The sequence below is a fragment of the Phenylobacterium sp. RIFCSPHIGHO2_01_FULL_69_31 genome, from assembly GCF_001824475.1.
Taxonomy (GTDB): domain Bacteria; phylum Pseudomonadota; class Alphaproteobacteria; order Caulobacterales; family Caulobacteraceae; genus Phenylobacterium.
Genome location: NZ_MHXN01000034.1, coordinates 1 through 87345, shown reverse-complemented (window position 1 = coordinate 87345; position 87345 = coordinate 1). Strand labels below are relative to the sequence as shown.

Genomic DNA, 87345 nt, shown 5'->3' with positions numbered 1-87345 from the left:
AGGACCACCGCCACAAGCACGATGAGCGCGGCCGCGAGGCCGAGGGCGATCCGCCCGACGATACGCATGTAGAGAGCCCTTCCCCTTATCTTCCCGATCCTCGACGCTCGCCCGTTGAACCGCAAGGCGCAGCCGCCATTTCGACAAGGTGCCGCGCCGCGCCCTCCGCCTTCCGCCCGCTTCTCCCGAAGCCCTGGCTCTCGCCGGCCTGTGGTCGCTGCTGGCCGACTTCGCCTTGGTGGCCCTGCTGCTGGGCGTGGCCGTTGCCCGCTGGGCGCCGCCGGAGGATCTGCCCTGGACGCCGCTCAGCCTCAACCAGCCCGTCGGGTTGGCGACCGGCATGAAGTTCGCCGCGGCGGCCCGTGATCCGCAGCAGTGCCGTGCGGTCCTTGCCGAGGGCGGCGTGCGCTTCGTCGAGGAGCCCGAGCGGGTCAGCGGCTCCTGCGCGACCCGCAACACCGTCCGTCTGGAGGCCGCGGCGCTGTCCCCCGCCGCTCCGGTGATGACCTGCCCCCAGGCCCTGGCCTACGCCTTCTGGACGCGCCATTCGGTTCAGCCCGCCGCCCGCGCCGAGCTGGGGGAGCCGATCGCGCGGGTTGAGCACTACGGGACCTACGCCTGCCGCAATCTCTACGGCCGCGCCACCGGGGCCCGCAGCCAGCACGCCTACGCCAACGCTCTGGACGTCGCCGCCTTCCGCACGGCCTCCGGCCGGCGCATGAGCGTGCTTGGCGACTTCCGGGACGACGGGGCCGAGGGGCGGTTCCTGCGCCGGGTCCGCGACGGCGCGTGCCCCTGGTTCGCCGCGGTCCTCAGCCCCGACTATAACGCCGCCCATCGCGACCACCTGCACCTGGACATGGGACGGTTCAGGGCCTGCCGCTGACCCGGCCTGCCTTGACCTCCCGGCAACGCCTGACGCAAATGGCCCAAACTCAAACAACCGTTTGGAAGGACGCCCCGATGAGCCAAGTTCTCGAAGCCCCCGCCGTCAGCGCCAAGGGTCTGTTCGACCTGACGGGTAAGGTGGCCGTGATCACCGGCTCGTCGCGCGGCATCGGCCGGGCCATCGCCGAGCGCATGGCCCAGCAGGGCGCCAAGGTGGTGATCAGCTCGCGCAAGGCCGGCCCCTGCGAGGAGGTCGCCGCCCTGATCAACGAACGCAGCCCCGGCCACGCCATCGCCGTGCCGGCCAACATCTCGTCGAAGGACGATCTTCAGCGGCTGATGGACGAGACCCGCAAGGCGTTCGGCAAGATCGACATCCTGGTCTGCAACGCCGCCTCGAACCCCTACTACGGCAGCCAGCTCGAGATCAGCGACGAGGCCTTCACCAAGATCCTGGCCAACAACATCATCGCCAACAACTGGATGATCCGGATGGTGGCCCCGGAGATGAAGGAACGTAAGGACGGCGCGATCATCGTGATCTCGTCCATCGGCGGCTTGCGCGGCACCGAGGTGATCGGCGCCTACGCGATCTCCAAGGCGGCCGACATGCAGCTGGCGCGCAACCTGGCCAAGGAGCTGGGCCCCTACAACGTGCGCATCAACTGCGTGGCGCCCGGCCTGGTGAAGACCGACTTCGCCAAGGCGCTGTGGGACACGCCGGCGGGCGAGGAGCGGGCCAGCTCCGGCACGCCGCTGCGCCGCCTGGGCGAGCCCGACGACCTGGCCGGCGCGGCCGTCTACCTGGCCTCGCGCGCCGGCGCCTGGACCACCGGCCAGACCATCGTGGTCGACGGCGGGAGCACGTGCTGATCGGCAGTTGCTCCCCCGCCGGGGGAGCTGTCAGCGAAGCTGGCCGAGGGGGCTTCCGCTCAAACGGATCGATCTGAGCGGGAAGCCCCCTCCACCACTTCGTGGTCCCCCTCCCCCAACAGGGGAGGAATGGGCGACCGGCTAGATCTTCACCACCAGTTCCAGCCCGTTGTCGAAGGGCAGGGTCATGGTCTTGAGGCCGTTCCTGGGGTCCTCGACGAATGCGAAGAAGTGGCGGTAGGCCTCGCGGAACTGGTCGGTGTTGTCGGCGACGATGACGGCGCCCGGTCGCAGGTGCGGTGCGACGAGCTCCAGGGCGGGACGCGCCATCTCGGTCCAGATGTCCATCAGCACGAAATCGACGGGGCCCTCGATCACCTTCAGGGTCTCGCGCAGGTCGCCCTCGCGCAGGTCGATGAGGCCCGAGACGCCGGCGGCCGCGAAGTTCGCGCGGGCCTGGGCGGCCTTGGCCGGTTCGTACTCGGTGCCGATCACAACGCCGCCGCCGTTCGCGCGCACCGCGTCGGCCAGGTAGAGGGTCGAGACGCCGAAACTGGTGCCCACCTCCACCACCCGCGTGGCGCGCAGCGCGCGGCACAGCATGTGGCAGAACTCGGCCTTGATCGGCTCCAGGGCGACCATCTTGTCGGCCATGAACCGGTTGGCGTCGTCGTCCAGCCCATCCCAGGTCAGGTCGCCCTTCTTCGCCCGCCCGACGAAGTAGCCGATGGTCTCGGCCTCCTGGGCTCTGCTGGCCGCCTGCAATGTCTCGATGCGCGCCTTCAGCGCGCCGTCGGCGATGACGCTCATGTCCAGGCCTCGCGCTCGTACTGCATGGCGCCGGCGACGTTGCCCTCGGTGTCGCGGAAGTAGATGAGCTCCCCAACGCCTTCGATGCGGAACGGCGGCATGAGGATCACGCCCCCCGCGGCTTCGACGGCCTTCACGGTCGCCTGAATGTCGTCGACGCCGAAGGTGATCTCCGTGCCCGGCATCCGCTGGCCGCCCACGTCGCGGCGGCCTTGCAGCGCGCCCAGGTGGCCTTCGCCGGTCGAGCGGGTCTGGTAGAAGCCGGGCGGCCCCCAGGGCGTGAAGGTCCAGCCGAAGACGTCCTCGTAGAACCGCTTGGCGCGGGGCACGTCGTCGGCGTTGATCGCGAAATGGCGGAGGGTTCCAGGCATGGCGAAGTCTCCTTCGCCGGCAAGCTAGGCCTGGGTCCCGCGGCGCGCTTGCGCTAGTCTGACGAATTATGTCGCTGATGCGCCAGAATGCCCGCGATGTGGACGGCTTTCCGGTCCGGGGCCTCGCCGTCACCTATCGCGACCGCGCCCGCCTCGACCGCCACACCCACCCCTGGGCCCAGCTGGTCTATGCGGCCAGCGGGACCATGCGAGTCTCGACCCCCGACGCGGCCTGGCTCGCGCCGCCCACGCGGGCCATCTGGGTGCCGGGCGGCGTGCCGCACGAGATCGAGATGCGCGGGACCGTGGCCATGCGAACCCTCTACCTGGCCCCGGGGGGCGCGGATCCGCGGCTGTCGGACTGTCGCGCCATCGAGGTCGCGCCGCTGCTGCGCGAACTGATCCTGCATGTGGTGAAGCTGGGGATGCTTGATACCGACGCGCCGGCGCATGCGCGGCTGGAGGCGCTGCTGCTCGATCTGCTGGCCGACGCCGCAACCGTGCCGTTCGAGCTGCCGCTGCCTGCCGATCCGCGGGCCCGCGCCTTCGCCGACCGTTTGCTCGCCGATCCGGGGGCGGAGGCGTCGCTGGCCGATCTTGCCCGGGGCTCAGGCGCCAGCCTGCGGACCCTGCAGCGGCTGTTCCTGACGCAGACCGCCCTGTCGCTGGAGGCCTGGCGGGGGCGGGCGCGCATGCAGCAGGCGGTGGTCTCGCTGTCCAACGGCGCGCCGGTCACGGAGGCGGCGCTGGACGCCGGCTACCAGAGCCCGTCCGCCTTCATCGCGGCGTTCAAGAGGGCCTTCGGCGTCACGCCGGCGCGATGGCGCGGGTCGCTCTGAGCGACAGATCCCGCGCCCGGGCCAGCCGCGCCACGCCCTCGTCCAGGGTGGCGTCGCCCTTGGAGAAGCACAGGCGCACGATCGTGGCCACCGGGTCGGCCTCGTAGAAGGCCGAGACCGGGATCGCCGCCACGCCGGCCTCCTTCACCGCGCGCAGGCAGAAGTCGCGGTCGCCTTCGCTGACTCCGGAGGCCGGCAGGTCGATGCTGAGGAAGTAGGTCCCCTGGCTGGGCAGCACCGCGAACCCCTCGCGCGCCAGGCCGCCCGCGAGCCGGTCGCGGGACCGTTCCAGGCCCCGGGGCATGTCGCGGAACCAGTCGGCCGCGCTGTCCAACCCCCAGGCGACGGCGGACTGCAGGTTCGGGGGGGTGGTGAAGGTCAGGAACTGGTGCGCGCGGGCCAGGCTGTGGGTCAGGGCCGGGGCGGCGCAGAGGAAACCCACCTTCCAGCCGGTGAGGCCGAACATCTTGCCGGCCGAGCCGATCTTCACCGTCCGCTCGCGCATGCCGGGATAGGCGATCAGCGGCCGGTGCCGGGCCTCGCCGAACACCACCTGCTCCCAGACCTCGTCGCAGACGGCGAAGGCGTCGTGCGCCACGCAGAACTCCGCCAGCAGGGCCAGGTCCTCGTCGGGCAGGACGACGCCCGTGGGGTTGATCGGGTTGTTCAGCACCACCAGCCGGGTGCGCGGTCCGAACGCCGCTTCCAGCATCGGCCGGGTGAACCGCCAGTGCGGCGGCTCCAGCCGCACGAGCTTCGGTACACCCCCCGCCCGGCGGATGAGCGGGAGGTAGGCGTCGTAGAACGGCTGGAAGACCACCACCTCGTCGCCCGGCTCGATGAGGGCCAGGAAGCTGGCGGCCAGCGCCTCGGTGGCCCCCGAGGTGACGGTGACCTCCGACGCCCAGTCCAGGTCCAGCCCTTGCGAACGGGCGTAGTGCCCGGCCACCGCCTGGCGCAGCTCGGGCAGGCCGGCCATCGGCGGGTACTGGTTGTAGCCGTCCAGCACGGCCTCGGCCGCCTTGGCGCGCACCGCCTCGGGGCCCGGGTCGTCGGGGAAGCCCTGGCCCAGGTTCACCGCCCCTAGGGCGCGGGCGAGGCCCGACATCTCCTCGAAGATCGTGGTGGGCAGGTTCGAGAAAATCGCGTTGGCCATCGGCGGGATTTTGGCTGCAGAATTCCGCCCTGACCACCCGGAGGACCCCCATGGAGATCGTCGAGTTCGAACCCCATCACGCGGAGGCCTTCCACCGCCTGAACGAGGCCTGGATCTCGAAGCACTTCGTGCTGGAGGCCAAGGACCTGGAGGCCCTGACCGATCCGAAGGGCAAGATCATCGACAAGGGCGGCCGCATCTTCATGGCCCTCAAGGACGGCCGGCCCGTTGGCTGCGTGGCCCTGCTGAAGATGGACGACGGCGGCTACGAGGTGGCGAAGATGACCGTGTCGGAGGACCTGCGTGACTCGGGCCTGGGTCGCCTGCTGATGCAGCGCTGCATCGACGCCGGCGCTGAAATGGGCGCGAAGCGGCTCTACCTGGAGACCAACTCCAGCCTCGGCCCGGCGCTGGGCCTCTACCGCGCGATGGGCTTCAAGGACCTCGCGCCCGTGGAGACTCCATACGCCCGCGCGGACGTGTTCATGGAGCGACCCTACTGACCGGCTGCGCAAGTCTGTAGTTGCGAACGACTCGCAATAGCAATAGCGTGATGCGGACTTCCCCGGAGTCCCTCCATGCACGACCTCAAGCCCCACGACGACCTCCTGCACGGCGAGCGCCTGCTGATCCGCACGGTCCGGCTGCTGGCGCTGGCGACGCCCTGTCATAGCCTGCGGGCGCATTTCGAAGCGGCCTGTGGCTGCTCCGGCCAGGCGGCCTATCGGATGCTGGAGGCGTTCGTGCAGCAGCTGGGCGCCCGGGGCCGGCGGCGGGTGACGCTGTCGATCCCGGCCGATCCGCGGCTGACCGACGACGAGGTGCTGATCCTCGACGCCTTCGGCTGCGCCCAGGCCGAGGACTACCGATCCCTGGACGAGCGCCTGACCGGCCTCGTGGGCGCCGCGCCGCCGTTCCCCCTGGGTGCCGCCGCGTGCGTCGTGGCCGAGACGCTGGCGATGAACGGCCTGATGCTGCGCGCCCGGCCGGCCCCCAATTCCCTCATCCCGCGGGCGTGGCGGGACGATCCGCCGTTCCTGATGGCGGCCGAGTAGCTATTTCCGGTCGCGGGCCAGCCGCAGGATCGCGCCGTTGCGGTCGTCGGCGACCCAGATCGCGCCGTCCGCGGCCACAGACAGCCCCACCGGCGCGCCGCTTGGCCGCCGCCCCTTGACGGCCCGCCAGCCCGGCGTCAGGTCGATGGGAGCGGCCGCCGTCGGCCGTCCGGCCTCATCCAGCGCATAGGCCAGGATGCGTGAGCCCGTGGGCCGGTAGCCGTGCAGGCTGACCAGCAGCCGGCCGGTCAGCTCCGGAAACATGGCGCCCCGGTACTCGACCAGGTCCAGCGGCGCGCCATGGGCGGGCATCAGGCGAGCCGGCCTGCGGAAGGGGGCGCAGGAGACCTTCCGGGCCTTCCACGCCGGCGCCGGCTGGCCCGCGCCCATGCAGTAGGGCCAGCCGTAGTGGGCGCCCGCCTCGATCACGTTCAGTTCCTCGGGCGGCCAGGCGGGATCGGAGACGTCGATGCTGTTCTCAGCCTGCAGAACCGCCCCGGCCCGTGTGCGGACGAGGGCCAGGGAGTTGCGGAGGCCGCGGGCGAAGACGGTGGGCTCCGTCGCCCACTTGCCGGGGCCGTCCGGGGCGAAGCGCCAGAGGGCGGCGTGCCGCTCGGCCTCGGCGCAGCGGGCCTCGCCCGGTCGGGGCGGGCACTGGTCCGACGGGGCGCCGACGTTGACCAGCAGGGCCCCGTCGGCGTCGTAGATGAAGGCCGAGAGCGGGTGCCGGTTCTCGTGCAGCCGGTTGTCGGGCAGGCCCGTGACCACCGGCGTCAGCGTCGCCTGCGGGTCGGCCGCGTCGGCGTCGAACCGGCTGATCCGGCTCATCTCGCTGAGGTAGATCTTCCCGTCGGGCCCAACGGCCAGGGTGTGGGGCAGGTCCAGCTTCGAGAGGATGCGCCGCAAGGCCGGCTGGCCCGAGGGCTTCGGGGTCAGGCGCCAGACCGAGCCGCGCCCGGGGTCCCAGGTTCCGAGATCTACCACCAGCCAGTCGCCGCCCGCGAGCGGCAGCAGCGTGCGTGGCAGATGGATGGTGCGCCTGGAGGGCGGCAGGCCGGCCGGCGGCGGGGCTAGGACTAGGCCCGCGCACATCCCCTTCATCGTCTCGATCGGCGCGCGGGGATAGCCGTCGCAGGTCCGGCCGTCGCGGGCGTAGCCCTGGGCCTGCGCCGCCGCGTCGGCGGCTAGCGCCAGGACCAGGCCGGCGAGCAGCCCGCGCACGAAGCTCAGCTTTGGGAGGCCAGGACGACGCCCAACAGCACCGCGCACCAATGGGCGGCCGCGGCGGCCACCACATGGCCGTGCCAGATGGCGCGCGAGAACTTCAGGCGCTTGTTGACGTAGAAGATGACCCCGGTCGAATAGAGCACGCCGCCGGTGACCAGCAGGGCCATGGCGTACCAGGCCAGGGTGTCGATCATCGGCTTCAGGGCCACGACCACCAGCCAGCCCAGCACCAGATAGACCACCACCCAGAACTTCCGGTCGATGCCGACCAGGAACAGCTTCCCCAGCGCGCCGAGCGCCGCGATGCTCCACACCGCCGCCGTCATCCAGACGCCCCAGGCGCCGGGCAGGTTGAGGGTGAAGGGGGTGTAGGACCCGGCGATCATCAGGAAGATGCCGGCATGGTCCAGGCGTCGCAGCATCGGGCGGTACTGGGGCTTGGCGAAGTTGTAGGCGGTGGAAAACGCCAGCATCGCGACGACGCCCGCCGCATAGATCGAGACGCCTACGACCTGGCTGATCGAACCCTTCATCACCGCCAGGGTGAGCAGGACGATCCCGCCCACCAGCGCCAGGGTCAGGCCCATGACATGGACCACCAGGTCCGCGCATTTGGCGGCCGGCGTGGGATAGTGGCGGGGCGGGTAGGGGCGTTCGGGGGAGGTCATGGCGAAACTCCTAGACCTCTTCCGTGTCACGCAGGTGGCGGCGTTGTCTACTCGTCCTTGACGCGCTTCTTGCGGAACGACGGGTTCAGGACCTTTTTACGCAGGCGGATCGACTTGGGCGTCACTTCCACCAGTTCGTCCTCCTCGATGTAGGCGATGGCCTGTTCGAGGGTCAGTTTCCGGGGCGGGGTCAGGCGCACCGCCTCGTCCTTGCCCGAGGCGCGGACGTTGGTGAGCTGCTTGGCCTTCATCGGATTGACGTCGAGGTCGTCCGAACGGCTGTTCTCGCCGATGATCATGCCCTGATAAGTCTTCTCGCCGGCGCCCACGAACATGGTGCCGCGCTCTTCCAGGTTCCACAGCGCATAGGCTGCGGTCTCGCCGTCGGAGTTGGACACCAGCACGCCCTTGCGGCCGGCGTCGATAGCGCCCTTGTAGGGCTCGTAGTGGCTGAACACGCGGTTCAGCACGCCCGAGCCGCGGGTGTCGGTCAGGAACTCGCCCTGATAGCCGATCAGGGAGCGCGACGGGCTCATCAGGCTGATGCGGGTCTTGCCCGCGCCGGACGGTCCCATGTCCTTCAGCTCGGCCTTACGGGCCGACAGCTTTTCGATGACGATGCCGGTGAACTCGTCGTCCACGTCGATCATCACGTCCTCGATCGGCTCCAGCCGCTCGCCCGTCTCGGGGTCGGTCTGGAACACCACGCGGGGGCGGCTGATCGAGACCTCGAAGCCCTCGCGGCGCATCCCTTCGATCAGCACGCCCAGCTGCAGTTCGCCGCGGCCGGCCACTTCGAAGGCGTCCTTCTCGGACGTCTCGGTGACGCGGATGGCCACGTTGGATTCGGCTTCCTTCAGCAGGCGCGCGGCGATGACGCGGCTTTGCACCTTGTCGCCTTCGCGCCCGGCCAGCGGGCTGTCGTTGACCGAGACGGTCATCGAGATGGTCGGCGGGTCGATCGGCTGGGCCGGCAGGGCCTCCGTGACGTCCATGGCGCAGAGGGTGTCGGCCACGGTAGCCTTCGACAGGCCGGCGATGGCGACGATGTCGCCGGCCTCGGCGCCGCCATCGATCGGCTGGCGCTTCAGGCCGCGGAAGGCCAGCACCTTGGTGATGCGGCCGCGCTCGATTTCCTTGCCGTCGCGGCTGAGGGCGTGGATGGCCATGCCGGGCACGGCCTTGCCGCTCTCGATACGGCCGGTCAGCAGGCGGCCCAGGAACGGGTCGCTTTCGATTAGCACCGACAGCATCTGGAAGGGCTCGTCCTTCCGCTGCTCGGCCTTCGGCGGCGGGACGTGGTCGACGATCAGGTCGAAGAGGGGGCCCAGGTTGTCGTTGGGCTTGGCCATGTCCAGCGTGGCCCAGCCGTTCTTGCCCGAGGCGTAGATGTGCGGGAAGTCGAGCTGCTCGTCCGTGGCGCCCATGGCGGCAAAGAGGTCGAAGGCTTCGTTCAGCACCCGGTCCGGGTCGGCGTGCGGGCGGTCCACCTTGTTGAGGCAGAGGATGGGGCGCAGGCCCATCTTCAGCGCCTTGCCTAGCACGAACTTGGTCTGGGGCATGACGCCTTCCTCGGCGTCGACGAGGAGGACGCAGCCGTCCACCATGCCCAGGATCCGCTCCACCTCGCCGCCGAAGTCGGCGTGGCCGGGGGTGTCGATGATGTTGATCCGGGTCTCGCCGGCCGCCCCGTTCCACAGCACCGAGGTGCACTTGGCCAGGATGGTGATGCCGCGCTCGCGCTCCTGGTCGTTGGAGTCCATCGCCCGCTCGACCGTCGCCTCGTTGGCTCGGAAGACGCCGGACTGGGCGAGCAGCTGGTCCACCAGCGTGGTCTTGCCGTGGTCGACGTGGGCGATGATGGCGATGTTTCGGAGCGACATAGGGAGGGCAGTCTCTTTCAGGAGGCGCGCGCTTGTAGGGGAAGCCGCGGCAGACCGCCAGCCTGTTGTGCGCCGCACCTAACGCCTTAGGTTGATTACGTAACGTGATATCCTGTTTCCGCTGAGAAAACAGCTGCGGCACAGGCGCGCGACACAAAAGATTCTCAGAGGCGCTTGCATTTTTGTGCGCCGCACACTAGCTTCAGCGTCATAGGGCGTCTCTGACGCTCTCGCCCTTCCTGGGCGTTTCCTCCCTGATTTGAACTGCCGCGCGCGATGGCGCGGCTTTTTTTTGGCCCGTCTGCGGGCTCAGTCCTCGATGGTCGGGGCCAGGAAGCGGCCGGCGATCAGGGCCGCCTCGGTGCGGTTCCGGGTGCCGGTGAGCCGCAGGATCGCGTGGATGTGGAGCTTCACGGTACCCAGGGTGATGCCCAGCGAACTCGCGATCTGCTGGTTGCTCATTCCGACCGCGATGCACTTGAGCACGTCCAGCTGGCGAGGCGAGAGCCCGAGCTGGCGGTTGGCCGGCGCCGAGCGTCGCGGCCGGGCGGAGGTCTCATACGGAAAGTGGGCGCCACCTTCCACCACCGCCCGGATCACGCTGCGGAACTTGTCGAGCTCATAGTTCTTCGAGGCATAGCCGCGGGTCCCGGCCATCTGCGCCAGGGCTGCGAAACTCGGGTTGGGCCGGTCGTCGATGGCGATCGCAGGCGCTTGGCTCAGGGCGATGAGCCGTCGCAGGCCCTCGAAGTCGAAGTCGATCGAGAACAGGTCGACGAGGAGCAGGCCGGCGCGGCCATGACGCGCGAAGCGGTGAGCCTCCAGCATCGAGCTGGCGAAGCCGACCTCGCCCGAGCCCAGGACGTCGGCGACCAGGCCGCAGATGGCCAGGCGGCAGATCGGCTTCTCTTCGACGATGAGTGCGGCGAGCGTCGCGCCCTCCCGCGGCGGCGACGTCTCGCCGTCGCAAGGATCCGCGCCCCGACGCGGACGGCCCGCACTCTTGACCGCCGCCAGCACCAGCGCCGCCTCCCCTCAGAATATCCTTACGGCGTACGTGGGTAATGAGCGGGTAGATCAAAATCAATCCAGAATCGGCGAACGCCACTTGAGCAGAGACACGCCGCGACCTGTGGTTAAATCACGGACGAAATTTTCGCCCCCAAGGCGAACGGCGCGAGGCATATCTAAAGTTATAGGCCTATATCCTCTTTCATAGAACTATCGGCTGGGTTGACTGTTATTGGAAAATCGCCGGCTACTGCGGTCATATACTCATCTTGTGTGGGAGCACGATATGGGCTGGCATGAAGAGCGGCAGGCCCGCGCCGCGCGGGGCGCGCCCCGCAAACGGCTCGCCGCCTGTCACCGGTGTCATCCCCAACCTTGCAGGAGGCCGCGCGGTTGAAGGTTCCGAGGCGCACGCCGTCCGGCGGATCGCGGCGGCCGGTCGACCTTTGGCCTCCAGAGGGGACGCCCGCCTCCGGCGACGCGGCGGCCCTGCTGAAGCATCTCGACCGCACGGAGCGCCTATCCAACACCGGGAGCTGGCGAGCGGATGTCCCGCGCGAACGGCTCCTCTGGTCCGCCCAGGTCTATCGGCTGTTCGGCCTGGCCCCTTGCGCCTTCCGACCGACCTTCGACCAGGTGCTGGACCTCATCCATCCCGAGGACCGCGAGCGCGTGCGGGCGCGCGTGCGCAGCGCCCTGGCGGGCGAGGAGGCCTATGACCTCGACTACCGGGTCGCGCTCGCGGACGGCGGCGAGCGGATCATGCGCGAGCGCGGCGAGGTGGAGTTCGGGCCCGACGGCGCCCCGACGCTGATGTTCGGAGCCGTCCAGGACGTGACCGGCGTGCGCGCGGCCGAGGAGGCGGCCCGCCGCAGCGCCAACACCCTGGCCGCCATGCTGACGATCTCGCCGGAAGCCATCGTGGTCACCGACCAGACCGCCCGGATTATCGCCTTCAGCGTCGGCGCGGAGGAAACCTTCGGCTATGCCGCCGGCGAGGTGCTGGGGCAGCCGGTCGAGAAGCTGCTGCCCGCACGGCACAGGTCTGCGCACGAGCAACACGTGGCCGCGTTCTCTGCCGGCGGCGCCAGGAGCCTACGCATGCACGACCGCGCCCCGATCGTCGGGCGGCGGCGGTCGGGCGAGGAGTTCCCGGCCGAAGTGTCGCTCGCGGTGTTGGACACCGCTACGGGAGACGCGTTCACCGCCATCGTGCGCGACCTGTCGGAACGGCGGGACACGGAACTTCGCCTGATCGCGGCGCGCGAACAGGCGGAGAAGGCCAACCTGGCGAAATCGGTGTTCCTGGCCAACATGAGCCACGAAATCCGGACGCCGTTGAACGGGGTGCTGGGCATCGCCGGCGCCCTGGCCCGCACCGACCTGGCGCCAAAGCAGCGGCATATGGTCAACCTGATCGAGGGGTCGGGCCGCGCGCTGGAACGGCTGCTGAGCGACATCCTCGACCTGGCCAAGCTCGATGCCGGGCGCGTTTCCATTCGCGAGGAGCGCTTCGACCTGGCGAACGCCGTGCGCGAGATCGCCGAGCTATTCCAGGCCAGCGCCGCCGAGAAGGGCGTGGAATTGCTCGTGGAGCTGGACGAGGCGTCGCGCGACCGGTTCATCGGCGACGAGCTGCGGATCCGCCAGGTGCTGTCCAATCTGGTCAGCAACGCGGTCAAGTTCACCGCCCGGGGAGAGGTGCGGCTCTCGGTGACCGGCGCGCCCCTGCCGGACGGTCGCGAGCGCGTGCGCTTCGCCGTCCGCGACACGGGCATCGGCTTCCCGCCGGACGCGGCCGAGACGCTGTTCGAGCGCTTCGAACAGGCGGACGGCTCGGTCACGCGTCAGTACGGCGGCACAGGCCTGGGCCTGGCGATCTCGAAATCCCTGGCGACGCTGATGGGCGGGACGATCTCCGCGACCTCGGCGCCCGGGCGGGGCGCGACGTTCAAGGTCGAGCTTCCGCTGCGACGCGTGGTCCAGGACGGGCCGATCCTGGAGGTGGTCCAGTCGTCGGCCATCGACGGCTCCATGCGTCCGCTCAGGCTCCTCCTGGCCGAGGATCACCTGATCAACCGCATGACCGTCGAGCTGATCCTCGAGGAACTGCCGGTGGAGATCGTGGCCGTGGAGAACGGCCGCGAGGCGGTCGAGGTCTTCGCGGGCCAGGCCTTCGATCTTGTCCTGATGGACATGCAGATGCCGGTGATGGACGGCCTTGCCGCCATAAGGGCGATCCGCGAGATCGAACGCGAGTTCGGCCGGACGCGTACGCCGATATGCGTGCTCAGCGCGAACGCCATGGACGAGCACAAGGAAGCCGCCGACGCCGCCGGGGCCGACGCCTTTCTCACCAAGCCGATCAACGCAGGGGGCCTGATCACCTATGTGGCGGGGGTCGCCGCCAAGACGACCTAGGCGCGCTCGCCTGCGAGGCGAAATCGCCCCCCTTCGTCGACCGTCCTGGCCGTTGGTCGGTGCGCGGGGGACGCCGAACGCTCGCCGATCCTAGTCCTCGGGCGACAGCCGCGGTCTTCGCGGCGAGCCTTGGGATAAGCACTATGAACCGACTGAAGACGGGCCTGGGCGCGCTGGCCCTCGCCGCCGCCGTGGCTCTCGCCGGCCAGGCCGGCGCCGCGACGACCGTGTCCTCCACCTTCGACACCGACGCCGACGGCTGGGGTTATGGCTCCTGGCAGAGCGTGGGCGGCAACGTGTTGCCGGTGACCTATGACGCCGCCGGCGACCTCATCACGTCCACGTATGGCTTCGCGGGCTGGGGGTACATCGCCCCTGCCAAGTTTCTGGGCGACAAGTCCGACTTCATCGGCGGGTCGCTAACCTTCGACCTCTCGTCTGCATTCAACGACTATTCCGGCAAGCGTCCGCTGGTGGTGTTCAGCAGCAAGAACGGGTTGAGGATGTTCGGCAACCTGGCCGGGGGGCCGTCGCCTCAGCTTGGCTCGTTCAACGTCAGTCTGTCGACCTCCAGCTTTCAGACCGGCAGCGACGTCAACCAGGGGCCCCGCGTCTCGGACGACGTCTTCCAGTCCATCATGGCCGACCTTCGGCAGATCGAGATCTACGCCGACTGGAGCCCCAACGTGGACACCGTGAAGCTCGACAATGTGATTATGAGCGGCCCTGGCGCGGGCGCCGTGCCGGAACCGGCCACGTGGGCGATGATGATCCTGGGATTCGGCGCCGCCGGGACGATGATGCGCCGCCGCCGGGCGGCCCTGGCCGCCGTCTAGGAGGCCTTCAGCGCGGACCAGTCCGCCGTCGCCAGGGCTCGGGTCAGCTGCTCCACATGGGCCCGCAACGTCTCGAACCCTGAGGTCGGCGCGAGCGTCGCCTCGTCCAGGTACAGCGCCCTGTTGATTTCGATCTGCAGGGCGTGCGCCCGGCGCCCCGGCTGGCCATAGTGCTCGGTGGTATAGCCGCCGGCGTAGGGCATGTTGCGGGTGACCCGATAGCCCATGGCCTCCAGTTCCCGCTCGACCCGCGTGGGCAGGACCCCGGCGCAGGCGGCCCCGAACCGGTCGCCGAGCACGATGTCGCAGGGCCGCTCGCGGCCTGCCGCCCGGGCCGCCGCCGCGGGCATCGAATGCCAGTCCACCAGGATCGCAAAGCCGTGGGCGGCCCTGGCCTCCTCGATCAGGCCGGACAGCGCCGCGTGATAGGGGCGGTGCGCGCCGTCGATCCGGCGCCGCGCCTCGGCGAAGGTCAGCTTGCGGCGATAGATCTCCTGGCCTTCCGAAACCACCCGGGCGATCGCGCCCAGACCCGCGGCCACGCGCGCCGTGCGGGCGCGGGCGAACTCGGGCAGCTGGTCCGAGAACATGCCGGGGTCCAGTTCGAACGGCTCCCGGTTCAGGTCGATGTAGGCGCGGGCGAAGTTGGCGGTGATCACCGCCGCCCCGTGGGCCGGAGCCTGCGCGATCAGGTCGTCGACGAAGGCGTCCTCCGAGCGGCGGATCGACACCGCATCCAGCGCGGCGGCCGACATCATGTCCTCGGGGTACAGACGGCCCGAATGCGGTGAGGCGAACACCAGCGGAGTGGGCGGCTTGCCCTCCGGCCCGGCCCGGCGGACCTCGAACGCATCGCCGATGGCGGGCGGCGCGTCTCCGGGCAGGGGATCCAGGGCGTTCATCATCTCCATTCAACGCTGGAGCGGCCCCCAGCGTCAAACCGCCCCCTTCATTCCCCCTTTACCCTTCGCTAGCTATTGTGAGCGATCAAGCGTTCAGCAGCCATGTCACGCATCCTCCTCGCCGAAGACGACGATTCCCTCCGCGGCTTCCTGGCCCGCGCGCTCGAACGCGCCGGCCACGAGGTGACCTCCTGCGCCGATGGCGAGGAGGCGGTAGCCTACCTCGACGAGCCGTGGGACCTCTTGCTGACGGACATCGTCATGCCGGGCCTCGACGGGATCGAGGTGGCGCGCCAGGCGGCTGCCAAGCATCCCGGGCTGCGGATCATGTTCATTACCGGCTTCGCCGCCGTGGCGCTGGCCGCCGGCGAACAGGCGCCGGCCGGCTCCAAGGTGCTGTCCAAGCCGATCCACCTGCGCGAGATCGTCTCCGAGGTGGAGCGGATGATCGCCGCCTGAAAAAGGGCGCTTCGGCCCCGCTTGCTAAGCCGGGGGCCGATCTGTATATCCCCGCCTTCCCGAAGGTACGGACGTGTAGCTCAGCGGGAGAGCACCTCGTTGACATCGAGGGGGTCACAGGTTCAATCCCTGTCACGTCCACCATCCTTTTCCTTCACCAGTTCAGCGCTCGCGATCATTGTTCGCGCCACGCGATAGCCGGTACAAGTCTCGCCTTATGAGAGAATGTCGGCCAGCCGACGCTCGCCCGCGGGGCGAACGAGCTTTGCCTTAGCAACCTAAGTGGTTAATGCCCGCCCACGGCCATTCCGGCCGCCCGGAACGGGGACGGGGCACTCATCATGTTCAACAAGTCCGCCTTGGCGGCGCTATCGCTCGCCATATCGACACTCTCGGCGCCGGCTCTCGCCGGAGACTGGGACCTGGTCGACTGGAACGGCACGCAGATCTGGGGTGCGGAGTGGACGTCGTCCACCAAGCTGGACTGGGGCCTGGACAGCGTCGGCAGCTGGTACCGCATCTATTTCGAAGGCTACACCGACGACTACATGAGCGGGAACGTGCCGCTCCCGGGCTTGGCCTCGACCGTGCTCTACAAGCTCTCGGACATCAGCTCCGACGGCAAGTCGTGGACCTTCGACTACCTGGTGGAGAATGCGTCCGATCAATGGGTGGACGAATCACGGGTCGCCGCCATCGCCTTCGACGTCGACGGCACGAAGAACGGCGTCGAGAAGAGCTTCAAGGGCGCGGTCATCATCGACGGTGAATATCGCACCGTGGGGCGCGGCGATTTCGATCCCACCAACAGCTATCTGGTCGACGATGACTTCGACGTCTGCCTGACGACCAAGGGGTCCAGCACTTCGAGCAACTGCGACCCGGGAACCAACGCCGGTCCGGAAATCGGCGAATGGGCGGACGGCTCGTTCAAGCTGAACTTCAAGTACGGCATCGACACCCTGAGCCTGTACAACCCGATCGTCGCCTACCAGGGCGTCGAGTTCGACGTGCCAGGCGCCCGGTCGAGCAAGTACGGCTACGGTCACCAGCACGGCCGGGGCTGCGGCCACGACGAATCCGGCGGATACGGCCTGCCGGTGGCGTGGGTCCCGGAACCCGCGACCTGGGCGATGATGCTGCTGGGCTTCGGCGCCACCGGCGCGATGATCCGCTCCCGGCGCCGCCTGGCGGCCTAAACGCCACCGAAGGCGATGTCACACCGGCGGCGGCGGGTTATGCCCGCCGCCGCCCTCGTTTCTGTACGGCATTTGCAGCACCAGCCGATTGCGGCCGGCCCTGGAGCCATAGGCGGCCACCCGGCTCCAGGCGCGCAGCAGTTCCAGGCCCGCGCCGCCCCCCCGCTCCAGGTTCGGGCCCTTGAAGGCTTCCTGGCGCGGATCGAACGGCCGACCGGCGTCGGTCATGGTGATCCGGATCGCGCCGGAGCCCTGGACCAGCCGCAGGCCGATGCGGCTGCCCGGCGGCGGGGCGCCATGCTCCACCACATTGGCGACCCACTCCTCCACGACGATCACCAGGCGCTCGGCGGCATCGCGGCCGAGCTCCGCCTGCTGGCAGAACGCGCGCGTCGCGGCCAGGGCGCGGCCCACGGCGCCCCGATCGGCGGCCGGCCGTGCGCGGACGACGCAGGGGGATTGGGCAAGGACCGGGAGCTGGGCTATGAGAGAACCGTGTTTCAGGGAGGCGCGCATGCGCAGGGCGTGGGTCGCAGGATTGCTGATGGCGTGTGCGCTGTCGACGCCAGGCTTTGCCATGGCCGAGATTGGGCGGATCAAGACCGTGACCGGCAATGCCTCGGTCCTGCGCGGCAAGCAGGTGAAGCCGGCGACCCCGGGCTACCAGCTTCTGGTGAGCGATGTGCTGACCACCGGCGGCAACGGCCGGATCGGCATCACCTTCATAGACAACAGCCGCTTCGCGGTCGGTCCCAACAGCCGGGTGGCGCTGAGCCAGTTCGAGTTCGACGACACGACCCACAAGGGCAAGTCGCTGACGACGGTGGATCGGGGGACGCTGGGCGTCGTCTCCGGCCAGATCGCCAAAGAGAACAAGGACGCCATGAAGGTGCGGACGCCGACGTCCCTGCTGGCCGCCCGGGGCACAACCTTCGTGGTGGAGGTGAAGTGAGGCTCCTGCCTGCGCTGGCCCTGGCCGGCCTCCTCGGCGGCTGCGCCACGTCGGACGTGACCCTGCTCAACGACGCGGGGACCAGCACGTCCGGGTCGGTGGCGGTGTTCGACCCCAAGACCGGCCGGGAGGTCGGCGCGCTGACCTCCGGCGACACCCGCGCCCGCGTGGGCGGCAGGGCGGTGAAGGCCCGGCCGGCGAAGCAGGGCTTCTGGACTAACCTCATGGCCTGGTCGCCCTTCGCGCCCCGGGCCTACGTGATGTATTTCGTCGAGGGCTCGACCGACCTGACGCCCGAGTCCTTGCCCATCCTCGAGGCGCTGCGCCAGGCGGCCCAGCCGGACGACGAGGTGCAGATCACCGGTCACACCGACACCACGGGCGCCGACGAGGTCAACGACAAGCTGTCCTTCGAGCGGGCGGTCGAGATCCGCGCCGCGCTCGTGAAACAGGGCCTGCCGTTCGAGAACGCCAAGGTGGTGGGCCGCGGCGAGCGGGAGCTGCGCGTGCCGACGGACGACAACGTCGCCGAGCCCGCCAACCGCCGCGTGGAAGTCATCCTGCGGTAGGGCGCAGCCGCACGGCCATCACGGTGAGGTCGTCGCTGGGCTCGCCGCCGGCCTCGAAGGCGCGGACCTGCCGGACCAGCTCGTCGACCAGGCCGCCCAGCGTGGGCGCTTTCGACGCCGCGCCGAGGGCCGCCAACACCTGCTCGCGGCGGAAGAGCGATCCATCCGGAGCCTGCGCTTCGCTGAGACCATCGGTGAAGGCGATCAGGGTCTCGCCGGGCGCCAGACGATGCACCTCCTCCGGGTAGGGGAAGTCCTCGGCCACGCAAAGCGGCGGCCCGCCGTCGAGCGTCAGCTCGCGGACGGTCCCGGCGGCGTCGACCACCAGCGGGTTCTCATGACCGGCACAGCAGAGGTCCAGCCGGCCGTCGGCCGGATGCAGGACGCCCACCAGCAGCGAGACGGCCATGGCCTGGCGATTGTCCCGCGAGAGCTCGGCGTTGATCTCGGCCACCGCCGCCGAGAGGCTGGTGTTTGGCCGCATCAGCAGGCTGCGCGACAGGGCCTTGGAGAGCGCCATGAACAGCGAGGCGGGCACGCCCTTGCCTGTGACGTCGCCCACCAGGAAACAGACGCGGCCGTCGTCGAACGGGAACGCGTCGTAGAGGTCGCCGCCGACGGTCTTGGCCGACTGCAGCACCGCGTCGATCTCGACGGCAGGCGAGATGCGGGGGAGGTCCGCCCTGGGCAGCAGCATGCCGGACTGGATCTCGCTGGCGGCCGCGAGTTCGCCCGAGATGCGCGCGGCGGTCAGGCGCTCGTCCTCCAGCGCGCCGCGCAGGCGGGCCTGGACCCGGCGGCCTTCCACGAACAGCAGGGCGACCATAACCGCCGAATTGGCGGCTCCCGGCAGGAGCATGGGGAAGGGGTCCAGCAGCAGGTTGTTCTGGAAGGCCAGCCAGCTTGCTCCCAGGGCCAGGGCGATCTCGACCGCGGCGCCGACGATGACCGGCCCCATGGGCGCCCGCGGGACCCCGAACAGCGACAGCAGCACCAGGGCCAGGCCGATCCCCCATTCGACCGGAGCCGCCCAGCCGGGCCGCCGCAGCGCCGTGCCGCGCAGGATGGAATCCACCGCCTGGGCCTGGACATAGACGCCGTAGATGGCCTTGGCCCGCGGCGTGCTGGTGACGTCAGAGGTGCCGGCGGCGGCCAGGCCGATCAGCACGATCTGGTCCTTGAACTGGTCGGGCCTCTGCCCCTGGCGCAGGACGTCGACCGCCGATGTGGTCTGGGTCGTGCGCCAGTCGCCGAACCGCAGCAGCAGTTGGCCGTCCGGGCCAGCGGGCGCCCGGTGGCGGCCGATCTTCACCGCCTCGAGGCGGCCGGCCCGCGTCTCGAGCTCGATCCTGTCGGCGCCCTCCGCCGCGCGCACCAGTTCGACGGCGAACCCCGGCGTCACATGGCCTGCGGCCCGGGCCAGCAAGGGCACCCGGCGGACCAGCCCGTCGGCGTCGCGCTCACCGTTGACCAGGCCATGGCCCAGCGGGGCGCCGTCCAGCAGGGGGATGTTGGTCACCACGGCCGGATAGGTCAGCAGGTCGGCGGGGACGGCTCCCGAGAACTGGGCCTCGGGGGGCAGGGGCGGGCCGGCGCCCTCGGTTAGATCGAACGATTCGCGCGTGACGCCGGCCCGGGCCAGCACCACCGGGTTGCGCCCGATCACCCGCGCGAACACCGCGTCCATGGACGGCAGGTCACGGATTTCCTGCGCCACCCCGGGCGGCAGCTCGCTGTAGAGGCTGGTGAACTCCGAAGGGGCCAGGCGGTCCGGCTCGGGAAACAGCATGTCGAAGCCGATGACCGCGGCGCCGCGGTCGGCGATCTGCTCGACGAGACGGGCGAGATAAAAGCGCGTCCAAGGCCAGCCGCCCACGTCGCGCAGGCTGTCGGCGTCGATCACCACCACATGGACCCGGCGCGAGACGTCGGGGGCGGGTGCGACGGTCTGGAACGCATCGAACAGCGGCTGGCGCAGCAGGTGGCCGCCGAACAGCACCATCACCGCGACCGCGAGGGCCGCACTCAGCCCGGCGATGCGGACGCGGAGCCTGGCCCCGTCGTCCAGCTCGCTCAGGGCGTCAGACTGCGACCTCGAGACCGTCATAGGCGCAGATCACCTCCAGTTGAGGCCGATCGGCGCGGACCAGCTCCTCGTAGCGGACAGTCTCGGCGTGCATGCGCTGGATGTCCTGGTCGGTATAGGTCGGTTCGTGGTGGAAAAGCGCCAGTCGTTTGGCGCCGGCGGCATGGCACAGGTCCACGGCCACGATGTTGGACGAGTGCCCCCAGTCCTGCTTGAGGCTGACCGTGTCGCCGAGGGAATACATGGTGTCGCAGATCACCAGGTCGGCCTCGGCGAAGAAGCCTTCGAACGCCGCCTCGGCGTCCATGTTCTCCACCTTGTGCTCGCTGTCGGTGGAATAGATGACCGCGCGCCCGCCCTTCTCGAAGCGATAGCCGTAGGAGTCGTGACTGTGGTGCTGGGCCACCAGGGTCACGGTGACGCCGGCGACGTCGAACGGCTGGCCTGGCGGATGGACGACGAACTGAAACTTCGCCCGCAGCCAGTCGAAGGGCACCGGGAAGGAGATCTCCTCCTGCTGGCGGCGCAGCGCGGTTTCCGCGTCGGCATGGCCGGAGTGGATCACGATGGTCGCGGCGGGGTTGAAGGCTGGCCCGAAGAACGGGAAGCCCATGATGTGGTCCCAGTGAAGGTGGGACAGGAAGACGTGATAGACCGGCGGGTGGCCGCCGGCGATCCGCCGGACCGAGTCGATGCCGAACTCGCGCAGGCCCGAGCCCAGGTCACAGACCAGGAAAGCGCCATCGGCCCCCTCGATCTCCACGCAGCTGGTGGCGCCCCCATAGGCGCCATAGGCGGCGAAATCGAGGTTCGCCCGGGCGAAGGCGTCCGCTTCGGCCTCGTCAGCGAACCTGCGGCCGCCGGCGGCCACCAGGGCATGGGCGATCTTGGCCTGGATGGCGTCGGCCCGTTGCGCGACCGGCAGGGAGCCGCGCGTGCCCCAGAAGCGTACCAGCATCGAAAGCTCCCCTGTCGCCGTCACGCGTCCGAATCGACGTCGTCGACGATCGCGAACAGCTTGTCGTAGCGGCTGATGGCGAAGATCTCCCGCATCCGGGCGTTGGGCGCGGCGAGCGTGATCGACGTCTGGGCGCCGGCCTCGCGCCGGGCGATGGTCAGGGCCCGCAGCCCGCGCGAGGACATGTAGTCCAGCTGGCTGAGGTCGAGGATCAGCGGCGCCCCGGCCGCGGAGGCCTCGCGCACGGCCGCCGTCAAATGGGCCGAGAACGCCTCCCAAGTGGTTTCGTCCACGCGGCCCGCCGGCTCTCCCACCAGCCTGCCGCCCGCCGTGCGGACCCGCCACACCAAATCCATGCCAGCCCCCGAGCCGGTCCGCCCCTTCGACACGCGAGGCAGCCGCTCGGGCAAACTGAAGGCGGCGCCGGCCGCCCGCAACAGGATTCGCGCCGTGCGGGCAGGCGGCGATTCTTGCGGCCGAACTGACATCAAGGCGCCGATTTTCGAAGATCGGGCGCCCAGGCCGCCGGGATCGCAACGCCTAAAAAACGCGCAAACCCTTATGCGACAAGGTGTTGCGCGAACGCCGCTCTTTCAGTCCTTGCAGAGCGAACAACGAAATTCCAGTGGCGAAGCTGAAACAAAGAGCCTCAATATCCCTCCACTCAGGACGGCCCGACATCAGAGGCTGCCGAGGGGAGGAAATTTGATGACCAAAGGCAGGTTCTTCTGCAGCGCTTCCGTGCTGGCCGCCACCGTGGCGCTCGGCATCTCCACCCAAGCCACCGCCCAGACCGCGCCGACCGAGATCGGGGAAGTCGTCGTCACGGGCTCATTCATTCGCGGCACGCCTGAGGACGCCGCCCTGCCGGTGGACGTGATCAGCCAGGAGGACCTGGAGAAACAGGGTGCGCCGTCCACCCTCGAACTCATCAAGCAGCTCTCGGTCTCCAGCGGCGTGCTGGGCGACACGAACCAGTTCGACCCGCGGGCGCAGGGTTCGGAAGGCTCGGGTTCGGTCAACCTGCGGGGCCTGGGCGCCCAGCGGACCCTGGTGCTGCTGAACGGCCGGCGCATGTCGCCCAACCCCTTCGGCCAGGCCGGCGCGGGCATCGTCGACACCAACACCCTGCCCACGGCCGCCATCGGCCGGGTGGAAGTGCTGAAGGACGGCGCCGCGGCCACCTACGGGTCGGACGCCATCGGCGGCGTGGTCAACTTCATCACGCGGACGAACTTCGAGGGGTTTGAGGTCGGCGGCAGCTACACGCTGATCGACGGCTCCAAGGGCAACTACGACGCCACGGGCCTGTGGGGCCACGCCTGGGAGAATGGCAACATCCTCCTCAGCATCGGCTACCAGCACCGCTCCGAGTTGAAGACCACGGACCGCGACTGGGCTTCGCGCGACTATTTCACCAACCCGGAAGGCGGCTGGTCCGCCGGCAGCTCGATCGCGCCGTTCTTCCCCATCGGCGGAACGCCGGCCGCCACCGGTTTCCGCGCGGACAACGCGAGCTGCAACGCCCTGGGCGGCATCGTCCAGCCTGGCGGCCTGCCGGCCTGCCTGTTCCACTATGTGGACTATGACAACCTGATCGAACGCGAGGATCGGCTCCAGCTCTACGGCGAGGTGAATGCGGACCTGGCCGAGGGCCACCGGCTGCACATCGAGGCGCTCTACGCCAAGACCGACGTGCCGAACTGGAAGACGTCGCCGTCGTACCTGTCGCTGCAGACGCCCACGTCGCTCACCAATCCCTTCACCACCCTGCCTCCCGCGCTGCTCGCAGGCTACTTCGTCCCGGCCAGCAACCCAGGCTTCCAGGCGCTGGCCGCGGCGAACCCGGGCTTGATTCCGACCGGCGCGATCGGCCTGCACATGCCTGGCGTGCGCTATCGCCCGCTGGCGTTCGGCGGCAACCCGGCCTTCGACGGCAACGAAGGCTCGTCCGAGGGCCTGCGCCAGTTCGAAGCCTTCCGGGTCTCGGGCAGCCTGCGCGGCGACCTGCCGTGGATGGGCATCGGCTACGACGTCGCCCTGACCTACGGCCAGGAGACCGGTCGCCGGACGGGCTACGACACCGTCGTCTCCCGCTTCCAGCTCGCCCTGCGCGGCTACGGCAGCCTGAACGGCGACTCGGCCGGCGGATGCACTGCGGCCGAGACGGGCAACTTCACCACGGGCGCCGGCAACACGGCGCTCGGCTGCTACTATTTCAACCCCTTCGCCAATGCGATCGCCTCCAACGCCATCACCGGCCAGACGAACCCCGGCTTCGTGGCTGGGGCGGCGAACAATCCCGATGTGGTCCGCTGGTTCTTCCAGCAGGTCTCGACCAAGCAGACCCAGCGCACCTTCGTCTGGGATGCGGTCCTGAACGGCAAGACCGGCATCGAGCTGGCCGGCGGCGACGTCGCCTGGGCGGCGGGCGTCCAGTTCCGCCGGGACGGCTTCGAGTCCGAGTACAACGATCTCAGCGACATCGACGCCTCGCCCTGCATCGACACCCCGATCAACGGGACGGGTTCGTGCGCGGTGCGCAACGGCCCGCTGATGTTCCTGGGGACGGGCGAGGAAGCGGACCTGGACCGCAACGTCTGGGCCGTGTTCGGCGAGCTGAGCATCCCGGTCACCGACGACATCCAGATCATGGCCGCCATCCGGCACGAGGACTACGAGGCGGTGGGCACCACCACCAATCCGAAGATCTCGGCGCGGTGGCAGATGGCCGACTGGTTCGCCCTGCGCGGCTCGATCGGCACCACCTTCCGCGGCCCGGCCCTGACCAACCTGGCGCCCGGCAGCGTGACGGCGCTGAGCTTCATCGCCGGCGCCTTCCGGGCCATCGACTTCTTCGGCAACCCGGACCTCAAGCCGGAAGAGGCGACCACCTACAGCGTGGGCGGCATCTTCGACATCGGCAACTTCAAGGGCTCGATCGACTACTGGGGCTTCGACTTCAAGGACCCGATCGTGGGTGAGCCCTCGGCGTCCATCGTGAACACCATGTTCCCGGGCGGCTCGACGGCCAACTGCGGCCAGGCTGCGTTCGCAGGCCTGCAATCGCGCTTCACCTTCCAGGGCGCCTGCTCGACCGCGACGATCTCGCGCGTGCGGACCCAGGTGGTGAACGGGCCGAAGATCAAGACCTCCGGCATCGACTTCATGGGTCAGTACGACTTCGACGACGTGCTGGGCGGTGACATCCGCATCGGCGGCTCGGCGACCTACACGATCGAGTACAAGATCGGCGACTTCACCGTCGAGGGTGTGACGGTCGAGCGGGCCTTCGATGCGGCCGGTTTCCTGAACTACCAGCTCATCGCCACGTCCCTCCCCGAGTGGAAGGGCCAGGTGTTCGCCGAGTACAGCCGTGGGCCGCATAACCTGCGCTTCACGCTGAACTACATCGACTCCTACAAGGACCAGCGGACCTCGATCCTGGCGCCTAACCCGGTGAACGGGGCGGTGCAGACCAAGGGCCAGACCATCAAGTCCACGATCCTGGCTGAGCTCGACTATCGGGTGCAACTGCCGTGGGAGACCACCATGACCCTGTCGGTGGACAACCTGTTCGACCAGGACCCTGCGTTTGCCCGGCTCGACCTCAACTACGATCCGTTCACGGGCAGCGCGATCGGCCGCACCTACAAGGTGAGCGTCAAGAAGCGCTTCTAGGCCGAAGACGCCCCGAGGGCATTTGGACGCCGCCGGCCCCGCCGGCGGCGTTCTTCTTTGCGCGCGCTGCCGTTCAGCCAGACCATGATTTCGAAAAATCGATCCGCTCTGTAACCTTCTTGCAACGCTCCGGCGTACCCCGCTTCGGAGCCTCGAAGGTCTGTAGCTAGGCATCATCTGATTGAATTTACGCAACTATATCACACATCAGGCTGCAATCTGGCCGGTTGTAGATTCAGAGTTGCGGTACGTTGACGTACCGGAATCCTGTGGCGCGCCGCTGAATCTCAGGTGATCATCGCTCCACCAGGGGCCCCGTAACCCGCACGCCAGATGCGGGTCGGACCTTGCGGGAGGAAAACCATGAACAGACGCAGTTATCTCTGCGGCGGCTCGATGCTGGCTGCCGTGTTTTCGCTCGGCCTCACGGGCGCGGCGGCGGCCCAGGCCGGCCAGACCGCCCCGTCCGAGGTCGAGGAAGTGGTCGTCACCGGCTCCTTCATTGCCGGGACGCCCGAGGACTCCGCCAGCCCGGTCGACGTGCTCTCCACCGCCGACCTCGAGAAGCAAGGCTCGCCTACGGTGGTCCAGCTGGTGAAGTCCATCACCTCGTCGCAGTCGTCGCTGGGCGAGAGCAACCGCTACAACGGCGGCGCCGGCACGGCGACGATCAACCTGCGGGGCTTCGGCGCGGCGCGGACGCTAACCCTGATGAACGGGCGGCGGCTCGCCGACAGCCCGGTGGCGGCCTTCCAGGGCGGCGGCGCCAACCTGAACTTCATCCCCACCGCCGCGGTCGGTCGGATCGAGATCCTGAAGGATGGCGCGGCGGCGACCTACGGCTCGGACGCCATCGGCGGCGTGGTGAACTTCATCACCCGCAAGGATCTGGACGGCCTGGAGATCGACGGGGAATACGCCCTGATCGACGGCTCGAACGGCGACTACAACGCCAACGCCGCGTGGGGAAAGCAGTTCGACAACGGCAACGTCCTGTTCACCGCCGGCTATCGCCACCGCTCGCGCCTCGACATCCACAAGCGTGACTTCGCCCTGCGGCCCTTCGACTTCGCCGGCTCCTCCGGCGCGGCGGGCTTCACCGGGGCGTCGAACCCCGGCTTCTACGTGGCCGGCGCGACCGCGTTCCGCGACAACGGCTGTCAGGAACTGGGTGGCACGCTGACCCGGAACGTCAGCTTCGCGAACCCGCTGGCGGGCCAGCCGAACCAGGCGCCGACCGTCACCTTCGCCGTACCGGTCAATGCGAACCTGCCGGCCACCTCGGGCACGGGCACCGGCTGCCGGTTCCAGTTCTCCAACTTCAACGACCTCGTAAACCGCGAGGATCACTACCAGCTCTACGGCGAGGTGAACTTCGACCTCTCCGAGAACATGTCGTTCCACGGCGAGGTGGCCTGGACCAAGAACGACACGCCGGTGCAGCGGCTGTCGCCCTCCAACCTGACGGCCCAGTACCCGTCGCGGGTGATCGACGGCGGCACCTCGTTCTCGCCGGGCGCGCCCAACGGCCCGAACCTGGCGGTGCCCTTCAACGTGCCGGTGAACAACCCGGGCTTCCTGGCCCTGGTGAACGACTGCCGTGCGCCGCTGACCGCCACCGAATGCGCCGCCATCCGCGCCGGCGCGTTCAGCACCACGGGCGCCCAGGCCGGTTCGCCGGGCGGGGCGCGTGGGGTCGACATCGTCCAGCTGGGCTGGCGCGCCCTGGCCTTCGGCGGCAACCCGCGGTTCAAGGACGGCGCCGACCACCAGTCGATCGTGAACGACGCCTACCGGATTTCGGGCGGCTTCAAGGGCAAGATCTTCGGCGGGATCAACTACGACACCTCGCTGACCTTCATGGAGCAGAAGAACACCACCAACACCAACGACATCCTGGTCAAGAACCTGCAGCTCGCGCTGCGTGGCTTCGGCAGCCAGGACGGGGCGACCAACGCCTGCACGGCGGCGGAGACGGCGAACTACACCACCGGCGCCGGCAATGCGGCCCTGGGCTGCTACTTCTTCAACCCCTTCAGCAATGCGGTGCAGACCAGCCTCGTGAACGGGGCCGCCAACCCCTATTTCAATCCGACCGTGGCCAACGATCCGCTGGTGGTGGCGGGCCTGTTCGGCAACTACACCAACGTCCTGACAAACCAGATCGTGGTGGCCGACGCGGTCTTCTCCGGCGAGACGGGCATCGAGCTCGCCGGCGGGGCCATCGCCTGGGCCCTGGGCGCGCAGTATCGCTACACGCGTGAGGTTCGGAAGTACGGCGCCAACTTCAACGCCGACGAGAACCCGTGCCCGGACCGTCCGGCCTGCGCCGACGAGAGCGGACCGCTGCAGTTCTTCGGCTCGGCCGTGGACCGGGACGACGACGCCAACGTCAAGGCGGTGTTCGGCGAGGTCCAGATCCCGATCCTGGACAACCTGAATGTCAGCGCCGCGATCCGCTACGAGGACTACCAGGGCGGCATCGGCTCGACGACCAATCCGAAGATCGCGGTGAAGTGGCAGGCGACCGACTGGCTGGCCTTCCGCGGCAGCGCCAGCACGACCTTCCGCGCGCCGGGCCCCGGCCTGACGACGAATGGCTGCAACAACGGGGTCCGGGTCCTGGGCAGCGCCTATCGCGCCTTCCAGACCTGCGGCAATCCGGACCTGAAGCCCGAGAAGGCCGACACCTTCAACGTCGGCGTCATCTTCGAGATGGGCGGGTTCTCGGCGACGGTCGACTACTTCAACTTCAAGTTCAAGGACGAGATCGTCGAGGAAAGCGGCTCGCGCCTCTATGCGACCATGTTCCCGGGCGGCACGAACGTGAACTGCGGCAACCCGGCCTTCGCCGAGCTGCAGGCGCGCTTCACGTTCGCCGGGACCTGCGGGGCCGCCAATGTGGCGCGCCTGCGCAGCTTCACGATCAACGGCCCCAACACCGACACCTCGGGCATCGAGGCCCGGGCGCAGTACGACTGGGACGGCTGGTTCGGCGGCTCCTGGGCCGTGGGTGGCGAGCTGACCTACCTCATCGAGTACAAGCGCAGCGCCATCGCGCTTCGCAACTCGACGATCAATATCGCGCCGGCGGAAGACCGGGCGGGGCTCAGCGACGTGCTCAACGACTTCTTCTCGTATCCCGAGCTGAAGGGGAACGCCTTCGCGGCGTTCAACAAGGGGCCGTTCAGCCTGCGCTGGCAGATCCGCTATGCGGAGGGCACCTCCCCCGCCTTCGGCTCGCCGTTCTTCATCACGGTCCCGAACTCCAGCTCACCCTCGGGCGCGGACCTGGTGGCGGTCGGCAAGTCCAACGACTACTGGCAGCACGACGTGATCGTGCGCTGGGAAGCGCCGTGGGACTCGGTGATCACGTTCAGCATCCAGAACCTGTTCGACAAGGATCCGCCGTACGTGCCGTCGCCCTACAACTACGACATCACCCAGGGCAATCCGCTGGGCCGGGTGTTCGAACTGGGCGTGAAGAAGAGGTTCTAGGCCTCCTCCCGGGAAGGCCGCCTAGGGGCGCCGGCGACGGCGCCCCTCCTTTTTCCCGCGGGCGCCGGCGACGACGGCGCCCCCTTTTTTGTCCGCGGCGCCTGTTACGGGCGGGCGTGCTTGGGCAGGACCTTGACCTCTTCCGGGGTCAGCTTGTGGATGTTGCGCACCGGGCAGCGCTGCGGGCCGATGGGCGATGGCGAGATGATCTCGGCATCCAGGCCCGAGCAGATGTACGAGCCGCCGCGCGAGACCAGGGCGATCTGGTTGCTCCAGTCCACGTCGTTGCAGCGGCCGAACATCTCGAACTGATAGATGTCCTTCACGCCCACGCGGACGTTGACGATGCGATCGTCGCTGGAGGCGAAGCTGTTGACCTGGTTGGTCCAGAAGCACTGCTTCTTCGGCTTCGCCGCGGCGGCCTCCGGTTGCTTGGGCGATTTGGCGGCGGCCGCGCCCGCGGCGGCGAGGCTGAGCGCCGCGAGGCCGGAAGCGGCGAGCGAAAGGGCGGTCTTCAATGTCATGGTCGGAGTCCTCTGGCCCCAGAACATCCCCGAGTAACCGGCAATATAGAGGCCTTGCCGGGCCTTAGGAACGGCGCCGCGCGGCCCGGCGGGCGAAGCGGCCCGGATCGACGAGCTCGGCGGCCGCGGTGCTGATCGGAGACGGGCGGCCCAGCGCCTGGGCGGCGACATGCTCGGCCAGGAGGGGCGCCAGCGAGAACCCCCGTGAGCCGAAGCCCGCCAGGGCGAAGAGCCCATCCCCGAGCGGACCGGCCAGGGGCAGCCGGTCCGGCGTGACGGCCCGCACCGAGGCGCGGCCTTCAAGAGGCGCGTCGGCGAGGCGGGCGGCCAGGCCCGGCAGGGCGGCGGCGAGCGTCGCGAGGTTGCGGGCGTGATCCGCTGCCCGCAGGTCGTCGTCGGCGTCGTCGCGATCGTGGGTGGCGCCGAACAGCAGGCCGTCGCGCGTGGGAACGACGTAGCCCCCCCAAGCGGCCGCGGGCGCGGCGGGGGCGCCCCGGACCCAACTCGCCTGTCCCCGCACCGGCTGGAGCGGCAAGCCCGGCGCCAGGTCGCGCGCGGCCAGGGCCGTGGCGAGGATCACCGCCTCGGCGCGCAGGATTTCGCGGCCGGCGGCGTCCAGGAGAATCCAGACGCCGTCGTCCCGATGCACGGCCGCCACCTCGGCCCGGACGACCGGGCCGCTCCAGGCGGCCAGGATGCGAGCCGGGTCCACCACCTGGGCGGTCCGCTGGTCGAGCGCGGCAGGCGCGGGCTCGGCCAGGCGTGCGGCCGCGCCGTGCGGATCCAGCAGGTCCAGGGCGCTCGGCTCGAAGACGTCGGACGCGGCGATGTGGGCGAAGCGATCCTGATCGCGGGCGTCGGCGGCCAGCTGCAGCACCCCCTGCGACAGCACCGCATCCGGGATGGCGGCATAGAGCGCCGTGGCGCGGCCGAACGCCTGGGCGAAGAGGCGCGCCGCCTCGCCGAGGCCGGCGTCGAGGCGCGGCGTCACCAGCGCGGCGGGATTGCCCGAGCCGCCGGCCCCGGGGCGGGCCGCTTCGACCAGGGTCGGCGTGCCGCCGAGGGCGTGGACGGCGCGGGCGGCCGCGGCGCCGGCGATCCCGGCCCCCACGATAGCGACCCGGCTGAGGGGCGGATCTGTCGCGGCACCGGGAACGCGGGCCTCGAGCCGCTCGCGCTTGCGGCCGAAGCCGGGCTGCTTCTCGACGGCGAACCCGGCGGCAGCCAGTCCGCGGCGCACCTGGCCGGCGACGGTGAAGGTGGCCGCCCGCGTGCCGGGCGCGGAGCGCTCCGCCACCAGGGCCAGGATTTCGTCGCTCCACATCCCGGGGTTCAGGGCGGGGGAGAAGCCGTCCAGGAACCAGGCGTCGGCGGCGCCCGCCCAGCCCGCCAGGGCCTCGGCGACGTCCATGACGGCGAGGTCGAGGATGGCGCCGAGCTCGGGCAGCTCGACGCGGTGGCGGCCCCGCGCCCGCCCGGGCCAGCGCGCGCGCAGCAGGCCCGCGACGTCGGCCAGCTCCGGCCAGGGGGCGAGCGCGCGGGCGGCCTCGTCCGCCGTGATCGGGAAGGCTTCGATGGAGAAAATGTGGAGCCGCCCCTCGGGCGGTCGCGTGCGCCGCCAGAGCTCCAGCAGGGCGACGATGTTCAGGCCGGTCCCGAACCCCAGCTCGCCCACCACGAAGCGGCGCCGCCCGGCCCAGGCGTCGGGCAGGCCGCAGCCCTGCAGGAAGACGGCGCGAGACTCGGCGAGCCCGTCCTGCGCGGAGAAATAGACGTCGCCGAACAGGCGCGAGCGGGGTTGGCCGTCGTCGGTCCAGGTCAGCGGGGATTGGGCAGGACGTTCGCCGGCGGCCGGCGGGTCGGCGCTCATGGGCGGGGTCCGGAAACGAAAAAGGGCCGCCCCGGAGGGCGGCCCTTCCCTAACGCGAAATCGCGTCGAAAGCTTACTTCGCTTCCGGAGCCGGGGCAGCGGCGTCGGCGGCCGGAGCCGCGGCGTCGGCGGCCGGGGCGGTGGCAGCAGCGGCCGAGTCGGCAGCGGCGGCGGCCGAGGTGGCGGCGGCGTCAGCCGAAGCGGCGGCGGCGTCGGCGGCCGGAGCGGCGGCGTCGGCGGCGGGGGCTTCAACGGCCTTTTCTTCGGTCTTCTGGCAGGCGGCGACGCCCAGCATGGCGACGGCGGCGCTGGCGATCAGCAGTTGCTTCATCATGTTCCCAATTCCTCTGGTCGAGTGTCAGGCGCCGGTCGGACTTTCCCGCCGATCAAGGAATGGGCAAGGCCGCCCCCCGACGCGTGCGCACAGATACGCCCGCGCAGCCGCTCATAGCAAGGTCAAAAATCACGGAGTTGTGATCACTTTTTCAACCTTTGCCGTACGGCGCGGCTCGGCGAAGGGATCAGCCCTCGGCGGGGATGTTTGACAGGGCTTCTTCCAGCTCAAGGAAGCTGGGCTGCGCGCCGGTCGGCACGTTGCCGCGGCCGATCTCGACCGAGATCTGGGCGGCGTTGCCGTGCAGGTGGGCCACCAGCACCGCCTGGATGATCCGATAGAACGAACCTTCCTCGTCGACCACCTCCTTCATCCGGGTCGCCATCGGGCCGACGATGCCGTAGGCCAGGAACACCCCGAGGAAGGTGCCGACCAGGGCGCCGCCGATCATGCCGCCCAGCACTTCCGGCGGCTCGGTGATCGCGCCCATGGTCTTGATGACCCCCAGCACCGCGGCGACGATGCCCAGGGCGGGCAGGGCGTCGGCCAGGTTCTGGATGGCGTGGCTGGGCATCAGCGCTTCGTGGTGATGCTTCTCCAGCTGCTTTTCCATCGCGTCCTCGACCTGGTGCGGGTCTTCCAGGTTCATGGTCATCATCCGCAGGGTGTCGCAGATGAAGTCGATGGCGAAGTGGTCCTTCATGATCTTCGGGAAGCGATTGAAGATCGTGGATTCCTTGGGGTTCTCGATGTGGCTTTCCAGGGCGATCACGCCCTTGGACTTCATTGTCTTGGTCAGAAGGAACAGCAGCGCCAGCAGGTCGCGGTAGTCCGAGGCCTTCCACTTGGGGCCCGAGAACACCTTGGCGAAGCCGCCGCCGCACCCCTTGATCGTGCTCATGGAGTTGGCGACCAGGAAGCTGGCCACGCCGGCGCCACCGATCGCCATCATCTCGTGGGGCAGCGCGTGCATGATCACGCCCATGTTCCCGCCGGAAATGATGTAGCTGCCGAACACGAGGCCGAACAGCAGCACAAGACCAATGATCTGGAACATGGAATCCCCGCGACGTCGGCGGCGACCATGCCGATTAATGTTTAATGCCCCGTGGACGGGGGCCCGCCCGACGCGGCGGAGAATTGCCGCAGGCGGCCAACCCGCCTAAGCCAGGGGCATGGCCACCCCCGCCGCAAACGCCCTGCCCCGGCGTTCCTTCGCGATCATCTTCGCCGTGTCGGCGGCGACCGCCATGGGCAACACCGGCCTGATCTCGGTCCTGCCGGCCATCGGGCGCTCCACCGGCATTCCCGACGCCATGGTCTCGGCCATCTTCTCGCTGTCGGCGCTGCTGTGGGCGTTCTCATCGCCGGCCTGGGCGCGGGCCTCCGACCGGCACGGCCGCAAGCCGCTGATGCTGGTGGGCCTGCTGGGTTTCATGGTCTCGATGGCGCTCTGCGGTCTGGTGGTGAGCGCGGGGCTGCGCCAGCTGGCGCCGCCGATGATCATCTTCATCCTGTTCCTGCTGGCGCGGGCGCTCTTCGGCCTCTTCGGGGCGGCCAGCAATCCCGCCACTCAGGCCTATGTGGCCGAGCGCACGCCGATCGAGGGGCGGACCCAGGCCATGGCCAGCCTGGCCGGCGCCTTCGGCCTGGGCACGGTGATCGGGCCGTTCCTGGCGCCCCTGTTCATCCTGCCGGTGGTGGGCCTAGCCGGTCCGCTGTTCAGTTTCGCCCTGATCGCCCTGGTCATGCTCTTCATCGTCTGGCGCTACCTGCCCGACCAGAAGGTGTCGCCCGAGAACCAGCGCCCGCGGCGGCCGGTGGTGGGCGGGGCGGCGAAGGCGCTGCCGATGTGGCGCGACCCGCGGATCACGCCCTTCCTGATCTATGGCTTCATCGTCGCCACCTGCCAGACGGCCCAGGCCCAGACGCTGGGCTTCCTGATCATCGACAAGCTGGGGATGTCTCCCGCCCAGGCCCAGTACTTCATCGCCATCGCCATGATGTTCGGGGCGGTGGCGGGCCTCCTGGCCCAGTGGGGCCTGATCCGCATGTTCGAAATGACCCCGCGCCAGCTCCTGCGCTGGGGCGTCGCCATCGCGGCGCTGGGCAACCTGATCGTGGCGCTGTCGAACGGCTACTACGGCGTGGTGGCCGGCTATGCGATCTCCAGCCTGGGGTTCGGGTTCGCCCGTCCGGGGTTCACCGCCGGCTCGTCCATCGCCGTGGACTTCGACGAACAGGCCCGGGTGGCCGGCGCCATCGCCGCCGTGAACGGGATCAACGTGGTCCTCGCCCCCGCCTTCGTCTTCCTCTACCAGCACTTCGGCCCGGCGCCGTTCATTCTCAATACGGCGCTGATGGCGGGGATGCTGGTCTATGCCTTCCGCAACACGGCCCTGAAAAACGCCGATCCCAAGCCCGCCAGCCGCGAAGCGACCGCCCTGGCCACCCTGGAGAAGAGCGACGAGGGCGGCGCGACCTAGAGCCCCGCCGCTTCGGCCTTCAGGCGGGCCACCATCGCCGCCGAGAGATAGCCATCGGCGGTGAGGCCGCGAGCCTTCTGCCAGTCGCGCACGGCGCGCCGCGTCGCCATCCCGACCACGCCATCCGCCCCGCCCGGATCGAACCCCAGCGCCGTGAGCGCCCGCTGGGCCGTCATGCGGTCCACCAGCGACAGGGGCGTCTCCTGCGGCCACGGCTTCACCAGCGGCGCGCCGCCCGCCACCCGATCGGCGAGCAGTCCGACGCCCAGGGCATAGGCGATGCTGTTGTTGTACTTGCGGATCGCGAAGTGGTTGGGCAGCAGCAGGAAGAGCGGCCCGTCCGCCCCGGCCGGGGCGATGAGCTGGGCCGGCGCGTCCTGGTCGTTGCGGGACCACGGCCTGCCGTCGGCGGGCTTGACGCCCTTCGCCGCCCACCAGGCGGGGACCTCGCTGGGGCCTTCGGTCAGGCTGAAATCGAAGCCGGGCGGCACGGTGACCTCGCGCGCCCAGCTCTGGCCGCGCACCCACCCCGCCTTGGCCAGCAGGTTGGCCGCCGACGCGAGGGCGTCGGCCTGCGAGCCCCAGATGTCGCGCTTGCCATCGCCGTCCTCGTCCACCGCCGTCGACAGGAAGGTCGTGGGGATGAACTGGGTCTGGCCCATCGCCCCCGCCCATGAGCCGCGCAGCCGCGCGCGCGGAAACTCGCCGGACTGGATGATCTGCAGCGTGGCGATCAGCTCGCCCTCCGCCCAGGCGCGGCGCCGGCCCTGGGCGGCCAGGGTGGCGAGCGCCCGCAGGATATCGTTGTCGCCCTGGATGGCGCCGAAGCCGCTCTCCAGCGCCCAGACCCCGATCAGGATCTGCCGGGGCACGCCGTAGCGGCTCTCGATGTCGGCCATCATCGGCATGTCCGCCGCGCGCCGCGCGCCGATGGTCACCCGGTCGGCCGAGACCACGCCTCTAAGATAGTCGCTGATCGGCTTGGAGAACTCCGGCTGCCGGCTGTCCAGCCCGGCGATGCGCGGGTCGGGGCTGAGGCCGGCCATCTCGCGGCTGAACACGTCCTGCCGGATGCCGGCGGCCAGAGCCCGGCCCTGGAACTCGGCGGCCCAGGCGTCGAAGATCATGTCGCCGGACGCGGTCGGCGGGGCGACCGAGGGCGGGACCGCGGGCGCGGCCGCCGGCGTGGCCAGATCGCTGGCTGCGAACGCCGCCGTGGCGGCGGGCAGCGCGACCGTGGGGGGCAGGGCGGCAGGGCTCGCACAGCCGGCGAGGGCGAGGAAGGTGGGAAGAACGCGACGACGCATGCGCCCGACTCTAAAGTGCGTCGATCCGCACCCCAATCAAAACGGCGTCAGGTTGACTCATGGGGGGGCGACCCGTATATGCGCGCGCTCTTGTTCGCCAACCGGCCGTCCGCGGCCCGCTTGAAGATACGGTCCCATGAAGGTCAGAAGCTCGCTCAAGTCGCTCAAGACGCGTCACCGCGACTGCAAGCTCGTGCGCCGCAAGGGCATCGTCTACATCATCAACAAGACCGACCCGCGCTTCAAAGCCAAGCAAGGCTAAGAGGCGCGCCGACGCCTGAGGCGCCCCTGCGGGGGCCAGCCTCGGCTCAGCGAGGTCGTCGTGCGCCGTCGCGCGCACTGATCGTCTGAGATCTCTGTCCGGCCCGGCCGCCCTGCGTCCGGGCCTTTGACATGTCTGCCTGGGCACCGCCGGCCGCCGGGCCTTGCGCGCCCGAAGCGGCGCCGTGGCACGCCGCCTGCAAAGGTCACGGCGCAAGTACCAGCAACTGTTTCAAACCAGTACGGGCTCCGCGTCAGGGGTTCGTCGACAACGAACGGACGACCTTAGAATGCGCACCCGCAACACGCTTCGCGCCCTGTTCGCGACCGCCGCCGCCTCGGCCGTTCTGGCCATGGCTGCGCCCGCCGCGGCGCTGACCATGACCGTCTACAACACCGACGGCCCGTTGCCGCCCGGCCAGACGATGATCGAGGACTTCGACAGCGTCCATGCCGACGGCGTGGACTTCACCTTCACCGGCGACGCCAACACGTTCGTCCGCAGCGGCGCCCTGGGCCTGGATCCCAACGTGAGCGCGCCCCCGCCCGGCGACACCACCAACTACTACACAGTGCTGACCAACGGCTCGGCCACCCTGACCTCGACCAAGGGCCTGCAGCACTTCAGCTTCTACCTGGGCTCGCCGGACACCTTCAACTTCATGACCTTCACGACGGTCAGCGGCGCGTCCTTCACGCTCGCTGGCGCCGAGATCTGGGGTGCGGTGACCGGTGACAACGGCAACCAATCCTGGGGCCGCCGCGTCAGCTACAACTTCGGCGCCGACGCCGTGAAGTCGATCCAGTTCACCTCGACGGGCAACTCCTTCGAGTTCGACAGCCTGGCCGGCACGGCGGTTCCCGAGCCGACCACCTGGGCCCTCATGATCATGGGCTTCGGCTCGGCCGGGGCGATGATCCGCCGTCGCCGCACCGTTCCTGCGCTCGCCTAGCCCTCTCTCCACTGGGTGAGCTGACTGGGACCCCCGGCCCTTCGCCAGGCCGGGGGTCTTTTCACGTGCGCTAGTCGCCGTTCCGCACGAGGTCGAAGAACTCCTGGCGGGTTCGCGGATCGTCGCGCAGACCGCCCAGCAGGTGGCTGGTGGTCAGGCGGGAACCCGGCGTGTTCACCCCGCGCATCGTCATGCAGCTGTGCTCCGAGACGATGACCACGCCGACGCCCTTGGGCTTCAGGATGTCCTGGATCGCCTCGGCGATTTCGGCGGTCAGCTTCTCCTGGATCTGCAGCCGCCGGGCGAACCCGTGGACCACGCGCGCCAGTTTCGAGATGCCGACCACCCGGTCGTCCGGCAGGTAGCCCACATGGGCCTTGCCCAGGAACGGCAGCATGTGGTGTTCGCAGAAGCTGACCACCCGGATGTCGCGCAGCAGCACCAGCTCGTCGTAGCCGCCGACCTCTTCGAAGGTGCGGGCCAGATACTCCCGCGGGTCGGTCTCGTAGCCGGAGAAGAGTTCGCGATAGGCCTTCGCCACCCGTCGCGGCGTGTCGAGCAGGCCTTCGCGGTCGGGGTCGTCGCCGGCCCACTCGATCAGGGTGCGGACCGCGGCCATCGCGTCCTGTTCGGTCGGTTTCGTGCGGGTGTGATCGGTCATGCGCCCTCCGCGTCCAAGGGTCTCAACGATTGGGGTGCGGCAGAGGTTCAGAGGCGGGTGACAGCCGGGGTCCGGATCGGTAGGTTCCGCGCCCTTCCGCACCCCCGACTTCTAGCTTAAAGGCTTGGCCATGGCCGACGACGCTTCCGCCCACTCCGACGTCCTGAACGCGACCGCTCAGGGCCAGCTCAAGAGCATCATCGAGCGCGTCGAGCGGCTCGAGCAGGAAAAGGCGGAGATCGCCGAGCAGATCAAGGAAGTGCTGGCCGAGGCCAAGGGCAACGGCTTCGACGTCAAGATCATCCGCAAGGTGATCCGGATCCGCAAGCAGGACCGGGCCAAGCGGCAGGAAGAGGACGCCATCCTCGACCTCTACCTCTCGGCGATCGGAGAGATTTGAAGCGCAAGCCGCCAAAATCTCCCTTCGAGGAGAGGAAGGCGGCGGCCAAGCGCGCCGCCCTGAATGCGCTCAAGCGCGCCCGGCGGACGGCCGAAAAGGCCGGCGTGACCCTCTCCGACTGGGAGGGCGAATTCCTGACCGAGGTGACCGACCGGGTGAAGATCTACGGCCGCGCCTTCGGCGACCCCGAAAAGGGCGCCGCGGGCGAGGCCCTGTCGATGCTCCAGGCCGTGAAGCTCAAGGAGATCGCCGCCAAGGCCAAGGGTGAGAAGAAGGTTCTCCAGCGCCGGCCGTTCAAACGCAGGGCGCGGGACACCTAGGCCTAAGCTGCGGCTTCTTCCTCGCCCTCGCCGCCGGCACTCTTCACGAGGGCGTCCAGGCCCTGTTCGCGTACCTTGCGATAGAGGGTGGAGCGGCCGATGCCGAGGCGGCGGGCCACTTCGCTCATGTGACCGGCATAGACCTCGATGGCGAGCTGGATGAGGTCGCGCTCGATCTCCTCCAGCGTACGCAGGTGGCCGCGGGCGTCCAGGATGCGTACCGGCTGGTCGATGGCCGGCTCGCCGGCGGGCGCCGCGGCGCTGGGGGCAGGCGACGGCGAGGCCACATATTCCGGCGGCGGCGCGGCGACCCCCGAAATGGCCGGGAAGTCGTGCGGCTGCAGGTAGGGCGCATCGGCGAGCACGATGGCGCGATAGACCGCGTTCTCGAGCTGGCGGACATTGCCCGGCCAATCGAAGACCGAGAGGTAGGCCATGGTCTCGGCGCTGGCGCCGACCACCGACTTGCCCTCTTCAACGTTGAACCGGCGGACGAAGGCGTCGACCAGGGCGGCGATGTCTTCCTTGCGCTCGCGCAGGGCGGGGGCCTCGATGGGGAAGACGTTCAGGCGATAGAACAGGTCCTCGCGGAACCGGCCCTCGGCCACGGCCTGGCTAAGGTCGCGGTTCGTCGCCGAGACGATGCGCACGTCCACCTTGATCGAGCGCTTGGCGCCGATCGGGTCGATCTCGCTCTCCTGCAGCGCGCGCAGCAGCTTGACCTGGATGTCGAGCGGCAGTTCGCCCACCTCGTCCAGGAACAGGGTGCCGCCGTTCGCTTCCTGGAACTTGCCCAGGTGCTTGTCGCTGGCGCCCGTGAAGCTGCCCTTCTCGTGGCCGAACAGGATGCTCTCGACCAGGTTCTCGGGGATGGCGCCGCAGTTCACGGCGATGAACGGCTTGCCGGCGCGCTCGGACGAGCCGTGCACCGCCCGGGCGATCACTTCCTTGCCGACCCCGCTTTCGCCGGTGATCAGGATGGGGATCGACGACTTGGCCGCCCGCTCGCCCAGCCGCTTGACCATCAGCATGGCCGGCGAGGTCCCGATCAGGTCGTCGAAGGTGGTGCGCCCGGAGGCGTGCTTCTTGAGCCGGTCCACCTCGCTCTTCAGCGATCCCATGCTGAGCGCGTTGCGGATGGAGACGGTGATGCGTTCCGGGCTGGCCGGCTTGACGAAGAAGTCGCAGGCGCCGGCCTGCATGGCCTGGACGACGGTGTCGATCCCGCCGGTTGCGGTCAGCACGATGACCGGTTGGCCGAAGCCGCGCGCCCGCATCTCCACCAGGGTGTCCTGGCCGGAAATCCCGGGCATCACCAGGTCCAGCAAGACCACGTCGACAACCGCGCCGGAGGTCAGGTGCTGGATGGCTTCGTCGCCGCTCTGGGCGTGTGCCACGGCGAAGCCGTCGCGTTCCAGGACGGCCTGGATCAGACGGCGTTGCGTGGGGTCGTCATCGACGACCAGGACCGTTTTGGCCATATGAAAACACCCACCGAACTTTGACGCCCGTCTTCTGACGAGCCCACGTTTCTTGTCCCCCTTTGGTACAGGCCAAGGGTAAAGGCGGCGTTTCGCAGACCCGAATCAGGGGTTAACGGTCAGGTGGCCTGCGCGCGCGTGTCGCGGATCGTGAACAGCGGCAGGAAGGCCTGCACCAGCGGACCGATGGCGAAGGCGTAGAGCACGGTGCCAACGCCGACCGTCCCGCCCAGCAGCCATCCGGCGGCCAGCACGGTGAGTTCGATGCCCGTCCGGACGCGCCGGATCGGCCAGCCGGTGCGGCGGGCGAGACCTGTCATCAACCCGTCGCGCGGGCCGGGGCCCAGGCCGGCCCCGATGTAGAGCGCGCCCGCCACGCCGTTCGCGACCACCGCCAGCGCCAGCCCGGCGCCCCGGACCGGCAGGCCGTCGAGGTCGGGAAGCACGAGCAGGCTCAGGTCCATGGCCGTGCCGATCACCAGCACATTGGCGATCGTGCCGATCCCGGGCCACTGGCGCAGCGGAATCCACAGCAGCAGCACGCCGGCACCCACGATGTTCACCACCAGGCCGATCGAGAGGCCGACGCGCCCGGCCAGGCCCTGGTGGAACACGTCCCAGGGGTCGAGGCCGAGCCCGGCGCGCACCATCAGCGCCATGGAGGCGCCGTAGAGGGAAAGGCCGAGCAGCAGCTGGACCAGGCGGCGGGTCATCATCATGGCGGGCCAGATCGTCCCAACTGGCATTTGAAAACAGAGCCAGTTCTGCGAGGGTGGCTTCCATGACGTCTCGCCGCATCGGTCCCGCCTCCCTGACCCGCCTGCTGGGCGCGTGGCGCGGCGAGCGCACCGGCCCTGCGTACCGCCAGCTCGCCGACGGGCTGCGCCTGCTGATCCTGGACGGGCGGCTGCCGCTGGACGTCGTGCTGCCGGGCGAGCGGGAACTGGCCACGGCGCTGGAGGTCAGCCGCACGACGGTGACGGCGGCGCTCGGGCGGCTGCGCGACGACGGCTTCCTCGACCGCCGGCAGGGCGCCGGGGCCCGCACGCGGCTGCCGGCCGGGCCTGGCGAGCGGGGTGTGACGCCCATCGTCGCCGGCGCCGTGGGCGAGGGGCTGCTCGACATGGCCTCGGCCGCGCCCCCGGCCGTCGAGGTGATGCACCAGGCCTATGCGGCGGCGCTCAGCGCGTTGCCCGCCCATCTGCCGCAGCATGGCTATGCGCCGCTGGGCCTGCCCGTGCTGCGCGAGGCCATCGCCGCCCGCTACGCCGCCCGCGGCCTGCCGACCTCGCCCGACCAGATCATGGTGACCAACGGCGCCCTGCATGCCCTGGCCCTGATGCTGCGGCTGACCTGCGGCCCGGGCGACCGGGTGGTGATCGACCATCCGTCCTATCCGCACGCCATCGACGCGATCCAGCGCGCCTCCTGCCGGCCCGCGCCCGTGGGGCTGCCGGGCGAGGGCTGGGACGTGGACGGCGTGGCCGCCGCCCTGCGCCAGAGCGGGCCACGCCTGGCCTACTTCATCGCCGACTTCCAGAACCCCACCGGACGCTGGATGAGCCTCGAGGCCCGCGCGGCCATCGTGGACGCGGCGCTACGGGCGCGCACCACGGTGATCTTCGACGAGACCCTGCTGGACCTGTGGCTGGACGCGCCGGTGGAGCCCTATGGGTTCGCGGAGCCGGACGAGGGGCTGGTGCGCCTGGGCTCCACGGGGAAGAGCTTCTGGGGCGGCCTGCGGCTGGGCTGGATCCGCGCCGACGTCCAGACGATCCAGGCGCTGTCGTTGCGGCGCTCGTCGCTCGATCTCGGCACCCCGGTGCTGGAGCAACTGGCCGCCGTCCACCTGATGGCCAACGAGACGCCGGTGCTGGATGCGCGCCGCAGGCTCCTGCGCGAGCAGCGCGACCACCTTCTGGGGCTGGTCCGCCAGGCCCTGCCGGACTGGAGGGTCGCCTCGCCGCCGGGCGGTCTGTCGCTGTGGGCCGAGCTGCCGGCGCCGGTGTCCACCGCCATGGCAGCGACCTCGGAACGCTTCGGCGTGCGCCTGGCCGCCGGCCCCCGCTTCGGCGTCGACGGCGCCTTCGAGCGCTTCATCCGCCTGCCTTTCACCCTGCCGAACGAGACCCTGACCGATGTGGTCGGGCGCCTGGCCCAGGCCTACGCGCGCCTGCAGCCGGGACAGATCACGCGCGCACAGATGGGTGCGGTCGTCTAGGTCCGCTCCGCGCGGCCGTTCCGCTGCGGCACGCTTGCGGGATGAGCCAGCCGGGGCATAGTGCCGCCTGAACGCCGATCATTTGAGAAGTCGGCTGCCGGGAGAGGGCGTCATGAGGATCGTTGGGCTGGGTCTGGCCTTGGCCGCCGCTGTGGCGCTGGCAGGCTGCCAGAAATCGTCGCCGGGCAATGTGGACGCCAAGCGGCTGGAAGCCGCTGCCGGCAATGCCGAGTGGCTGTCCTACGGCAAGGACTACAACGAGCAGCGCTTCAGCCCGCTGGACAAGGTCAACGCCGGCAACGTCCAGAAGCTAGGCCTGGCCTGGTACGCCGAGTTCGACACCGACCGCGGCCAGGAGGCGACGCCCCTGATGGTCGACGGGGTGCTCTACACCACGACCGCCTGGTCCAAGGTGTTCGCCTTCGACGCCAAGAGCGGCAAGCTGCTCTGGAAATACGATCCCGCCGTGGAGGGCGCCAAGGGCTTCGACGCCTGCTGCGACGTGGTCAACCGCGGCGTCGCGGTCTGGAAGGGCCGCGTCTATGTCGGCACGATCGACGGGCGGCTGGTCGCCCTCGACGCCAAGACCGGCAAGGTCGCCTGGAGCCAGCAGACCACTGACACCTCCAAGCCCTACACTATCACGGGGGCCCCACGTGTCGTGAAGGACAAGGTGCTGATCGGCAACGGCGGCGCCGAGTACGGCGTGCGCGGCTACATCTCCGCCTATGACGCGGCGACCGGGAAACTGGTCTGGCGCTTCTTCACGACCCCGAACCCCAACGGCCAGCCCGACGGCGCGGCCTCGGACAAGGTGATGGCCGAGAAGGCGAACGCCACCTGGTCGGACGGCGAGTGGAAGCAGACGGGCGGTGGCGGCACGGCCTGGGATTCCATGGCCTACGACCCGGCCCTGGACATCATGTACTTCGGCATCGGCAACGGCACGCCCTGGAACCACCAGAAGCGCTCGGGCGGCAAGGGCGACAACCTGTTCCTGTCGTCGATCCTGGCACTGAAGCCCGACACCGGCGAGTACGTCTGGCACTACCAGACCACGCCGGCCGAGAGCTGGGACTACACGGCCACCCAGCACATCATGCTGGCGGACCTGAACGTCGGCGGCCAGCCGCGCAAGGTGCTGATGCAGGCGCCGAAGAACGGCTTCTTCTATGTGATCGACCGGGCGACCGGGAAGCTGATCTCGGCCAAGCCCTACACCAACATCACCTGGGCCAGCGGCGTCGACATGGCCACCGGCCGGCCGATCGAGAACCCGCAGGCGCGCTACCAGGCGGGCACGGTCATGCAGGTGCCGGGACCGCTGGGCGCGCACAACTGGCAGCCGATGGCGTTCAACCCGAAGACGGGCCTGGTCTACATCCCGCTGAACGTCACGCCCTTCGCCTACGCGGACGACAAGGGCGGCTCCTACAAGCCCGGCGCCTGGAACGTGGGCGTCGACTTCGTGATCAACTCCCTGCCCACCGACGCGGCGCAGATGACCGCGCTGCGGTCGCTGATCAAGGGCCAGCTTCTGGCCTGGGACCCGGTGAACCAGAAGGCGGTCTGGACTGTCGACCACCCCTATTTCTGGAACGCGGGCGTGCTGTCGACGGCGGGCGGCCTGGTCTTCCAGGGCGCGGCCGAGGGCCAGTTTTCGGCCTATGATGCCGCCTCGGGCAAGGCGCTGTGGACCTACAAGACCGGCAACGGCGTGATCGCCGCGCCCATGACCTATTCGCTGGACGGCGAGCAGTACGTGGCGGTCATGGTCGGCGTGGGCGGCGGCGGCCAGATCTCGGCGCCAGCTTCGATGCCGACCCGCCCGCGCCTGCCGGGCCGGCTCTTGGTCTTCAAGCTGGACGGCTCGGCCAAGGCGCCGGACTTCCCAGCCCCGGCCCAGGCGCCGCCGATCGACGTGGCGAACATCACGTCCACCGGCGACGTGCAGCACGGCTTCGCGCTGTTCCACAAGAACTGCCAGGTCTGCCACGGCCCCAATGCCTCGGGCGCCTGGCTGCCCGACCTGAAGCGCTCGCCGATGCTGATGACCGCCGACAACTGGAAGGGCGTCGTCATCGACGGCGCCAGCGCCAGCCGCGGCATGGCCAGCTTCTCGCGCTTCCTGAGCGCCCAGGAGGCCGAGGACATCCGCGCCTACGTCCTGACCGAGGCGCGCAAGGCCGCGGACGCCACCGCCGTCGCCCCGCCCACCCCGGCGCCCGCCGCCAAGGTGACGGCCCCGCCGAAGGGGTAGAGCGCTAGCCATTGCTCCCCTTCGGGGGAGCTGTCGGCGAATGCCGACTGAGGGGGATTCCGCTCAAAACGATCGGTCTGAGTGGAAGCCCCCTCCGTCGCGTGTGGCGACACCTCCCCCTAGGGGGGAGGAACAGGTCTAAGGCAGGGACGCCGCGAACTGGTCGACGATCCAGTCGGCCTGCGCGTCGGTGAGGATCAGCGGCGGGGCGATGCGGATGGTGTGCTCGTGGGTCTCCTTGGCCAGGAGGCCGCGGGCCTGCAGCGTCTCGCACACTCGCCGCGCGCCGCCGGCGTCGTGCTGCAGCTCCACGGCGATCATCAGGCCGCGGCCGCGGACCTCTTTGACCGACGGCGTGGCGATGGCGGCCAGGCCCGCCTGCAGCCGGGCGCCCACGCGGGCGGCGTTTTCGATCATGCCTTCCTCGGTCAGCACTTTCAGCGCCGCGCGGGCGATGGCGCAGGCCAGGGGGTTGCCGCCGAAGGTCGAGCCGTGCTCGCCGGGGTGCAGCACGCTCATCACCTCGGTGTTCGAAAGCACCGCCGAGACCGGATAGAAGCCGCCGGACAGGGCCTTGCCGATCAGGGTCAGGTCGGCCTCGATCCCCTCGTGCTCCTCGGCCAGCAGCTTGCCGGTGCGGCCCAGGCCCGTCTGGATCTCGTCCAGGATCAGGATGACGTTGTGCCGGGTGCAGAGCTCGCGGACGCGCTTCAGGTAGCCGGCCGGCGGGATGATCACCCCGGCCTCGCCCTGGATCGGCTCCACCAGGAAAGCGACGGTGTTGGGTCCGATGGCGGCCTCCAGCGCGTCCGCGTCACCGAACGGCACGGTCTTGAATCCCGGCGCGAAGGGTCCGAAGCCGCCGCGCGACTGCGGGTCGGTGGAGAAGCCGACGATGGCCACGGTGCGGCCGTGGAAGTTCTCGGAGGCGACGATGATCTCGGCCTGGCCGTCCGGCACGCCCTTGACCTCATAGCCCCATTTGCGCGCCACCTTCAGCGCCGTTTCCACCGCCTCGGCGCCCGAGTTCATCGGCAGCACCTTGTGCGAGTTGGTCAGGGCGCAGAGCTCTTCGTAGAAGGGCGCCAGCTGGTCGTTGCGGAAGGCGCGCGACGTCAGGGTCAGCTTCGCCGCCTGCTCGGTCATGGCGGCCAGGATCTTCGGGTGGCAGTGGCCCTGGTTCACCGCTGAATAGGCCGACAGGCAGTCGAGGTACCGGTTGCCGTCCACGTCCCAGACGTAGGTCCCCTCGCCGCGGGTCAGGACCACGTCCAGCGGCTTGTAGTTCTTGGCCCCGTACTGGGCCTCGGTCTCGATGTAGCGGGTGGCGAGCGAGCGCTTGAGGGCGATGTCGTTCATCGGAGGGCTCCCTATTCGGCAGCGTGCAGCTGGGCGGCGGGGACCGAAGCGCGGTCGAGGCGCAGGGTCATGCAGTAGGAGGCGCCGCCCGAGAGGATGAAGGGCGACAGGTCCACCTCGGTCAGCGCGTAGCCGCGGTCCTGCAGCTTGGTCCGCAGGCTGTCCGGCGCCTTGGCCATGACGATCCGCTCGCCCAGGTTGACGGCGTTGACACAGAAGGCGGCGGCCTCCTCGGCGGTGGCCTCGATGCGCTGGGCTTCCGGAACCCGCGCGCGGATCGCGGCCAGGGAGTCGGGGGTGAAGGCCGCCGGGTAGTAGAGCACCATGCCGCCGGCCAGCGGACAGAAGCAGGTGTCGAGGTGGTAGAACTGCTCCGTGGCCAGTTCGAGCGCGACGGTCTCATGGCCGAAGGTCTTGCGGATCACCGGGATCGCCGCGCGGCTCGACCGGGGTCCATGGCCGCACCAGAACAGGCGGCGGTCGGCGTCCCAGATCGCGTCGCCCGCACCCTCGTGGAACAGGCCCTCCGGCAGGTCGACGATCTCGCGCACCAGGCCGCGGGTCTTCAGCCGCTGGAACACCGAGCGCAGGATCGGCTCCTCGCCCTGGCGTTCCGGATAGCGGAAGCGGGCCAGCAGCACCTTGCCGTCCAGCACCACGGCGGCGTTGGCGGGAAACACCAGGTCCGGCAGGCCCTTCACCGCCTCGATCGTCTCGACATGGGCGCCTGCAGCCAGCAGCGCCGCGCGCAGGGCCGCGGATCCGGCGAGCGCGGCCGCCGCATGGGCGGGCGTCCAGCCCTTGGGGTCCATCCAGGGGTTGATCCGGTAGCTCACGTCGAAGCAGGCCGGGTCGGTCATGAGGAAGGTCGGGCGGTCCATGCGCACTCCTGCGGGGTCGTCCAGCCAAGGTTCGCCCCGGCGCGCGCTAGCGTATAGTTCTCAGCCTGCTACAATACGCCGATCAGGTTGGCGTTTTGTCAGGATGGAGTGGCTAAGTGTCGGATGACCTGGACCGCCGGCTGATCGCCCTGCTGCGGGCCGATTCCCGGACCCCGGCCGCCAGCCTGGCCAAGACGCTCAAGGTCTCGCGCGGCACCATCCAGAACCGGATCGAGCGGCTGGTCTCCCGCGGCGTGATCCAGGGGTTCACCATCCGCACCCGTCCCGACGCCGACTCCAGCCGGGTGCGCGCGGTGATGACCATCGCCATCGAGGGCGAGCGCTCGCGCCATGTCGTCCAGGCGCTGAAGGGCTTTCCCGAGGTCGCGGCGGTCCACACCACCAACGGCCGCTGGGACCTGGTGGCCGAGCTGGACGTCGACACCCTGAACGCCTTCAGCCAGGTGCTGGACCGGATTCGCGAAATCGAGGGCATCGCCTCCACGGAAACCTCGATCCTGCTGGCGACGCAGAAGCTTTAGGGGTGCTAGAACGGCGTTCATGAACGCCCCCTTCAAGACCGATGCGCTGCCGGAATGGCGGCTGGACGACCTCTATGCCGACCGCGAGGATCCGAGGATCGCGGCCGACATGGCCGAGGCCGAGCGCCTCAACCAGGAACTGGCCAAGCTGGAGGGGCGGCTGGTCGCCACGCGGGATCGGCCGGCCGAGCTGGGCGGCATCATCGACCGGGGCATCGAGCTCTACGAACAGGCCACCAACGCCATGTGGGGCGTGGGCGCCTATGCCGCGCTGTCGGCCTCGGTGGCGCGGGACGATCCGGCCTGGTCGAAGTTCGAGGCGGACCTGCGGGCCCGCTCCGCCCAGATCGCCTCGCTCAGCCTGTTCTTCACGCTGGAGATCAACAAGCTCGACGACGTCGAGCTGGAAGCGGCGCTCAGGGCGCACAAGCCGGCCCAGCGCTGGCGGCCCTGGCTGCGGCGCGTCCGGGCAGGCCGGCCGCACGAACTCTCGCCCGACCTCGAGAAGCTGCTGCTGGACAAGGCGCCGGCCACCGCCAACTGGAGCCGCCTCTCCGATGAGACCCTGGCTAAGCTCAGCGCCCGGGTCGGCGGCGAGACCCTGACCCTGTCCGAACTGCTGAACCGGATGTCGAGCCCGGACCCGGCCCAGCGCAAGGCCGCCGCGGCCGCCCTCTCCAAGGCCCTGGCCGACCGGGCCCCGGTGCTGGCGCTCAGCCTCAACACCCTGGCTTTCGAGAAGCAGGTCGAGGATCGCTGGCGCAAGTTCTCCAGCCCGGCCGCCGCCCGCCACCTGGCCAACGAGGTCGACGCCGACGCCGTCGAGGCGCTGGAGGCCGCGGTGGTCGACGGCTACGCGTCCGTCAGCCACCGCTACTACGCCCTGAAGGCCAAGGCGCTGGGCCGCACGCACCTAGACCACTGGGACCGTAACAGCCCGCTCGATACCGCCCCGCCGCGCACCTATTCCTGGGACGAGGCCCGGAGCGTGGTGCTGGAGAGTTTCGAGGCCCTGGCGCCGCAGTTCGCCCAGACGGCGCAGACCTTCTTCAACCAGCCGTGGATCGACGCGCGGCCCCGGCCGGGCAAGCAGTCCGGCGCCTATTCGCACTCGGTCACGGCGACCCGCCACCCGTACGTCTTCATGAACTACATGGGTGAGCGGCGGGACGTGCTGACCCTGGCCCACGAGCTGGGCCACGCAGTACACCAGACCCTGTGCAGGCCGCTGGGCACCCTCTTGGCCGACACGCCCCTGACCCTGGCCGAGACCGCCTCGATCTTCGGCGAGGGGCTGGTGTTCGAGAAGCTGCTGGCCGAGGCGAAGCCGGAGGAGCGGCGCGGCCTGCTCGCCGGCAAGATCGAGGACGGGATCAACACCGTCATCCGCCAGATCGCCTTCCACCGCTTCGAGACCCGCTTCCACGCCGCCCGCCTCCAGGGCGAGCTGTCGGCCGACGAGATCGGCAGCCTGTGGGTGGAGGTGATGAGCGAAAGCCTGGGGCCGGCCGTGCGGCTGGACAAGGGCTACTGCCACTACTGGGCCTACGTCAGCCACTTCGTCCACGCGCCGTTCTACGTCTACGCCTATGCGTTCGGCGACCTCTTGGTCCGCGGCCTGATGGAGAAGCGGCGCGAGGACCCCAAGGCGTTCGCCCCGCTGTACGAGAAGCTGCTCGCCGGCGGCGGCACCAAGACCTATGTCGAGGCCCTGGCCGCCTTTGGCCTGAATCCGCGGGAGAAGGCCTTCTGGGCCGCCGGGGTCAAGCAGCTGGAGCGCCTGGTGGACGAGTTCGAGGCCCTGGTCTGAGGCCTCAGGCCCTGGACCACGCCTCCCACAGGAGCTGGCCGCCCACCAGGATCATGAGCACGTAGATCAGGGTGTAGAAGCGGCCGGGATCGATGCGGCGGACCAGCCAGACGCCGGCGAAGGTGCTGGCGATGGCGACCGGCAAGAGAGCGGCGGCGGTCAGCAGGTTCTGCGCCGTGAACTGGCCCAGCGCCCAGTAGGCCGGAACCTTGATCCAGTTGATCGTGGCGAAATAGATCGCCGTGGTGCCGACCAGGCTGGCCGGCGGCAGCGCCTTGGGCAGCACCCACATCTGGAACGGCGGCTGGCCTGCGTGGGCGATCTGGCTGGTGAATCCGGAGGCCGCGCCCAGGGCCACGCCCAGCGCCGCATCGGCGGCCGGCGGAATGTCGCGCGGCGTGGCCGCCCGCCCGCCGCGCGCAAGCCACAGGCGGTGCAGCGCGAAGAGGATCGAGATCGCCCCCAGCACGGCCAGGATCGCCGTCGAGGACACCTTCGCCGCCAGGAGGTAGCCGGTCAGGATGCCCACCGCTGCCCCCGGCAGCATGATCGCCAGAGTCCTGCGGTCCCAGGTCTTCCGGAACGCCCAGACGCCGACCACGTCCTGGACGATCAGGATGGGCAGCAGGATGGCGGCCGCCTGCACCGGCGAGATGGCCAGGGCCAGAAGCGGCATGGCCACCGCCCCGACGCCTGAAAACCCGCCCTTCGCCAGTCCCATCAGGACGACAGCCGGAACCGCCAGGGCGTAGAACACGGGGTCGGTCAGCATGCCCTGGCGGCCTAGCGTGGCAAGCCCGCCGCTGCAATCTGTGTGCGGCGCAACGAAGAGGCGAGATCGTCGGGAACCTAACCTTTGACAATTCGTATTGGGGGCATGCTGAAGGCCAAGATCCTCATCGTGGAAGACGAATTCGTCGTCGCGGCGAACCTCGAGGCGATCCTGGAGGAGCGTGGCCACGAGCCGGTGGGGATCGCCCCCGATCTCGAGACGGCCCTGCGCCTGGCCGACGAGGGCCCGGATCTGGCGCTCGTGGACATCAACCTGCGCGACGGTGAGACGGGGCCGGTGATCGCCCAGCGTCTGCGCGAGCGCGACGTGGCCGTCCTGTTCGTCACCGCCAATCCGCGAATGCTGGAGGCGCGCGAGGCCGCCGCGATCGGCGTACTCACCAAGCCCTGCGATGAGGACTTGGTGCTCGCGGCCGTCGAATACGCCCTCAGCGCGCGCCAGGGAATCGCCTTGCCCGCGCCGCCGGCCGGCCTGACCCTGCTCCGCGCCGCCTGAGGCCGCCCCTCAGAATCCGCCTTCGCGGCTGAGATGAGCCGCCGGCAGGTCCATCTCCACCGCCAGGCCCTCGCGCCGCCAGTCCCGTCGCATCGCGCCACCAAGCTGCTGGACGATGCTGAGCTCGGCCAGCCGCGAGCCGAAGCCTTCCCGCGCGGGCGGTCCGGCCACGGGCGGGCCGCCCTGCTCGACCCAGCCGATCCGCATCGTCGGCCCCAGCGCCTCGATGCCCACCTCCACGCGCCCGTCGGGCGTCGAGAGCGCGCCGTACTTGGCGGCGTTGGTGGCGAGTTCGTGGAAGGCCAGGGCCACCGGCGTCGCGCCGCGGTCGTCGACAAACACGTCGTCGCCGGCCACCACGATTCGCCCCTCGTCGAAGGCCGGATAGGGGCGGAAGATCTCGGTCAAGAGGCCGCGCAGCGTCGAGGTCCCCAGCTCGGGGCGCGACATCTCGCTGTGGGGCCGGGCGAATTCGTGGGCGCGGCCTAGGGCGGCGATCCGATGCTGCAGGTCGCGGGCCCAGGGTTTCAGCGTGGGCTCGTGGCGGCTGGTCAGGCCGATCAGCCCCGAGATCACGGCGAAGATGTTCTTGATCCGATGGCTTAGCTCGCGGCTCAGCAGCTCGTTCTGCTCGGCAGCCCGCTTGGCCTGGTCGATGTCGGTGCAGGTGCCGATCCAGCGGGTGATCCGGCCGACGTCGTCCCGCACGGGCAGGGCGCGGCCCAGCGTCCAGCGGTACTCGCCGCTGTGGTGACGCAGCCGGTACTCGACCTCATAGGGTTCGCCCGTCTCCAGGCTGTGCCGCCAGCGCGCCCAGGCCTTCTCCTGATCGTCCGGATGGAACATGCCGCTCCAGCCTTCCCCGTCCGTCGACCCGGGCGGGGCGCCGGTGAACTCGTACCAGCGGGCGTTGTAGTAGTCGTGGAAGCCGTCCGGCCGTGTCGACCACACCATCTGCGGCATGGCTTCGGTGAGCACCTGGAAGGTCGCCTGGGTCTGGCTCACCCCGGGCGCGTCGGGCCCGCCGGCGGGCGCCCATGGCACATCCTCCCCGGCCGAGCGCACGGCTGGAGGCTGCCGATCGTCGGCAGGTGGCATGGTCTCGTCGGTCACGGTCGTCCTATGGCAGCGGTCGGGCGGGGAACTTCGGCGGGCCCGGATGGGATCCCGACGCGGCGTCAACGCAGGCCGAAGAACCAGAGTACGGCGAGGACGACGACGATCAGTCCGACGATGTAGATGATGCGGTTCATAGGCAGCTCCTTAGCCTATGTTAAGGTGCCGCTTCGCCTCAGGTTCCCACCGCACCGCTTGCGACGTTGCGCGGCTCGTCCGGCTTGCTAACCATGGCGCCCTTGAACGGGGGATCTCCATGACGTGTAAGCTTGCCGCCGCGATCGTCGCATCGCTGGGGCTCTCGTGCGCCGCGGCGCATGCGGCCGAACCCCCGATCCTGCCGATGAGCCAGACCGAACAGGCGCATCCGCCGCTGCCCGAGGTGCTGACGCAGCGCGACCGGGCCAAGGTGGTCGACGCGATCCTCGCCGACCGGCTGGAGACCGTCATCCCCCGCCTGATGCGCGAGCAAGGCGTCGACATGTGGGTCCTGGTGGCGCGCGAATATCTGGAAGACCCGGTGGTCGCCACGATGCTGGACGGCGAGAGCATGCGCGCGCGGCGCCGCACCATCCTGGTGTTCCACGACCCCGGCGCCGGCAAGCCGGTCGAGCGGCTGACCGTCAGCCGCTATGGGCTGGGCGGCCTCTTCAGGCCGGTGTGGAATCCGGACGCCCAGCCCGACCAGTGGAAGGCCCTGGCCGACGTGATCGCCGCGCGCGATCCGAAGAAGATTGCCGTCAACACCTCCTCGCTGAGCGCCTTCGGCGACGGGATCACCCTCAGCCAGCACTCCGAGATGGTGAGCGCCCTGTCACCGGCGCTCCGGACGCGGCTGGTGTCGGGCGAGGGGCTTTCCATCGGCTGGCTCGAGACGCGCACGCCCATGGAGATGCAGATCTACCCCGGCATCGTGCGGCTGGCGCACGCGGTGCTGGCGGAAGGGTTCTCGTCCAAGGTGATCAAGCCGGGGGTGACCACGGCCGACGATGTGGTCTGGTGGTACCGCGAGCGGCTCGCCCGCCTGGGCGTCGACACCTGGTTCCATCCCTCCGTCGGCATCACGCGCCAGGGGGAGAAGGGCCTGCTGGAAGGCGATGCGGTCATCCAGAAAGGCGACCTGCTCTGGTGCGATTTCGGCATCACCTATCTGCGGCTCAACACCGACACCCAGCACCTGGCCTATGTGCTGAAGGATGGGGAGACGCAGGCGCCGGCGGGCCTGCGCGCGGGCCTCGCGGCCGCCAACGCGGTCCAGGACGCCCTGACCTCGTCGTTCAAGGTGGGCGAGACCGGCAACGTCGTGCTGGCCGCCGCCCGGGCCAAGGCGATCGCAAAGGGGCTCAGGCCGTCCATCTACACCCACCCGCTCGGCTACCACGGCCACGCCGCCGGACCGGCCATCGGCATGTGGGACGACCAGGACGGCGTTCCGCACGGCGAGTTCAAGGTCCACGCCGATACCGCCTGGTCCATCGAGCTGTCGGCCTTCGCCCCGGTGCCGGAATGGGGTGGCCAGGAGGTGCAGTTCCGCACCGAGGAGGACGCGTTCTACGACGGGACGAGCGTCCGCTACCTCGACGGCCGCCAGACCGCGCTCACCCTGATCGGGGCGGGGCGGTAGCCCTCAGCTCCAGGTCTCGTTCGCCCCGCGGCGACGCGCGGTCTGCGTCGGCGGCAGGGCGGGCCTGGGGCCCGGCCGGCCGAACAGCCAGCCCTGGCCCAGCCGCACGCCCAGGCCGGCCACCCGCTGGGCGGTGTCTTCGGTCTCGATCATCTCGGCCACCGTGGCCACGCCCAGTTCGGCGCAAAGCTCGGCAAGGCGCTTCAGCAGCGTCACGTCGCGCGGCCGGCTGTCGAGGGACCTGACGAACCGGCCGTCGAACTTTACGATGTCGGCCTCCAGCTCGCGCAGGTAGTCCAGCGACGCCGACCCCGCCCCGAAGTCGTCCAGGCAGACCACGTGGCCCGCCGCGCGCAGGCGCTGGATGTGGGCGTTGGCGGCGGCGAGATCGCTGAGCCTGTGGCTCTCGGTGACCTCCAGCATCAGCCGCGGCCGGAGCGTCGGGAAGGCTGCCGTGGTGTGGAGGATCTCCTCCACGAAGCCGGGCGACTCCAGCGAGAAGGCGCTGATGTTGGCGGCGATGCGGACCTCCGGCGGGGACTCGCGCAAGGCGCCCGCGACGTTCCTGACGATGGTCAGGTCGAACTCCACGACCAGGCCCAGTTCCTCGGCCAGCTTGATCGTCGCCGCCGGGCCGCCGCCGCCCTCGAAGCGGGTCAGGGCCTCGTAGTGGTGGACGCCGCGCGTGCGCAGGTCCACGACCGGCTGGTAGACCAGCTCGAAGCGTCCCTCGCGGATCATGTCCTTGAAGCGGTTCGAGTCGGCGACGGTCTGGCGCAGCGCGGCCTCGAAACCCTGGGCGGCGGCCGACGGTCCGTCGTCGATGCAGCGGTCCAGGGCGTAGCGGATCGCCCGCAGGCTCTCGCCGGGCGACGCCGGGTCCAGCGCCAGTTCGCCGGACGACATCTCCACGCCCGGCCCGGCCAGCTCGCGGATGCGTTGGGCCAGGGCCTCGGGACCTCCGGGACCGGACCGCAGCATGGCGAACCGCTCCGAGCCGAGATCGGCGGCCGGGGCGCCGCCATAGGACGCCGCGCGCAGGACGGCGGCCAGCTTGCGCCGCGCGGTCTCCGCCGCCTCCGGGTCCATGGCCGCGAGGGCAGGGGCCAGGCCCGTGAACTCCAGCAGGTCGACGTGCAGGGGCGAGCCGGTCCGCTCTGCGTGCTTGAGCAGGCTGAGCGCCGCGGTCTCGAAGTCTTCGCGGCTGGTCAGGCCTACGGCGTCGACCTGGACCTGGGCCGGGCTGGGCTGCCAGAGGCTCAGGGCGGCGGCCACGCCGCTGCGCTCGGGCATCTGGAACAGCGACAGCATCGCCGGCTGGACGCCGCCGCGACCCACCAGGCCGATCCGGAACGGCCCGCGGCGTTCGCCGGGGCGCAGGTCCTGCAGGACGGCCTCGATCAGGTCGGCGTCGGGGGTATCGATAAGGTCGAGGAACCGGTCTCCGGCCAGGGACTCGGCCTGTCGCCCGACCAGTTGCCCGCCGGCGCCGGTGCCGAACACGACGCGTCCGTCCTTGGCGACCTCCAGCACCATGTCGGCGCTGGCGAAGACGAAGGCCAGGAGTTGCAGAACGCTGGGGGCCCCCGGGGTCGGCCGGCTCCGCGCCGCGCTCCCCGACTCCACTCTGCTCGCTGACGCCGCCATCCCTCTCCACCTCAACCGCGAGGACCGCAGCGATGGGAACCCGGCCGCTGCACGCCGACCGGATAGCCCGGCTGTGCTTACGGGGTGCTGAACGCGCGGAGAATTTTTGTTCGTCGCGCCGATCCGTCGCTGGTCGCATCCGGTTGGCGCGCGGCGCCGACTCGTTTCATGAGCCGCTCCCCGTTCCTTGCAGAGACTTCCCTATGCGCCTGCCTTCGCTCGCCCTCGTGGCCCTGGTTTCGCTCACCGCCTGCGGCAAGACCGACACCGCCGAAGCCCCCAAGGGCGTGGACACGGCCGCCGCCGCGACGGGCCCCGGGCTGGTGCTGGGCGGCGACGGCCTGCCGCGCGTGAAGCCCGGCCTGTGGGAGGTCGTGCAGATCGAGGACGGCCAGAGCGAAACCACCCGCCACTGCACGGGCGCCGAGGTGAACGCCGAGGTGCGCGAGATGCTCACCCGCGAGATGCCGGGCTGCAAGACCGAGCGCTCGGCCAGCCCGACCGGCCTGCGCGTGAAGGCCCTGTGCGAACAGGCCGGCGGCATGAAGACGGACGCCACCATCGTGATGACCGGCTCGGAGACAGCCTACGACATGAGCGTCGGCCTCTTCCTCGTGCAGCCCGACGGCTCGCGCGAGGGCAGCGAGAGCACCCTGAAGGCCAAGTGGATCGGCGCCTGCCCGCCCGGCGTGAAGCCCGGCGAAGACGTCCAGTAGAGGCCGAAGCGCTCAGACGTCGCGCATACGATAGGACCGTGGCCGGCGGGCGAACCAGCCGGCCACGACGCAGGTCGCGCGCCCGTCGCGGACCGTCACCGTCGTGCGCTTGCCCGGCCCCGGCTGAAAGGTCACCGACCGGCCGAGGAACTCGACCGTCACCGCGCCGGGGCCGCTGAACTGGCAGACGCTGTAGTTCTCGGGGTTCATGAAGCCGTCCTCGCGGAAGGCCGCGCAGCTCACGTCGCCCAGGTGCCGGGTGAAGGTGATCTTGTTGTAGGTGAAGGTCTTCGGCCGCTTGTGGCCCACGACCGCGGACGAAGCCCGCTCGACGACCGGGCAGGGCGGCCCTTCGATGGTCCAGGCCGCCTTCTCCGCCCGCGCCCCGGCCCAGGTCCGATAGACGTCGATGGCCGGCACGGCGACCAGCAGGAGCAGGATGCCGCCGAGGCCGGCGTTCTGCAGGGCGATGTCGCGGCGGGAAGGTTTCCTCAGCGCCCGGATGGTCTCGAACATCCCGCCCTCGCGATTTACATGCGTAGCAACTTACACACGTAACTCAGGCTGGCAAGCGTCTAGAACATGGGCTCCGGCGGCGGCCGTCGCTTCTTGCGCGGCCGCTCCCTCATGACGCCCGGATACCCCTTCAGCGGCGCCAGCGGCTCGCCGAGGTAGGTCCAGTCCGCCTGCTGGGCGAGGTTCATGTGATAGCGCGGCTCACGGCCCGTGCGGGTGGCGAAGAGCGCGCGCGGGACATTGACCATCTGCGGCGATCGGGCCCGCTCATAGGCCAGCGGCGTGCCGCAGCGGGCGCAGAAGGACCGCACCGTGCCCGCGGCCTCGTCCTCGTAGCGGGTCACATGCTCTTCACCGGCGAGGAAGCGGAACCGGCTGCGCCAGCTGCCCACATAGGTGGCATAGGCCGCGCCGTGGGCGTGGCGGCTGGCGGCGGCGTGGTCGTGCCAGGCCCAGCGCGCCGGAACGCCGATCTCCACCTCGACCGCGCCGCAGACGCAGGCGCCCACGGCCACCTCGCCCCGCGGCATCACCCCACCCCCAGCCAGTCGAGGATCGCCGCATTGGCTTCCCGCGGATAGGTGTGGCTGAGGTCCTCGATCTCCAGATAGGTCACGTCCGCGCCGGCCCGGCTCAAGCCGGCGGCGGCTTCCCGCGCCATGTCGACGGGGAACATCCAGTCCAGCGCCCCGTGGACGATATGGATCGGCAGGCCGGTGACGCGTGCGGGCTCGGCGAAACTGGCCAGCATCGGATGGAACGCGGCCGACACCGGCGCCAGGTGGGTGAACGGCGAGGTCTGCTCCAGCCCGCTGACATAGGTGAAGGTGCCGCCGTCGCTCATCCCGGTCAGCAGGATCCGGCCGGGATCGATGTTCCAGCGCCCGCGGACGTAGCCCAGCAGGCGGTGCAGGTTCGGGGTGTCCGGATCCGGTCCGCTGATCGCCCAGGTCCGCCCCACCGCCGTGGGCGCCACCAGGATCGCCCCGCGGGTGCGGGCGTCGCGCAGCCAGCTCCAGAGGAAGGACCCGCCATTGCCGCTGCCGCCGTGCAGCGCCACCACCAGCGGCCAGGCTACGTCGGGCGCGTAGTCCTCGGGCACATAGGCCGAGAAGCCGCCCCGCGAGTCGGGGGCGTTGTCGTAGTGGAGGACCCCGGTGTCGGCCCGTGGCTCGGCCTTGGCCAGCCGCCGCAGCCGCTCCCCGCCCTCCCGCGCGCCGGGGTCGAGGAAGTAGCGGTTCACCGGCGGCAGGTCACGGGCCAGCGGGTAGAGCGCCGCCTGCGCCTTGGGCAGGTGGCGCAGGGCGCGGAAGATGGCGGTCGGGCCGTCCGGGTCCTGCGGCGCGGCCCGCAGGCCGGCGAAGGCGGCGAGCGCGGCTTCAGCCGCGGCCAGCAGCGGTGCGCGGACGTGCTCCAGCGCCTCGGGCCAGGCCTGTAGCCGCGGGACCTGGGCGTTCAGCTCGGCGTCCGGCTGGCCCACCGCCGCCAGCACCGTCTCGAAGTCGGGCGGGTGCAGATAGCGCGCGACGAAGCCCAGGCGCTCCAGCGCCTGCAGCAGCGGCGGCAGAAACGCCACCAGGTCGTCGAGTTCGCGCTCTTCCAACGGCTGCCCCGGGGCCTTCAGGCCCAACTCGCGTCAGGCGGCCGGCCGGAACGATAGCACGCGCAGGTCCGGCGCATCCCTCAGGCGCAGCACGCGCTTCAGCTCCGCCACCTTGGCTGGGGCGCCGGACAGGGCGATCTCGCCCTCCGCCATGGCGTCGGACAGCCCCTTGCGGCCCAGCCAGACGCGCACGAAGGCCTCCAGGTCGGCGCTCAGCACCACGTCGACCTCCGCGCCGGGGTCCTTCAGGCATACCTCCACGTCGGTCCGGCGCAAGATCATCCACCAGTAGCGGCGCGCGGCGTGGGCGCGGGGGATGCCCCGAAACTCCAGCCGCAGGACGATGTCCCGGGCCGGAAGCTCGGAGGTCGCGATCTGCCGCCGCATGCCCCACATCAGCAGGGTGGGATCCAGCTCCTCGTGCGCGATGCGGCCCTGGCCGTGGCGCTGGCCCCACTCCGACATCAGGCAGACGATGCCGGAGAGCTGCTCGCCCGCGGGCGTCAGCCGATAGAGCTTGCCCTGGGCCAGAGGCTCCGTCGCCACGACGCCAGCCTCCTCCAGCTCCATCAGCCGCTGCACCAGCAGGGCGCGCGACATCAGCGGCACGCCCGAATGGATCTCGGTGAACCGGCGGGGTCCGAAACAGAGTTCGCGCACGACCAGCGGCGTCCACCGCTGGGCGAAGATCTCGGCCGTCTTGGCGACCGGGCAGAATTGTCCATAGCCCTTCATGCCGCCACGGTCGGCTGGATAACCGGGTTCGACAAGTTCATTCTTCGAACTGGAGCCGTGGCGGCCATCCGGAGGACAAGGCTGCAACGACTGCACTTTTGAGGATTTGACCGATGACCATCGACGTCAAAGCGCCCCCGGCCGCCAAGGCCATCGACTGGGTCCGCCGCACGCACGACCTGGGCCCGAAGATCGCCGCCCGGGCCGCGCAGGCCGACGAGACCGACGCCTTCGTGGCCGAAAACCTGGCCCTGCTGAAGGCCGAGGGCTTCCACACCGCCGCCGTGCCCGCCGAGCTGGGCGGGGGCGGGGCCAGCCATGCCGAACTGGCCGCCATGCTGCGCACCCTGTCGACCTACTGCGGCTCCACGGCCCTCGCGCTCGCCATGCACACCCATGCGGTGGCCCTGCCGGCCTGGCGTTGGCGGCGCACCCCGGAAGCGGTGGAAGGCCTCCTGAAGCGGGTGGTGGCGGAGGGCCTGACCCTGGTCTCCAGCGGCGGATCGGACTGGCTGGACGGCTCCTGCCGCGCCACCCCTGTGGAGGGCGGCTTCCGGGTCAGCGGGCGCAAGGTCTTCGCCAGCGGCTGCCAGAGCGGCGATCTCCTGGTGACCATGGCCGTGCTGGACGCGCCCGAGGGGCCCACCGTCCTGCACCTGGCGATCCCCATGCGGGCGGAGGGCGTGAAGGTGCTCGACACCTGGCGGACGCTGGGCATGCGGGGCACCGGCTCCCACGACCTGGAGCTCACCGAGGTGTTCGTGCCCGACGCGGCCGTGACGGTCCGCCGGCCCCAGGGCAAGTGGCATCCGTTGATGCACATGGTCTCCCTGATCGCCTTCCCCCTGATCATGAGCGTCTACATGGGCCTCGCCGAAGCGGCCGCGGAGAAGGCCGTGGACCTGGCCACCGCCCGAAAGCCCTCGCCCGACACCGAGCTGCTGATCGGCGAGATGGAGACTCACCTGACCGCCGCGCGGCTGGCGCTGGGCGACATGCTGGCCTGCGCCGCCGGTGACGAACCCGGGCCCGCCGCTACCAGTCGCATCATGACCGGCCGCACCCTGGTGGCGCGGGCGGCCATCGCCACCGTGGAAAAGGCCATGGAGGCCGCGGGCGGCGCCGGCTTCTACCGAAAGACCGGCCTCGAGCGGATCTGGCGCGACGTTCAGGCCGCCCGCTACCACCCGCTGCAGGAGAAGCCGCAGGCCCGGCTGGCCGGCCGCCTGGCGCTGGGCCTGCCCATCGACGGCTGACGCGAGGCGCCCCCCGCCGCCCCGCACAGGGGCGGCGGGGTAAGCGCTTGCGATTTTTCAAACGCCCGTTAGACCGGTCGGGATGGCCAACGACCTCTCCGACAAGACCGGATCTTCGAAGGAAACCTACGACGACCGGCCGTTCCATTCCGAGGACCTGCCGCCCGAGGTGCGCGCCCCGCTCGCGCCCTACAAGGGCGAGGAGCCCGCCGCGCCGGCGTGGTTCAAGTGGGCCATCGCGCAGGAGCCGGAGCGCAGCTTCGTGACCTCGCACGGCACGAAGATCGAGGCGCTGACCTGGGGCGAGCGCGGCAAGTCCGGCCTGCTGCTGGTCCACGGCAACAGCGCCCACGCCGACTGGTGGAGCTTCATCGCCCCGTACCTCGCCAAGGATTTCCGGGTGGCGTCGATGTCGCTGGCCGGCATGGGCCAGTCCGACTGGCGTGAGACCTACCGCTTCGCCGACTTCGCCGACGACGCCGAGGCGGTGAGCCGCGCGACCGGCCTCTACGACGGCGGCCGCAAGCCGATCTACATCGGCCACTCGTTCGGCGGCGGCCAGGTGTTCTTCACCGCCGCCCAGCGGCCGGAGCTGATGGAAGCGGCGATCCTGGTCGACACCGGCTTCGGGGGCCCGCCGCCCGAGGTGATGAAGGAGCGCGAGAAGCGCCGCGAGCTGCTAGCCAACATCCCTAGCCCCGACAAGCCCAGCCGCGTCTATCCCAGCCTGGAGAAGGCGCTGGAGCGTTTCCGGCTGATGCCGCCGCAGCCGGCCGAGAACCACTACATCCTCGACTTCATCGCCCGCCGCTCGCTGAAGCGCGCCCCGCTGCCGGCGGGCGAGACGGCCGCGGACGGGTCGGGCGAGGGCTTCGCCTGGAAGTTCGATCCGAACATGTGGGAGAAGCTGGACCGCTCGGGCATGAGCATGTCCTCCGGCGGCAAGCTGCCGGCCGTCACCGTCCCTCTGGTCCACCTGTACGGCGAGAAGAGCCGGATCATCGAGCGTCGCCGGGTCGGCGAGGAGACCGCCCTGGCCGAGGTGGCGCAGGAGATCGAGATTCCGGATTCGCATCACCACGTGATGATCGACCAGCCGTTGGCGCTCGTGGCCGCGCTTCGGACGCTCCTCGCCACTTGGCCGCATTGAACCTCGCGGGCGCATCGTGTATCGCCCGGTCGACTTCCCATTCATTCGAGAGTGAAATCCCGATGGCCGGAACGCCTTCCGACTACCAGCGCGGCAACATGGATATCGCGGAGCAGACCGCCACCTTCCATCTGGTGATGGGCCTGACGAAGTGGGGCTCGCTCTACATTTCCGCGGGCCTGCTGTTCTTCACGCTCCTGTTCTGCACCCACACCGGCTTCGTCGGCTCGGCGATCTCGGCCGTGGTGATGGTTGTGCTGGGCACCCTGCTGCTCCGCGACAAGAAGGACGCCGCGGCGCACTGACGCCCGGTTCCGACGGCCGATTTTCGAGAAGCCTCCGCGCGAGCGGAGGCTTTGTCATGTCTGGAACGCGCCGCCGCGGGTTGGACGGCGGTCGCTCGGCGGGCAGATCGGTGCGCGTCTTCCCGGTCTCCGAGCAATCGCCGCAAGAATGTTGCGCCGCGATCTCGCGATGCGGCATGGAATTTCAAACGACCGTTCGAACCCAACCGCGGGGCGGCTGGACAAGCCGGCGGAACGCCCCCTATGGTCGCGCCGCAATCGCGCCGATCGGGGGATTTCGCGGACCATGGCCGTCATCGCCGTCACCAAGGAGCGCCGCGCTGGGGAGACCCGCGTGGCCACTGTCCCCGAGACGGTGAAGAAGCTCATCGGCGCCGGATTCTCCGTGGTCGTGGAAAGCGGCGCGGGCGTTTCCGCGTCCTATCCCGACGCCGACTACCAGGCTGCCGGCGCCACCATCGCCAAGACGGCGAAGGACGCCATCGCCAAGGCCGACATCCTGTTCAAGGTGCGCGGCCCCGAGCCCGACGAGATCAAGGCGCTGAAGCCCGGCGCGGTCGTGGCGGCGACGCTGAACCCCTACATGGAGCGCGCAACGGTCGACGCCCTCGCCAAGCAGGGCGCCACCGCCTTCGCCATGGAATTCGTGCCCCGGATCACCCGGGCCCAGGTCATGGACGTGCTGTCGTCCCAGGCGAACCTCGCCGGCTACCGCGCCGTGATCGAGGCGGCCGAGGCCTACGGCAAGGCCATGCCGATGATGATGACCGCCGCCGGCACCGTGGCCGCGGCCAAGGTGTTCGTCATGGGCGTCGGCGTCGCGGGCCTCCAGGCCATCGCCACCGCCCGCCGCCTCGGCGCCGTGGTCACCGCCACCGACGTGCGCCCGGCCACCAAGGAGCAGGTGGAAAGCCTGGGCGCCAAGTTCCTCGCCGTCGAGGACGAGGAGTTCAAGAACGCCCAGACCGCCGGCGGCTACGCCAAGGAGATGAGCAAGGAATATCAGGCCAAGCAGGCCGAACTGGTCTCCTCGCACATCGCCAAGCAGGACATCGTCATCACCACCGCCCTGATCCCCGGCCGTCCGGCGCCCAAGCTGGTCAGCGCGGCCCAGGTGGCCGCGATGAAGCCGGGCTCGGTGCTGGTGGACCTGGCCATCGAGCAGGGCGGCAACGTCGAGGGCGCCAAGCTGGGTGAGGTCGCGCTCACGGCCAATGGCGTGAAGATCCTGGGCATTCCGAACCTGCCCGGCCGCATCGCCACCGACGCCTCGGCCCTCTACGCCCGCAACCTGCTGGCCTTCTCCGGCCTCTTCCTCACCAAGGAAGGCGCCTTCGCGCCCGACCTCGAGGAGGAGATCCTGAAGGCCGCCCTGGTCACTCACGGCGGCGCCGTGGTCCACCCCAACCTGCAAGCCTGATCCGGAGCTGAAACGATGGATGTCGATCCCACGGTCTTCCGCCTGGCGATCTTCGTGCTCGCGATCTTCGTGGGCTACTACGTGGTCTGGAGCGTGACGCCGGCCCTGCATACCCCGCTGATGGCCGTCACCAACGCCATCTCCTCGGTGATCATCGTGGGCGCCCTGCTGGCCGCCGCGGCCAGCGGGACCGACGGCGAGCTCACCGGCAACATCCTCGTCTCGAAAGGCGCCGGCGCGGTCGCCGCGGCCTTCGCGGCGGTGAACATCTTCGGCGGCTTCCTCGTCACCCAGAGGATGCTGGCCATGTACAAGAAGAAGTCGAAGTAGCGGATCCGGGCGGGGGCATCACCATGAACGCCAATATCGCGGCCATCCTCTACCTCGTCTCCGGGGTGCTGTTTATCCTGGCGCTGCGGGGCCTGAGCTCGCCGACCACCAGCCAGGCGGGCAACCGCAACGGCATGATCGGCATGGGGATCGCGGTCGCCACGGCGCTCGCCACCCTCTGGGGCCAGGGCGCGCTGGACCCGCTGACGCTCGGCCTGATCGTCGGCGGCGTGGCCATCGGCGGCGTCGTGGGCGCCCTGATCGCCCGCAAGGTCGCCATGACCTCGATGCCGCAGCTGGTCGCCACCTTCCACAGCCTGGTCGGCGCTGCCGCCTGCCTCGTGGCCGTGGCCGCGATCTACACGCCCGCCGCCTACGGCATCCTGGGCGACGACGGGCGGGTCCACCTGACCTCGCTGATCGAGCTCTCGCTCGGCCTGGCCATCGGCGCGGTGACCCTCACCGGCTCGGTGATCGCGGCCCTGAAGCTGAACGGCAACATGAGCGGCGCGCCGATCCTGCTGCCCGCCCGCCACCTGCTCAACGCCCTGCTCGGCCTCGGCATCCTGGCCCTGGTGGTCGTGCTGGTGATGAGCGGCGGCTCGGCCCTCTGGGCCTTCTGGGCGATCCTGGCGCTCAGCCTCGTCATCGGCGTCACCCTGATCATCCCCATCGGGGGCGCGGACATGCCCGTCGTGGTGTCGATGCTGAACAGCTACTCCGGCTGGGCGGCGGCGGCCCTGGGCTTCACGCTCGAGAACGTCACCCTGATCATCACCGGCGCCCTGGTGGGCTCGTCAGGCGCGATCCTCAGCTACATCATGTGCAAGGCGATGAACCGCAGCTTCATCTCCGTGATCCTGGGCGGCTTCGGCGCCGAAGACGCGGCGGCTGCCGGCGGCGGCAAGGTCGAGACCCGGCCGGTGAAGCAGGGTTCGGCGGACGATGCGGCCTTCATCATGAAGAACGCCTCCAAGGTCATCATCGTCCCCGGCTATGGCATGGCCGTGGCCCAGGCCCAGCACGCGCTGCGCGAGATGGCCGACGTCCTCAAGGCAGAGGGCGTCGAGGTGAAGTACGCCATCCACCCGGTCGCGGGCCGGATGCCTGGGCACATGAACGTGCTGCTGGCCGAGGCCAACGTGCCCTACGACGAGGTCTTCGAGCTGGAGGACATCAACGCCGAGTTCGCGACCGCCGACGTCGCCTTCGTGATCGGCGCCAACGACGTCACCAACCCGGCCGCCAAGACGGACCCCCAGTCGCCCATCTTCGGCATGCCGATCCTGGACGTGGAAAAGGCCCGCACGGTGCTGTTCGTGAAGCGCGGCATGGCCGCCGGCTATGCTGGCGTGGAGAACGAGCTGTTCTTCAAGGACAACACCATGATGCTGTTCGCCGACGCCAAGAAGATGGTCGAGGGCATCGTGAAGGGGCTGCACTAGAGCGCAATCCGCCGAAGTGGACGCCGGTTCGGCGATCAGATTGTGCTCAAGCCAAGAAGATAGAGCCTTCTTATCCCCTTCAAATTCTATTGAAGGCGGAAGGCTCTAAGCCCCTTCCGGCGCCGGATCAGCCGAACAGGTTGTCGCCGAGGGCGCCGGCCGTCGGCACCACGATCGGGCTGTCGTCGCCGCCCAGCAGGTGGCCGTTGCGGCCGACCAGCACATAGCCGTCGATCACGCCGTCGCCGTCGAAGTCGATCTCGACCCGGGTCAGCGGCGGGCCGACTAGGGTAGGCCCGAACGTCCCGTCGCCCGGCGTCGTCGGGCTGGTCGGATCCCCGCCCTGTCCGGTGAAGCCGCCACCGCCGCCACCGCTGCGATCGCCCTCGCCGTCGCCGGCCGTGGTGGTCACGCCCCCCTCGGCCGGCGGGGCCGGACGGGCCGGAAGCTGGATGGTGCGGCCGCCGGCGGTGATCAGCTTGTCGCCGTCGAAGCTGCTGAAATCGAGGATCACGCCCAAGAGGGTGGCGGCGTTCCCGAGCTGGACCGGCGCCTGGATCACGAAGGTGTCGGCGCCCTCGCCGCCCACGGCCGTGGCGCCCTCGGAGAGCTCGATGCGGTCGTCGCCCGCGCCGCCGATCAGCAGGTCGCGGCCGCCCCCGCCGTTCAGGGTGTCGTTCCCGGCGCCGCCGACGATGCGCTCGTCCGCGGCCGTGCCGGTCAGTTGGTCGTCGCCGTCGGTGCCGACGATCGTGGCCGGCGGCTCGGCCGCCGCCGCGGCGGGCAGGATGGCCTCGACCTTGGCGGCGGGCGCCTCGTCCGCCAGGCCGACGGGCTCGGCGGCATTGGCCCCGTCGTCCGCGCTGCCGGAGCTCGCGGCCGCGAAGGTTTGGGCGGGCAGAAGCGCCGCGGCCGCAGCCGTGGCCGCGCCGGGCGCCTGCTGCTGCAGGGTCGCGCCCTGGGCGGCGAGGTCGCGCTCCTGCACCGGCGCGTCGGCGTCCGGTTGGGGCGTGCTGGGCTCGTCCGGCGGCAGGTCGGGCAGCTCGGCCGCCTCGGCCGTCCCGCCGACGGCGGTGGTCTCGTAGAAGAAGGCGGCGGCAACCACCAGCGCCAGGAAGGTCTGGCCCTGACGCGCGGTCAGGCCGAACGGCAGGATCGTCGCCGACTGGTCCGCCAGGGCGTCCTCGGTCGCGGCCAGATGGTCGCGCAGGGCGGTGTGCAGGTCGGCGTTCTCGTTGATGGCGTCGTCCACCGCCGAGTGGACCACGAACTTGCCGCCGATCCGCGCCACGTGGATCAGGACGTCGCCGGCGCCGTCGGTGACCACGCACCAGGGGTCGCCCTCGTCCGTCGCGCCGTAGATGACCTCCACGTCGACGCCGCTGGCCGCCAGCCGGTCGGCCAGCTCCTGCAGCCGAGCGCGCTCGGCCGTGGTCCAGTCGCCGCTGTCGCGGACACGGGCGATGAAGGGGACGACCTGGCCCATCTCTTCGCGAGACATCTCCTGGAGGCGCGCTATCCCGTCGCCTGGCCCTTGAGGGCCTGGGACGCGCTCTCGGCGCCGAACAGCAACCTATATAGTTCAGGTTCGTAGTAGCGCAGCAGCGTCTTGGCGAATTCACCGGGCTCCAGGCCCAGCGCCTCGGCCCAGGCGCCCTGGGTCTCGATCGGCAGGCGGCCCAACCCGCTCTCCACCTGCGAGACGAAGGTGTAGTAGCGCAAGCCCACCTTCTCGGCCAGTTCGGCCTGCGTCAGGCGCGCCTCTTCGCGGGCCGTCTTCAGCCAGCGGCCGGCCTGCTGGCGCAGGATCTTGATCTGGGCGGCCTTGGCGGGATCGGTCGCGGGTCTCGGCATCATGGGCTCCGGGCTTGCACTGCGCTCTTGCAGGGCGGTGACAAGCCGCATAATACAGTATTTACGCAACAAATAACTACACGACGTATAGCCGCTTGTCCGTGGCTACCATGTCGCATCGTTTCGGGAAAGCAATGAAGCGTCTCCTCGTGTCCGCGGCCGTGCTGCCGCTCCTCTACGCCGCCTCCGCCCACGCCGAGACGAAAATCTCCACGGCTACGACCGCGCCGGTCAAGACCTCGACCATCGCCAGCGGCCAGCCGGATCACCTGACCATCGAGGCCGCGGGCTCCATCGCGCCCACCGTGGCCGGCCCGGCGGTGACGGTCGACAGCTCCAACGCCGTCATCAACAACGGCGCGATCACCTTCACCGGCGTGAACGGCGCCACCGGCATCCAGGTCAACGGCGGCGTGGCGACCTCCATCACCAACGGCGGCACGATCAGCCTCGCCGAGGACTATACGGCGGCCGACGCCGATAGCGACGGGGACGCCGACGGCCTGTTCGCGCAGGGGTCCGGCCGCTTCGGCCTGCGCGTACTTTCGCCCGGGGCTGCCGGCTCCATCGTCAACAGCGGGACCATCACCGTCGAGGGCAACGACTCCGGCGCCATCTCCATCGAGGGGCGGCTCACGGGCAGTCTGACGGCCACGGGCGGCGTCGCGATCACCGGCGACCGCAGCGTGGGCGTCCGCGCCGACTCCGTGTCGGGTGACGTGAAGATCCTGGGCGCCGTGCAGTCCCAGGGCGAAGGCACGGTGGGCGTGCTGCTGGGCGACGTGGACGGCGCCGTGGCGCTGCAGGGCGCCATCACCAACACCGGCTACCGCACGACGGACCGCCTGGCCGACACCGCCCGCGCCAAGCTGGACGCCGACGACCTGAAGCAGGGCGGCGGCGCGGTCCGGATCACCGGCAACGTGGGCAAGGGGATCCTGCTGGACCGCCCCCCCACCGACAACAGCACCACCGACACCGACGAGGACAAGGACGGCATCCCCGACGCGTCCGAAGGCACGGCGTCGATCATCTCGTACGGCGCGGCGCCCGCGCTCGACATCGGCGGGACCGCGGCGACCACGATCGGCGCGGTCGGGACTGGCGACCTGGCCTATGGCCTGATCAACCGGGGCGCGGTCACCGGCAACGGCGTCAACGACGGCGTCGCCGCGGTCGGCGTGCGGATCGGCCAGGCAGGCGGCGGCGTGGTCACCGTCCAGGGCGGGATCAACAACGCCTCGGGCGCCTCCATCGTCGGCCGCGCCTACCTGGCGCAGTCCACGGCCGTGCTGCTGAACGCCAACGCCGTGGTCCCGGTGCTGCGCAACGCCGGCACCATCGGCGCCGAGCAGAACGGCGGCCTGCACGACGCCCGCGCCATCGTCGACCTGTCCGGCAGCGTCAAGCTGATCGAGAACTCGGGCGCCATCCGGGCCCTTGTGACCCCCGCCACCGGCGTCACCCAGACCGGCAAGACCATCGCCATCGACCTGTCGGCCAACACGACCGGCGCCGTGGTGCGCCAGGCGCTGGTCAATACCGCCGACACCCCGGCCATCGGCGGGGACGTCCTCTTCGGCTCCGGCGCCGACCGGCTGGAGCTGCTGGCGGGCACGCTCTCGGGGACCATGAACTTTGGCGCCGGCGCCGACGCCCTGGTCCTGGACGGCGGCGCCACGGCGACGGGCCGCATCGTGGACAGCGACGGCCGGCTGAGCCTGGACGTGCGCAACGGCAAGCTCTCGATGGCCAACACCGAGACGGTGACGCTCACCTCGCTGAACCTGGGCGCCAAGGGCGTGCTGGCGGTCAACGTGGACCCGACGCTCACCAACACCCGGCTGAACGTCACCGGGGCCGCTACCGTCGAGACGGGCGCGCAGGTCAACGTGACCCTGACGGCGATCTCCCGCGGCGCGCAATCGTTCCAGATCGTGCAAGCCCAGACCCTTACGGTGGGCCAGGCGGGCGCGACCCTGGCCGGCGCGCCCTTCCTCTACAACGCCAACCTGCGCGCCGACACCACGGCCGGCGCACTCTACGTCGACCTGCGGCCGAAGACGGCCACCGAACTGGGCCTCAACCGCTCGGGCTCCCAGGCCTTCGGCGCGGTGTTCGCCTCGCTCGACAAGGACGAGGCCATCGAACAGGCGTTCCTGTCTCAGACCACCCAGGCGGGCTTTGAAGGCCTCTACGACCAGATGCTGCCCGACCACTCGGGCGGGGTGCTGATGTCGGCGGCGGCCATCTCCGCGGCGGTGTCGGGCGCCGTGGCCGTCCCCATGGCCATCGACCGGTCCTCGGGGACCGGCGTCTGGGCCCAGGAAGTCGCCTTCAACATCCGCCGCGACAAGGCCGACGCCGCCGGCTTCAAGAGCCAGGGCTTCGGCTTCGCCGCCGGCATGGACCTGCAGGGCGAGGCGGCGGCCCTCGGCGCCAACGTCAGCTTCGTCACCACCGACGTGAAGGACCGCGGCGCGGCGGCGGGCGAAGAAATCTCGATGAACCTCTTCGGCGCCGGCCTCTACTGGCGCCTCGACGGCGGGCCGCTGCAGGCCGCCGTTCGCGGCGGGGTCGGTTACGCCTTCTTCGACGGCGACCGGCGGCTGGAAAGCGTGAACCTCAGCCTGCGGGCCGACTCCAAGTGGAACGCCTGGATGATCGACGCCTACGCCGGCGCCTCCTACGAGGTGCAGGTGGGCAGCTTCTATGCCCGGCCCGAGATCTCGGCGAGCTACCTGCGGCTGGCCGAGGACGGCTACAAGGAGAAGAACGGCGGCGCCGGGTTCAACCTGATCGTCGACAAGCGGACCGGCGACATGCTGACCGGCGAGGCGCTGCTCGCCATCGGCTGGAAGTTCGGCGACGAGACCTTCTTCGCGCCCGAGATCAAGGCCGGCTACCGCGCCAAGCTCGCGGGCGGCCCGGCCAAGACCACCGCCCACTTCGAGGGCGGCGAGGACTTCACCCTGGATCCCGAGGACGTGTTCAAGGGCGGCGCCGTGGTGCGCGCGGGCGTCCGCGGCGGCGCGGCCCGGGTGCTCTACGCCGTCAACGGCGGCGCCACCATGGACGGTGACTACGAGGAGTACGACATCCGCGCCACGGTGCGGTTCCAGTTCTAGCGGAGACGAAGCCCAGGCCGGATGGACCGATCCCTATCAGTGTCCCTGGGACGGGAACCGCGTACCGGCCCACGCGCTTCGTGACCCTAGAGCCCCTCCCGGCCGGCCTCGTCCAGCGCCGGCCGGGAGAATCGGGGCGGTCGCGCCGCGGGGGAGTTGTTTGCCCGCGGCCCGGATTTTGCCTAGAACCCGCGGCAGTCTGCTGTCCGCCCCTTTTCGGGGCGCGGCCTTGGCCGCATGCGGTTGGTGGGGAGTTCGAGACACGTGGCGCCGGAACGGAAGCCGATCCTGAAACGTCGCTCGCGCCTGGCCGCCGAGGCGGCCATCGTGGCGGCCTCGGGCCTCAGCGCCTTCGCCGTGGCCCATGCCTCGCTGCCGGCGCCGACGCCCAGGGCCGCGACCGCCAACATCGCCCTCACCAGCGCCCGTCCCGCCGCCGTCGCCGCGCGGCCGGCGGAAGAGGTCCTGATCGCCTTCGAGGAGCCCGTGCCCGGCCACGCGGTCGTCTCGCCCTTCGGCCTGCGCCAGCTGCCCTGGGAGGGGAACGGCCGCCTGCATGAGGGCGTCGACATCTCGGCCGACGCCGGGGTGCCTGCGGTCGCCGTGGCCGACGGCGTCGTCGTCGAGGCCGGGACCAAGGGCGGCTACGGCCGCTACGTCGCCGTGCGCCACGCCGAAAGCCTGACCACCTTCTACGCCCACCTGGGCGGCATCGCGGCTGGGGTGAAGCCGGGCCTGGCCGTGAAGGCGGGCATGCCGCTCGGCCGCATCGGCTCGACGGGCACGTCCACCGGCCCCCACCTGCACTTCGAGATCCGCGACGGCGACGGGCGCCCGCTGAACCCGGCCATGTTCCTGGGCAAGGCCTTCGCCGAGGCCGGCGACCTGCCGATCGACAAGGCCAAGCGCTATTCCGGCCGGGTCCGCATGGCCTATGTGTCCTTCATCCCCGAGAGCAAGCGGGCGCTGATGGAGGCGAAGAACAATCCAGGGACCCTGGTCGTCCGGCGCAGGACCACCGACGCCCAGGACCTGGCCGCCGCCGAGAAGAACCTCGAGGGCCAGGCGCGCGAAGCCGCCAAGCGCGAGAAGATCGACGGCCTGCGCGAGCTGTCCATCGGCCCCGACGGCCGTCCCCGCGCGCAGCTCAGCCTTTGAGCGCTTTTCGCGGCGAGAAGATCGACATCGGCGGCCGATCCCTGCGCGTCGTGCGCGCGGGTCCCGCCGAGACGCCCGCCCATCCCCTGATCGTCTGCGAGCACGGCGCCTTCGGCTGCGCGTCCGACTGGGCGGTGGTGCAGGAGAAGCTGGCGGCCCGCGGCTTGCGCAGCCTGGCCTACGACCGCGCCGGTCTCGGCCACTCCGACGCGGGGCCCGAGCCGCGCGACGGCCGGGCGATCAACGACGATCTCGACGCCCTGCTCGGCGCCCTGCGCGAGACCGGCCCGATCCTGCTGGTCGGCCACTCCATGGGCGGGCTGATGGTCCGCCTCTTCGCCCTGGAGCGCGACCGCCCGCTCACCGGCCTGGTGCTGGTGGACGCGGTCACCCCGGACGTCTTCAGCCTTCCGGGCGGGCCCAGCGCGATCCGCGGCTTCGGCCGGGTGCTGCAGGTGGTCAGCCACGGGGCCCGGTTCGGCCTCATGGTCCCGGTCTCCTTCATCAGCGGCAACCTGATCGGCCTGCCGGGGCAGGCGGGGGCGGAGAAGCGGCGCATCCACGCCTCGGCCTCCCACGCGCACGGCGCGGCGGCCGAGGTGGTCCAGTGGCCCCGGACGTCGGAGATGGCCGGCGCGATCGAGCTGCCGACCGACCTGCCGGTGGCGGTGGTCACGGCCGGCCCGCACCGGGGCCGCGCGGCGCTGAAGGCGATCCAGGAAAAGCCCGCCAACCACTCGCGCGCGGGCTTCATCGAGCACGTCCCGCCGTCCAGCCACGCCAACCTGCTGGGCCCGCGCTACGCCGACGCCATCGTGCGCGGCGTCGACCACGTGCTTCAGGCCGGCTCGCGCTGAACCAGCCCCGCGGCGGCGCGCAGGCGTTCGCCCACCAGGCTCTCCAGCGGCGCGAGCCGCACCGACCCGTCCGCCTCGACAACCGCCGGCAGGGCGCCCCGCGCCGCAGCGGGGACCTGGCGCAGACGGTCCCGGTCCGCCGGCGACAGACGTCCCATAAGGCCTGAGAGGCGCCTGACCTCGGCGCCCGTCGCGATCTCGAAACGCCCGTCGAACACCCCCGGCGGCCGCAGCGGCGCAAGGCCAGCCCGAGCCGCCTCGCCCGGTTCTCGGAAGAGGCGCGCCGCGCCCTCCTCGGCCACGATCCGCGCGCCGGCGAGGGTGGCGGTGAACGGCCCCGGCCCCAGCAGCGCCTCGGCCACCCGGGCGGTCCGCGCGGTCGCGGGCAGCCGCTCGCCGCCGCCGGCGCAGACGGCCGCCAGGGCCACGAACCGCCGCGCTTCATCGGGCGATGCGGCCTGCAGGCGCGCCCGCTCCAGCGTGATGATTCCGGCGTGCTCGGTCGCGAACCGGGCCAGCGCCAGCGGCGCCTGGACGGTCGGTGGGGCCGGAGCGCCCGGCTCGGCCAGCCGCGCCCGGCTGCGGGCATAGCGCAGGTCGGCATTGGCCGGATCGTCGATCCAGGTCTCGCCCCGCGCGCTCAGCCAGGCGCGCAGGTCCGCCCGCGTCGCCCACAGCAGGGGTCGCAGCAGGAAGATCCCCCGCCCCTGAGGCCACACGGGCGAGGGCGCCCAGGCCCGCGGATCGGGCGTCGTCGCCCCGGCCGCCCGCATGACGGCCGCCTCCGCCAAGTCGTCGGCCGTGTGCCCGAGCACGATCACTCGCGCCCCGGCTTCCCGGGCCGCGTCCGCCAGCAGGCGGTGCCGGGCCAGGCGCGCAGCGGCGGGCAGGCCTGCGGTGGGCTTCTCGCCGGTCCAGGGCAGGGCGCGGAACGGGCGGTTCAGCCGCGCGGCGACGTCGGCGCAGGCTTGCGTCCAGGCGGCGCTCGCCGCCTGCAGGCCATGGTCGACGGTGAGGATCGCAAGGTCCCGCTCGGCCTCGCGCGCCCAGGCGTCGGCGATCAGGGTCAGGGCGAGGGAATCGCCGCCGCCCGACAGGCCGACGGCGAGCGGCCGGCGGCTGTCGGGGAGCAGGTAGGTGTCGAGAACCTGGCGGGCGCCCGCCTCTAGGCCGCGCACTTGGCCTGGGTTCGGGTGGCGGCGGCGCGGCTCTGGATGTTGGCCGGCGCCTTGGGATAGCGCCGCGCGAACTCGGCCAGGGTCTGGCAGGCGTCCGCCGGCTTCTTCAGCGCCACCAGCGAGCGGGCCAGCTCCACGACCGCGTCCGGGCCCCAAGAGGTCTGGGGCCAGCCGCGGATGGCGGCGATATAGGCCTGGGCGGCGTTGGCGTGCGCGCCGCGGACGCTCAGGGTCTTGCCCCACCAGTAGTTCGCCTCCGCCGCGCGCGGCCCGTCGGGATAGGTCTCCACATAGCCCGCGAAGGCCGCCTCGGCGCCGTCGTAGTCGCCCGCCAGCATCAGCTGCCGCGCCTGGGTGAAGTCCTTGGCCGGATCGCCCGCCGGCGCCGGGGCGGGACCCGCCGCCTCGGCCGGCGGCGGCTCCGCCGAGGCCAGGCGACCCTCGAGCGCCGTCAGCCGCTCGGTGAGCGCCTGCACCTGGCTCGTCAGCGCGGCCTTGTCGCGCCGGGCCTCGTCGAGGTCCCGCGTCGTCCGCTCCAGCGAGCCGTTCATCCCGCGCAGAGTCTGCTCCAGGTCACCCAACCTCTGGCCCACCTCGGCGAGCCGCGCGTCGGTGTCGGCCGGCTGGACCACCACGGGCCGGCCGCTGTCGCGCAGCTGGAAGACGATGGAGCGCAGTTCGCGCACCACCTTCTCCATCCGCTCCACGCGCCGGGCGTCGCGGGAGTCCAGCGGGTCGGGCTGGCCCTCGGCCGGCAGCGGGGTCTGCGACAGGGCGGGGCCGGCCGTCGCGAGGACGGCCAGCGTGAGCCACACGGCAGGCAGGCGGCGCAGGCGCATGCGGCCTAGCGGGCGCCCGAGACGATCGCCGTCCGCGCGTTCCGGTTCTTCTGCCAGGCTTCCTCGCCCGTGCCCGGATCGATCGGCTGTTCCTTGCCGAACGAGATGGTCGAGATGCGGCTGCTGGTGATGCCCTGGCCGACGAGGAAGTCGCGCACCGAGTTGGCGCGGCGGGCGCCGAGCGCCAGGTTGTACTCGCGGGTGCCGCGTTCGTCGGCGTTGCCCTCGATGCGCACCACCACGCTGGGATAGCGGCGCAGCCATTCGCTTTGAGCGCTCAGCAGCGGGCGGGCGTCCTCGCGGATGTCGTGGCTGTCGGTGTCGAAATAGACCCGGTCGCCGACGTTGACGACGAAGTCCTGGGCCGAGCCCGGCAGCGGCGCTGTGGCCTGGCCGGTCACCGGGCCGGTGGTCGGCGGCGCGGTCGAGGGCTCGCTGGGCGTCGAGGGGGGCGTGGTGGGATAGGTGGGCTTCGGCTTGCTCTGGCAGGCCGCGAGAGACGCTGCCGCCGTGGCGACGAGCGCCAGGCGCAGGACGGTGCTCCCGGTGAAGCTGCGGACCATTTACGTCTCCTCGTTCCTCTAGATGAAAATCGTTTGCAGGGTCTATCTGGCGGGATTGCGGCGCAAGTCTAGTTAAGCAAAGGCGACCAGGCCGGGTCCGAACCCGCTCCGGGGTAAGGCATCGGCTGAAGGATTCGCCCGGTGACGTCCACACTCCATAACTTGGCCGCACCGCCGGGGGTTTCACGCGAGAACATCAGAACCCGACCGTTCGGCGCCCAAGTCGGGCCTTCGTCCAGGTAGCTGGAGGTCAAGAGGCGTTCGTCCGAGCCGTCCGGACGCATGACGCCGATGTGGAACTCGCCCCCCGTCTGCTTGGTGAAGGCGATGAATTCGCCGGTCGGACTCCACACGGGCGTGGTGTAGCGGCCATCGCCCCCGGAGATCCGGCGCGGGGCCGAACCGTCGGCGCCCATCACGTAGAGTTGCGGTGAGCCCCCGCGGTCCGAATTGAAGACGATGCGCGAGCCGTCCGGCGAGAACGAGCCGGACGTGTCGATCGACGGGTCCGTGGTCAGGCGCGTGGAGGTGCGGCTGGACAGGTTCATCACATAGAGGTCGCTGTTGCCGGCGCGCTCGACCGAGAACACCACCTTGCCCCCGTCGGGCGAGAACCGCGGCGCGAACACCATGCCCGGGAAGGTGCCCAGGCTCTCCCGCCGGGCGGTCTCCAGGTTCAGGATGTAGATCGTCGAGCTGTCGGGCCGCAGCGACATGTAGGTGATCTCCTGGCTGTTCGAGGAGAACCGCGGCGTCATGACGATGGAGTCGCCCGAGGTGAGATAGCTGGGGTTGGCGCCGTCCTGGTCCATGATCGCCAGGCGCTTCACCGGGTTCAGCCGCGAGCCGCTCTCGGCGACGAAGACCACGCGGGTGTCGAAATAGCCCTTTTCGCCGGTCAGCCGCTCATAGACCGCGTCCGAGATCTTGTGCGCCACCTTGCGCCAGCTTTCCGGGCTGGCGGTGAACTGCAGGCCCAGGAGTTGCTGCTCGGCGAAAACGTCCCAGAGGCGGAAGTCGACCCGCAGCTTGCCGCCCTCGACCGTCACCTGCCCGTTCACCAGCGCCTGGGCGTTGATGGTCTTCCAGTCGCCGAAGCGGGGCTGGACATTGGCGGTCAGCCCCTTCTCGATGAAGCTGGCCGGGTCCAGCGGCCGGAACAGGCCCGACCGCTGCAGGTTGGCCGAGATCACCTGGCTGATGTCCGCGCCGGTCTGCCCGCCGCCGAAGGCCGGTACGGCGATGGGCAGGGGCTGGACGTCGCCGCGGTTGACGTTGACCTCGATCTCCGCGCGCGCCGGCGCCGCCAGCGCGGCGGCCGTGATCGCGCAGAGCAAGGTGAACAGCAGGGCCGCGACGGGGTTGCGGCTGCGGGCTTTGGCTTTAGTCATCGTGCGCAGGCCTCGCGTGCGTTGAAGTTGACGGCGATGCGGTCGCCATAGAATTCGCGGGGCAGGCCGCGGAACGGGGCCGCCGCATAGACGGCGCGGACGGCCCGCTCGGCTGCGGCCTGGGACACGGGTGTGCGGGGGCCCACGATATCGCTTTTCACGTCGCCGACCACCTGGCCGCCGACGCCCATCTGGAAGTTCACCTTCACGATCACGTCGCGGCCGCCCTCGACGTCGCAGTTCGGATTCCACCGCCGCTGCAGCTCCTCGGCCAGGCCCTGCAAGGCGGCGCCGGCGGCCAGGCCCGTTCCCACCGTCTGGCGTGCGACGGGCGCAGTCTCGGCGCGATTGGCGCCCTTGGGCGCGGCGGAGGGGCGCTGCGGGGCGTTGCGGGCGGGCGCCTTCAGGCTGGCGGCCAGCGCGTCCAGGTCGAAGCTCTTCTCCACGGGCTTGGCCGGCGTCTTCGCGGGCGCCGTGGCCGGCTTCGGCGTCGGGGTCGGCGCGGCCTTCTGGGGCGGCGGCGGGGGCGCGGGCTGCGGCGGCGGCGGAACCGGCTCTGGCGGGGCGTCCGGCACGGGCGCCTCGGTGGCCGCCTCTTGCGTTTCCGGCCCCTGTTCGGCGGGCCGCGTGTCCAGGTCGGGCGCGTTCGAGACGATGGTCACGGGCACCACGGCGCCCACCTTCAGGTCGCGGCTGCCCCACGACATCATGAAGGCCGCCGCGACGGCCACGTGCAGGGCGATGGAGCCCAGAGCCGCCGGAGAGACCTCGATGCGCCTGGCGCGGGCCGCGGTCACGGGGCGGCCTCCTCCCCATTCCCACTGCCGTCGGTGGCGCCCGACGACGGCCCGCCGGTCTCGGTGATCAGGTTGATCGAGCTGAAGCCCGAGGTGGACAGCGAGGCCATCACCCGGGCGACGATCTCATAGCTGGCCTTGCCGTCGGCGCGCACATAGATCGGCCGGGTGACGTCGGACGCCATTTCCTTCAGCCGCGGCGACAGGTTGGCGAACGGAACCTCGTTCTCGCCGATGTAAAGCTGGCCGTCCGAGCGGATCGAGATGGTGATCGGGTCGGGCACGTCCTGCATGGCCCCGGCCTCGGTCTTGGGAAGCTCCACCGGCACGCCGGCGGTCAGCAGCGGGGCCGAGATCATGAAGACGATCAGCAGCACCAGCATCACGTCGACCAGCGGCGTGACGTTGATCTCGCTGAGCGCGCCCCGGCGACCGCGGCCGTAGCGCCGGCGCCGCTTGGCGCCGCCCGCCGCGAAGGCGTCGTTGGCCGACAGCGCCATGGCTCAGCCTCCCGCCAGGCGGCGCTGGATAGCGGTGGAAAGGTCGTCGGCGAACCCTTCCAGCCGCGCGGCGTACTTGCCCGCCGCCGTCGAGAAGCTGTTGTAGAAGATGTAGGCCGGGATCGCGGCCACCAGGCCGATGGCGGTGGCGAACAGGGCCTCGGCGATCGACGGCGCGACGATGGCGAGAGAGGTGTTCTTCTGGATCGCGATGGCCTGGAACGCCCGCATGATGCCCCAGACGGTGCCGAACAGTCCCACGAACGGCGAGGCGGTGGCGACGATGGCCAGGGCGCCGAGGCCGTTCTCCACCCGCGCGCTTTCCCGGGCGATGACGGCGTCCAGGTGACGGTCGATGCGCTGGATCAGGAAGGCCACCTGCCCCTCGCTGGGCGGACCCTTCGTCCGCGCCTCGCGCCATTCCTTCAACGCCCCCTGCAGCATGCGGGGCAGGGCGTGGCTGGGCTGGGCGCCCGCGGCGGCGGCCACGTCCTCCAGGCTCTGGCCCGAGGCCACCTGGTCCTCGAACCGGTCGGCCTCCCGGTTCAGCGCGGCGAACCGGACCAGCTTGTCCAGGATGATGGTCCACGACCACAGGGACGCCAGCGCCAGGCCGATCATCACCAGTTTCACGACCCAGTCGGCGCGCAGGAAGATCGTAACAAGGTCGAAGCTCTCGGGCGTGACGGCGGCGGCCGGGTCCATCGTGTCTCCTCGTCGTATCCGGTCGTGGTTGGCGTTGGTCGGTGGCGATCTTATGGCGCGAAGTAGGGGCGCAGCAGATCCACCATCCCCGGCGGCGGTCGCCGCGCGCGGCCGGCCAGGTCGATGCACACAGCCTGGACCTGCGCCTCGGCGATCAGCTCTTCGCCCCGGGTTATGCGCTGGCTGACGAACAGGCGGGGCCCCTTCACGCTGTCATAGGTCGTGCGGACCAGCAGCGCATCGTCCACCCGGGCGGCGCGCTTATAGTCCAGCTCGATCCGAATGATCGTGAAGGCGGTCGGTTCCGGCAGTTCCAGCAGCGCCGTGTGGCTGATCCCCACCAGCCGGAAGAAATCGCTCCGCCCGCGCTCGAAATAGCGCAGGTAGTTGGCGTGGTAGACCACCCCCGTGAAGTCCGTGTCCTCGTAATAGATCCGCACGGGCAGCTGATGCTCGCGGCCCTCCAGCCAGCCCATCGAAGGCTCAGACATGCGCCCCCCTTCTCCTCACCCGTAGGGGGAGGGGGACCCTGCGCAGCGGGGTGGAGGGGGAACGCCGGGAGCGCCGAGCGCGGGATCGCGCCCCCTCCACCGCGTTCCGCGGTCCCCCTCCCCCTACGGGTGAGGAGAGCGTGCCGAGGCCCCTCCGGAGTCGCCTCATTCGAACAGGTCCGGCGTCTGCGGCTGGCCGATGCCCTTGGGCGCCGTCAGGCCGAGGTGGGCATAGGCTTTGGCGCAGGCCATGCGGCCGCGGGGCGTGCGCTGGATGAAGCCTTGCTGCAGCAGGAAGGGCTCGATCACGTCCTCCACCGCATCACGCGCCTCGGCGATCGCATAGGCTAGGGTCTCCACCCCCGCCGGGCCGCCGGCGTAGTTCTCGATCAGGGCGCGCAGGTAGCGGCGGTCCAGGGCGTCGAGGCCCATCTCGTCCACGTCCAGGCGGGCCAGGGCCGAGGCGGCGGCCTTGCGGTCGATGACCGGCGCGCCGTCGGCGGCGGCGAAGTCGCGCACCCGGCGCAGCAGGCGGCCGGCCACCCGCGGGGTGCCGCGGGCGCGGGCGGCGATCTCCATGGCTCCGTCGGGCGACAGCTGCGTCCCCATCTTGGCCGCGGCGCCCAGCAGCACCTTCTGCAGCTCTTCGTGGGTGTAGAATTCCAGACGGATCGGAATCCCGAACCGGTCGCGCAGGGGCGTCGCCAAAAGACCCGCCCGCGTGGTCGCCGCCACCAGGGTGAAGGGCGCCAGGTCGATGCGGATCGAGCGCGCGGACGGCCCCTCGCCGATCATCAGGTCCAGGACGTGGTCCTCCATCGCTGGATAGAGGATCTCCTCGACGTTGGCCGCCAGGCGGTGGATCTCGTCGATGAACAGGACGTCGCGCGGCTCGAGGTTGGTCAGGATCGCGGCCAGGTCTCCGGCCTTGGCCAGTACCGGCCCGGACGTGGCGCGGAAGTTCACCCCCAGCTCCCGGGCGACGATCTGGGCGAGGGTGGTCTTGCCCAGCCCCGGGGGGCCGAACAGCAGCACGTGGTCCAGCGCCTCGGCCCGGTTCTTGGCCGCGTCGATGAAGACGCTGAGGTTGCCCTTGGCCTGCGCCTGGCCGACGAACTCGCCGAGCGTCTGCGGCCGCAGCGCCTTGTCCGTCGGCTCGAACGCCTGCGGCTCGCCCGAGACGATCCGGGTCACCGGCCCAGCTCCTGCAGCGCGGCCTTGATCAGCGCGGGCGGCTCGGCGTCCTCGCCCAGGCGGATGGCGGCGGCCTCGACGACCCGGCGGGCGGCGGGTTCGGCGACGCCAAGACCCATGAGGGCGGCCACCGCCTCGCCCGACGCGGAGGGCTTCACCGGCTGGCTCGGCAGGGCCTGGGCGTGGAAGGCGGCGACCGGGCCGTCCGTGATCGGTTTGCCCTTCAGTTCGGTGACGATGCGCAGCGCCAGCTTCGGCCCGACGCCGTTCGCCCGGGCCACGGCCGCCTTGTCGTCCCGCGCCACCGCCCCCGCCAGTTCGGCGGGCGGCAGCACGTCCAGCACCGCCAGGGCCGCCTTCGGCCCCACGCCCTGGATGGTGCGCAGCAGCACGAACGCCTGCCGGTCCTCGCGCGCCAGGAAGCCGTAGAGCGTGAGGCCGGTCTGCTCGCCCCAGTGGCTTTCCACGTGCAGCAGGACCTCGCTCCCGATCTCGGGCAGGCGCGACAGGGTCCGGGCCCCGCAGCGCACGACATAGCCCACGCCCATCACGTCGATGAGCGCCTCTTCCTCGCCGACCTCGGCCACGGCGCCGCGCAGTCGGCCGATCATGTGCGAATCGGGTTCGGCATGTGTTCCGCAGGAGTACCGCAGCCCGGACTCCGGGGGAACAACGGGGAAGGGCCCTAGGCGCCCCCGTCGGCGTCGTCCGCGCCCGGCCTCGCCCGGGGATGGGGCAGCTCCAGCTGTTCCAGGGCGTGCAGCAGGTCGGTGAACACCGGCATGGTGCTCTTCAGCTGGCCGAGATTGTTGCGGGAGATGATCTCCAGAAGGCGGGCCCCTTCCGGCGTGAGCGACAGGGCCACGCGCCGACGGTCGTCCGGCGCCGGCGCCCGGCTCAAGAGGCCCCGCTCCACCAGCCGGTCCACCAGCCCCAGTGCGCTGTGGTTCTTGATCAGCAGCGAGGCCGCCAGCCCGCCCACGCTGAGGGCGCCCGGCCCCGGGTGGGCGCGCACCGCCAGCAGCGCCTGGTGCTGTTGCGGGGTCAGCCCCACGGCCCGGGCCTCGCCCTCGCTGAAGGCGAGGAAGCGCCGCAGGGCCTGGCGGAACGCCCCCAGCGCTTGATAGTCCGCCCCGGTCAGCTTGCGCCGCCCGGGTCGGCGGGCAGGGACCTCGGACTTCGTCGTCGCCATCGGACAGGGTCTCGGGTGCGCGGTCCTGGACGCCCAGGGCCCGATTCGCACGCCCCGAAGATCGAAGGAATCGCGCCGGCGAGCCAGAGGCGGCGGACACGGCGCCGCCGGCTCCCCAGCCGACGGCGCCGTCCGCGGAGATCGACCGCGGCGCCCCGGCCGGCGCGGCTGCAAGGCGACCCTCGTTCTGCAACGCGCCGGCGTCCTGCGTATCAACGCCCGATGCGGCGATGCCGCGCGGCGCCGGAGCCGGGGGGGCAAGAAACCGGCGCCGCGCGGGGATCGCTGCGGACCCGAGGCACGACTACCCCAGGCCCGAAAAGATCGTAAGACGATGTATCATAACAACCCTGTGAACCGCCGATGCCGACCGGGCCTCCCGCAGCCGTGATTTGAACCCCCATATAGCTCTCACTACGATCTATTCGCCGGACCGCGCTCCCCGCGTCCGCGAGATGGCCGCTGCGCGGCGAGGGGCCGGGTCCCTGCGCCCGCCGGCTTCAAGAGCCCAATTCGAGGAGAAGACGATGAACGGCACGCCCGGACGATCCGCTTTCGACACGGCCGCGAGGCGCGCCTCTTGAGCCGCCTGATCGTCGTCTCCAACCGGGTGAGCCCGCCGCAGGACGCCGGGGTCGCCTCCGCGGGCGGCCTGGCCATGGCGCTGTCGGCCGCCCTGCGCGACGGCCGCGGCGTCTGGTTCGGCTGGAGCGGGAACACCGTCGACGCCTACACCGGCCAGCTCACCGTCCAGCGGGTGGGCGACGTCACCGTGGCTCTGGTCGATCTCGAGGGCCAGGACGTCGACGAGTACTACAACGGCTACGCCAACCGCACGCTGTGGCCCCTGTTCCACTACCGCACCGACCTGGCCGAATACGAGCGCAGCTACCACGAGGGCTATCAGCGGGTGAACGAGCGCTTCGCCCGCGCCCTGGCGCCCCTGCTCTCACCGGACGACGTCATCTGGGTGCAGGACTACCACCTGATCCCCCTGGCGCAGCAGCTGCGCAAGCTGGGCGTGCGCAACCGGATCGGCTTCTTCCTCCACATCCCCTGGCCGTCCCGCCGCCTGTTCCTGACCCTGCCGGGCGGCCGCGACCTGGTCAGCAGCCTCTTCGACTACGACCTCGTCGGCTTCCAGGCCCAGGACCACCGCGAGGCGTTCAGCGACTACGTCGTCCACGAGGCCGGCGGCGCCGCGACCGAAGCGGACGCGCTGCGCGCGTTCGGCAAGACGGTCCGGATCGGCGTCTTCCCCATCGGCATCGACGCCGAGGCCTTCGTCGAGGCCGCCCGGCTGCCGCCCGGCGAGGCCCAGTTCGCCCGCATGGAAAAGAGCAAGGCCGGGCGCAAGATGCTGCTGGGCATCGACCGGCTGGACTATTCCAAGGGACTGGAGGACCGCTTCCAGGCCTACGAGCGGTTCCTGGGCGAGCATCCGGAACACCACGACCAGCTCTTCTACCTCCAGATCGCCACCGCCAGCCGCGAGGAGGTTGGGACCTACCAGGACCTCCGCGCCCGCCTCGACGCCATTTCCGGCCGGATCAACGGCGCCTACGCCGACCTCGACTGGACGCCGCTGCGCTACGTCAGCCGCGCCTACCGCCGCGACGAGCTGGCCGGGGTCTACCGCGCCGCCGACGTCGCCCTGGTGACGCCCCTGCGCGACGGGATGAACCTGGTGGCCAAGGAGTTCGTGGCCGCGCAGGAGGCGGCCGACCCCGGCGTGCTGGTGCTCTCCCGCTTCGCCGGCGCCGCCGACCAGCTTAAGGACGCCCTGATCGTCAATCCCTTCAGCCGGGAAGAGGTGGGCGACGCCATCCGCGAGGCCATCGCCATGCCGCTGGCCGAGCGCCGCCGCCGCTGGGAGGCGATGATGTCCATCGTCATGAGCGCCGACGTCAACGCCTGGCGCGACGACTTCGTGACCACCCTGTCCCGGCCCGTCCCCGCGGTGTCGCAGGAGCCGGAGCTGCGCCTCGTCTGAAGGCTGGCGCCCTAGGCCGTCAGGAAGATCGGGCCGCCCACCACGTCGAAGCCGCCGGCCTCGCGGCGGCGGATGGCGGTGATCTGCATCACCGGCGCCGCGCCCTCCACGCGCCCGGCCCGGCTGCCCTGGGGCGGCGCCAGGCGGGGTCGGTGCTCGCTGGGTACCGCGCGCAGGGCCCGGGCCACGTCGGGCCCCTGCGCGCGGAAGGGCAGGGGTTCGGGCAGGCTGGCCACCGGCCGCGCGAACAGCCCCACCATCCACACCCGGTCCCGGGCGCGCACCACGCCATAGGCCGCGTGGGTGTGGCTGGGGCGCAGCAGGTTGCCCCAGTGTCCCGGGCTCTTTCGCCAGCGCATCACCAGCCCCGCCGCGGCGGCCGGGGGCCCGGATCCGCGGTGGTAAGCGATGTTCTCCGACGGCGAGCCGATGGTCGTGCGGCCCAGCAGCCAGAACCGGTGGCTGGGATCGAACCCCTCGGGCGACAGGTGCTCCACATAGCCGCGCGCCGCCAGGTCCCCGGCGTGGGCCCGGGCCGCGGCGGCCAGCTCCTCGTGCCAGGCCACGGCCCCGGCGCCCGCGGCCGCCCGCGCCGCATTGGTGGCGCTCAGCGCCGCCTGCGCCGCCGCCGCGTCGAACCGATGCCCGCCCGCGTCGGCGAACCGCGCCCGCAGCCGGGCCTCATAGGCCGCCCACGCCGCGCTGTCGGAGGCCGGCGGGGCGGCGTCGGTGGCCACCTGGGCCAGCCCCGGCCCCGCGGCGAGCGCCAGCCCGGCCCCCAGCACGGCGCGCCGGCCAAGCCTCACGAGGCGGGCATGCCGGCGATCCACTGGCGGATCAGGGCCAGCCCCTCCTCATGGGTCAGCGAGCGGCCCAGTTCCGGCATCATCACCCCGGGCTCGGTCGAGGCCATGCGATAGGCCAGGATCGAGGCGTCCGGGTGGCCCGGCTCGACGCTTACCCGCAGGCCCCCGGATCCGCGCCCGGCCGCCACCGGCCCCTTGCCCACGCCCAGGGCCGAGGCCCGCGTCTCCTCCAGGTTCAGGAACAGGCCGGAGTTCGAGGCCACCGCCCGCGGGTTGTGGCAATGGGCGCAGTTGGCGTCGAGATAGGCCCGCGCCCGCGCCGCCGTCGGCTCGGCCGGATCGTCCCACCGCGCGGTCCTGGGCGCGTCCTGCGGCTTCGGCGCGCCCGCGAGCAGGCCCCGCCGGCTCCAGTGCGCGAGCTGGTTCTCCGCCCCGCTCGCATAGGCAAAGGTGCCGTTCAGGTTCCGCGCCTTGGGTCCCACCGGCTGCAACGTCCGGTCCAGCTGGTGGCACTCCTTGCACTGGTTCTGGTTCGGCACCGCATAGTCCACCCGCCGCGCCTGGCCCCGGCTGTCAACGAAGCCCACGTCCAGCCGCGCGCCCGCCCGCTTCAGCACCGCCTCGGTCTGCTCTTCGTTCCAGACGTAGGCCAGGGCCACCCACCCCTCGCGCTTGTGGATCAGCAGGCGGGTTTCCAGATAGCGCACCTGCTCGTCCGGCCGGCGCAGGTCGGCCGGATAGGCGAAGGTCTTCACCAGCGCCGTCCCCACCGGGAAATCCAGCACGCCCTCGGCCCGATAGGCCGCCTTGGCCCCCGGCGGCAGGTAGAGGAACCGGAACTTCTCGGCATAGTCGCTGAAAAGCGGCGTGTTCAGCCCATAGGGCGTCAGGCCGTTCGGCCGCCGTCCGCCTGCGTCCCTGAACAGCCGATAGTCCGACAGCTTCGGCGCCGGCGCCTCGGCCAGCAGGGTCTCCAGCGACACCGCCGCCGGCGCCGGGGCCGCGCCCAGGCAGGCGAGCGCCGCCAGGCTGGCCAGCCAGCGCCGCATCATGCCCCCAGGTCGGCCTGGCGCCTCGGCAGGACCACGGCAGCCGGCTCGGCGATCTCGGCGTCGCCCACGGTGTCGGACTTCACCGGCTTGGCGGCCATCAGCGCCCCCGGCGCCGGCAGCTGCAGGTTCAGCACCGGCCCGTCCGAGATCCGCACCCGCACCGGATCGCTCGTGCCGGCAAAGCTGGTCACCCCGTCCCACATCACCGGCGGCAGCGCGCCGCCCATCATCTTGGCCAGGATCTCGCCCCCGGTGAACTTGGGGTCCCACCCGTTCCGGCCGATCCGGTTGTCGCGCACCACGATGTCGCGGGGCAGGGGGTTATAGGTCTTGTCGTCGAACTTCTCGGTGTAGCTCACCAGCATCACCGCCGCCGACTGGTTCTCCGCGATCTCGTTGTCGAAGACGTGGACGTTCTTGTTGGCCATGATCATCACGCCGGTGCCGGTGGGCACGTTGGCGACGATGTTGCCCTTGGGCGCGAAGTTCGGCGTGTCGTTCTGCACCACCTTGTTGCGGAACAGCCGGGTGGAGTGGCCCCCCATCTGCGGCAGGTTCGGCAGGTCGAACACCAGGATGCCCCCGGTGTTGCGCGTGGCGACGTTGTCGAACACGTCGGCGTTCATCGAGTTCTCGATCTCGATCCCGGCCACGTTGAACTCAGCCCGGCTGCGCTTGACCACGATGTTCTTCGACTGGCCCACATAGATGCCGGCGTCCGAGGCCCCACGCACCACTACCCTGTCGATCAGCACATTGGTCGAGCTGACCGGATAGACCCCATAGGCGCCGTTGGTCTCCTTCGGCCCGCCGGTCCACTCCACCCGCACATTGACGAAGCTGATCTGGTCCGAGCCCTTGGACTTCACTCCGTCGCCCTTGGTGTCCTCGACCCCCAGGTCGCGCACGGTCACCCGGTCCGAGGTGACCAGCAGCCCCTCGCCGGCGCCCTTCTGGCCCTTGAACGACAGCACCGTGGCGTCCGGCCCGGCGCCCTTCACCGTCACGTCGTCCACGTCCAGCGACAGCCCGTCCACCAGCTCGTACCGCCCGGCCGCCAGCTGCACCACGTCCCCGGGCTTGGCGTCCAGCAGGGCGGTCTGGATCCGCTCCTGCGCATCGGGCCCCGGCGCCACCGACAGCGTCTTGGCCTGGGCGGCGGCGCCCAGCGCGGTGGCCGCCAGCAGGGCGGTGGTGAACCTGATCATGTCGTTCCCTCGGATGACGTTCCCGGCATCGTGACGCGCCGTTCAACTTCGAAGGTGGCTCCGATGGGGGGCGGGACGCAAGGGCTAGCCTTCCGGCTCGTCGGCATAGGGCTGGAAGATCGGGCCGTTCGGCTCCAGGTCTTCCCGCCTGTGGCCCCTGGGAATGATCGATCCGCGGGCCAAGCCGGCGAGAAAAGCTACGCTGCCACGTCTCCCTCCTCTTCGGGCAGATCGGTCACGGCAACAGCGAGGGCGAGCAGCATAGCGGATACGACGCTGTCGCTATATCAACCTGCAGGTTGTGCGCTCTCAGATGGAGCGAGAGTCGCGCGCGACGTAAGCTGATGGGCCAGCGTGATCACTTCTGCTTTCCGCCATCAGGGGCCTTGCGGAACCAAGCAAGTAGAATGAACACCGCCCAGAAGTAGGGAAGCAGCCCCCACGGCCATGCCCACGTCGGAAGAAGGCCAGCGAGTGGGGATAGTCCTACCGCAAACATGGTGGCGGCAGTGATGATGAATGCGAGCGTGTAGGTGCTCATTCGTTGTCAGCCTTCAGCGCCATCGCCTTCGGAGCGATCCTTCCCACCGTCTCTTCGGGTGGGCTTCGTCCGCCTAGGTGGAGAGCCAGGTCAGGGAACTTGTCGATCTGCTGCGGTTCAGCTTTGCTGTTCGACATGCTGGTCCATCCTTCCAGGCGCTATCGTCTGTACATCGACGAGACGGGCACTCAAACGCTCAAGCAGGCAGGAGTAGATCGCTACCTGTGCCTGATGGGCGTCTTGATGCGGCGAGACACCCACGACGGAGTGCTCACCCCTCGACTACAGGGTGTCAAGGAAGATCTGTTCGGTCATTCGGCAACCGCACCAGTGATCTTGCATCGCCGAGACATGGTGCAACGGCGACCACCGTTCGACATCCTCAACGATGAACGGGTCGCGTTCGAGTTCAACACCCGCTGGGCCGCCTTGGTGCGCGAGACGCAGTACATTGCGATGGCCTCCGCCATCGACAAGCACGCGCACATCGAGAAGTACAAGGTTTGGCAGTACGACCCCTATCACTACTGCCTTGAGTGTCTTTTGGAGCGCTACGTGAAGTGGCTGAACCGCCATGGTTTCGTCGGCGACGTACTGGTCGAGTCTCGGGGTAAAGGTCCGGACCGGCGCCTGAAAGCCGCCTACAAGCGGTTCTACATCGGCGGTGGCGACCACCTGTCCTCGAGCGTCATTCAGGCGCGGCTTACCTCCGGCGAATTGAAGCTGGCGATGAAGCAGGAGGACGTCGCTGGCCATCAGCTCGCGGACTCCCTGGCTCATCCAGTCCTCAAGTACATGCGCGGCAGGTACGAAGGCGCGCAGGTGGTCGAGGGGTTCGGGCAGCAACTGGTTCGCGTGCTGCTACAGCACCGCTTGGCGCGCCACCCAAAGACGCTCGAGATCGACGGTTGGGGCCTCAAGTGGCTGCCACGAAAAACGGGGGCCTAAAGCCCCCGCTAAACGCAAAGCGTTTTCCCTCCAGCCGGAGCTGGATTGATATCAAATATAGAGGATTCCCCGATACTTTTCAACATCTTGTAAGTCATTGAATCGAATCGCGCTTTCGCTTCCTATGACTGTTCGCGCGCTATCAGGAGCGGATGCGCCGCTTCCGCTGAGGCCGTCGCTTCGGCCCCGCCGTTAGTTGACGGGTGCGTTATCCTCAAACCCATGAAAACCCACATCGTCCGCGCCGGCCCCGCCGAGGCCGACCTCCTGGCCCGCGTCGCCGTCGACGTCTTCGACGCGCCCATCGAGCCGCAGAAGCTGGCCACCTACCTGGCCCAGCCCGGCCACCTGATGGTGCTGGCGGTCACCGACGGCGAGGTGGTCGGCCAGGCGCGCGGCATCGTCCACCGCCACCCCGACCTGCCCACCGAGCTCTACATCGACAACCTGGGCGTCACGCCGGACCGCCGCCGCGAGCGCCTGGCCACCCGGATGCTGGACGAACTCGTCGCCTGGGGCCGCGAGCTGGGCTGCGAGGAGGCCTGGGTCGGCACCGAGCCCGACAACACCGCCGCCCGTGCCCTCTACGACCGCCGCGGCGCGGAGGCCGAGACCTTCGTCATGTACGTCTACGAACTGGACGGGACGTAAGCGCGCACCTCCTCTCCCCCGCGAAGCGAGAGGGAGAGGGTAGGGAGAGGGCGACGCCGGATGCGCCGCTTCCACGGTGGTCCAGCCATGGCCCCCCTGCGGCTTGGCGGGGCTCGCCGCCCCGCTGATCTTGGCTGAACCCTGAGCGGCGGCGGCGACGCCTGCGCCGGCCCTCTCCCTACCCTCTCCCTCTCGCTTCGCGGGGGAGAGGAGGCGCCACCGCTTGACGCCACCCCGGCGCGCACATATTTAAGAGATCACTTAAACATTCCGCCCCGTCTCCCCGTGCACCCGCCCCAACACCTCGGACAGACCTTCGCCGCCCTCGGCGACCCGACGCGGATGGCGATCGTCAGCCGCCTGGCCGCCCAGGGCGACCTGACCGTGCAGGAGATCGCCGAGCCCTTCGCCATGAGCCTGCCGGCGGTCTCCCAGCATCTGAAGGTGCTAGAGCGCGCCGGCCTGATCGCCCGCGGCCGCGACGGCCAGACGCGGCCCTGCTCCCTGCGCCCCGAGCGCCTGGCCGAGGCCACCCGCTGGCTCGACCATACGCGGGAGGCTTGGGAGGCCCGCTTCGACCGCCTGGAACGCTTCCTCGCAACGCTAGAGACCAAGAATGACGACCAAGACCCCTGACCCGCGCGCCACCTGGGCCCTCGACCGCGAGATCGTGCTGACCCGCCTCATCGCCGCCCCGCGCGAGCGGGTGTTCCAGGCCTGGGCCGACCCGGCGCAGATCGTCCAGTGGTTCGGCCCCGAGGGCTTCACGGTCGAGAGCCTGGAGTGCGACATCCGCCCGGGCGGCCGCTGGCGCTTCGTCTTCACCGGCCCCGACGGCACGCGCTACGACAACCGCATGGTGTTCACGCACATCGAGGCGCCGCGCCTGATCCAGATGGAGCACGGCTCCGACAAGGACGACGACCCCGACCGCTTCTTCGTCACCGTCACCTTCGATTCCCAGAGTGACGGCAAGACCGTGCTCACCCTGCGCCAGCTGCACCCCACCCCGCAGCGCCGCGAGGAAGTCATCGGCTTCGGCGCCGTCGAATACGGCCTCCAGACCCTCGCCAAACTCGCCCGCCACCTCGGCGCGGAGTAAGGGGCAACCCTTCCCCTCCCCCGCGAAGCGGCGG

Annotated in this window: 86 protein-coding genes and 1 tRNA gene; 40 read left to right on the top strand and 47 right to left on the bottom strand. The window is 70.3% G+C overall.

The window, feature by feature from the left end:
- The first annotated feature begins 148 nt into the window (after positions 1–148).
- Together A2790_RS18805 and A2790_RS18800 are read left to right on the top strand one after the other, a co-directional pair.
- Positions 149–886: an extensin family protein gene (locus A2790_RS18805; protein WP_293394892.1), complete on the top strand. Its 738-nt coding sequence runs from the start codon at positions 149–151 to the stop codon at positions 884–886.
- Positions 887–963: 77 nt separating this feature from the next.
- Positions 964–1761, top strand: a complete 798-nt coding sequence (locus A2790_RS18800) for an SDR family oxidoreductase (RefSeq protein ID WP_293394889.1) — start codon at positions 964–966, stop codon at positions 1759–1761.
- Positions 1762–1902: 141 nt separating this feature from the next.
- Here the strand turns inward: A2790_RS18800 and A2790_RS18795 are convergent, their stop codons facing one another.
- The gene (locus A2790_RS18795) at positions 1903–2571 is read right to left on the bottom strand and encodes a class I SAM-dependent methyltransferase (protein WP_293394886.1); all 669 of its coding nucleotides are present in this window, start codon (positions 2569–2571) and stop codon (positions 1903–1905) included.
- The gene (locus A2790_RS18790) at positions 2568–2942 is read right to left on the bottom strand and encodes a VOC family protein (RefSeq protein WP_293394883.1); all 375 of its coding nucleotides are present in this window, start codon (positions 2940–2942) and stop codon (positions 2568–2570) included. Before A2790_RS18790 ends, A2790_RS18795 begins: the two co-directional genes overlap by 4 nt.
- Before the next feature lie 77 nt (positions 2943–3019).
- On the opposite strand from A2790_RS18790, the gene A2790_RS18785 reads away from it, so the two are divergent.
- Positions 3020–3781, top strand: coding sequence for a helix-turn-helix transcriptional regulator (locus A2790_RS18785; protein WP_293394880.1), 762 nt, complete (start codon positions 3020–3022; stop codon positions 3779–3781).
- Here A2790_RS18785 and A2790_RS18780 read toward each other — a convergent pair.
- Positions 3750–4937 (bottom strand): aminotransferase, encoded by a 1188-nt coding sequence (locus A2790_RS18780; protein ID WP_293394877.1) that lies wholly within the window; start codon positions 4935–4937, stop codon positions 3750–3752. The two genes, A2790_RS18785 and A2790_RS18780, sit on opposite strands and share 32 nt — an antisense overlap.
- Positions 4938–4987: 50 nt before the next feature.
- Here A2790_RS18780 and A2790_RS18775 point away from each other — a divergent pair, with 50 nt between their 5' ends.
- Together A2790_RS18775 and A2790_RS18770 are read left to right on the top strand one after the other, a co-directional pair.
- Complete coding sequence (locus A2790_RS18775) at positions 4988–5440, top strand: GNAT family N-acetyltransferase (RefSeq protein ID WP_293394874.1); 453 nt, start codon at positions 4988–4990, stop codon at positions 5438–5440.
- Between the two features lie 75 nt (positions 5441–5515).
- The gene (locus tag A2790_RS18770; RefSeq protein ID WP_293394871.1) at positions 5516–5992 is read left to right on the top strand and encodes a hypothetical protein; all 477 of its coding nucleotides are present in this window, start codon (positions 5516–5518) and stop codon (positions 5990–5992) included.
- Here A2790_RS18770 and A2790_RS18765 read toward each other — a convergent pair whose 3' ends face one another.
- The 4 genes from A2790_RS18765 to A2790_RS18750 all read right to left on the bottom strand — a co-directional run bounded on the left by A2790_RS18765 (position 5993) and on the right by A2790_RS18750 (position 10790).
- Positions 5993–7213, bottom strand: a complete 1221-nt coding sequence (locus A2790_RS18765) for a PQQ-dependent sugar dehydrogenase (RefSeq protein WP_293394868.1) — start codon at positions 7211–7213, stop codon at positions 5993–5995.
- Positions 7214–7218: 5 nt separating this feature from the next.
- Entirely contained in the window at positions 7219–7887 is a 669-nt protein-coding gene (locus tag A2790_RS18760; RefSeq protein WP_293394865.1) for a hemolysin III family protein, read from the bottom strand.
- A gap of 47 nt (positions 7888–7934) precedes the next feature.
- Entirely contained in the window at positions 7935–9770 is a 1836-nt protein-coding gene (typA, locus tag A2790_RS18755; RefSeq protein ID WP_293394862.1) for a translational GTPase TypA, read from the bottom strand.
- A 309-nt stretch (positions 9771–10079) separates the two neighbouring features.
- Positions 10080–10790, bottom strand: coding sequence for a response regulator transcription factor (locus A2790_RS18750; protein ID WP_293394859.1), 711 nt, complete (start codon positions 10788–10790; stop codon positions 10080–10082).
- Positions 10791–11174: 384 nt separating this feature from the next.
- On the opposite strand from A2790_RS18750, the gene A2790_RS18745 reads away from it, so the two are divergent.
- Positions 11175–13202, top strand: coding sequence for an ATP-binding protein (locus tag A2790_RS18745; protein ID WP_293394856.1), 2028 nt, complete (start codon positions 11175–11177; stop codon positions 13200–13202).
- 143 nt (positions 13203–13345) lie between these two features.
- The gene (locus tag A2790_RS18740) at positions 13346–14038 is read left to right on the top strand and encodes a PEPxxWA-CTERM sorting domain-containing protein (RefSeq protein ID WP_293394853.1); all 693 of its coding nucleotides are present in this window, start codon (positions 13346–13348) and stop codon (positions 14036–14038) included.
- On the opposite strand, the gene A2790_RS18735 is transcribed toward A2790_RS18740, so the two are convergent.
- On the bottom strand, positions 14035–14940 hold the full coding sequence (locus A2790_RS18735) for an N-formylglutamate amidohydrolase (RefSeq protein ID WP_293395089.1): 906 nt from the start codon (positions 14938–14940) through the stop codon (positions 14035–14037). The two genes, A2790_RS18740 and A2790_RS18735, sit on opposite strands and share 4 nt — an antisense overlap.
- 102 nt (positions 14941–15042) lie before the next feature.
- On the opposite strand from A2790_RS18735, the gene cpdR reads away from it, so the two are divergent.
- The 3 genes from cpdR (at position 15043) to A2790_RS18720 (ending at position 16598) form a co-directional block, all read left to right on the top strand.
- Positions 15043–15399, top strand: a complete 357-nt coding sequence (cpdR, locus tag A2790_RS18730; protein WP_293394850.1) for a cell cycle two-component system response regulator CpdR — start codon at positions 15043–15045, stop codon at positions 15397–15399.
- Positions 15400–15468: 69 nt separating this feature from the next.
- Positions 15469–15543 (top strand) — tRNA-Val (locus tag A2790_RS18725).
- A gap of 197 nt (positions 15544–15740) precedes the next feature.
- Entirely contained in the window at positions 15741–16598 is an 858-nt protein-coding gene (locus tag A2790_RS18720; RefSeq protein WP_293394847.1) for a cistern family PEP-CTERM protein, read from the top strand.
- A gap of 18 nt (positions 16599–16616) precedes the next feature.
- Here A2790_RS18720 and A2790_RS18715 read toward each other — a convergent pair whose 3' ends face one another.
- Entirely contained in the window at positions 16617–17177 is a 561-nt protein-coding gene (locus tag A2790_RS18715; protein ID WP_293394844.1) for an ATP-binding protein, read from the bottom strand.
- Between A2790_RS18715 and A2790_RS18710 the strand changes: the two genes are divergently transcribed.
- Positions 17176–17550 (top strand): FecR domain-containing protein, encoded by a 375-nt coding sequence (locus tag A2790_RS18710; RefSeq protein WP_293394841.1) that lies wholly within the window; start codon positions 17176–17178, stop codon positions 17548–17550. The two genes, A2790_RS18715 and A2790_RS18710, sit on opposite strands and share 2 nt — an antisense overlap.
- Entirely contained in the window at positions 17547–18119 is a 573-nt protein-coding gene (locus A2790_RS18705; RefSeq protein ID WP_293394838.1) for an OmpA family protein, read from the top strand. Before A2790_RS18710 ends, A2790_RS18705 begins: the two co-directional genes overlap by 4 nt.
- Here A2790_RS18705 and A2790_RS18700 read toward each other — a convergent pair.
- Genes A2790_RS18700 through A2790_RS18690 form a run of 3 tightly spaced genes read right to left on the bottom strand, consistent with a single transcriptional unit; the run spans position 18106 to position 21519 of the window.
- Entirely contained in the window at positions 18106–20226 is a 2121-nt protein-coding gene (locus A2790_RS18700; RefSeq protein ID WP_293394835.1) for a CHASE2 domain-containing protein, read from the bottom strand. The two genes, A2790_RS18705 and A2790_RS18700, sit on opposite strands and share 14 nt — an antisense overlap.
- The gene (locus A2790_RS18695; RefSeq protein ID WP_293394832.1) at positions 20201–21163 is read right to left on the bottom strand and encodes an MBL fold metallo-hydrolase; all 963 of its coding nucleotides are present in this window, start codon (positions 21161–21163) and stop codon (positions 20201–20203) included. The genes A2790_RS18700 and A2790_RS18695 overlap by 26 nt, the downstream gene beginning before the upstream one ends.
- 20 nt (positions 21164–21183) lie before the next feature.
- A complete protein-coding gene (locus A2790_RS18690; protein WP_293394829.1) occupies positions 21184–21519 on the bottom strand; it encodes an STAS domain-containing protein in 336 nt (111 codons plus the stop codon).
- 352 nt (positions 21520–21871) lie between these two features.
- Between A2790_RS18690 and A2790_RS18685 the strand changes: the two genes are divergently transcribed.
- Both A2790_RS18685 and A2790_RS18680 read left to right on the top strand, forming a co-directional pair.
- On the top strand, positions 21872–24844 hold the full coding sequence (locus A2790_RS18685) for a TonB-dependent receptor (RefSeq protein ID WP_293394827.1): 2973 nt from the start codon (positions 21872–21874) through the stop codon (positions 24842–24844).
- 363 nt (positions 24845–25207) lie between these two features.
- Positions 25208–28342, top strand: coding sequence for a TonB-dependent receptor (locus A2790_RS18680; RefSeq protein ID WP_293394824.1), 3135 nt, complete (start codon positions 25208–25210; stop codon positions 28340–28342).
- Between the two features lie 104 nt (positions 28343–28446).
- Here the strand turns inward: A2790_RS18680 and A2790_RS18675 are convergent, their stop codons facing one another.
- From A2790_RS18675 to motA, 4 genes are all read right to left on the bottom strand, one after another.
- A complete protein-coding gene (locus A2790_RS18675) occupies positions 28447–28866 on the bottom strand; it encodes a DUF6491 family protein (RefSeq protein ID WP_293394821.1) in 420 nt (139 codons plus the stop codon).
- 64 nt (positions 28867–28930) lie between these two features.
- On the bottom strand, positions 28931–30736 hold the full coding sequence (gene mnmD, locus A2790_RS18670; protein WP_293394818.1) for an FAD-dependent 5-carboxymethylaminomethyl-2-thiouridine(34) oxidoreductase MnmC: 1806 nt from the start codon (positions 30734–30736) through the stop codon (positions 28931–28933).
- Between the two features lie 73 nt (positions 30737–30809).
- Positions 30810–31070, bottom strand: coding sequence for a hypothetical protein (locus tag A2790_RS18665; RefSeq protein WP_293394815.1), 261 nt, complete (start codon positions 31068–31070; stop codon positions 30810–30812).
- Between the two features lie 187 nt (positions 31071–31257).
- Entirely contained in the window at positions 31258–32127 is an 870-nt protein-coding gene (motA, locus tag A2790_RS18660; RefSeq protein WP_293394812.1) for a flagellar motor stator protein MotA, read from the bottom strand.
- A 118-nt stretch (positions 32128–32245) separates the two neighbouring features.
- Here motA and A2790_RS18655 point away from each other — a divergent pair, with 118 nt between their 5' ends.
- A complete protein-coding gene (locus A2790_RS18655; RefSeq protein WP_293394809.1) occupies positions 32246–33556 on the top strand; it encodes an MFS transporter in 1311 nt (436 codons plus the stop codon).
- Here the strand turns inward: A2790_RS18655 and A2790_RS18650 are convergent.
- Complete coding sequence (locus A2790_RS18650) at positions 33553–34863, bottom strand: lytic murein transglycosylase (protein WP_293394806.1); 1311 nt, start codon at positions 34861–34863, stop codon at positions 33553–33555. The two genes, A2790_RS18655 and A2790_RS18650, sit on opposite strands and share 4 nt — an antisense overlap.
- A gap of 136 nt (positions 34864–34999) precedes the next feature.
- On the opposite strand from A2790_RS18650, the gene ykgO reads away from it, so the two are divergent.
- Both ykgO and A2790_RS18640 read left to right on the top strand, forming a co-directional pair.
- The gene (gene ykgO / locus A2790_RS18645) at positions 35000–35125 is read left to right on the top strand and encodes a type B 50S ribosomal protein L36 (protein WP_068878397.1); all 126 of its coding nucleotides are present in this window, start codon (positions 35000–35002) and stop codon (positions 35123–35125) included.
- Positions 35126–35414: 289 nt separating this feature from the next.
- Positions 35415–36077 (top strand): PEPxxWA-CTERM sorting domain-containing protein, encoded by a 663-nt coding sequence (locus A2790_RS18640; protein WP_293394803.1) that lies wholly within the window; start codon positions 35415–35417, stop codon positions 36075–36077.
- Between the two features lie 70 nt (positions 36078–36147).
- On the opposite strand, the gene folE is transcribed toward A2790_RS18640, so the two are convergent.
- Positions 36148–36738 (bottom strand): GTP cyclohydrolase I FolE, encoded by a 591-nt coding sequence (gene folE, locus A2790_RS18635; RefSeq protein WP_293394800.1) that lies wholly within the window; start codon positions 36736–36738, stop codon positions 36148–36150.
- Between the two features lie 130 nt (positions 36739–36868).
- On the opposite strand from folE, the gene A2790_RS18630 reads away from it, so the two are divergent.
- Complete coding sequence (locus A2790_RS18630) at positions 36869–37138, top strand: DUF2312 domain-containing protein (protein WP_068878400.1); 270 nt, start codon at positions 36869–36871, stop codon at positions 37136–37138.
- Positions 37135–37458: a hypothetical protein gene (locus A2790_RS18625; RefSeq protein WP_293394796.1), complete on the top strand. Its 324-nt coding sequence runs from the start codon at positions 37135–37137 to the stop codon at positions 37456–37458. The genes A2790_RS18630 and A2790_RS18625 overlap by 4 nt, the downstream gene beginning before the upstream one ends.
- A gap of 2 nt (positions 37459–37460) precedes the next feature.
- On the opposite strand, the gene A2790_RS18620 is transcribed toward A2790_RS18625, so the two are convergent.
- Together A2790_RS18620 and A2790_RS18615 are read right to left on the bottom strand one after the other, a co-directional pair.
- Entirely contained in the window at positions 37461–38939 is a 1479-nt protein-coding gene (locus tag A2790_RS18620) for a sigma-54 dependent transcriptional regulator (protein WP_293394793.1), read from the bottom strand.
- 119 nt (positions 38940–39058) lie between these two features.
- On the bottom strand, positions 39059–39658 hold the full coding sequence (locus tag A2790_RS18615; RefSeq protein ID WP_293394790.1) for a hypothetical protein: 600 nt from the start codon (positions 39656–39658) through the stop codon (positions 39059–39061).
- Between the two features lie 62 nt (positions 39659–39720).
- Between A2790_RS18615 and A2790_RS18610 the strand changes: the two genes are divergently transcribed.
- Entirely contained in the window at positions 39721–41160 is a 1440-nt protein-coding gene (locus A2790_RS18610; RefSeq protein WP_293394787.1) for a PLP-dependent aminotransferase family protein, read from the top strand.
- Positions 41161–41272: 112 nt separating this feature from the next.
- Positions 41273–43420 (top strand): PQQ-dependent dehydrogenase, methanol/ethanol family, encoded by a 2148-nt coding sequence (locus tag A2790_RS18605; protein WP_293394784.1) that lies wholly within the window; start codon positions 41273–41275, stop codon positions 43418–43420.
- A 138-nt stretch (positions 43421–43558) separates the two neighbouring features.
- On the opposite strand, the gene rocD is transcribed toward A2790_RS18605, so the two are convergent.
- Entirely contained in the window at positions 43559–44779 is a 1221-nt protein-coding gene (rocD, locus tag A2790_RS18600; protein ID WP_293394781.1) for an ornithine--oxo-acid transaminase, read from the bottom strand.
- A gap of 11 nt (positions 44780–44790) precedes the next feature.
- Complete coding sequence (locus A2790_RS18595; RefSeq protein ID WP_293394779.1) at positions 44791–45660, bottom strand: arginine deiminase-related protein; 870 nt, start codon at positions 45658–45660, stop codon at positions 44791–44793.
- 116 nt (positions 45661–45776) lie between these two features.
- Here A2790_RS18595 and A2790_RS18590 point away from each other — a divergent pair, with 116 nt between their 5' ends.
- Together A2790_RS18590 and A2790_RS18585 are read left to right on the top strand one after the other, a co-directional pair.
- Positions 45777–46202, top strand: coding sequence for an Lrp/AsnC family transcriptional regulator (locus A2790_RS18590; protein WP_293394776.1), 426 nt, complete (start codon positions 45777–45779; stop codon positions 46200–46202).
- A gap of 19 nt (positions 46203–46221) precedes the next feature.
- Complete coding sequence (locus A2790_RS18585; RefSeq protein WP_293394773.1) at positions 46222–48012, top strand: M3 family oligoendopeptidase; 1791 nt, start codon at positions 46222–46224, stop codon at positions 48010–48012.
- Positions 48013–48016: 4 nt separating this feature from the next.
- On the opposite strand, the gene A2790_RS18580 is transcribed toward A2790_RS18585, so the two are convergent.
- A complete protein-coding gene (locus A2790_RS18580; protein ID WP_293394770.1) occupies positions 48017–48784 on the bottom strand; it encodes a sulfite exporter TauE/SafE family protein in 768 nt (255 codons plus the stop codon).
- A 105-nt stretch (positions 48785–48889) separates the two neighbouring features.
- Here A2790_RS18580 and A2790_RS18575 point away from each other — a divergent pair, with 105 nt between their 5' ends.
- A complete protein-coding gene (locus A2790_RS18575) occupies positions 48890–49300 on the top strand; it encodes a response regulator (RefSeq protein WP_293394767.1) in 411 nt (136 codons plus the stop codon).
- Between the two features lie 9 nt (positions 49301–49309).
- On the opposite strand, the gene A2790_RS18570 is transcribed toward A2790_RS18575, so the two are convergent.
- Positions 49310–50413 carry a PAS domain-containing protein gene (locus A2790_RS18570; protein WP_293394764.1) on the bottom strand — a complete coding sequence of 368 codons (1104 nt, stop codon included), beginning with the start codon at positions 50411–50413 and terminating at the stop codon, positions 49310–49312.
- 259 nt (positions 50414–50672) lie between these two features.
- Here A2790_RS18570 and A2790_RS18565 point away from each other — a divergent pair, with 259 nt between their 5' ends.
- Entirely contained in the window at positions 50673–52040 is a 1368-nt protein-coding gene (locus A2790_RS18565; RefSeq protein ID WP_293394761.1) for a M24 family metallopeptidase, read from the top strand.
- Positions 52041–52043: 3 nt separating this feature from the next.
- Here the strand turns inward: A2790_RS18565 and A2790_RS18560 are convergent, their stop codons facing one another.
- Positions 52044–53666 (bottom strand): EAL domain-containing protein, encoded by a 1623-nt coding sequence (locus A2790_RS18560; RefSeq protein WP_293394758.1) that lies wholly within the window; start codon positions 53664–53666, stop codon positions 52044–52046.
- A gap of 224 nt (positions 53667–53890) precedes the next feature.
- Between A2790_RS18560 and A2790_RS18555 the strand changes: the two genes are divergently transcribed.
- Positions 53891–54403, top strand: a complete 513-nt coding sequence (locus tag A2790_RS18555; protein ID WP_293394755.1) for a DUF3617 family protein — start codon at positions 53891–53893, stop codon at positions 54401–54403.
- Between the two features lie 12 nt (positions 54404–54415).
- On the opposite strand, the gene A2790_RS18550 is transcribed toward A2790_RS18555, so the two are convergent.
- From A2790_RS18550 to A2790_RS18535, 4 genes are read right to left on the bottom strand one after another with little or no spacing between them, the layout of a single operon-like run.
- Positions 54416–54919 carry a hypothetical protein gene (locus A2790_RS18550; protein WP_293394752.1) on the bottom strand — a complete coding sequence of 168 codons (504 nt, stop codon included), beginning with the start codon at positions 54917–54919 and terminating at the stop codon, positions 54416–54418.
- A 59-nt stretch (positions 54920–54978) separates the two neighbouring features.
- Positions 54979–55449 (bottom strand): GFA family protein, encoded by a 471-nt coding sequence (locus A2790_RS18545; protein ID WP_293394749.1) that lies wholly within the window; start codon positions 55447–55449, stop codon positions 54979–54981.
- On the bottom strand, positions 55449–56522 hold the full coding sequence (locus A2790_RS18540; protein ID WP_293394746.1) for a hypothetical protein: 1074 nt from the start codon (positions 56520–56522) through the stop codon (positions 55449–55451). The genes A2790_RS18545 and A2790_RS18540 overlap by 1 nt, the downstream gene beginning before the upstream one ends.
- Positions 56523–56555: 33 nt before the next feature.
- Positions 56556–57257, bottom strand: a complete 702-nt coding sequence (locus tag A2790_RS18535; RefSeq protein WP_293394743.1) for a winged helix-turn-helix transcriptional regulator — start codon at positions 57255–57257, stop codon at positions 56556–56558.
- Between the two features lie 113 nt (positions 57258–57370).
- On the opposite strand from A2790_RS18535, the gene A2790_RS18530 reads away from it, so the two are divergent.
- From A2790_RS18530 to A2790_RS18505, 6 genes are all read left to right on the top strand, one after another.
- Positions 57371–58513, top strand: a complete 1143-nt coding sequence (locus A2790_RS18530; protein WP_293394740.1) for an acyl-CoA dehydrogenase family protein — start codon at positions 57371–57373, stop codon at positions 58511–58513.
- 82 nt (positions 58514–58595) lie between these two features.
- Positions 58596–59663 carry an alpha/beta hydrolase gene (locus A2790_RS18525; protein WP_293394737.1) on the top strand — a complete coding sequence of 356 codons (1068 nt, stop codon included), beginning with the start codon at positions 58596–58598 and terminating at the stop codon, positions 59661–59663.
- Between the two features lie 62 nt (positions 59664–59725).
- Entirely contained in the window at positions 59726–59968 is a 243-nt protein-coding gene (locus A2790_RS18520) for an aa3-type cytochrome c oxidase subunit IV (protein ID WP_293394734.1), read from the top strand.
- Between the two features lie 286 nt (positions 59969–60254).
- Positions 60255–61388, top strand: coding sequence for a Re/Si-specific NAD(P)(+) transhydrogenase subunit alpha (locus A2790_RS18515; protein ID WP_293394731.1), 1134 nt, complete (start codon positions 60255–60257; stop codon positions 61386–61388).
- Positions 61389–61403: 15 nt separating this feature from the next.
- Positions 61404–61718 (top strand): proton-translocating transhydrogenase family protein, encoded by a 315-nt coding sequence (locus A2790_RS18510; RefSeq protein ID WP_293394728.1) that lies wholly within the window; start codon positions 61404–61406, stop codon positions 61716–61718.
- A 23-nt stretch (positions 61719–61741) separates the two neighbouring features.
- Positions 61742–63163 carry an NAD(P)(+) transhydrogenase (Re/Si-specific) subunit beta gene (locus A2790_RS18505; protein WP_293394725.1) on the top strand — a complete coding sequence of 474 codons (1422 nt, stop codon included), beginning with the start codon at positions 61742–61744 and terminating at the stop codon, positions 63161–63163.
- Positions 63164–63290: 127 nt separating this feature from the next.
- Here A2790_RS18505 and A2790_RS18500 read toward each other — a convergent pair whose 3' ends face one another.
- On the bottom strand, positions 63291–64664 hold the full coding sequence (locus A2790_RS18500; RefSeq protein ID WP_293394722.1) for a calcium-binding protein: 1374 nt from the start codon (positions 64662–64664) through the stop codon (positions 63291–63293).
- A 14-nt stretch (positions 64665–64678) separates the two neighbouring features.
- Positions 64679–65017 (bottom strand): helix-turn-helix transcriptional regulator, encoded by a 339-nt coding sequence (locus A2790_RS18495; RefSeq protein WP_068876117.1) that lies wholly within the window; start codon positions 65015–65017, stop codon positions 64679–64681.
- A gap of 134 nt (positions 65018–65151) precedes the next feature.
- Here A2790_RS18495 and A2790_RS18490 point away from each other — a divergent pair, with 134 nt between their 5' ends.
- From A2790_RS18490 to A2790_RS18480, 3 genes are all read left to right on the top strand, one after another.
- Positions 65152–68145 (top strand): autotransporter outer membrane beta-barrel domain-containing protein, encoded by a 2994-nt coding sequence (locus A2790_RS18490; protein WP_293394715.1) that lies wholly within the window; start codon positions 65152–65154, stop codon positions 68143–68145.
- A gap of 264 nt (positions 68146–68409) precedes the next feature.
- Entirely contained in the window at positions 68410–69303 is an 894-nt protein-coding gene (locus A2790_RS18485; RefSeq protein ID WP_293394712.1) for a M23 family metallopeptidase, read from the top strand.
- Entirely contained in the window at positions 69300–70160 is an 861-nt protein-coding gene (locus A2790_RS18480; RefSeq protein ID WP_293394709.1) for an alpha/beta fold hydrolase, read from the top strand. The genes A2790_RS18485 and A2790_RS18480 overlap by 4 nt, the downstream gene beginning before the upstream one ends.
- On the opposite strand, the gene tilS is transcribed toward A2790_RS18480, so the two are convergent.
- The 11 genes from tilS to A2790_RS18425 form a co-directional block, all read right to left on the bottom strand.
- On the bottom strand, positions 70142–71338 hold the full coding sequence (gene tilS / locus A2790_RS18475) for a tRNA lysidine(34) synthetase TilS (RefSeq protein WP_293394706.1): 1197 nt from the start codon (positions 71336–71338) through the stop codon (positions 70142–70144). The two genes, A2790_RS18480 and tilS, sit on opposite strands and share 19 nt — an antisense overlap.
- Positions 71326–72177 (bottom strand): tol-pal system protein YbgF, encoded by an 852-nt coding sequence (ybgF, locus tag A2790_RS18470; RefSeq protein WP_293394703.1) that lies wholly within the window; start codon positions 72175–72177, stop codon positions 71326–71328. The genes tilS and ybgF overlap by 13 nt, the downstream gene beginning before the upstream one ends.
- Before the next feature lie 5 nt (positions 72178–72182).
- On the bottom strand, positions 72183–72740 hold the full coding sequence (pal, locus tag A2790_RS18465; RefSeq protein WP_293394700.1) for a peptidoglycan-associated lipoprotein Pal: 558 nt from the start codon (positions 72738–72740) through the stop codon (positions 72183–72185).
- Positions 72741–72808: 68 nt separating this feature from the next.
- Positions 72809–74131, bottom strand: a complete 1323-nt coding sequence (gene tolB, locus A2790_RS18460; protein WP_293394698.1) for a Tol-Pal system beta propeller repeat protein TolB — start codon at positions 74129–74131, stop codon at positions 72809–72811.
- Positions 74128–74928: an energy transducer TonB gene (locus tag A2790_RS18455; protein WP_293394695.1), complete on the bottom strand. Its 801-nt coding sequence runs from the start codon at positions 74926–74928 to the stop codon at positions 74128–74130. The genes tolB and A2790_RS18455 overlap by 4 nt, the downstream gene beginning before the upstream one ends.
- Entirely contained in the window at positions 74925–75428 is a 504-nt protein-coding gene (locus A2790_RS18450) for a biopolymer transporter ExbD (RefSeq protein WP_293394692.1), read from the bottom strand. The genes A2790_RS18455 and A2790_RS18450 overlap by 4 nt, the downstream gene beginning before the upstream one ends.
- Positions 75429–75431: 3 nt before the next feature.
- Positions 75432–76133 carry a protein TolQ gene (tolQ, locus tag A2790_RS18445; protein WP_293394689.1) on the bottom strand — a complete coding sequence of 234 codons (702 nt, stop codon included), beginning with the start codon at positions 76131–76133 and terminating at the stop codon, positions 75432–75434.
- A gap of 50 nt (positions 76134–76183) precedes the next feature.
- Entirely contained in the window at positions 76184–76624 is a 441-nt protein-coding gene (locus tag A2790_RS18440; protein WP_293394686.1) for a YbgC/FadM family acyl-CoA thioesterase, read from the bottom strand.
- Positions 76625–76789: 165 nt separating this feature from the next.
- Entirely contained in the window at positions 76790–77818 is a 1029-nt protein-coding gene (gene ruvB / locus A2790_RS18435; protein WP_293394683.1) for a Holliday junction branch migration DNA helicase RuvB, read from the bottom strand.
- Entirely contained in the window at positions 77815–78429 is a 615-nt protein-coding gene (gene ruvA, locus A2790_RS18430) for a Holliday junction branch migration protein RuvA (protein ID WP_293394680.1), read from the bottom strand. The genes ruvB and ruvA overlap by 4 nt, the downstream gene beginning before the upstream one ends.
- 74 nt (positions 78430–78503) lie before the next feature.
- Positions 78504–79010 (bottom strand): MarR family transcriptional regulator, encoded by a 507-nt coding sequence (locus A2790_RS18425; protein ID WP_293394677.1) that lies wholly within the window; start codon positions 79008–79010, stop codon positions 78504–78506.
- A gap of 580 nt (positions 79011–79590) precedes the next feature.
- On the opposite strand from A2790_RS18425, the gene otsA reads away from it, so the two are divergent.
- On the top strand, positions 79591–81003 hold the full coding sequence (gene otsA / locus A2790_RS18420) for an alpha,alpha-trehalose-phosphate synthase (UDP-forming) (protein ID WP_293394674.1): 1413 nt from the start codon (positions 79591–79593) through the stop codon (positions 81001–81003).
- A gap of 11 nt (positions 81004–81014) precedes the next feature.
- On the opposite strand, the gene A2790_RS18415 is transcribed toward otsA, so the two are convergent.
- The 5 genes from A2790_RS18415 to A2790_RS18395 form a co-directional block, all read right to left on the bottom strand.
- A complete protein-coding gene (locus A2790_RS18415; protein WP_293394671.1) occupies positions 81015–81833 on the bottom strand; it encodes a CAP domain-containing protein in 819 nt (272 codons plus the stop codon).
- The gene (locus tag A2790_RS18410) at positions 81806–82858 is read right to left on the bottom strand and encodes an SO2930 family diheme c-type cytochrome (protein WP_293394667.1); all 1053 of its coding nucleotides are present in this window, start codon (positions 82856–82858) and stop codon (positions 81806–81808) included. The genes A2790_RS18415 and A2790_RS18410 overlap by 28 nt, the downstream gene beginning before the upstream one ends.
- Positions 82858–84069 (bottom strand): parallel beta-helix domain-containing protein, encoded by a 1212-nt coding sequence (locus A2790_RS18405; RefSeq protein WP_293394664.1) that lies wholly within the window; start codon positions 84067–84069, stop codon positions 82858–82860. The genes A2790_RS18410 and A2790_RS18405 overlap by 1 nt, the downstream gene beginning before the upstream one ends.
- A gap of 358 nt (positions 84070–84427) precedes the next feature.
- Positions 84428–84610: a hypothetical protein gene (locus A2790_RS18400; RefSeq protein ID WP_293394661.1), complete on the bottom strand. Its 183-nt coding sequence runs from the start codon at positions 84608–84610 to the stop codon at positions 84428–84430.
- Complete coding sequence (locus tag A2790_RS18395; protein ID WP_293394658.1) at positions 84607–84747, bottom strand: hypothetical protein; 141 nt, start codon at positions 84745–84747, stop codon at positions 84607–84609. Before A2790_RS18395 ends, A2790_RS18400 begins: the two co-directional genes overlap by 4 nt.
- Here A2790_RS18395 and A2790_RS18390 point away from each other — a divergent pair.
- The 4 genes from A2790_RS18390 to A2790_RS18375 all read left to right on the top strand — a co-directional run bounded on the left by A2790_RS18390 (position 84734) and on the right by A2790_RS18375 (position 87311).
- Positions 84734–85558, top strand: coding sequence for a DUF3800 domain-containing protein (locus tag A2790_RS18390; RefSeq protein WP_293394655.1), 825 nt, complete (start codon positions 84734–84736; stop codon positions 85556–85558). The genes A2790_RS18395 and A2790_RS18390 overlap by 14 nt on opposite strands.
- A gap of 222 nt (positions 85559–85780) precedes the next feature.
- Positions 85781–86209 (top strand): GNAT family N-acetyltransferase, encoded by a 429-nt coding sequence (locus A2790_RS18385; RefSeq protein ID WP_293394653.1) that lies wholly within the window; start codon positions 85781–85783, stop codon positions 86207–86209.
- Between the two features lie 285 nt (positions 86210–86494).
- Positions 86495–86845, top strand: a complete 351-nt coding sequence (locus A2790_RS18380; RefSeq protein WP_293394650.1) for a metalloregulator ArsR/SmtB family transcription factor — start codon at positions 86495–86497, stop codon at positions 86843–86845.
- Positions 86826–87311 carry an SRPBCC family protein gene (locus A2790_RS18375; protein WP_293394648.1) on the top strand — a complete coding sequence of 162 codons (486 nt, stop codon included), beginning with the start codon at positions 86826–86828 and terminating at the stop codon, positions 87309–87311. The genes A2790_RS18380 and A2790_RS18375 overlap by 20 nt, the downstream gene beginning before the upstream one ends.
- Positions 87312–87345 lie beyond the last annotated feature (34 nt).

Coding starts and splice junctions, on each gene's coding strand:
- A2790_RS18785 (WP_293394880.1), top strand. CDS start 3,020: ATGCGCCAGAATGCCCGCGATGTGGACGGCTTTCCGGTCCGGGGCCTC.
- A2790_RS18675 (WP_293394821.1), bottom strand. CDS start 28,866: ATGACATTGAAGACCGCCCTTTCGCTCGCCGCTTCCGGCCTCGCGGCG.
- A2790_RS18665 (WP_293394815.1), bottom strand. CDS start 31,070: ATGATGAAGCAACTGCTGATCGCCAGCGCCGCCGTCGCCATGCTGGGC.
- motA (WP_293394812.1), bottom strand. CDS start 32,127: ATGTTCCAGATCATTGGTCTTGTGCTGCTGTTCGGCCTCGTGTTCGGC.
- A2790_RS18760 (WP_293394865.1), bottom strand. CDS start 7,887: ATGACCTCCCCCGAACGCCCCTACCCGCCCCGCCACTATCCCACGCCG.
- A2790_RS18800 (WP_293394889.1), top strand. CDS start 964: ATGAGCCAAGTTCTCGAAGCCCCCGCCGTCAGCGCCAAGGGTCTGTTC.
- A2790_RS18575 (WP_293394767.1), top strand. CDS start 48,890: ATGCTGAAGGCCAAGATCCTCATCGTGGAAGACGAATTCGTCGTCGCG.
- A2790_RS18690 (WP_293394829.1), bottom strand. CDS start 21,519: ATGGATTTGGTGTGGCGGGTCCGCACGGCGGGCGGCAGGCTGGTGGGA.
- A2790_RS18620 (WP_293394793.1), bottom strand. CDS start 38,939: ATGGCCAAAACGGTCCTGGTCGTCGATGACGACCCCACGCAACGCCGT.
- A2790_RS18515 (WP_293394731.1), top strand. CDS start 60,255: ATGGCCGTCATCGCCGTCACCAAGGAGCGCCGCGCTGGGGAGACCCGC.
- A2790_RS18425 (WP_293394677.1), bottom strand. CDS start 79,010: ATGGCGACGACGAAGTCCGAGGTCCCTGCCCGCCGACCCGGGCGGCGC.
- A2790_RS18535 (WP_293394743.1), bottom strand. CDS start 57,257: ATGAAGGGCTATGGACAATTCTGCCCGGTCGCCAAGACGGCCGAGATC.
- tolB (WP_293394698.1), bottom strand. CDS start 74,131: ATGACTAAAGCCAAAGCCCGCAGCCGCAACCCCGTCGCGGCCCTGCTG.
- A2790_RS18740 (WP_293394853.1), top strand. CDS start 13,346: ATGAACCGACTGAAGACGGGCCTGGGCGCGCTGGCCCTCGCCGCCGCC.
- typA (WP_293394862.1), bottom strand. CDS start 9,770: ATGTCGCTCCGAAACATCGCCATCATCGCCCACGTCGACCACGGCAAG.
- A2790_RS18585 (WP_293394773.1), top strand. CDS start 46,222: ATGAACGCCCCCTTCAAGACCGATGCGCTGCCGGAATGGCGGCTGGAC.
- A2790_RS18555 (WP_293394755.1), top strand. CDS start 53,891: ATGCGCCTGCCTTCGCTCGCCCTCGTGGCCCTGGTTTCGCTCACCGCC.
- A2790_RS18450 (WP_293394692.1), bottom strand. CDS start 75,428: ATGGCGCTGTCGGCCAACGACGCCTTCGCGGCGGGCGGCGCCAAGCGG.
- A2790_RS18580 (WP_293394770.1), bottom strand. CDS start 48,784: ATGCTGACCGACCCCGTGTTCTACGCCCTGGCGGTTCCGGCTGTCGTC.
- A2790_RS18795 (WP_293394886.1), bottom strand. CDS start 2,571: ATGAGCGTCATCGCCGACGGCGCGCTGAAGGCGCGCATCGAGACATTG.
- A2790_RS18720 (WP_293394847.1), top strand. CDS start 15,741: ATGTTCAACAAGTCCGCCTTGGCGGCGCTATCGCTCGCCATATCGACA.
- A2790_RS18375 (WP_293394648.1), top strand. CDS start 86,826: ATGACGACCAAGACCCCTGACCCGCGCGCCACCTGGGCCCTCGACCGC.
- A2790_RS18550 (WP_293394752.1), bottom strand. CDS start 54,919: ATGTTCGAGACCATCCGGGCGCTGAGGAAACCTTCCCGCCGCGACATC.
- A2790_RS18615 (WP_293394790.1), bottom strand. CDS start 39,658: ATGATGATGACCCGCCGCCTGGTCCAGCTGCTGCTCGGCCTTTCCCTC.
- A2790_RS18500 (WP_293394722.1), bottom strand. CDS start 64,664: ATGTCTCGCGAAGAGATGGGCCAGGTCGTCCCCTTCATCGCCCGTGTC.
- A2790_RS18530 (WP_293394740.1), top strand. CDS start 57,371: ATGACCATCGACGTCAAAGCGCCCCCGGCCGCCAAGGCCATCGACTGG.
- pal (WP_293394700.1), bottom strand. CDS start 72,740: ATGGTCCGCAGCTTCACCGGGAGCACCGTCCTGCGCCTGGCGCTCGTC.
- A2790_RS18545 (WP_293394749.1), bottom strand. CDS start 55,449: ATGCCGCGGGGCGAGGTGGCCGTGGGCGCCTGCGTCTGCGGCGCGGTC.
- A2790_RS18490 (WP_293394715.1), top strand. CDS start 65,152: ATGAAGCGTCTCCTCGTGTCCGCGGCCGTGCTGCCGCTCCTCTACGCC.
- A2790_RS18640 (WP_293394803.1), top strand. CDS start 35,415: ATGCGCACCCGCAACACGCTTCGCGCCCTGTTCGCGACCGCCGCCGCC.
- A2790_RS18510 (WP_293394728.1), top strand. CDS start 61,404: ATGGATGTCGATCCCACGGTCTTCCGCCTGGCGATCTTCGTGCTCGCG.
- A2790_RS18395 (WP_293394658.1), bottom strand. CDS start 84,747: ATGTCGAACAGCAAAGCTGAACCGCAGCAGATCGACAAGTTCCCTGAC.
- A2790_RS18775 (WP_293394874.1), top strand. CDS start 4,988: ATGGAGATCGTCGAGTTCGAACCCCATCACGCGGAGGCCTTCCACCGC.
- A2790_RS18700 (WP_293394835.1), bottom strand. CDS start 20,226: ATGACGGTCTCGAGGTCGCAGTCTGACGCCCTGAGCGAGCTGGACGAC.
- A2790_RS18440 (WP_293394686.1), bottom strand. CDS start 76,624: ATGTCTGAGCCTTCGATGGGCTGGCTGGAGGGCCGCGAGCATCAGCTG.
- A2790_RS18715 (WP_293394844.1), bottom strand. CDS start 17,177: ATGGCAAAGCCTGGCGTCGACAGCGCACACGCCATCAGCAATCCTGCG.
- ruvA (WP_293394680.1), bottom strand. CDS start 78,429: ATGATCGGCCGACTGCGCGGCGCCGTGGCCGAGGTCGGCGAGGAAGAG.
- A2790_RS18495 (WP_068876117.1), bottom strand. CDS start 65,017: ATGCCGAGACCCGCGACCGATCCCGCCAAGGCCGCCCAGATCAAGATC.
- A2790_RS18770 (WP_293394871.1), top strand. CDS start 5,516: ATGCACGACCTCAAGCCCCACGACGACCTCCTGCACGGCGAGCGCCTG.
- folE (WP_293394800.1), bottom strand. CDS start 36,738: ATGACCGATCACACCCGCACGAAACCGACCGAACAGGACGCGATGGCC.
- A2790_RS18695 (WP_293394832.1), bottom strand. CDS start 21,163: ATGCTGGTACGCTTCTGGGGCACGCGCGGCTCCCTGCCGGTCGCGCAA.
- ybgF (WP_293394703.1), bottom strand. CDS start 72,177: ATGCGCCTGCGCCGCCTGCCTGCCGTGTGGCTCACGCTGGCCGTCCTC.
- A2790_RS18505 (WP_293394725.1), top strand. CDS start 61,742: ATGAACGCCAATATCGCGGCCATCCTCTACCTCGTCTCCGGGGTGCTG.
- A2790_RS18385 (WP_293394653.1), top strand. CDS start 85,781: ATGAAAACCCACATCGTCCGCGCCGGCCCCGCCGAGGCCGACCTCCTG.
- A2790_RS18400 (WP_293394661.1), bottom strand. CDS start 84,610: ATGAGCACCTACACGCTCGCATTCATCATCACTGCCGCCACCATGTTT.
- A2790_RS18565 (WP_293394761.1), top strand. CDS start 50,673: ATGACGTGTAAGCTTGCCGCCGCGATCGTCGCATCGCTGGGGCTCTCG.
- A2790_RS18780 (WP_293394877.1), bottom strand. CDS start 4,937: ATGGCCAACGCGATTTTCTCGAACCTGCCCACCACGATCTTCGAGGAG.
- rocD (WP_293394781.1), bottom strand. CDS start 44,779: ATGAACGACATCGCCCTCAAGCGCTCGCTCGCCACCCGCTACATCGAG.
- tolQ (WP_293394689.1), bottom strand. CDS start 76,133: ATGGACCCGGCCGCCGCCGTCACGCCCGAGAGCTTCGACCTTGTTACG.
- A2790_RS18605 (WP_293394784.1), top strand. CDS start 41,273: ATGAGGATCGTTGGGCTGGGTCTGGCCTTGGCCGCCGCTGTGGCGCTG.
- A2790_RS18735 (WP_293395089.1), bottom strand. CDS start 14,940: ATGAACGCCCTGGATCCCCTGCCCGGAGACGCGCCGCCCGCCATCGGC.
- A2790_RS18525 (WP_293394737.1), top strand. CDS start 58,596: ATGGCCAACGACCTCTCCGACAAGACCGGATCTTCGAAGGAAACCTAC.
- A2790_RS18405 (WP_293394664.1), bottom strand. CDS start 84,069: ATGATCAGGTTCACCACCGCCCTGCTGGCGGCCACCGCGCTGGGCGCC.
- A2790_RS18610 (WP_293394787.1), top strand. CDS start 39,721: ATGACGTCTCGCCGCATCGGTCCCGCCTCCCTGACCCGCCTGCTGGGC.
- A2790_RS18650 (WP_293394806.1), bottom strand. CDS start 34,863: ATGCGTCGTCGCGTTCTTCCCACCTTCCTCGCCCTCGCCGGCTGTGCG.
- A2790_RS18520 (WP_293394734.1), top strand. CDS start 59,726: ATGGCCGGAACGCCTTCCGACTACCAGCGCGGCAACATGGATATCGCG.
- A2790_RS18790 (WP_293394883.1), bottom strand. CDS start 2,942: ATGCCTGGAACCCTCCGCCATTTCGCGATCAACGCCGACGACGTGCCC.
- A2790_RS18630 (WP_068878400.1), top strand. CDS start 36,869: ATGGCCGACGACGCTTCCGCCCACTCCGACGTCCTGAACGCGACCGCT.
- A2790_RS18410 (WP_293394667.1), bottom strand. CDS start 82,858: ATGCGGCGCTGGCTGGCCAGCCTGGCGGCGCTCGCCTGCCTGGGCGCG.
- A2790_RS18595 (WP_293394779.1), bottom strand. CDS start 45,660: ATGGACCGCCCGACCTTCCTCATGACCGACCCGGCCTGCTTCGACGTG.
- ykgO (WP_068878397.1), top strand. CDS start 35,000: ATGAAGGTCAGAAGCTCGCTCAAGTCGCTCAAGACGCGTCACCGCGAC.
- A2790_RS18710 (WP_293394841.1), top strand. CDS start 17,176: ATGGCCGAGATTGGGCGGATCAAGACCGTGACCGGCAATGCCTCGGTC.
- A2790_RS18655 (WP_293394809.1), top strand. CDS start 32,246: ATGGCCACCCCCGCCGCAAACGCCCTGCCCCGGCGTTCCTTCGCGATC.
- mnmD (WP_293394818.1), bottom strand. CDS start 30,736: ATGAGCGCCGACCCGCCGGCCGCCGGCGAACGTCCTGCCCAATCCCCG.
- A2790_RS18685 (WP_293394827.1), top strand. CDS start 21,872: ATGACCAAAGGCAGGTTCTTCTGCAGCGCTTCCGTGCTGGCCGCCACC.
- A2790_RS18680 (WP_293394824.1), top strand. CDS start 25,208: ATGAACAGACGCAGTTATCTCTGCGGCGGCTCGATGCTGGCTGCCGTG.
- cpdR (WP_293394850.1), top strand. CDS start 15,043: ATGTCACGCATCCTCCTCGCCGAAGACGACGATTCCCTCCGCGGCTTC.